The sequence below is a fragment of the Staphylococcus sp. GDY8P126P genome (assembly GCF_017891965.1).
GTDB classification, from domain to species: domain Bacteria; phylum Bacillota; class Bacilli; order Staphylococcales; family Staphylococcaceae; genus Staphylococcus; species Staphylococcus saprophyticus.
Genome location: NZ_JAESKG010000003.1, coordinates 173,014 through 288,356, shown reverse-complemented (window position 1 = coordinate 288,356; position 115,343 = coordinate 173,014). Strand labels below are relative to the sequence as shown.

Below are 115,343 nucleotides of genomic sequence, written 5' to 3'. Positions count from 1 at the left end.
TTTTATTTCTAGCTATTGGTGCCATGCTTGGATGGGGATGGGTAGTCTTGTCAGGAGAATGGGTATCAGCAGCTGGATTTATCGGAAGTATTGTCGCTTTTTTAATTGGTGGATTATTAGTTATTGTTATAGGCCTTACATACGCAGAGCTTGCATCAGCTATTCCGGAAACTGGCGGAGGATTTGTATTTGTTAAAAAGGCTTTTTCTCCTGGTATTGCATTCATTTCTGGTTGGTCCGTACTTTTTGGATATGTATCCGTAATTACATTTGAAGCGGTTGCTTTGCCCACAGTCATCGATTACGTCATTCCTTTTAAACATCATGGTTTTATGTGGAATATCGCTGGTTGGGATGTCTATTTAACATGGGTATTAATTGGTTCAATTGGTAGTATTGTATTAACATCACTGAATTATTTCGGCGTAAAACCAGCAGCCATCATGCAGACTGTGTTCACTATCTTTATTGTAGCAGTGGGCTTGTTGCTTGTATTTGGTGCTGGATTCAATGGCAACTTTAGTAATTTAAAACCTTTCGAGAATGGTGTTGGCGGAACCATGTCCGTATTGATGATGATTCCATTTTTATTTGTAGGATTTGATGTCATTCCACAAATTGCTGAAGAGGTGAAAGCACCTTCTAAAAAGATTGGTGGCATTTTAATATTATCAATCATTGCTTCTGTTATATTTTATTTATTGATTGTATTTGGGGTAGCCACAGGACTTTCACCTTCAGCACTGAACACGAGTAGTTTAGCAACGGCGGATGCAATGGTTAATCTGTTCGGTCATAGTGGATTTGGTGTGTTACTTGTACTCGGTGGTGTCGCCGGAATTATCACCAGTTGGAATGCATTTATTATTGGTGGAAGTAGAATATTGTATGCAATGGCTAAAAATAAAATGATTCCACAATGGTTTGCCTATATCCACCCGAAATTTAAAACGCCTACGCACGGTATTTTATTTCTAGGTGTACTCGCTTTTGTAGCACCGCTGTTAGGAAGACCAGCACTTTCGTGGATTGTTAATGCAGGCGGTATTGGTGTTGTTCTAGGTTATTTACTGGTTGCAATTTCATTTCTTAAGTTACGCAAAACGCATCCTAATTTAGAACGTCCTTACCGTATTAAAAACGGACAAATTGTTGGTATCATTGCGGTTATTTTGAGCATATTGTTTATCGTGATTTATTTACCGGGTATGCCGTCATCGTTAGCTTGGCCATCAGAGTGGTTAATTGTATTAGTTTGGTATTTGATTGCAGGTGTACTTTATTTAACTCAAAAAAGAAAGACAACAGAAGATGCCTATGTATCAATACAAGGAGACAAGCAATCAGATTATCAGTAACACTTTATATAAAACAGCCGTGTCAGTTTAATTTAACTGGCACGGCTGTTTTTAATGAAAATAGTTATGTTATTGAACTAGTTAGCGACATGGATAAGTTGATCGCCTGGCATAATCCACTGTTTTTTAAAGAAATACTTATATAAAGCAAAGCTAATGACTGCAGGCAATATAATATGGAAGATTATAATTAATAGCCAGGTTTGAAGTGAACCACCCATGGTATTAATCGTCATAATTTGGCCAATTAAACCACTTGTACCCATACCTGCACCAGCGGCATTATTTGTCATAGGAAATAGAGTTGTCATAACTGGAGCAACAACTGCACTTGCTATTGTTGGAGGTACTAAGATCATGGGATGTTTAATGATATTTGGGACTTGTAGCATACTTGTACCAATACCAATAGATAAAATACCACTCCAACCATTATCCTTATAGCCATTTACAGCAAAGCCTACCATTTGCGCCGCACAGCCTATCGTTGCTGCACCAGCAGCTAAACCACTTAAATCAAGCATGAGTGCAAGTGCTGCACTTGAAATTGGCGCAGTAAGTGCTAAACCACAGATGACAGATACTAAAATTCCCATTATCAACGGTTGTTGTTCAGTTGCGACAATGATAACTTTACCTAACCCAGTCATAAACTCATTTAACGCAGGTCCAAAAAGTTTTGCGATAGCGCCCCCGATAACAATCGTAAGTAAGGGCGTAACAATGATATCGATTTTAGTCTTGCTTGCATAAAATCTACTTAATTCTACGACGATGAGTGTAGCAATATAGGCACCAACTGCACCGCCTCCAAACGTCGTATAACCTAGTGTGCCAACGATAACACACGAAAAAATAACTAGAGGTTTAGCGCCTAATCCATAAGCAATTGCTACCCCAATAGCAGCACCGGTAACTGACATTGCGACCTTACCAATTTCTGATAAAAACGATAAATCTATTTGTGGAATGAGTGTTTGATTGCCAATAGTTTCTAAGATAAGTCCAATAATTAAAGAGCCAAACAAACCCAAAGCCATAAAACTTAATGCTTCAATAACCCACCTATGCAAATGATTTTTCATTAAGTAATCTCCTTATTTTTAATTAAATTATTTCATAAATTAATATTAGTATATAGATAGTTAGTGAAGTTGGCTAGACTATATTGGGATTTTTTTCACAATCATAAAATAAAAACTGTCAGTGCGTATCGAAACGCACTGACAGTGTTGTAATTGTATTTAAATGTATTAGGATAGATTAATTTTTGTTTACAGAAGCATCATAGATAGATTCAACTGTTTCGCCTAAAATTTTGTCGAATTCTTCATCAGATTGGTTCACATTTAAATCATTGATTAATGCACGAGAGAAGCTAGCGATTAAATCTTTATTTTGTTTAAGTACTTCATTTGCATGTTCTCTGCTATAGCCACCAGATAACGCAACGACACGTACAACGTTTGGATGGTTGATTAATGATTGATATTGATTTGCTTTTGTAGGGATAGTTACTTTAAGCATTACAAGTTGATCATCGTTGAGTTTGTTTAGTTCTTCTAAAATTGAATCAGTTAAGTATGCTTCAATCTCTTCTTTGTTTTCAGCATTAATATTAACTTCAGGTTCAATAATTGGAACTAAACCAGCTGCAATAATTTGTTTAGCTATATCAAACTGTTGTTTAACAACTAAATCAATACCGTCTTTATTTAGTTCTAAGATATTAGAACGCATTTTAGTACCGAAAATTTTATGTTTATTTGCACGATTTAGTAAGTCATCTAGCTCAGGCATAGGTTTCATTAATTGAACGCCATCTTTTTGTTCATCTAAACCTTTATCTATTTTTAAGAAAGGTACAACACCTTTATCAGCTAGATAGTCCGCTGTATGTTTGCCTTCTACTTCGCGGTCCATTGTTTGTTCGAACAGAATCGCACCTACAATTTTATCTGAACTAAATGATGGTGACGACACGATACGTGTACGCATGTCATGAACGAGTTTGAACATTTCGTCTTCACTGCCATATTGATCTTCTGTAACGCCGTAGTCACGTAACGCTTTAGGTGTACTACCACCACTTTGGTCTAATGCAGCAATGAAGCCTTTTCCATTTTTTACTTTGTCAAATTGTTCTTGATTCATTCTTACCACTCCTTTTACTATATTCTCTTATAGTATGATAAAAATTAAAAAATAACGCAAGCTGTAGGCTCTTTTTACGATAAAATATATTGGAAATTGTGTCTTTAATAAAAAATTTTTTCTGTAGCTAATATGATTTAGTAACTGAAATTAAAAATATGGGCGTTGGGTTATAAAATTCATCTTGTTCTGAGTACATACGTAAATAAATTTCAGTGTCTAAATGGATATGATCAAATCCTAATGATTTTAAGATATCCATATCTGTTTGAGGTCTGGGTTGGTGATTAATGGGTATATTTTGTTTGATTGCCTCACTTTCAGCCAGCATATCTTTGCCGAGTGTGTGGTGTGCATGTTCAGTATTCAGGGATTTATAGTCAGTGAATGAATCGTTACCATAATTGGCATCAATATTAATCAGTTTACCGTTAGGTTTTAATACACGTAACCATTCTTGATATGCTGCCTTTGTATTAGGAAGTAGCCACGTTACATTGCGAGAAATAACCATATCAAAAGTTTCATCATTGAATTGTAGTGATTCAGCATCCATTACTTGAAAGTGAATATCTTGATGATGACTTTCGGCATTCTGTTTTGCTGATTGGATCATTTCAGGAGAAAGATCTATCCCTGTGACATCGCTACCTAGTTTTCCACATAAAATAGCTAAAAAACCCGCGCCAGTACCAATATCTAAGATTTTCATACCAGGTTGTATCGGGTTTATGTTATTAATTTCTTCTATCCATTTTTGAGCATGCGTACTTTCTAATTCTGCTAGCTTATTTTTACTAAAGGATTCAGCACGTTTATCCCAATAATTAATGATCTTTGATTTTTCCATTTAAATTCACTCCGCTTATTACAATTATTTTGCTGTTTACACTATTATAGAATATTTAAGTATAAAAGTTTGTGATGACTATTTAAAAACACACAAAAAACGACATACATTTAATTATGTATCGAACAACCTTTATGCGATATTTTATAAAAAAACAGTCTTTTTCTCTGAAAATACAAAAAAATAAAAACAAATATTTATACGTAAATAATGAATAAAGATACATATTATAAAGTTTATAAGATTCATTAATTTCATTAAGTTTAAACTTAACACTGTGATTATAGCGATTTATAATCCGAAATTAATTCTCTGTTTTATATAAATATTCATATAATTAATTTCAGAATATTGAATGCAATTTGCATTATTATTTAAAGTTCGTTAGGCTCATGTTTGTGAATTAATATATATTTTTGCTAATGTTTATCTATTTTTAGCGACTTTTACATAGTTATAAAAATAAATACAGGGGTGTTCAATAATGAAGAAAAATAAAGTTATGGATTGGACGACCTTTATAGGATCATCGGTTATTTTACTGATTGCAGTAATTCCTATGATGGTCTTTCCTAAAGCAAGTCAAGATGTGATTACTAAAATGAACGATGCCGTTTCTAGTGCATTAGGTTCAGTTTATTTGCTTATCGGACTCGCTATTTTAATATTTGTTTTATACATAGCCTTTGGTAAGTACGGTAATGTAACTTTAGGTAAAGCGACAGATAAGCCCGAGTTTAATAATTTTAGTTGGGCTGCCATGCTGTTTTGTGCCGGTATTGCGTCTGATATTCTATATTGGGGTATTATCGAGTGGGCATTCTATTATCAAGATCCGCCACATGGTGGTAAAGGTATGACAGATAGTGCGCTTAATTATGCAACGATGTATGGTATGTTCCATTGGGGACCGATTGCATGGGCGACCTTTGTACTACCAGCGCTGTGTATTGGTTACTTATTATTCGTGAAGAAGAAACCTATTTATAAAGTAAGCCAAACGTTACGTCCAATATTAAAAGGGCAAACAGATGGTCTTGTAGGTAAGATTGTCGATATTATATTCATTTTTGGATTATTAGGTGGTGCAGCTACATCATTAGCACTTGGTGTACCAATGATTACAGCAGGGATAGAGCGCTTGACTGGTATCGATGGTGATAACATGTTAATGCGTGGTGCGATACTGTTTTTAGTAACTGCTATCTTTGCTTATAGTTCATATTCTGGATTGAAAAAAGGTATAAAAGTATTAAGTGATTGGAACGTTATTTTGTCATTTGTATTACTTGGATTTGTGTTAATTGTTGGACCAACGGTATTTATTATGGAAACGACAATTACAAGTATGGGTAATATGATTAAGAACTTTTTCGAAATGGCTACTTGGCTAGAACCATTTGGCGGTATTGGTGGCCGTAAAGAAACGAACTTCCCACAACAGTGGACAATATTCTATTGGTCATGGTGGATTGTTTATGCACCATTTATTGGATTGTTTATCGCACGTATTTCCAAAGGTCGTACGTTAAAAGAAGTAGTTTTAGGTACAATTATCTATGGTACATTAGGATGTATGTTGTTCTTCGGTATTTTTGGTAACTATGCTGTGTTTTTACAAATTAGTGGACAATTTGATGTGATCCAAAATCTGAATACACATGGTACGGAAGCTACAATCATAGAGGTATTGCATCAATTACCGTTCCATAATATTATCATTGTATTATTTATGCTTTCGGCATTGCTGTTCTTAGCGACAACATTTGATTCTGGATCATATATCTTAGCAGCAGCATCTCAGAAAAAAGTAATTGGTGAACCATTAAAAGTAAACCGTCTTTATTGGGCGTTTGCGTTATGTTTATTACCATTTGCGCTTATGTTAGTCGGTGGCGAGAGAGCGTTAGAAGTACTGAAAACAGCAGCCTTATTGGCGAGTGTGCCAGTACTTGTAGTCTTTGTTATGATGATGGTCGCATTTATGCGGACACTTAATGAGGACCGACTTAAACTAGAAAGTCGGGCAGACAAGTATAGAGAGGTCGAGCGACGTTCATTGCGTATCACACAAGTTAGAGAACAAAAAGAAGATGATAATTTGTAATTTTAAATAAAAGCTGAGACAAGTACGATGTCTCAGCTTTTTTATGCTTTAACTTAAGGTTGAATTGTCATGCTTATTTGTTAAATAAAAAAGCGACCGTTTGAAATTTAACTTCACACGGACGCTTTTTGAAATTCTGTTGATTTTGGGCTAACTATCTTACACATATTTAATCTTCTTTGTAATTATTTTCAGGTATTGGGAAGTATTTAAATATTTCTCCGCTTTCCAATGCATCACTTAAATGATCTAACCATTCGTAATAAGGTAACGTGTCGATGAGTTGCTGTTTCGTTTCGTTTGCCTCAGTTTTAATAGCGGCATCTGTACTTTCGTCATTAATAATTTTGTTTAGTATCGCAACGGCATCATGGACAGCTTCGGCATTAATTACGATTTCCCGACGCCATTTGCGTGTAAAGAAATTGCTAAAGAAGTTAAAGAAATCTTTTTCTGCAATAAAATGTTGTTTTCTACTACCGCGTGTAAATTGTTGCTTAACGATATCAAATTCTTGGAGTCTTTTGACCCCAGCACTCATGCTTGGTTTACTCATTTGTAATTGTTCACGCATCTCATCGAGTGTCATGCTATCTTCGAAGAGCATAGTACCAAATAAATTACCAACACTTCTGTTGATACCATATAAATCCATTGTTTCACCAATCGCATTGATAACAATATCTTTTGCTTCGTCTAATTGATGTTCAGGGTTGTTTGAATGTGCCATGTAGTACACCTCCGACCAAATATTTTATTGTGAATTCAAATTATAGCAGGTTAACGAACAGAATTTAAGTAGCGCTTTGTTTCTGAAGTTATGAGCCAATTGAAATTTGAACTGGTTTGACACGCTTTCGTTTACTATGCTAACATAAACTCTATAAAATTCGTTAAATAAAAATTTAACAAACTTAACGGAGGTAATTTTAATGGAACTTGTAAATCAATTGTCTCGTCGTCAATACATTGATGGTGAGTGGGTAGATAGCTCGAATCAAGCAACAAGAAAAATTATTAATCCATTTAACCAAGAAGTCATATTTGAAGTAGCAGAAGGTACTGATGAGGATAGTGAACGTGCGATATTAGCTGCACGTCGTGCTTTTGAAAAAGGTGAATGGTCATTAGAAACAAGTGAAAATAGAGGCAAAAAAGTACGTGCTATTGCCGATTTAATTGTGACACATCGTGAAGAATTAGCGAGACTTGAAACATTAGATACAGGTAAAACATTAGAAGAATCTTACGCAGATATGAATGATATTGCGAACGTATTTAACTATTTTGCAGGTTTGGCAGATAAAGATGGTGGAGAATTGATAGATTCTCCAATCCCAAATACAGAAAGCAAAGTAATAAAAGAACCGATTGGAGTTGTAACTCAAATTACGCCATGGAATTATCCTTTACTGCAAGCTTCATGGAAACTTGCACCTGCATTGGCAACAGGTTGTTCGCTTGTTATGAAACCAAGTGAAATCACGCCGTTAACAACAATTCGTGTATTTGAATTAATGGAAGAAGTTGGCTTCCCTAAAGGTGTGATTAATTTAGTATTAGGAAAAGGATCTGAAGTTGGTGAACCGTTATCTGCACATAAAGAAGTGGATTTAGTGTCATTTACTGGTGGCATAAAAACTGGTAAACACATTATGAAACAAGCAGCAGATCATGTTACAGATGTAGCGTTAGAACTTGGCGGTAAAAACCCAAATGTCATTTTTGACGATGCCGATTTTGACTTAGCAGTAGATCAAGCATTAAATGGCGGATTCTTCCATGCAGGTCAAGTATGCTCTGCTGGCGCAAGAATTATCGTGCATAACGATATTAAAGAAAAATTCGAAGCAGCCCTTATTGAAAGAGTTAAAAATATTAAATTAGGTAATGGTTTTGACTCAGAAACGGAAATGGGACCTGTGATTTCAGCTGAACATAGAGAAAAAATTGAAAATTATATGGAAATTGCAAAAGCTGAAAATGCAACGATTGCTATTGGTGGTAAACGTCCTGAACGTGAAGACCTACAAGATGGGTTCTTCTTTGAACCAACTGTAATTACAAACTGTGATACTTCTATGAGAATTGTTCAAGAGGAAGTATTTGGACCAGTTGTAACAATTGAAGGTTTTTCAACTGAAGCAGAAGCCATAGAACTTGCGAACGATTCCATTTACGGTCTGGCTGGCGGTGTCTTTACACAAGATATAGGCAAAGCTGAACGCGTCGTTAATAAATTGAAGATGGGAACAGTTTGGATTAATGATTTCCATCCATACTTTGCTCAAGCACCTTGGGGCGGCTATAAACAATCCGGTATTGGTAGAGAGCTTGGTAAAGAAGGTCTAGCTGAATATCAAGTAGAGAAACATATATTACGTAATACAAACCCAGAACCAGTTAATTGGTTTGGTAAAGCATAATATAGATTTTTAAATAAGAGAATGAACGTATATAAATTAGAGGAGGCAGTATCACAATGAAGCAATCATACGATTATATCATTATAGGTGGTGGAAGTGCTGGGTCAGTACTTGGTAGCCGTATAAGTGAAGATGTATCGAATAACGTACTTGTATTGGAAGCTGGACGTAGTGATTATCCATGGGACTTATTAATACAGATGCCTGCAGCATTAATGTATCCAGCTGGAAATAAATTATACGATTGGATTTATGAAACGACACCTGAGCCACATATGGATGGACGTAAAGTCGGTCATGCACGTGGTAAAGTTCTAGGTGGTTCAAGTTCGATTAACGGTATGATTTATCAAAGAGGTAACCCAATGGACTATGAAAAATGGGCGAAGCCTGAAGGCATGGATTCATGGGATTACGCACATTGTTTACCGTATTTTAAACGCTTAGAAAAAACATTCGGTGCAACAAAAGATGATCAATTCCGTGGACATCACGGACCAATTAAACTAAGAAGAGGTCCAGCTGATAATCCGTTATTCCAGGCTTTCTTCGATGCAGGTGTTGAAGCAGGTTATAATAAAACACCAGATGTAAATGGATTCCGTCAAGAAGGATTTGGACCATTTGATAGTCAAGTACATAATGGTCGTCGTGTTTCTGCATCTAGAGCATATTTACATCCAGCGATGAAACGTAAGAATTTAGAAGTGCAAACACGTGCATTTGTGACGAAATTAAATTTTGAAGGTAACAAAGTAACGGGTGTTACATTTAAGAAAAATGGTAGAGAACATACAGTAAATGCGAAAGAGGTTATCCTATCAGGTGGTGCAATTAACTCCCCGCAATTACTACAATTATCAGGTATCGGTGATTCAGAACATTTACGTTCATTAGGTATTGAACCACGTATTCACTTACCAGGTGTTGGTGAAAATTTTGAAGACCATTTAGAAGTTTATGTGCAACATGCATGTAAAGAACCTGTTTCAATGCAACCAAGTTTAAATAAATTAAAAATGCCATTCATAGGATTACAATGGATTTTCGGACGTAAAGGTGCTGCAGCATCAAACCATTTCGAAGGTGGTGGCTTTGTACGTTCAAATGAAGATGTAGATTATCCAAACTTAATGTTCCACTTCTTACCAATTGCGGTAAGATACGATGGTACGAAAGCGCCAGCTGCACATGGTTATCAAGTGCATGTAGGACCAATGTACTCAAATTCTCGTGGACATTTAAAAATCAAATCAAAAGATCCATTTGTTAAGCCAGATTTTGTGTTTAACTACTTATCTACAGAAGAAGATAAACGTGAATGGGTGGAAGCAATTAAAGTAGCTAGAAATATCTTAGGCCAAAAAGCATTAGACCCTTATAATGGAGGAGAAATCTCTCCTGGACCTGAAGTGCAAACAGATGAAGAAATTATTGAATGGGTAAAACGCGATGGTGAAACAGCATTGCATCCATCTTGTAGCTGTAGAATGGGACCAGCTTCAGATGAAATGTCAGTCGTAGATCCAGAAACGTTCAAAGTACATGGCATGGAAAATCTACGTGTTGTAGACGCATCTGTTATGCCACGTACAACAAATGGTAACATTCATTCACCTGTATTAATGATGGCTGAGAAAGCATCAGACATCATTCGTGGTAAAAAACCATTAGATCCAGAATATATTGATTTCTATCGTCATGGTGTACATGATAAAGATGCGGGTACTATAAAGTAATGTTTGATTATGATATTTTAAAATAAATGAAATAGATATAGAGGTAAGGCATGTATTTGTTATTATCTCTGACTGCCGACAAAGGCTTAGACTTTGTTGGCAGTTTTTTTGTGCACGTCCGACTAACATTGCCTTTTTTGATACTTAAAGCTTTTACGAGTTCATTTTCGACAGACGCACGCATAACGCGCTGTTACGTAATATGAGAGATATTATTTATCGGGGAGACTTGGTTAAATCTATGGTGGTTGAATGAATGACTTTTATACACCACAAATATTACAAGGAAGTATCATTTAATTTTGTTATAACGAGTAAAATAAACCATAAACAAAGTAGGGATACCCAATGGAATTGAGAACACTTAGATATTTTTGTACAGTTGCTGAAGAACATGCGATTTCAAAAGCGGCAACGGTACTAAACATTACGCAACCTACATTAAGTAGACAAATGCATGACTTAGAATTAGAACTAGGGGTAGAGCTCTTTTATCGAGAAAATAAAGGTATTATGCTTACAGAAGAAGGCATATTTTTAAAAAATAGAGCAGAAGAGATATTGTCATTAACGAATCAGACGCAACAAGAATTTGAAAATAAAAAACAACAAGCGTTGAGTGGACATATTACGATAGGATGTGTAGAAGCGGATAATTCTGACACGCTTGCCATGATATTAGAAGAGATGGTGAGAGAACATCCTTTAATCACTTTTCATATCGTAAGTGGTATAGGCAGTGAAATCAGTGAGCGTCTTGATAATGGATTATTGGATATTGCGATTTTAATAGAACCCATTGCAATGGAAAAATATGAGCAAGTACCTTTACCGAGACCAGAGCGTTGGGGTTTGCTTGTTTCTGAAGATTCTCCATTTAGAGGGCAATCCTCAATGCATCCTGGAGATTTGAAAAAACAAAATTATTAATGTCTAGAAGACCATAAAATCAAAAAATGATTTCAGAATGGCGTCAAATAGCAGTCAATGACTTGCAAGTGATTGGAACGTATAACTTAATATTTAATATTTTTTCATTGGTAAGAAATAATGTCGGTTCAGCTGTTGTGATTGAAGGTGTAACATCGAATAGAAATTTAGATAATTTAGCTTTTATTCCATTTAAACCAGAACTTTACACACATTGTGTTTTAGTATGGAAGAAAAGTAGAATACAAACACCCGAAAGTGTTAGAATTTAAATATAAAGAGGACCAATCCATACTAAGGATTAGTCCTCTTTTTTGAGATTGGGGATTTATGACCCAGACGCTTTATTTTCAGAATGAGTATTTTTGTTACTAATTATTTCTAATTTAATAGGCTAGTTGTTATTTTTAGTAATTAAATCGGAAATTGCTTTAGACGCTTGTCCATTTTCTAATGAACAAAAGTCATCATAAAACTGATTGATTTTGTCCTTGTAATCTATTGAAACTTGATCTAGATTTTTTAGATCTTCTGTTAATTGGTATGGATCTTGGTGAATAGGTCCAGGTAAATCATTGTGATAGTCTAAATAGAATCCGCGTAAATCTTGACCGTATTTATCTAAATCATAAGCAAAGAAGAATTGAGGACGTTTCAATACACCGTAATCAAACATGACGGATGAATAGTCTGTGATAAGGCAATCTGAAATTAAATATAATTCAGAGATATCACTGTAGTTTGAAACATCAATGGCAAAATCTTCATAACCACGTAAATCTAAGGCATTAGAAATGAGATAATGCATTCTCAATAGTACAACATAGTCATCGCCAAGTTGTGCTTGTAAATTATCTAAATCAATTTGTAGATTAAATAAATATTTACCTTTTTTCACAAATTCATCATCTCTCCAAGTTGGCGCATACATGATGACTTTTTTATCTGCAGGTAAGTTTAAATTTTCTTTAATTTCTTGGATATATGATTTGTCATTTGCATGGTTAACTAATACATCATTTCTAGGATAACCAATTTCAAGTAGTTGTTCAGGTTTCATCCAAAATGCAGTCTCGAAAATTTTAGAAGAATATCTATTTGGTGACACTAAATAATCCCAACGGCTTGTTTCTTCTCTGAAATTACGTTTATAGTTATCCGTTGTAGTTCCTGGCATACGAATGACTTTCATATCATTTGCTAATCGTTTTAATGGTGTGCCGTGCCAATTTTGTATATAAACTTGGTTTGGTTTTTTATTCAGATAAAGCGGTAATCTCGCGTTAGACACCCAGTATTTAGCTTTTGAATATGCTTCATAGTAAGCTTTAGAGCCTTTTTTAACTTTTTTAGCTGAGCCAGGAATTTGTACTTTAGAAGGGTTTTTAAAGACCCATATAAATTCATAATTCGGATGGCGTTTCATCATATATTCGTAAATATATTTCGGGCTATCACTGTAATTTTTACCAGCAAATGCTTCAAATACAATCGTATTTGGACTCACTTTATCTTCACTATCTGTTAATTGGTATAATGCACGATTTTTATTTTTTCTACGTAACAAGATACTTTTTACTAAACGTGCTTTTTTTCTAAGTTTATTTATTTTAAAAGCGGATTTACGTTTATTCACCATGAGCATCAATGACTCTAATATAAAGAGTGGTTTCTCATTTTTGAAAAGCGTCGGAATTAATTCTCTTGTCACTTTTGGAAGCAATTCACTGTTATGTTTATAACGCTCAGGGGTTTTTCTTGATGATGGTTCGAATGAATGTTTGTAAATATTTTTCATTTTATTTTTTATGAAAACTTTATTTTCTTTTAAAGGCGCACGTTGAACAGAATCAGAGAAACTATATACATAATCGTTGAACGTAATGCCAAAATCTTGTTTAGACAGTGCTGGTTTCACAAACGGGTCATAGATTTCCCCTTTAATATAGAAAGGAAAGCGACTGACACGCACGAATCCATTGGCATATTTAATAAATTCTAAAATAAAGGACCAATCTACAAAGACGTTCAAGTCTTCATTAAATTGTAAGTTATGGCCACGTGCAATTGCAGTTTTGAAAACAATATTACATGCAGTTTGCTTTCTTAAAAATTGATTAGAATGTGTTTTAGTATTTAAATATTGAGTACGCACTAAATTTTGGTCAACGTATTGAGGTATATCCAACGTGAACCCATGGATAGGCGCAATTAACGCATCGAATTGATTTAGTTTCTTCATATAAAATGATAATGTATAGGATGCCAAATAATCATCAGAATCAATAAAGATAAAGTAAGGAGATTCAACTTCTTTCAAGCCCATGTTTCTAGCATGCGCATGTCCTGTATTTTCTGGTAAATCAATTGCTTTAATTGGAATATCCCAATCTTTAAGTATTTGTGTTGCAAGTGGTTTCGATTGATCTGTTGAACCGTCATTTACTAAGATGAGTTCAAAATCTTGGAATCTTTGTTTTTTAAGGCTTATTAAACATCTTTCGATATAATCTTCTGAATTGTAATAAGTCACTATGACTGATATAGACTTCATTGTGTTCCCTCTTTTTACTTAAATTTTCTCACTATCTTCTATATAAGGTAAAATATTAACAAACTTTGTTTTATCTTTTCAACTTTGAAATCAAATTTTTTTGATTATTATGTGCATAAAACGTACGAATAATAATATATTATTATTTATAAGCATATATTATTTCTAAAGCATATATTGTAGCATGGTTATGTAGTATAAAGAAAAGCAAAAGACTTCAACTTATAGGTAAAATACATTATTTACTTTTATTATATTAAAGCATAGTTAGTAGTTTTGGAAATGTATATAAAAATATTAAAGACAGGGGATGATTATCATGACAATAAGATGTGCTAAAGATAATGAATTGAAACTCATTAACAAAGTTATACCAAAGTTATTCAAAGAAGCGATGATGGTGAATTTTGATTTATCAGATGCGTCATTGCTGGATATGTCAAATCAATTGCTATTGCAAGGTGCAAAATATTATGTGTTGATTGAAGAAAACATATGCAAAGGGTTTGTGCTTATTGATAAAAAAACAGATTACCTTGAACAACAAGATTATGGTTTTATCTATGAGTTATATGTCTTTGAAGGTTATAGAAGACAGGGTGTTGCTAAAAAGTTAATATATTTTGTTAATGACTTTTTTAAAAGCCAGCATATTGGTGAAGTTAGGTTAAATGTAAATGTACAGAATAAAGCTAGATTATTATATGAAAAAGTTGGTTTTCAAGAGAGAAATATTACAATGTCTATGAAAGTAGTAGAATAATTTTTTGAATATTTGCTATTTTTAAAAACTTTATTTTTCTTTTAATAGCAAGGGTTTTAGACATTATTAGTAATAAAGGTAAATTTAATAATCAAAAATATTTTTGACAGCGTTTTCATTTAGCGTTAAGTTTTTCTATATTTACCAATGTTGTAAACAAGTGGGGGAAATTAAAAAATGAAAAACTATCGTTATTTTATCATTACGATGATTATTATGACAATGATCAACTATGTCGATCGTGGCGCTATTTCCTATGCTCAAGAAGATATTATTAACGAATTTGGTTTCGATAATATCGCTTGGGGATTAATATTAGGTTATTTTGGATATGGTTATATGCTTGGTTCATTGTTTGGAGGGGTTACAGCAGATAAAAAGGGGCCAAAATTTGTTTGGTTAATTGCTGGTACACTTTGGTCATTATTTGAAATAGGTATGGCATTTGCTGGTGAGATAGGCATGGCTTTATTTGGCGGTTCTGCATTAGCTGGGTTTGGCTTATTAAGAGTACTATTTGGTGTATCTGAAGGTCCAATATTTTCGACAATCAGTAAGACCAATGCAAACTGGGCAGCACCGAGAGAACGCGGTTTATTATCAGCTTTAGGTTTAATTGGTGTACCACTGGGTGCGATAATCACAGCACCGATTGTTTCTGGTTTCTTAGTTATTTCAACTTGGCGCGTGCTTTTTGTAATTTTAGGTTTATTAGGTCTCGTATGGATTATTATTTGGTATAAAGTATTTACCGATTATCCTGAAGATAATAAACATGTTTCTCAGGAAGAAATTGAAAGTATTCGATCCACAGAAGAAACGGTTCATGGTGAAAAAACAGTTGAAACTGAGCACAATGCACATGAAAAATGGTATCACTTTTTCAAAAGTCCGACACTTATCTTTAATATGGTTGGTTATTTTGGTTTTCAATACATAAACTTTTTGATTTTAACTTGGACACCAAAGTATTTACAAGACGAGTATCATTTTGAGATTCACTCATTGTGGTATCTTGGTATGATTCCCTGGATAGGTGCTTGTTTTACAGCATATTTCGGTGGAAGATTATCAGATTGGTTACGTGTGAAAACAGGCAGTCTAAGAATTGCACGATCAGGTTTAGCGATATTTGGAATGACTTTGGCAGCGATTTGTTTTTTAATTATCCCAACAACCAATCAAATTGGCTGGATAATGTTCCTAATGATGCTAGGTAATGCCTGTATATTCTTGCCAAATGCTGTTTATTGGTCTGTCATTATTGATACAGCACCGAAGAAAACTGGGACGTATGGCGGTATTACACATTTCTTTGTTAACTCTGCAACGATTATAGCGCCAACGTTAACAGGTATACTTGTAACATCATATGGATATTCATCAATGTTTATATCTGCAGTAGTAGCGGCAGTCATCGGTATTATTGCGATGTGCTTTGTTAAACCAGGTATTAAAAAAATGAAACCAACTTCATAAATCAAATTTATGTAAGTTACATGGATATATTCCGAATGCTTTAAAGAAGTATTACTTATAAAATAAAGCTACGAGTATAAATGACCATCATTTTAATATGAGGTTCATTTATACTCGCTTTTTTTTGTTTTTACTCAAAGTAAATAGTGTGGGGCGTTTGAGGTAAAATATTTTTTGTTCCTAATTATAAACAAATGATTTGTAATTATAGTTAAATTGAGTATAATTTGATTTTGTAAAAAATGATTAAGGAGAAATAACAAATGATAAATAATAATTTTGAAGAAATTTTAATGAATAGAAAGTCTGTAAAAGTATTTGATGAACAAGTGAAAATACCGAAAGCAGAAATGGACGAAATGATTAAAAAAGCAACGACAGCACCATCATCAGTTAATATGCAACCGTGGAGATTCTTAGTAGTCGAAAGTGATGAAGGTAAAGACACATTACGTCCGCTCATTCGTTTTAACACACGTCAAAATGATTCATCAGCGGCTATGGTCGTTATTTTTGGTGATATGAAGAGTCAAACAAATGCCGAAGAAATTTATGGTAATGCAGTTAAACATGATTTAATGCCGGAAGAAGTAAAACAAGAAATGTTAGAAAAAGTCATACCATTATATGATAATGCAACAAAAGAACAAATGAATGACATTGTGAAGATTGATAGTAGTTTAGCCGCAATGCAATTTATGCTTGTTGCGAAAGCCCATGGATATGATACAAATCCAACTTGGCGGATTTGAAAGTGATCAAATCGCAGATGCATTTGGTATAGATTCAGAACGCTATGTACCCGTAGTAATTGTTGCGATTGGTAAAGCTAAAAATCCAGCCCATGGTTCTTATAGATTACCAACAGAAACAGTGACTAAATACGTTTAATATATAGTGAAAGACATTTTTTAATATTGAAAAATGTCTTTTTTATTTCTTTATAAAAAATAGTATTCGATTTTACAACTCTATTGATATATTGACTTATCAAATTTAAAATAAAATTTAATGAGTATTGATAGGGGTTATGAAATATGTGGAAATATGGGATTATTTTGTGTTTTTTTGTTTTCGTGTTTTTTAATTTTATGTGTAGGTTGTTTAAATGAAAAAGATAAATTAACGCAAACGTTATCTTTTTATGCAGTAGGCGATAATTTAATCCATCCAGTCGTTTATCAGGATGCTTTGCAAGATAATGGACAGTTCAATTTTGAGTCAATGTATGACAATTTAAAAGATGAAGTTCAATCAACAGATGTATCATACATCAATCAAGAGTCGCCACTTGGTGGTGATGAACGCGGTTTGTCAGTATTTAAACAATTTAATACGCCAGAGGCAATCGCACAAAACATAGTACATACTGGATTTAATGTGGTTAATGGAGCTAATAATCATGCTTTAGATCAAGGAACTGCTGGTTTAGAAAATGAAATCCGCGTTTGGAAGCAATTTAAGTCCGTGTTTTATTTCGGAACGTTTGATTCGCCAAAGCAACATGATACGATTCCTGTAATTGAGAAAAATGGAATTAAAATGGCAATGCTGAGTTATACATATGGAACAAATGATATTCCTAGAGAAAAACCATATCAAATCAATTATTTTGATAAGGCACAAATCAAAAAAGATATCGCAAGCGCAAAAGAAAAAAGTGATGCAGTTATCGTCTCCGCACATTGGGGTAATGAAGGTAAGACTAAACCCAATGAGACGCAACAACAGTATTCCAAAGTGTTTGCTGATGCGGGTGCAGATGTCGTATTAGGCACACATCCACATGTGATACAGCCAGTTAAATGGGTGAAAGGGAAAGATAATCATAAAACACTCGTTGCTTATTCCCTGGGAAATTTTCTAAATGGACAAGCTACAGGAACTGAAAAGAATATATTAGGTGGTAACATACGTTTTAATTTAGAAAAAAATCCTAAAGGCGTACAAATCAAAAATGTTAAATGGAAATCATTGGTGACACATTATGAAAATGGGGAACCTTATTTAAAGGCAACTCCTCAAAATTTTAAAATGTATAAATTAGATCATTATAAAGATGAGCAGGCACAATATCATGCTTTAAATGATAAAAAAGGCATGGAAGTATCACGTCAGAGACTTGTAGGTATTACGAAAGATGTGAATGATAAACAATATTTGGATGAAAAGAGTTACTAGTATGTTGCGTAAATAAATATATAAAAGTGCAAAAGCGCCCTCTCGTTACTACACAGTATTGAAGTGTAACAACGAAAGGGCGCTTTTTAACACGTTATTGTTCAACTTTTTTTGCTAAATCTGTAATGTATTTAAAGAAGGCATCGTGTTCGACATCATCGACGACTGAAATTGTTCTGCCACGTACATCATCTATATACGTTTGCCCCTGACTAGGCCCTTCTGTATAAACACTAGCATTGACCGAATGTTGCTGTACCAATTCAGGCTTACCTACATATGCAGTTGTTAGTACATCCCATAAGAAATAAGTAGAATTCGTTTGGAAATGTGTTAATGGAGGTACAGCAGCATAACTGACTCCTAAGAAATCAACACCTGGATAATGTCGTTCGTTTGCCCAAGTTTGTCTAATATCCCATGTCAGTGGTACACGATTTGTACTTTCTAATGCGACTATGTCTATTTTTATATTTGTATCAAAGACGGTTTTAACAGATTCTGGATCCCAAAAAGCATTCCATTCTGCAGTACCATCGTGTTCAGGTTCTTCGACATTTCCTTTTTCTAAAAATGTACCACCCATCCATACTAAACGTTCAATTTTATTAATAATTGTAGGCTCAACTGTTACGGCTTTAGCTAAATCCGTTAATGGGCCAGTAAATAATAAAGTCACTGGAGCATGACTCTTTTGTAATTTTTCAATAATATCTTCATAAGCATCGTGTTCAAGTAAATTTGAATGGCTTTGATTAGCTTCGTTTAAAATAGGTAAAGCGTCCATAAAAAATGCATGCATACGCCAATCTTTAGGGAATGGATTTTTTCCGCGTTGTTTCGAAGCGGCGACATGAATCGGTTGCTTGCTAAAGCGATTAATGATTTTTTGAGATGCACTTGCTGCAGGTTCAACATAGCTATCAGCACCAATTGCACTCACACCAATGAGTGATACATCCTCCATTTGTAGTAACAGAAATAGAGAAATTAAATCATCGACGCCACCGTCATGGTTAAAATATATTTGTTTCATAAAATATCCTCCGTTTCATTTTGTAAATCTATTATATCAAAAGTGAATCAGAGTCATATCGTGTTGAGAAAGAAGCGGCGTCTTTGAGATATCATGTTGGAACTTATTGCCTTAAATACTTATATAAATACTAAAAGATTGAAGTGTGTGTTTACGATACGGCATTAGATGAATGTCTATAATTAAAATGGCATTTAATAAATTCGCGAAATCATTTTAAAATTTATTGATTTTGAAAATTAAAAAATAATAAATTATAACTTATAAGTGTTTATAAGTTAATACATAGGTTATGTTATATAAATAGAAACAATTTAAGGGGTGTTTTTATTTGTGAAATTTAAAAAAGAGAAAGTTAACAGAGTAGATTCTGATCAAGCCAAAAAAGGTGTTGTAGCCACAGGGATTGGTAATGCAATAGAATGGTTTGATTTTGGTTTATATGCACAATTAGCTGTGATATTAAGTGCAAATTTCTTTGGGAATTTACCTCAAGAGATGCAAATTGTTTCAACATTTGCAGTATTTGCCTTTGCTTTTATAGTGAGACCAATCGGTGGTATATTTTTCAGTCACTTAGGGGACAAATATGGACGGAAAATTGTATTATCGACAACGATATTACTTATGGCAGCATCGACATTGATGCTCGGGCTGTTACCTACACAAGATCAAATTGGTATTTGGGCACCTATATTATTACTTGTTGTTCGTATGATTCAGTCATTTTCAACAGGTGGGGAATACGCAGGTGCAATGACTTATATTGCAGAAACAGCTCCTGATAAGACACGCGGTAAATTAGGTAGTGGATTAGAAATTGGTACACTTGCTGGAAATATTATGGCTGCTATTTTAGCGGGGCTGATGTATTCATTATTAAGTGATCAACAAATGGCTGATTGGGGCTGGAGAATTCCATTCATCCTTGCTGCACCATTAGGTATTATTGGTATTATCTTACGTTCAAGTTTAGATGAAAGCCCAGCTTATGAATCTACATTAGCAGAACAAGAAGAATTAGAATATTCATATTTAGATATTTTCAAATATTATTGGAAAGACGTCGTCGTTTGTTTTACAGGCGTAGCTTTCTTAAATGTTGCCAACTATATGGTACTTTCCTATATGCCATCATTCTTGAATTCAACAATCAACTTAGGTGGAACTATGGGATCCATATTGAGCACCATAACCATGTTAGTTATGATACCAGCAGTATTTTTCTTTGGTTGGTATAGTGATAAAGTTGGTAACAAACGTACCATTATATTTGGTTTAGCAGGATTTAGTTTATTCTCGGTGCTTGCATTTTGGTTAATGAGTATTCCAATGATTCCATTTGTAATACTTGGATTGTTTATCATTGCATTATTTATGTCAACATTTGAAGGTGTTATGCCATCCTTATTACCAAGTATGTTCCATACAAAGGTTAGGTTACGTACATTATCACTTGTTTATAATATTGGTGCTGCGGTATTTGGTGGTTTAACGCCATTTATACTTTCAACTTTAGTAGAAACGACAGGACAACAAATTGCACCATCTTATTACTTGATGTTTATTAATGTCGTTGGACTCATTATCTTCATAACAATGTTTAAATCTACCTCTAACAAATCACTCAGAGGTTCTTATCCAAATGTCGAAACGCAAGAGGATTATGATCATGTAGTGAAAAATCCTAAAGATGCTTTATGGTGGGAAGATGAAGTTAGAAAAGATTAAATATATTTAAGTAGTTGTCATTATCAAAAATGGCAACTACTTTTTATTTTTGAAAAATTTAAGCTCAACCTACTGTGAAGGACTACATTGAGTATAATTATATTTTTATACAATTAACAAATATAATATTTATTATTAAAAAAGATGTATAAATTGTTAGAATTTTAGAATTAGTTAATTAATTATATATATATTGTGCTATTATAAAAGAAATTAAAACTTAAGGGGAGGTAGAACGATATGTCTAAGACAGTGAAGATTGTTATAGCAGTCGTTATTGGGGTACTACTGATTTGTGGCATTGGGGGAGCAGCAGCGTATTATTTCACAAAGAACACACCTAAAAATACGTATTTACTAAGTGAACAGGAAACAGCAAAGCAAATGAAAGCGTATGGTGAAGACAGGTTTGAAAATGAATTTGAATTTCAAGATAAGATGAAAGATGAGTCGTATTTAATTAATTTAAATGCAAGTGCAGATGTACCAGAAGCACTACTCAAATCATCGGATATACCAAAATCTGTTGCAGATGCTTCGAAGTTAGGATTTAAATTGGGACATGATCCGGATAAAGAGCATTCAGTTATAGCTTTAACACCTACAGTTGCAGATAATGAAATTGGGGAATTTCAATGGGCTGCCGATAAGCAAAATCAATATTATGCAGCTCCAATTTTAGATGATGTTTACAAAGCGAAGAATAATGAACTTGTCGATGTGTATAAAAAAATCACTGGGGAAACATCGAGTGTTGAAGGGACAAATAATGGCATTACAAATGACTCATTAAATTTAAATTCGTTGTTATCTGGTACACAAATATCTCAAGATAATATTGATGAAATTAGCAAGAAATATAGTGAAGTGATTACAGATAAATTAGACGATGATAATTTTGAAAAAGACGATGTAACAATTAAGGTCAATGGTGAGGATAAAGATGTTAAAAAAGTAACAATGAATGTAAGTAAAGGTGAAACAAAAGCCATTTTAACAGACATTTTAGAAAAAGCTAAAAAAGACAAAGATATTAAAGCGATTGCAGAAGATCAATTTAATGCGAAAGACTATAAAAAACAATTAGATGATATATTAAAAGAAGTAAAAGATACAGATAAAGCAGAATTTCCAAGTGTGAAATCAGTTATATGGGAAGACGATAATCAGATTCTTAAACGTAATTTAACGATGAAAGATGAAGACGGTTCAACAGTGAAATTAAATGGGACAAGTCAAGTTGATGATGATAACTTAATGATTGATTATAAATTAACAACAGATGATGACCAAGAAGTAGCACTGAAAGGTAAGTCCACTAAAAAAGACGATCAGTATAAAGATAACTACAAAGTAACTTTTGATAATGGTTACCGTAAGTCTGATGCAACTTTAACAAATACAGAATCACAAGATGGGGATAAACGTAACGACAAAGGTCAGATTGAAATCAATGCTAACTACGATAAAACAACGATTGATTTCAATAATAAATTAGACACAGACACTAAAAATAATACACAAAAACAAGAACTTTCATTATCAACAGATATCGATAATGAGACGGTCGTGATTAATATTAAAGGTGACACAAAACTTAAAGAAGACATTAAATTTAAAAAAGCAAATGCACAAGATTTAAATACAATGTCTGATAGTGACTTTAGAAAACTAAAACGAGAAATATCTAACAACACTGAAGATATTGTAAAAGATATCGCAAAAGATATTAAAGATAAAAAATAAAGATAACTCATTTAAAAAGGTAATATATTAATGGAGAGAGGAGTGGTTAAATGAAAACAATTCAATTGTTTCGCATTTACCACTCTTTTCTATTAAAAAAATGGCATCTTTTTTTCTATTTGATTTTGATGATGTGTGCTTTTTTAACTGCCTTACTAGTCGTTCAGTACGTTAATCAAGATGATGCAAAGTTTAGAATAGGTATTGTTGATCACGATAATTCTGCGGAGACACAGCTCATACTCAATTCAATGGGAAATGGAACACATCTAGGTAAAGATATTCGTATTCAGCGTTACAATCAAAATCAAGCGCAAAAATTATTGAAAGCACAAAAATTAGAGGGATATTATGTTTTTGAAAAAGGTATGACAAAAACATTTTATAAACATGGTAATTTACCTATAGCTGTTTATACATATGATCAAACGTCAACTAAAAGTTTAGTTATTAATCAGTTGACTGATTCAGTTTATAGTCGCCTCATGTTATCGATGGGTGGAGGGTTAACCTACACGACATTATCACCAGAGGCCAATAAGGACGATAAGTTACAATTATTGACGGATTTATTATTTACCGGTTTAAATCGGACAGGCGGATTTGATTATCAATCGATACAAATATTTGATACATCGAGCTATTATGTAGTGACAGGTTATTTAGCCTCCATATTTATTTTTGCACTATCACTATTTTCAATTTTAAAAATGAACCAAGCTAAGGCATTAAAATCCAGATTACATATGTACCATTTTTCATTTGAAAAGCTAACATTAATTAGAAGTTTATTTACGCTATTTTATACTGGCGTGTGGACCTTGTTAGGATGCTTATGCATGATACAGATATTGCCCAATACTTTTGAGCCTTATAATTGGCCAACTGTAGTTATTCAATTAGTTTATTATATTCTAATGATTACAGGTTGGTTAACCATTATTGATTTGATCAGTTTCCGTTGGTTCAATATCGTACTGAAAATCATGCTTGCACTTATGGTTATTCTATTTTCTGGTCAAATTATACCAACGATATATTTCAAACATTTATTGAATGGCATGTTTAATGTGCAGCCATTTAGTTTTGTCACTAATCAAATGTTAGAGATTATATTAAATAATTATATCTTAGATACACCCATTACTTTCTATATGAGCTTTGTGATAACAGCTATTATATTATTGGTAATCATTGTTTGGAGGTATCGCCGATGATACAGTCCTTTATATTTATCATTATATTAAAACAGTGGAAGCAATTAGTGATTTTTTTTACTATTTTAACGTGTACGTTGTTATTGATATGGGCAGCTTATTCATCGCTGAATCAATCTTTTAAAATTCCAGTCACAGTTCAAGATCAGGATCAATCCCAAGCTTCACATACATTAATTCAAAGTATTGAGAAGAACGACTTTGTTAAAGTTGAAAAGTTGGACCAAGAAGCAATATATCTGGATGAAAGTGTTAGCAAGAAAGAAGCGGTTGCAGCGATGCATATCCCTAAAGATTACAGTGATAAATTGAAAAATAATCAATTAAAATTGGCACTTACACTTTATGCAAGAGATGATTTTATTGGTGATATTACATTTGAAATGATTAGTCGTTCATTATATGAACAACAAATTCCGTATATTGTAAAAAAACATTTAGATGATGACGGTCAAGAGACGTCCTTAGAAAAGGTGTCCGATACATTAAATCAACACACGCCCAAATCAGCCATTGTTCACCATGTCGTAAATACCAATTCTGAGACGTCTATATCAATCAGCCTAGTGTTTGGCATTATCTTATTCGTTAGTAGTGTTCAAATCGTGTTGCATCAAAGGCTGAAACAAAATGGTCCGTTAACAAGACTTTTTATATTTCAATACAGTAAGTTGATACTTTTCACAACTTATATTTTGATTCATACACTCATTTTAATGCTTGTACTTGGCATAACAACATTCATATTTCAACAACAACTTTCATTTACGTTCTTTGCGAAATCATTAGTGATTATTATTGTGTATGAACTAGGGGTTTCATGGTTACTTTTCAAAATAAATACACTCAGTCATAGGCTCTTTATGGCAGTCATATTTGCCTTATTGATGGCGGTGTTATATATCTTTATACAATTATAGGAGTGATAAGATGATAGAATTAAAAAATTTAAGCAAGCACTATCGTAAAAAATGCATCTTTGAGTCCCTAGATATGACATTTGAAAATTTGCAATTAACCGTTTTATTAGGTGAAAACGGCGCTGGTAAATCCACATTATTAAGAATGATTGCCGGTTTAGAACAATTGACTAAAGGTGAAATACGTTATTTTGGAGAACAACTGTCAAAAAAGCAAAGACAAGATAAAATCGGTTATGTACCACAGGATATTGCACTATTTGAACATATGACAGTTAATGAAAATATTCGATGTTTTAAGGCGCTATGCAAAGCACCGTTATCCAATGTATTGATAGACGAGTATGCACGTCAACTCAATTTAAATGAGAGAACCATGACAATTTCTAATTTGTCTGGTGGTACGAAACGAAAGGTAAATGTTCTAATCGGTTTATTAAGTAATCCGCAAATATTAATTTTAGATGAACCTACAGTAGGTATAGATTTAAAATCCAGATTTGATATTCATAACCTTTTGAATACAATGAAGAGGGAACGACTCATTATATTAACGACACACCACTTAGATGAAGTTGAAGCATTAGCGGATCAAATTAAAGTAATTGGTAATGATCCATTCTATAGGGAACTTCTTGAAGATAAGCATTGGCCATTCGAAGTATATAATAATAAATAGAGACGATGAACCACATCCATTCATGGAGAACTCCGTGATGATGGATGTGGTTTTAATTATTTTGTATATAATGAGTAATTGTGAATTCGCTTTCATTATTTTTAAGGGATTGGGGGAACACGAATTTGTCATTTTTAGGGGAACATTTGCCGCTCATATCGCTTGTTATTGGTGTAGGGGTATTACTATTTTTAAATATTAAATTGAAGATTAATAGTATCCTATCGCTCATATTCCCAGCGGTGCTTGTAGGATTTATGAATGGCATGAAGCCGTTAGCAATTTTAGAGACAATTAAGGAAGGATTAGGATCTACATTAGGGAGTCTCGCATTAATTATTGGGTTTGGTGCAGTGCTTGGTAAATTAATGGTAGATTCTGGCGCAGCACAACGTATCGCTTCAACACTTATAGAAAGATTTGGTGCTAAATATGTTCAATGGGCTTTAATCATCACCGGTGCTGTATTTGGTATTTCTGTATTTTATGAAGTAGCATTTATGATTTTAGCACCGTTAGTCATCAGTATTGCTGTTGAAGCTAAGACACCATTTATGAAATTGGCGATTACAATGGTTGCAGCGACAACTTTATCACACAATATTTTCCCGCCACAAGCAGGGCCCACAGCACTCGTAGATGCTTACAAAGCGGATATGAGAATGGTTTATATTTTGGGGATGATCGTCTTTATTCCTAGTGTGATTATTGCGGGTATTATATTGCCGAGATTCATGAAGCGCATAGATTATCCTATACCACCATTATTACAAAAAAGAAAAAATTTTACAGACAGTGAAATGCCTAGTTTTGGTTTGAGTTTATTTGTACCATTAATACCAGCTATTCTAATTTCAATATCAACCATACTCAGTTTATTTATTACCGAAGACACGATATTACATGAAATCGTATCATTTATTGGAAGTGTGGAAATCAGTCTTATCATTGCTATTATTACTGCGATTGTTATGTTTGGACTTAGAAAAGGTAAAGATATGGATACAATGATGAAATCATTTGAAACAGGTCTAAAAGGTGTTGCAACTATTATATTCATTGTCGGAGCGGGTGGCGCTTTTAAGGAAATCATTTTAGAAGCACATGTTGGAGATTATATTGCAGATATCATGAAAGGTAACAATATCTCTCCACTTATTATGGCTTGGTTAATTACAGCGCTGATCCGTATTGCGACGGGTCAAGGTGTTGTTTCAGCAATTACTGCTGCAGGTATCGTTGGTCCGTTGATACCCACTTTTGATGTCAGCCCTGTGCTTATGGTATTAGCTACAGCTGTAGGTAGTAATATCATTACTCATGTTAATGATGCATCATTTTGGTTATTCAAAGAATATTTTAATATTTCTATTAAGGATACATTTAAGACATGGGGTGCGTTGTTATTAACGACATCTGTAACAGGATTAATGGTTGTCTTAATTCTGGATCTATTTATTTAAAATAATAAAGTAAAATAACAATGATTCATATTTGTGTAACATCATAAAAAGCATTATTTGCAAAGTATTTAAAGATATTTTTGTGAATAATGCTTTATTTTAGTATAAATACACAAAACCGTTACAAAAGTTACAAATATTTTTAAATGCATCGATTCAAAGTCTTGTGATTACTGATGTAAAGGTATTTGTAGCATATGTATTATAAATTAGAAGGTTTTGGGTATTATACTTTATGTGAATAAATAAGTAACATGAATAAATCTACTTTCAGCGTATTAATGACACTATCTTGAGTGAGTTATGTTGTGCGATGTTTTTATACAGTAATATGCTAATATTATGAATAAAAACACAAAAATATACAATTATTGGTAGTGAAAAGTTGATTTGACTAGAATTGTTATACGAGTATAATAACACCATATACAAGAAGGTGTATAAAAGCCACTTATTCTTGATATGAATATAAAAGAGAAAATATTAGGAGTAATTATGGGACAAAAAGATGAAAGTAGTAAAATTAATTTACCACAGCTCGTATTGCTAGGATTAGGTTCATTAATTGGATCTGGTTGGTTATTTGGCGCATGGGAGGCATCTTCTATTGCAGGACCAGCCGCAATTATTTCTTGGATTATTGGTTTTGTAGTTATAGGTTCAATTGCTTATAACTATATTGAAATAGGAACGATGTTTCCACAATCAGGTGGTATGAGTAATTATGCGCAATATACACATGGTTCGTTACTTGGATTCATTGCTGCCTGGGCAAACTGGGTATCGCTGGTAACTATCATTCCTATTGAAGCAGTATCAGCTGTACAATATATGAGTTCATGGCCTTGGGAATGGGCGAAATTTACGTCTGGTTTAATGGATGGATCTACAATAAGTAACGCAGGTTTATTTGCAGTATTTGTGATTATTATTATCTTCTCATTATTAAACTATTGGTCAGTAAAATTATTGACGTCATTTACAAGTTTAATTTCAGTATTTAAATTAGGTGTGCCTTTATTAACGATTATCATGTTAATTATTTCTGGTTTTGACACTGGGAACTATGGTCATTCAGTTGGAACATTTATGCCTTACGGTTCAGCACCTATATTTGCTGCAACAACAGCATCAGGTATTATTTTTTCATTCAACGCATTCCAGACAATTATTAATATGGGATCTGAAATTCAAAAACCTGAAAAAAACATTGCACGTGGTATAGCTATTTCACTGACTTTAAGTGCAATCCTGTACATAGTACTACAAAGTACATTTATTACGTCAATGCCTACTGAAATGCTGCATGAAAATGGTTGGAGTGGTATTAACTTTAACTCACCATTTGCTGATATGGCTATTCTATTAGGATTAAATTGGTTAGCTATATTACTATATATGGAAGCAGTTGTTTCACCATTTGGTACAGGTGTATCATTTGTAGCTGTTACTGGACGTGTTTTACGCGCTATGGAACAAAATGGTCATATTCCTAAATTTTTAGGGAAAATGAATGAAAAATATATGATTCCTCGTGTAGCCATTATATTTAATGCAATTATAAGTATGGTCATGGTATCGCTATTCCGTGATTGGGGTACTTTAGCAAGTGTAATATCAACAGCTACGTTAGTGGCATATTTAACAGGACCAACGACAGTGATTTCACTACGTAAAATGGCACCTAAAATGCATAGACCGTTTAGAGCAAACTTATTAAAATTTATGGCACCATTTTCATTTGTGATGGCTTCATTAGCGATATATTGGGCGATGTGGCCAACAACAGCCGAAGTTATTTTAATTATTATTCTAGGATTACCAATTTACTTCTTCTATGAATATAAAATGAATTGGAAAAATACCAAAAAACAAATTGGCGGTAGCTTGTGGATTATCTTATATCTTATTGTACTTGCCTTCTTATCATTTATCGGTAGTAAAGAATTTAAAGGTATGAACTGGATTCATTACCCTTATGATTTTATTGTTATTATCATTATTGCATTAATCTTCTACAAAATAGGTACGTCTAGTTACTTTGAAAGTGTTTACTTTAAACGTGCTAAAAAGATTAATAAAGATATGCGTGCGGATTTACGTGAAAAACGTAAATCAGAACACATTAGTGAAGAATAATTTAATTCTGTGAGTAGAAATATATATAGCGTCTGGGACATTGTTAAATCTCCCAGACGCTTTTTTTATATAAATAGCGACATAGTTAATCATTTGAATGATCATGCTTAAATGGAGTGGGAGCCTGAAATCTTTTTGAGACAATTTGATTTCTGATCCATCTTTTTTATGTATAGAAAATGACTATAATAATGCGACTGTACTTAGACAATAAGCGTATGCAATATTGCAGTGGACAACATTTTATGCAAAATAAATGCATGGGATATTCTATGGAAAAGTAAATTTCATTAAAATAAATTATTTAACAATGTTTTTTATCCCCATTAAAACAACATTTTCAATTCGTTTAAAGTGTAAAAATTCAAAATAACCTTTGACTAATTAATCTGACAAGTGTATTATTTATGAATATTAATTCATTTTTGAGAATAAATATTATGAAATGAGGGTTTTGATGCTTGATTTATATGAACACACAGACAAATATAGTTCTAAAAATTATAGTCCATTAAAATTAGCTTTAGCTAAAGGACGTGGTGCAAAAGTCTGGGATATTGAAGACAATTGTTATATAGATTGTATTTCTGGATTTTCGGTAGTTAATCAAGGCCATTGTCATCCTAAAATCATAAAGGCATTTCAAGAGCAGAGCCAAAGAATAACAATGGTTTCTCGTGCTTTATATAGTGATAATTTAGGTAAATGGGAAGAAAAGATTTGTAAACTTGCAAATAAAGAAAATGTTTTACCAATGAATACTGGCACAGAGGCTGTGGAAACAGCCATAAAAATGGCTCGTAAATGGGGCGCTGATATTAAAAATATTGATGAATCATCATCAGAAATCATTGCTATGAATGGAAACTTTCATGGCCGTACGTTAGGTTCATTATCATTATCATCACAAGATAGTTATAAAAAAGGTTTTGGACCGTTATTAAACAATATACACTACGCAGATTTTGGAGATATAGAACAATTAAAAAAATTAATTAATAATCAAACAACTGCAATTATTCTGGAACCAATACAAGGTGAGGGAGGCGTAAATATTCCCCCAACACATTTTATACAAGAAGTACGTCAACTCTGTAACGAATATAATGTGTTATTAATTGCAGACGAGATACAAGTGGGGCTTGGAAGAACGGGTAAGATGTTCGCAATGGAATGGGAAAATACAGAGCCAGATATATATTTATTAGGTAAATCACTAGGTGGAGGGTTATATCCGATATCCGCAGTGTTAGCGAACCAAGATGTGATGAGTGTCCTCACCCCAGGCACGCATGGTTCCACATTTGGTGGTAATCCACTAGCTTGCGCTGTATCAATGGCAGCATTAGACGTGCTGAATGAAGAGCATTTAGTACAAAATGCATTAGACTTAGGCGATAGATTATTAAAGCACCTGCAACAAATTGAAAGTGAACTGATCGTGGAAGTGAGAGGTAGGGGATTGTTTATAGGTATAGAATTAAATGTAGCAGCACAGGACTATTGTGAACAAATGATAAATAAAGGTGTGCTTTGTAAAGAAACACAGGGCAATATTATAAGGATTGCACCACCACTTGTTATTGATAAAGATGAAATCGATGAAGTAATTCGTGTCATAACAGAAGTTTTGGAAAAGTAAAATTTAATATAAAATTTCCGAATATTCAGAAAGGAATGAAGTGAATGATTGAAGTTGGTATCGTTGGCGGTAGTGGATATGGAGCCATTGAATTAATTCGATTATTAATTCAGCATCCTAATGTAAATATAAAATATATCTTTTCGCATTCTAAACAGGATCAACCTATAAAGGAAACATTTCCACATTTGGAACAGCTCACATATCACTATGAAACGTTAAATAGTGAAGGAATTGAATGCGACGTGATATTTTTTGCGACACCTTCAAATGTGAGTAAACACATTGTTCCTCAGTTGCTTAGCAAGAGGATTAAAATCATTGATTTGTCGGGTGATTTTAGATTAACTAATCGAGCTACTTATGAAACGTATTATGGTGAAACGGCAGCTTCTCAAGAATATTTGAATGAAGCAAATTATAGCATTGCAGAATGGTCAAATGTAAATGCACAAACAACGCAATTAATTGCGAACCCTGGATGTTTTCCAACAGCTACATTGTTAGCACTACATCCGCTAATAGATAAAGATATTGTAAAGCAAGATAACATTATCATCGATGCGAAGACGGGTGTATCCGGTGCCGGTAGGTCTTTGGCACAACATGTTCATTTCGCGGAGATGAATGAAAATTTAAGCGCCTATGCGATAGGAAAGCATAAGCATAAACCTGAAATTGAACAATATTTATCATTATTAGCCCAACAAGAAGTAAAAGTAACATTTACACCGCATCTCGTACCTATGACTCGAGGTATTTTATCAACCATTTATATCAAACTAAACCATGCTTTTACTAATGAAGACTTACATAATCTGTTTAAAGATTATTATGAAGATAAACCATTTGTAAGAATTAGATCATTAGGCCAATTTCCAAAAACTAAGGAAGTTTACGGTAGCAATTATTGTGATATCGGTATTTATGTTGATGAAGAGAATCAAACAGCGATTCTCGTGTCTGTGATTGATAACTTAGTTAAAGGTGCAAGTGGTCAAGCGATTCAGAATTTGAACTTAATGTATGGATGGAAAGAAAACACTGGATTGCTACAATCACCAGTTTATCCATAAAGTAGGATGAAAGGAGAGAAGAAATGAGAGACATTGAAACAATTGATACGTTAAACCAATTAAATATAGATTTAGAAGGCGACGTGAGTTCACCATTAGGTTTTATTGCTGGTGGTTTACATTGCGGTTTGAGAAGAAAGAAAGTGGACTTTGGTTGGATTTATTCAACGACGCCAGCTACAGCAACAGGTGTTTATACATTGAATCAATTTAAAGCTGCGCCATTAAAACTAACTGAAGATAGTATTAATAAGGATAAAGCACTACAAGCCATTATTGTGAATTCGGCTATTGCGAATGCGTGTACAGGAGAAAAAGGTATGCAAGATGCGTTGGATACACAAGCTTGGATTGCTGAGCAATTAAATATCGAGCAACATCTTGTTGGTGTTGCCTCTACAGGTGTTATTGGATCGTTTTTGCCAATGGATAAAATACAATATGCAACGCAGCACGTTTTAAAAGAACAATATAATAAAAGTGAAGCATTCAATCAAGCTATTTTAACAACTGATACGATGACGAAACATCTGTCAGTAAAGGTTGAAATCGATGGTACCACAGTAACGATAGGTGGCACTGCAAAAGGATCAGGCATGATACATCCCAATATGGCAACAATGCTAGGATTTATAACTACTGATGCCAATATTGATGCGAATACGTTGGATTATTGCCTAAAACAATCAATCGATCAATCGTTTAATATGATTACGGTGGATGGTGATTCAAGTACAAATGATATGGTGCTATGCATGGCAAATGGTCAAGCGCAACATACACAAATTGATGCATTACATCCCGAATGGCATAAGTTTGTGTATGCATTGAATTTTGTATGCCACTATCTTGCCAAGAGCATCGCTAAAGATGGTGAAGGGGCAACTAAATTGGTTACTGTAAAGGTCAAGGGCGCTCACGATGTTGTTGAAGCAAGAAAAATTGCAAAGAGCATTGTCTCCTCGAATTTAGTGAAAACCGCTATCCATGGTGAAGATGCGAATTTCGGAAGAATTGTCACTGCTATAGGATACGCATCGCGATATATAGAACCTAGCGCAACCCATGTTTCGTTATGCCAAGTGAGTGTGTTGGAAAAAGGTATGGCTGTAGATTTTGATGAACAGCGTTTAAAAGAAGAATTAGCATCAGATAATATTTTAATTGAAGCGACTGTTGGAAACGGGGAAGGAGAAGCGGCAGCATATGGTTGTGATTTATCATATGAATATGTACGTATCAACGCGTCGTACAGAACTTAAGGAGTGACTGCAATGAATTATATAGTTATCAAAATTGGTGGTAGTACCTTGACCGAATTACATGAAACTACCATTGATGATATTGCACAGTTAAAGCAACAGGGTTTGCATCCGATTATTATTCATGGTGGAGGGCCTTTTATCAATCAAGCGTTAGAGCAGCAAGGCGTCGATTCATTATTTGAAGATGGATTGAGGGTTACTACAGATGAAGTAATGTCAATTACAAGTCAGATATTAATCGGAAAGGTGAATCCGCAGCTTGTAAGTAAAATGAATGATGAAAATATTCAAAGTATTGGGTTAAATGGAATAGATGCCAAGCTATTTGACGTTGAACCATTAAACGAAAAATATGGATATGTAGGCGAACCAATCAACATTAATACAGCAGTTATAGATCATCTTACAGAAGCATATATACCTGTTATTGCGTCTATCGGCAGACATAAAACCTCTAGACATTTATATAATATTAACGCAGATACGTTGGCGTACAAAATAGCGCAGACATTAAACGCACCTATCTATTTATTGAGTGATATACCAGGTGTCATGATAGATAATAAAGTAAAGGCCACATTGAATTCAGAGCATATTAAAAATTATATTGAACAAGAGCAAATATATGGGGGGATGATTCCTAAAGTACAAGATGCGATCAGTGCCATTGAATATGGCTGTCAAAAAGTAGTTATCGCAGCAGGTAACGAAGCGCATGTCGTGGAAAGGATAAGAACTGGGCAAGGTATTGGGACAACGATTGTGTTGTGAGCATAATATAATAGCAATTTCCTGGGAAATCGTTAAATCAAAGTATCACTATATTAAAAATTTAAAAAAGACTTTGTCATAGTATAAACAAAATTGGTAGATGCTTGAAATAGCGCTGTTTTTAGACGATGTGGTACATATTAAAGTAACGCAATTAGTTAGTGTTTTTCAGCTGCTATTTACATTGTAGGATTGAATTGGCGTGATAGTGTAATGGTTAATTTGAAAATAAAAAACAACGCATATGCTGGAATGACGCATATGCGTTGTTTTTTTATAAATGGCTTGGATATCGTGCTTAGTGCTAATCAGGCCATTAATAATTTTTTGAATAAGTGATTAATAGTTCTTTATAGAAATCAATGAATTTAAGGTACATTGCTTTTTCTACACGTTCATCTACTTGGTGTGGTTTTTCACCTGGACCAAATACTAAGAATGGGAAAGATTCATCTTTACCGCGTAGTAAATTAGAAGCATCCGTCACACCACCAATTGGGGCAGCGACAAAATCTTTATTAAATGCTGTTTTGCCAATCGTTTTAGCAGTGTCAATTAGGCTATTTTGACCAGTAGTAAGTACAGGATCTAAGTCAAGATATAATTCACTTTCTAAATTTGAGCCATTTGCATTATGTTTTTCAATTGTATTATTAAATAAATTTTTAACTTGGTCATTATTGTATTCTGGGATTGTACGAATATTGAAATCAGCATCAGCGTCTTCAGGGACAGAATTCACTTGAACGCCACCCTTGATTAATGTGTTAGTGATGACAAGCCCTTGTAATGCGGATTCAATTTCTTCAACAGCAAATGTAGCTGGTAGAGAAGGTTTCATTCGATCGATCAAATGAGTGAAGTCTAAAGATTCACCTTTAATTTCTTTAGATATTTTTTGATATGCGTTATCGATATCTTGAATAAATTCAATTAAAGGTTTAATTGCGTTCACACCGAGGATAGGCATAGAACTATGTGCAGAAGTACCTTGTGATTTAATACGATAGTCCATAGACCCTTTATGTGCGTAGACCATCATATCTTGACAAGGCTCGGCTATGATGAGTGCGTCAACATCATCCATGTAACCTTTTTCGTAGAGATTTTGTGAACCAAGTTGTTCCATCTCTTCACCTGAAGTAGCTAAGAATTTAATGCGTCCTTTTGTTAATAATTGTGCATCGTGCATTTCGATAAGAGCAATAGCGAGTGCAGCGAGTCCAGATTTCATATCAGCAGCACCACGACCATATAAATAACCATTGTCTTCGGTAAGTTTAAAAGGGTCATATGACCATTGTTCACGATTACCTTCTGATACGACATCCATATGTCCAGATACACCGATGACTGGACTGCCTTCACCAATGTCGGCAATTAAGTTAGCGCGTCGTTCATCAACTTTATCAATGGTTGATTTAATACCGTGTTGTTCAAATAAATTTTGGAAGTATTGACATACCTCGATTTCATTATCATTTACTGTATTCATTGCTACAATATCAGATAATATTTGTACTTTTTCTTCTACAGAAAATGTACTCATAACATACCACTCCTTTAGAAAGACTATAACAAGTATACATCTGGCAAATTATTTTGATAAGTGAAAAGACTTTTAATAAAAACTTTATAATTTTAAAATATATATTGTGTATAATTACAATAGTGCGATTAATTGATTAATAAACTTGTTGTATACAAGTTTTAAAGCTATGATATAGAGTAAGCAAATAAGCGTAAAAGAGGTACGATTATGACGTTATCATTAAATAAAATTCATCAAGCACACCAACAATATACAGGCGTAGATTTTCCGAAATTGTTTAAAGCTTTTAAAGATATGGGAATCATTGTTAATACAGTGAATATAGAACAAGGCGAAACATCTTATATTCATCAGGATGGAGCTGAAATTACTGATGAAAGTGTTAAAGTAGCTGTACCCATTGCACAACAGACACACCTTGCGTTGGTAAAAGATATATTGCAGCGTCATCAAGCAGGTGAAACGGATTTTTCAAAGTTTTGCGATGAAATGGCACGAGCGGGCATTTATAAGTGGCATATTGATATTATCGCTGGCACATGTGCCTATATAGACAAGGAAAATCAGGTTGTCATTACAGAAAATATACCTCAATCTTGATATGTGTTTATAAATACGAGTAAAAAGATAAGATATTTAAGACGTATACTATGACAGCATTTATAATTGATGATACGGTAGAGAGTGTAGAAAGATTATAAAGTAGCAAGATTAAAGCTTAATTATTAATTAAACGTGGGTTGTTTAGGGGAAAAGTTGCGAGTCGAACAATGACCCTAAAGTGCTTCATATAGATATATCGTGTTTAACAATGAAAGGGGACAATAAGTATGGCAAGTGTAGCAATTATCGCAGGTGGTAATAAGATTCAGTCTAGGTTAACAGGTGTAGTAAAATATGCTGAAAAATATTTAAATGATGAAGGCATTGAGACAGATGTCATACATGTACATCAATTAGACGCTGAAGCATTGATTACCGCTGACTTTTCAAATGAATCAATTAATAAAACACATAAAAAAATTGAAGAAGCTGATGGGATAATTATCGTTTCACCTGTATTTAAAGCAGCGTATTCAGGCATCGTGAAGACATATTTAGATTTAATGCCACGTGGCGCATTTACAGGTAAAACAGTCCTCCCGCTCGCATTAGGTGGTACATTTGCACATGTATTAGCGATTCAATATAGCTTAGATCCAGTTATAAAAGAATTGGGTGCAGATACAATTCATAAAGGTAGATTTATTTTAGACAAACATATTACATCTAATGAAGACGGTACTTATGGTTATGATCAAGAAGCGAAAGATGGCTTAAATAAAACTTTAAAAAAGTTTGTCAGTGATAAAGCGCAAGTAATAGAATAAAAGATATTGATTTAAAGGCGTATCTAAATAATTGCGATACGTCTTTAAAAATGCTTTGTTTTAACACAGGTGTATTAAAATATGTTAAAGTAAATAAAATAAGTTTTAAAGGCTATTTTTTTAGTTTTTAATTAATACAAGTATATTAAAAAGGGAGTTCTGATATATGCCCAAAGTAGTAGATCACGAGAAAAAGAAGCAGCAAATTATACAGTATGCATGGCAATCTATCGTAAGCAATGGCGCTAAGGGTGCTACAGTTAGAAATATTGCAAAGTTAGCACGAATGACACCAGGACAAATACGTTATTATTATCCAAACCATCATGATTTGTTAAAAGCAGTATCGGTCGAAGTAGATAGTAAAGTTAGAGGAAGATTTAAAGCGGTATATAACGACGGAGGTCTAAGCCCGCTTGATAAAGTCATACAGGCGATGTTGAAAGCTATGCCGTTTGATGAAGAACGTTATGCGGATATGGAGGTCTGGTTGGCCTTTCAATATGAGTTACATGAAGTAGGTAAAGATTCCATGGGGAATGAAATCTTTACTTTAGTAAAAGCATCTATGTCATTTTTAGAAGAACATGACTTACTCGACACATCGTTAAATCAATATGTAGCAATAATGAAAATGCATGCATTATTGGATGGATTAGCATTACATAAATTGTTAAATCCCGAGCAGATGATAAATGAAGATATTGAACATTTAATAGAGAGCGAAGTGAAATCCTGGTTAAGGAGGTAATATAATGAACGGGGTATTAATGATACTTATTGCAGCTGAATTATTATTTTGGATTGTCATTATTTTAGGTTTGATTTCAAGATATGTCTTACGCATGAAACAAGTTGGTTTGATTTTACTTGCAATGACGCCTGTAATTGATTTGATTTTAATTATTACGATGAGTGTAGATTTATTAAATGGTGCCAAAGCAACGGTTCCTCATGGCATAGCAGCAGTATATATTGGCGTTTCAATTGCATTTGGAAAACAAATGATTCAATGGGCAGACGAACGTTTTAAATACTATGTTTTAAAGGAAGGAAATTTACCTGAAAAGAAAACGGGTATTGCTTATGCAAAAGCTTATTTTGTAAGTTGGTTAAGACATGTTTTAGCCTATTTGATTGGAACAGGTCTATTGTGGTTAATTATAAATATTGTAGGACAAGGCGATAGTGTAGCAGCGCTTTATCATGTTATTAAAATTTGGACAGTTATATTAGGGATTGATTTATTAATCACACTGAGCTACTTTATTTGGCCGAAACCTAAAAAAGTATAAAGTATAACGGATGATATAAAAATAGTGGAACAGAAATTTAATTTTTAGAGAAAATTGGATTTCTGTTCCACGTTTATATTTACTATTTTTGAATAATTTAAGATGGCTTTAAGTGCCATTGATGACGCGTATCATACGATAAGTGGAATGTTTCCGTCTTAATATCAATTGGATACGCAATGGAATGTTTCTCAGAAAATGACCAGCGTCTATCTTCAGGTGTGAGTAGTATATAGCTTTCATCGGATGTATCGCCTAAAAAGTTTAACGCATAAGGTTCAAAATGAGCGTGTTCAAATGTTTCGATTTTATAATCCGATAAAGCTTGGTAAATAGCATTTGTCTCATTACATACAAAGCCGATTTCACTGATTCTAGAAAATTCAGGTTCATCTGTAATGTTGGATACTCTTGCAATCAATTCCACGATGTTTCCAGATGGATCATTAAAGTATACAGCGTGTGCGACAAATGATTCAAAATAAGTTGTATGGTGCCCGTCTTCCATTAATAAAAATAATATATTTTGATAATGCTCTTTCATGTCATAAAAATGATTGTATGGAATATCAATTGCAAAGTGATAATAAGGTTGAACAACTTCTTCAGACCTACAAAATTGCAATTGTGTTTCACCAATTTGAACAATGAAAGTATCTTGATTAATAACTTCTACAGGACATTCCAAAGTTTCCTCATAAAATTGTAGCGTTTCTTCTAATTCTGAAGTACATAACGTTATACTTTCAAATTTCATATGTATATCCCATCCCCACGTAGTAACCATATTTTAAAAAGTATTTTAATAGTACTTTATCAAAATAATAATAAAGATGATAATATTAAGAATTTATATAACCTAAATGTTTTGAAATTGCTGCAGATTCTAAATTATCATCAAAAGTAATTATTAAATTATAATAAAGTATTTATGAAGTTAAATAAAAGGACTAAGCCCAACAGTAAGGGTTTAGTCCTTTTAAAAATACATTTATAGATTAAAAGAATATTGAGGTAATGATATAAGCACTTAAACCAACTAAGAGACAGTATAGTAATGCTGGGCCGAGTGTTTTTCTAATTACACTGCCTTCTTTTCCTGGCATATTCACTACAGCACATACAGCTACGACATTGTGTACGCAAATCATGTTACCAGCTGCTGCACCAATAATTTGTGCAGCCAAGACGGTATAAGGTTCTGCGCCAATGGATTGAGCAATATTTAATTGAATAGGTGAAAATGTCAATGTAGAAACGGTTGCACTTCCTGTAATAAAGGAGCCTAATGCGCCTAAGAAAGGTGCTACGAATAGCCAAATAGGTCCTAAGTATTTAGACATATTCTCAGCAATATATTCTGGCATGCTGATTAAATCACTTGTATTGATTCCAGAATTGATAAACACATGCACCATCACAAGTGTAGCTACTAATGTTATTCCAGTGGTTTTAATCGTATTTAGCGATTCTACGCTTGCTTGCGATAGATCTTTGAACGATTTTCTCTGTATTAGGATGGCAAATAAAGCAGAAAGCAGTAAGATAGTGCCTGGTGAATAAAGAAATTCCCAATCAGATGAAATTGTTTCAAAGCCTAGAATTTGATTCCAAGATAAATCTAACACTTGTGTAGTGAAATCTTTAATCAGTGGTACAGTTCTTGTCAGTAATAATAATATAACGACCATTAAATAGGGTGCCCAAGCAGTTAATAATGGCATGTCATGTTCTGATTTTGTGGGTGCATAACTGTCATCAAAACCGTCTTTCCATTCATTTTTAGGGAGTAGCCAACCTTTACTTGCTGTGACTACGGCTACGATAAGTCCTGTGAGTGAACCGAGAATTGCAACGAATTCAGGACCGAATAGAAAGGCATAGGCAAATGAAGAAGCGACATAGATGAAACCAATACAGGCTAGCCATGGAATCATTTCAACAATAGATTTGAGTTTGTTTGTTTTGCCAAAGAAAATAATCAAAGTAGCAATTAATATAATAGGTATAAAAATACCACTTAGTAAATCTAATGTTGTAATACGTTCAGCTGTAGCTTGAAACAGTGAACTATCTGCGTCATTTAATGTACTTAAACCGACCAATACAGGTGTTCCCACGGCACCAAATGAAACAGCAACGCTATCAGCAATCAAAGCGGTAACAACAGCTATCATCGGTCTGATACCTAGTGCTACCATGAGCGGTGCTGTGACCATTGCAGGTGTGCCAAATCCAGATGCACCTTCAATCAATGAGCCAAATAAAAAAGCCACAATAATAACTTGAACACGCATATCTCCTGATATTTTTTTGAATCCTTCATTAATACGTGTGACTGCACCAGTTTGTCGCAAAGTATTAAGTAACACAAGCGCACCAAATAAAATATAGAGAATGGTAAGAGTTTTATGAGTACCTTGAAGCATTGAGGCCAATATGACATGCCCTTGCATTCCCCAAACAAAGATGCCCAAGAATGTGACAATGAACGCACTAATGATCATACCCTTTAGTGCAGACATACGTAGTAATACTAAAAAAATAAAAGGCACAATGACAGCACTAAAAGCAACAAATAACATCATTTAAAAAATCCCCCTAAGTAAAAATAACAATCATCTAGTCATATGATGATTAAATATTATTCATTGTAAACGCATTCATGTAAAAATTCAAATTCCAATAAATAAATTATTTCATTTAAAAATGACATTTATTTTTAAAAACATACTTTAAGAGTGAAAACGTTTGTAGGAAATTTAAAATTGTAAACACAGTTTTTAATAGTAATTAAAACAAAGAAACGAAAAGAAACGAAAATAAATTTGCGATAATAGAAAAAATGAAATAAGATAATAGAAATAAATGAAAGCGTTTTCTTTTGATTGGAATAAATGAATGCATAGGGTTTTAAAGAAAGCGCATATTATTTGAAATAACATAGGAATGAAAATTTATAGATATAGGGGTGTTATGAATGAATAAAAAGTTAGCTAAAATGGGCATGCCACCGACACTATTATGGGGATATATTGGTGTACTTATTTTTATGATGGGGGATGGCTTGGAGCTAGCCTGGATTAGTCCATACTTACATGATCATGGCCTATCTGTACATCAAACTGCTATATTAACTACTTGTTATGGTGTAACGATTGCTATTGGATCTTGGTTTTCAGGTGTATTAGTAGAGATTATTGGTCCACGAAAAGTAATGTTATTGGGAACGCTATTGTATATTATTGGTCACATGATATTTGTAGGCTTAGCACTTCCATCCATGAATTATGGACTAATGATACCATCGTATGCGATTAGAGGTTTTGGGTATCCATTATTTGCCTATTCATTTTTAGTTTGGGTAGCATATCGTTCTCCACAGAAACGTTTAGGTGCAGCAGTAGGATGGTTTTGGTTTGTATTTACAGGAGGTTTGAGTGTACTGGGTTCATTTTATTCTTCGATGGCGATTCAAATATTTGGTCATATATTCACCTTATGGACTGCGATTTTATGGGTGATTGTTGGAACATTTTTAGCAGTATTTGTAAATCGTGATAAATTTGAAATAGAGAATAAAGGGAATGGTTTTAAAACCCATTTGAAAGAGATGGGCGCTGGTATTACAATTTTAAAACGAGAACCTCGCGTAGCGGTTGCTTGTATTGTAAGAATTATTAATCAAGCTGCACAATATGCATTTCCGTTGTTCCTTCCAATATATTTATCTACGAAAGGTATCGCAACGACGACGTGGTTAAATATTTGGGGTACGATTTTTATTGCAAATATTATTTTCAATCTTATATTTGGCGCATTAAGCGACAAGATTGGTTGGAAAAATACAATATCTTATATCGGAGGCGTTGGTTGTGCTGTATTTACTTTAGGCTTGTATTTTATACCTGAAATATTTACAGGGAATGTGTTCATTATCGGAACAGTAGGATTTTTATGGGGAATGTGTTTAGCTGGATTCGTTCCTATATCAGCACTTGTGCCTTCACTAGTGCATGATGGTGATAAAGGTCCGGCAATGGCTATATTGAACTTAGGAGCAGGTTTGTGTGTATTTGCTGGACCTGGATTAGTCGCTTTATTCTACGATAGTATTGGCGTACAAGGTATGATGTATCTTATATTTGGACTTTATGTAGCAAGTGCGATTATGACTCGTTTTTTAAAAACACCAGAAGAGCGTGGTATTTTGAACGAAAAAGAAGCAACTTAAAATACGATGGATAACATATAATGAAGAAGGCCGTGATATCTATAGATGTCATGGTCTTTTTTCATAGGTAATAATTAAATAAATTGAATAGATATTGAAATATAACGAAATTTATAAAAAAGCCTATGAAATATAAGGGGGTATCTCATAGGCTTTGAATGAAATTGACGATCAACGACTGATTCGAAAATTCATTTCTGATTAAAAGGGTGATTATGGAATTTTTTGAAGTGGAGTGGAAATAAAGGCTTTATTTTTCTTGGAAACCGCCTGAAACAAATTGTGCTACGATTTGTTTAATTACAGCTACAATATCTTTAAACATAATAATTCACCTCCGTGAGATAAATGATTACATTCCCAATATACAACCATTTTGATAATAAAAGATATGTAACGCATAACTTGAAATTTAAAGTTCACAACTGTTTATTTTCAGATATTTTCAATGCTTAAATGACGAGATTTTCGACGTTATTGTTTAAGAGACTTTAACTTTTTTTAAAATTGGAAAAAGCTGTCAATGTACATAAAATTAAATAATATTCATTTTTTAGTATAAATATACTTGAAATATCATTTAAATACCTTTATTATGTATATAAATCTTATAAAACATTGGAGTGATGAAAATGGGGCGTACACAACAGCATTAAACAAGCTAGCATTATTCAAGGGTAAAGACTTTTTGAAGACATGTGATTTTTCAGCAGATGAGTTACATACTTTAATTGATTTTACTGGTGAATTAAAAGAAAAGAAAAAGCGTGGTATTCCACACCCGTATTTAAAAGGGAAAAATTTGGCATTCTTATTTGAAAAACCTTCTACTAGAACGCGTTCAGCATTTAGTGTAGCAGCATATGATTTAGGCGCTTATCCTGAATACTTTGGGCAAGGTGATATTCATTTAGGAGTTAAAGAATCCGCAGAAGATACTGCCAAAGTTCTAGGTAGAATGTATGATGGTATTGAATTTAGAGGTCATCATCAGAAAGATGTAGAAGCACTTGCTAAAAATGCAGGTGTACCAGTATGGAATGGGCTCACTAATGAATGGCACCCAACTCAAATGATTGCAGATTTTTTCACATTAAAAGAACACTGGGGAACATTACAAGGTAAAACATTGACTTATGTCGGTGATGCTAGAAATAACGTAGCTCATGATTTACTTATTACGGGTGCAATTTTAGGTGTGAACATACATGTAGCCGCACCAAAAGCGTTACAACCGGATGAAGATATTCAAGTTATGGCACAAAAATATGCTGCTGAATCATCGAGCGATATATTAATTACAGATGATATTCAACAAGCAATCTATCAAACAGATGCAATATACACAGATGTTTGGTTTTCAATGGGTGAAGATCAATCGGTATTAGAACCGCGTATCAATCAATTATTACCTTATCAAGTAAACAAAGAGATGCTGATCAACACAATGAATCCAGATGTTATCGTATTACATTGCTTACCTGCATTTCATGATGTAAATACACAAGTAGGACAACAAATTTACGAAACGTATGGCTTAACTGAAATGGAAATTTCAGATGACGTATTTAAAGGTGAACATGCTGTCATTTTTGACCAATCAGAAAATAGATTACACTCTATTAAAGCAATTATGGCTGTAACACTGGGTGATATTTTTTAAATTAGATGTTAAGTATTATGAAGAGATTTTGTAATGCTACTATAAAAAGGATGGAGCCTGGGACAAAAAGAAATGTCTTACACTCTTTTCCTACGATTAGTCAGTAGATGACTGAATTGAACATGTCAAGGCCAACTTAATTTAATGCATAGATAGTGTTAGCATTTTATTATGAAATAGATCGACGTTTCTACTTGTAAACAATCAACAAATTTAATTTGTTGGTTGTTTTTTTATCTTCAAATTTAAAAATGAAGTTAAGGTGTGACTTTCGTTGAAATGAAGGAAGTTGAAAGTATATATCTAAAATGAATTTGGACAACATCTGGATAACTTAATAGATGCATATAATAGATAATGATAACACTTTATGAAAATATTTTTCATATTGTTCTATTGTATTGATTAATATTTTCTTTGACTGTATATTGATGTTAATTAGGAGGTTATAGCATATGAGTAAGTTGTTTGAAAAAGCACAACAAATTGGGAAATCATTTATGTTACCGATAGCTATTTTACCAGCAGCTGGTTTATTGTTAGGTATTGGTGGTGCGTTGAGTAATCCGAATACAATCAAAGCCTATCCAGTATTGGATATTGCGCTCTTGCAAAATATATTTATTTTAATGTCAGCAGCAGGAAATATCGTTTTTCAAAATTTACCGGTTATTTTCGCGGTGGGTGTGGCATTAGGTTTAGCAAAAAGTGACAAAAGGCACGGCTGGTCTAGCAGCAATGCTTGGGTTTTTAATTATGAATGCATCAATGAATGGTTTGTTGACGATCACAGATACATTGGCGAAAGGCAACTTGGCAGAAGAAGGTCAAAGTATGGTATTGGGAATACAAACTGTAGAAACAGGTGTATTTGGAGGTATTATCACCGGTATTATGACAGCTTTGTTACATAATAAATTTCATAAAATATCACTGCCTGCGTATTTAGGTTTCTTCGGTGGGTCACGCTTTGTACCTATCATCACTGCAGTTTCTTCAATAGTGCTAGGTGTGGTTATGTTCTTTATTTGGCCAACGGTACAAGGATGGATATTTGGTGTCAGTGGTCTAGTAGATAAAACAGGGGTTATTGGTACGTTTTTCTTTGGTTTTTATTGAGGTTATTAGGACCATTTGGTTTGCATCATATTTTCTACTTACCGTTTTGGCAAACCGCACTGGGAGGTTCTTTAGAAGTTAAAGGGCACATGGTTCAAGGAACGCAAAATATATTTTTTGCACAGCTAGGTGATCCTGATGTAACTAAATATTTCTCAGGCGTTTCACGTTATATGTCTGGAAGATTTATCACAATGATGTTTGGACTTTGCGGTGCAGCATTAGCAATTTATCACACGGCGAAGCCTGAACGTAAAAAGTAGTCGGTGGTTTAATGTTATCTGCAGCATTAACATCGTTCTTAACAGGTATTACAGAGCCTTTAGAATTCAGTTTCTTATTTGTTGCACCAATGCTATACGTAATCCATGCCGTTTCAGATGGACTAGCATTTATGATGGCTGACATTTTCAATATCACTGTGGGACAAACATTTAGTGGCGGTTTCATTGATTATTTATTGTTTGGTGTACTACAAGGTAATGAAAAGACGAATTTCTTATGGGTCATTCCAATTGGCATCGTTTGGTTTGTGCTATATTACGTCATATTTAGATACCTCATTACGAAATTTAATTTTAAAACGCCTGGTCGTGAAGACGAAGGTGTAACAGAAACAGTTGAAGCAACTGATCGTGCTAAAATGATTATTCAAGCGCTGGGTGAAAAAGAAAATATCGATGTCGTTGATTGTTGTGCAACTAGATTGAGAGTAACGTTAAACAGTGATAAAGCTGTCGATAAAACAATGCTAACTTCTACAGAAGCACGTGGCGTGATTCAAAAAGGGAACGGTGTACAAGTTATCTATGGGCCACATGTTACTACCATTAAAAACGAAGTAGAAGAACTTTTAGAAAATGATAAGTAAGGTATTCAATTAGAGGATGATTAAAAGATTAAAGAAAGTTTTGGTGAGATGATGAATGTAATCAACTTAAAAAATCGTACGATTGGAAGCCAATACGTAGCAACAGAAATACTGAAACAGGTTATCTCCAAACCTAATGCTGTATTAGGTTTAGCCACTGGTAATACCATGATTGAAGTTTATAAAACGTTAGCAGCGTTATTAAATGTGAATCAAATAGATCTATCCAATGTCGTAACGTTTAATTTAGATGAATATGTAGGTTTATCTGCAGAACATAATCAAAGTTATCATGTTTATATGAATGCGCACTTATTTAATCATAATCAAACATGGAATAATAAAAATATTTATTTGCCTGTAGGTGATGCGCCTAATATTGAATTAGAAAGTGAACTTTATGAACAGCGTTTAGGTGAAATCGGTTCAGCTGATATCCAAATATTAGGCATTGGTGAAAATGGGCATATTGGCTTCAATGAGCCATATTCATCTTTTGAAAGTGTAACGAGAGTTGTTGATTTAACACCTTCAACCATTAATGCGAATAGTCAACATTTTGAAAATATAGAAGACGTACCTAAGCAAGCGATTTCTATGGGATTGTCGTCTATTATGAAAGCAAAACGGATCATATTGTTAGCATTTGGTAAAAATAAACAGCAAGCAATAAAAGCTTTGTTAGAAGGCGAAGTGTCAGAAGCATTGCCAGCTTCTATTTTGCACAAACATCCTAATGTAGAAGTTATTATTGATGATGAAATTTTTACTTCACTCATAGAAGATGGAACATTGTAAGTGAGATATAAATAATCATATGCGTCCTTCAAAGTAGACATTCTAAAAATGACAACTTTGGAGGGCGCATTTTTTATGTCTTGTAATAATTAAATACTATTTTTAATGAATCAAAAATGAGTCTGTATCGTTTTTAATGAAATACATAAAGTATAAATCTTAAATGAAATAATAATTTAAAAATTGATTTTTGTAAACGTTTGCAATTATAATGTAATTATACAATTTTAAAAGGGGTGTGTAGTTATGGTTAATGTGAAAAAAGAACGTATGAAAGTCTATGTTTTGGATAACGGACGCATGAAGATGGATAAGAATTTGATGATTGCTAATTCCAATCAAGCAACATTAGATGACCCTAACGCCAATAACGAGATGCATGAATTCCCTATATATACTGTGTTTATAGATCACCCAGATGCTAAAATCCTTTTTGATACAGCTTGTAATCCGAACGCTATGGGAGATAGTGGGAGATGGATAAGTGCAACACAAAAAGCTTTTCCGTACTTTGCTGATGAAGCTTGTCATTTACCTAATAGACTTGAGCAAATTAATGTAGATCCTAAAGAAGTCGATTTTGTTATTGCTTCACATTTACATTTGGATCATGCAGGGTGTTTAGAATATTTTACGAATGCAACTATAATTGTCCATGATGATGAATTAAGTGGTGCAATGAAAACATATGCACGAAACCAACAAGAAGGGGCTTATATTTGGGCAGATATAGATGCTTGGGTGAAAAATAATCTGAAATGGAGAACGATTAAAAAAGAAGAAGATAATTTGAAACTAGTAGATGGGGTTCGAATTTTAAATTATGGTAGTGGTCATGCATGGGGCATCATTGGTCTAGAGATTGAGAGTGCTGAATTAGGAACGATTATATTAGCATCGGACGCAATATACACCAAGGAAAGTATAGAAGATACATTGAAGCCACCAGGTATTTTATATGATTCTATTGGATGGACGAAATCTGTGGAGAAAATTCAAAGATTAGCAAAAGAAAAAAATGCTCAAATTTGGTTTGGACATGATGGCGAACAATTCGAAGGATTTAGAAAATCAACGGAAGGTTATTATGAATAATTGCTATTTTATCAAAGTATCTTTAAATCACTACAGTGAATGAGGAGTGTATGTTATGAAAACAAGAGCGGCAGTATTGCGTGAGATGGGTAAAGATGCACCATATACAGAAAGTCATCCTTTAACAATAGAAACTTTAGAACTTCAAGGGCCTCAATCAAATGAAGTACTTATAAAAATAGGCGCAGTGGGTTTGTGTCACTCTGATTTATCTGTAATTAATGGCAGTAGACCACGTCCAATGCCAATGGTGTTAGGGCATGAAGCAGCTGGAGAAATTATCGAAGTAGGTGAAAATGTTTCGGAATTTGAAGTGGGTGATCATATCGTATGTACATTTATACCAAGTTGTGGACATTGTATTCCGTGTCGTGAAGGCAGACCTGCCTTATGTGAAAATGGTGCAGCGGCAAATGAAAAAGGAGAAATGTTAGAAGGTGGCTTTCGTTATGAATCTGACCGTGATGAGGTAATGCATCATCATTTAGGTGTATCAGGTTTTGCAGATTATGCAGTGGTATCTACAAATTCAATTGTCAAAGTAGATAAAAAGATTCCATTTGAAAAGGTGGCGATTTTTGGTTGTGCAGTCATTACGGGCATAGGTGCAGTCATTAATACAGCTCGCATTAATGCAGGGAGTACTGTTGCGGTTGTTGGGCTTGGTGGCATTGGTCTTAACGCAATTCTTGGTGCACGCCTCGCAGGTGCAAGTGAAATTATTGCACTAGATATTAATGAAGAAAAATTTGCATTGGCTAAATCACTTGGAGCAACAGCAGTATTTAATTCAGGTGAAGCACATACAATAGAAGATATTAAACAATATACGCAAGGTGGTGTGGATTATGCTTTTGAAACGGCGGGCGTAGTACCTGCCATGGATGTCGCATATCAAATCACACGTCGAGGTGGAATGACAACGACAACAGGTTTACCGGATCCCAAACACCAATTTTCATTTCCACAAGTAACGCTCGCTGCTGAAGAGCGTACGATAAAAGGTTCATATGTGGGAAGTTGTGTTCCTGACCGTGATATACCACGTTTCATCAACTTATATCATCAAGGTCGTTTACCAGTAAATGAACTTTTAACAGATACATTACCTTTAGAACATATTAATGAAGGGTTTGACCGCTTGGCGCGAGGTGAAGCGGCACGTTTAGTAGTGAAAATGGATTAGGGGTGTTCATATGAGTCGTTTTAATGACACATTAGAAAAGTATTTGTTACCAGTCGCGTCTAAATTGGGATCGAATAAAATTTTAATTTCATTGAGAGATGGTATTATCGTTGCGATGCCATTGATTATCATTGGATCACTATTTCTTGTCATTAGTGGTATAGCCATACCGGGATGGATTGAATGGTTGGAAGCACAAGGCATACAACCCTATTTAATGAAAGCAGTAAATGGCACATTTGGATTGATGGGATTAGTTGCAAGTTTTGGTGTGGCACATAGTATTGCTCGACAGTATGATACGGATGGTGTTTCAGCAGGAATTATTTCCATGGCTGCATTTTTAGTTGTAACACCTAATGTTATGACTGGTGGCAAAACACCAGAAGAAGCTATACCTCAAATGTATATGGGAAGTCAGGGACTTTTTGTAGCATTAATTATAGGGATCTTTTCCGGATTGATATTTCAATGGTTTATTAATAGAAATATAAGGATTAAAATGCCCGATCAAGTTCCACCTGCAGTAGCGAAAAGCTTTAGCGCATTAATACCTGGAGCTGTCATTATTTTATTGTGGCTTATGATCTATATAGCATTAGATAACCTTCCTTTTGGAAACATACATGACCTTATTGTTAATACATTAGGTGTGCCATTAAGTTTAATGGGAGGTACTTTAATAGGTACGATTATATTAGTAGGACTAAATAGTGCCTTTTGGTTTGTAGGTATTCATGGTGCAAATGTAGTAAATGCGGTTATGCAGCCAATATGGCTTAAGAACATAGATGAAAACCGTATTGCATATCAAGCTAATCCTCATGGCGATTTGCCACATATCATCACGCAACCTTTTATAGATAATTTTGTATTTATGGGGGGCGGTGGGTCAACCATTGGCTTAGTGATTGTCATTGCCATTTTAGCCTTTAAAAAGCGTTCTAGTAAAATTACGAAAACAATGGCACCACTGACATTGATGCCTGGTATTTTTAATATTAATGAACCGACCTTGTTTGGTTTGCCAGTCGTTCTCAATGTTAGGCTGATTGTACCCTTTATATTGGCGCCGATGATCAATGCGACGATTACTTATTTTTCCATGGCAAGCGGGCTTGTTCATTTAACTAATGGTACTGCGATGCCTTGGACAATCCCACCTATTATTAGTGGGTTTTTAGCTACGGGTCATGTTAGTGGTTCATTGGTACAAATGGTTTGTATCATTGTTGATATCTTATTGTATTACCCATTTTACAGAACGATGGAAAAATATAATTTGCAACTAGAGCAAAAAGAAGCAGATGAAACAAAAGAAATCTAAACAAAGGGGATTTGTCTCATGGTAAAAAGATTATTAAGTGCGAATGCATCTGAAATCGTTGAAATGACAGCCACAGAATTAAAACAAAGTATTAAAGCAAGCGATGGTCGTGTTGTATTATCTGAAAATGTGGTCACACGTACTCCAGTCATTCCAGATATTACAAATGCTGAACTTGCTCGTGCATTTGGCGCAGATTTAATTTTATTAAATGGTTTAGATGCCTTTGATCCTAAAGTTGTTAATGTAGATGAAGATAAACAGGTTATCAATGAATTGAGACGTCTTGTTTGTAGACCGATTGGTGTCAATTTAGAACCAGTAGATGAAACCGCAACGATGTCAGAAGAAAAACTAAATATTGTAGAAGGTCGACAAGCAAGTTCGAAAACGGTAAAGGCATTAGAAAAATTAGGTATTAATTTTATATGTATGACAGGGAATCCTGGGACAGGTGTAACGAATGATAAAATTGTCAACGCTATTTCAGAGACACGAAAGCATTTTACAGGACTTATTATAGCGGGGAAAATGCATAGCGCTGGTGTAGATGAACCTGTAATAACGGAAACGTATGTAGATCAATTTATAGACGCTGGGGCAGATATTATTCTTGTACCATCAATTGGCACGGTACCAGGATTTGATGAGGAACAATTGAAAAATATTGTTAAAGCAGTACACCGTCGTGAAGGTTTAGTTATGTCTGCAATAGGAACAAGCCAAGAAAGTTCTGATCCAAGTACCATTAGGGATTTTGCGATACGTAATAAAATCTGTGGTGTTGATATTCAACACATTGGTGATGCTGGTTATTGCGGTCTTGCACCAGTCAATAATATTTTTGAATTAAGTAAGGCAATCAGAGGGGAAAGACATACAGTATCCATGATAGCTAGATCGATTCAACGTTAAATGATGAAACTACGCTTTTAATCAGGAGGAATTTTTTATGGCAGAAAAAACAATCATGTTGGTATGTGCAGCGGGAATGAGTACAAGTATGTTGGTACAAAAAATGCAAAAAGAAGCTGAAAAGAAAAAGCTTGATAGAGATATTTTTGCCGTTTCCACTTCAGAAGCAGATCAAAAAATTGAAAGTGACAATATAGATGTATTGCTACTAGGACCACAAGTTCGCTTTAAAAAAGATGAATATACTAAAAAATGCTCTGAGAAAGACATACCTGTAGCGGTCATTGAAATGAGAGATTATGGAACGATGAATGAAGAAAATGTATTAAATACAGCTGAACAATTGATGACAAAATAGAGGTGGTTCAATGTCAGAAGCGGAAAATAGTTTAGAGTTTGCCATGTCACTTATTGCATACAGTGGTGACGCCAAAAGTCATGCAATGGAAGCCATCTATGCGGCAAAGAAAAATGCTTTTGAAGAAGCTGAAAAGAAATTAAAACTTGCAGAAGTTTCATTATTAGAGGCACATCATATTCAAACAAATATGTTAACCAAAGAAGCGCAAGGTGATGAGATAAAAATGTCGCTGTTAACCATTCACAGTCAGGACCATTTAATGACAGCTATTACGTTCAAAGATATGGCAGCAGAAATGATCGATTTATATAAAAAGATGGATTCGAAAGCATAAATATATTAAGTATCATTGAAAAAGTACATTTTCAAAAGATTTGAAGATGTACTTTTTTGTTCATTATTGTAAAAAAAGGAGTAAACAAGGGAATCAACTTAATTGTGTTATATGTTAATTAATTGGAATTAAAAAATAAATGTATGTTTGGATAAAAAAGTTATTGACTTAATGAAGGGTTAGGCATAGAATATTTTTATTCCGATAAGAATAATAAGAATAGAGGGCGCGAAATGAAAAAAATATTATTAGGTATACTGACGTTACTTTTAGTTGTGGGACTCGCAGCTTGTGGTACTTCTGACAAAAAAGACAATGATAACAAAAATAAAACTGCAAGTGAAAATAAAACATTTGTTGTAGGTACGGAAGGGACCTATGCACCTTTCTCATATCATGATAAACAAGATAAACTAACAGGTTATGATATTGATGTAATGAAAGCAGTAGCTAAAGAAATGGGTTACAAAGTTAAATTTAAAGAAACACAATGGGATTCTATGTTTGCTGGATTAGACTCTGGTAGATTTAATGTGATAGCGAACCAAGTAGGTATTAATGATGAACGTAAAGAAAAATATAAATTCTCAGAACCATATACGTATTCAGAAGCAGTATTAGTCGTTAATAAAAACAACAAAGATATAAAATCATTTGACGATGTTAAAGGTAAGAAATTGGCTCAAACGTTTACTTCAAATTATGGTAAATTGGCTAAATCTAAAGGTGCAGAATTAACGAAAGTAGATGGCTTCAATCAGGCTATGGATTTATTACAATCTAATAGAGTTGAAGGTACATTTAATGACAATATTTCATACTTAGATTATAAAAAACAAAAACCTAATGCAGATGTGAAAATTATTGAAGGTAATGCTGAGAAGAGTCAATCTGCATTAACATTTAGTAAAAAAGAAGACGATGCAACAATTGAAAAAGTAAATAAAGCAATGAAAAAATTAAAAGATAATGGTGAATTAGCAAAAATAAGTAAAAAATGGTTCGGCGAAGATGTTTCTAAATCTTAATACTGAACAGCAACATGCATTAGACGCAGCTGGTCAAGCATTTGCACCGATGCTTGAAGGATTAGTGAAATTTTCTATACCTATTACATTAGTAACCTTTGTGTTAGGTTTAGTGATTGCGTTACTCACTGCGTTAATGCGCATTTCAACAAGCCGTATTTTAAGAGGGATTGCTCGTTTTTATATTTCAATCATCCGAGGCACACCGATGATTGTACAATTATTCATTATCTTTTACGGGATCCCTGAACTCGGCAGATTATTGACAAATAACTCTGAAAATCAATGGACGTTAGCACCAGTTATCGCAGCAATTATTGGTTTATCATTAAATGTAGGGGCATATGCTTCTGAAATTATTCGTGGAGGTATTATGTCTATACCTAAGGGTCAAACAGAAGCGGCCTATTCAATCGGTATGAATTATCGACAAACGATTCAACGTATTATCTTGCCACAAGCGATTAGAGTATCCGTACCAGCATTAGGTAATACATTTTTAAGTTTAATTAAAGATACATCACTTTTAGGATTTATATTAGTAGCTGAGATGTTTAGAAAAGCACAAGAAGTCGCTTCGACGACATATGAGTATTTAACTATTTATCTACTTGTAGCACTTATGTACTGGGTGGTTTGCTTTATCATTTCAATTGCACAAAACTTCTATGAATCTTATCTTGAAAGAGGGTATCGCTCATGATTGAATTAAAAAATATAAAAAAATCATTTGATGATAAAGAAGTTATCAAAGGGATTGATTTAAACGTTAATCAAGGAGAAGTTGTGACATTTATTGGACGATCAGGTTCAGGTAAGACGACTTTGTTGAGAATGATTAATGCTTTAGAGTTGCCTACAGAAGGTGCTGTGTATGTTAATGGAGAGACTTATAGCAATGCAGATAAGAAATCACAGATAAAAGTCCGTAAACAGTCGGGCATGGTATTTCAAAGTTATAACTTATTCCCACATAAAACGGCATTAGAAAATGTAATGGAAGGTCTCATTACTGTTAAAAAAACGAAAAAAGATGAAGCAAAGCAACAAGCATTAGCTTTATTGGAAAAAGTAGATTTAACTGCTGTAAAAGATCAAAGACCGAATGCTTTATCTGGAGGGCAACAGCAACGTGTAGCAATTGCTCGAGCTTTAGCCATGAATCCAAAAGTAATGCTGTTTGATGAACCTACGTCTGCGTTAGATCCAGAACTCGTTAATGATGTGCTTCGTGTCATCAAGGACCTAGCTAATGAAGGTATGACAATGATTATCGTGACGCATGAAATGCGATTTGCTAAAGAAGTATCTAACAAGATTGTATTTATACATGATGGTGTAATTGGAGAATCTGGGCCTCCAGAGCAAATCTTTAATCATCCACAAAGCGCTGAACTACAAAGATTTTTAAATATGATTCGTGAAGTTTAATGTTGAAAGAAAATTTAGCGAAAGTATTATGATAAAACGATTGCCTTGTTATATATACTGACAAGGATGATTAGGCAGTCTGAAGAATAGCATTTTAAAAAGTGATAGCGATGTATTTTCAATAGAATATATGATTGCCTAAATAAGGTGAGTCCGAGACATTTAGTTATGTCCGGGCTTTTTTTTATAAAACGATATCATATATGCACTTTGAACTTTATAATTTAAAAATATAATGATTTTTTATTTGATGTGCAACTTTTCGCATTTAAAGACGAAAGAGATTACACATCTATTATCTTTAGAAAGCGTTTACAATAAAGAGGCGAGGAGGTTGCTAATATGTTAAGTAAGCGACAGTATCATATTTTAACGTTCATACTTGAATGTGAAACTTTTGTGCAAATTCATCATTTAGCAACGCACTTTAATGTTACAGAAAGAACGATACAGTACGATCTTGAATACATTGAAGATATGGCAAGTAACCTAGGTTTAAATATTCAAAGGACTAAGCAAGAGGGGGTCAAAATAACCACAACACCAGAACAGTTAAAGCGCTTTGCACCTAAATCGACAACGTATACAATACATTATGCAAAAGAAGAGCGCTTGTTATATATAACGTTAAAATTACTTGAAGCCAATACGCCGACATCATCACAAGTGCTTGCGACCACCGTATCTGTTTCAAGACGAACGATTGTGGAAGATTTGAAAAGCGTTCAAAATTGGTTAGAGCAGCATGACTTAAGGCTTGAGTATAAGAAAAATAAAGGATTTGTCATTCAAGGCCCAGAAAATGCATATCGCAAAGCTTACGCAGAAATGGTGCGTGAATATTTTAAAATGTATACGCATGAGATGGGGCATGACTTATTTTCAAATCATGAATTAGAGCGCATTCGTTCAAGTGTTACAACTGTGCTGAGAAATACAAATTATCAATTAGTACAAAGTGCAATAGACGGTTTGATTTATCATATACTCATCGCGATGCATCGAATAAATGAAGATTTTATTTTTAAAATTCCAGATGATGCATATTTGAAATTGAAGGAAACAGAGCAGTTTCAAATTGCGCTACAAATTCAAGAAAGGCTTGAAGGCAATTTCCAGATTCATTTTCCAAAAAGTGAAGCGGCATTCATAACATTGCATTTACTCGGAGCTAAAACTTCAGAAAAGAATCAGTTAAATGAAGAAATTGATACGTTAGAACTTCTGACGGAGCAATTGATTGAACGTATGAGTGGCGCGCTAGGACTTGATTTGGTGACAGATATTAAATTACGCAATGGCTTAATTGTACATTTGAGACCAGCAATTCATAGATTGAAATTTGATATGACACACGAAAATCCATTGAAAGATGAAATTATAAGCCAATATCCTCAATTAATAGATGAAATTAAAAAGCATGTTTGGATCATTGAGGAAAATTATCAAATTGTATTTAACAATGACGAATTGACCTATATGATATTACATTTTGCATCTGCTATTGAAAGAATATCAACGATTAAGACAAATAAAATTAAAGTCGTATTACTATGTGGATCGGGTATTGGAACGTCACAATTATTAAAAAGTAAAATAAGGCACATTTACCCAGAGTTAGAAATTATGGATGCCTATTCAATATATGAAGTGGATGAAACGATATTGAAACATGAAGGGGTCGATTACATTATCTCTACGGTGCCTTTTAAGGAAACTGTCGTCCCAGTTATTCAGGTTTCTCCATTTTTAGATAAACATGATCGGGAGCAGTTAAATAGAATAATCAATCAATCTAGAGAAAAATATGTAATTCAGTTGCGTGGATTAGGTCCAACGTTAGAACAAGTCTTGCCACAATCCAGAGTTAAAACACAGCAAGCATCGCGAAATAGAGATGAAGCAATCAAGCAGAGTGTGGCACTACTTGTCGAGGATGGTGTAGTGGAACCAGCTTATGCTACAGATATTATCAAGCAGTTAGACACGTTTGGACCTTATATGGTGGTTAGTCCTCATATTGCACTCATTCACGCTCAACATGAACATGTTAAACAATCGGTAGGCTTTAGTCTTATACATTATAAAGAAGGTATTCATTTTTCGCACGATGGGTATGATCCTGTTTTTATAATAATTATATTAGCAACAGAACATCCTCAAATACATTTAAATGCGTTACGTCAGTTTAGCGAGTTAATCATGGATGAGACATATAGAGCAACCATGTTTTCTGGAGATTTACAAGCAATAATGCAAGCTATTAGTAAGGTAAGTCAGGAATAAGGAGGTGCTTTTAAATGAGTTTAGAAATTCTGTCAGCTGACAAAGTTCAAATAAAGGAACAGGTTGATAATTGGGAACAAGGCATTGCTTTAGCTGCGCAACCATTATTAAACCAAGATTACTTTGAACAAAGTTATATTACATCAATGATTGACAGTGTAAAGAAATTAGGACCGTACATTGTTATTGCGCCAGAAATCGCAATTGCACATGCGAGACCCAATGATGAAGTAAACAAGATAGGACTGAGTTTACTGAAATTAAATCAACACATTAATTTTTCAGAAGAAGGTCACTATGCGTCACTTATATTTGTACTTAGTGCAGTAGACAATGAAGGACATCTTGAGATCCTAAGGCATTTGGCAACAACGCTAGGGGATCAAGAAGTGGTCAATCAATTATTGAAAGCACAAGAAGTTAAGGACATATTAAATATATTTAAAGGAGAATGATGAAAATGAAAATCTTAGTTGTATGTGGTCACGGGTTAGGTAGTAGCTTTATGGTAGAAATGAATGCTCAGGAAGCTTTGAAAAATTTAAATGCACCATCTGATATAAAAGTAGAACACAGCGATGTAATGAGTGCAAGCCCTGATATGGCAGACTTATTCATTTGTGGGAGAGATTTAGAAGAAAATACTAAAAATTTAGGCGACGTCATTGTATTAGATAATATTTTAGATAAAGAAGAACTTCAAAATAAATTAAGTGAAAAATTAAGTGAGTTGAATCTTTTATAAATAACGCCTAAGGAGGTAATAAAATGAAACCGATTTTAGACTTTATCGTTGATATTTTAAGCCAACCTGCAATACTAGTTGCTTTAATCGCATTTATAGGATTGATTATGCAGAAAAAATCAGCAACAGATATCACTTCAGGTACGATCAAAACGATACTGGGATTTTTAGTATTAAGTGCTGGGGCGAATGTAGTAACGCAATCACTTGAACCATTTGGGAAAATATTTCAACACGCGTTTGGCGTGCAAGGTGTCGTGCCCAACAATGAAGCAATTATTTCAATAGCATTGGAACAGTATGGAACAACAGCTGCATTAATTATGGTGTTTGGCATGATAGTTAATATCATCATAGCGCGTATTACTAATTTGAAATATATATTTTTAACGGGTCATCATACATTTTATATGGCTGCTTTTTTAGCTATATTATTATCAGTCGGTCATATTACTGGAACGCTAACTGTTGTCATCGGTGCGATTATTTTGGGGCTGATTATGGCGATACTACCTGCATTAGCGCATCCAACAATGAAAAAAATAACGGGTAATAACCAAGTTGCTTTAGGACACTTTGGTACGATAAGTTATTGGGCAGCAGGTGAAGTAGGAAAGCTATTTAAAGGTAAATCAAAATCAACAGAAGAAATTAATTTCCCAAAAGGGTTAAGTTTTTTAAGAGAAAGTACGATTAGTATTTCGTTAACGATGACCTTATTATATTTTGTAGCTGCACTGTTTGCAGGGCCACACTATGTACATAGTGAAATTAGTAACGGTCAGAACTTTATTGTATTTTCTCTCATACAAGGTGTCACGTTCGCTGCGGGTGTGTTTATCATTTTGACAGGGGTACGTTTAATCTTAGCTGAAATTGTGCCAGCATTTAAAGGTATTTCAGAAAAACTCGTACCCAATACGAAACCTGCATTAGACTGTCCGATTGTCTTCCCATATGCACAAAATGCTGTACTCATTGGATTTTTTGTTAGCTTTATTGTAGGCGTCATTGGCATGTTTGTCTTATTCTTATTCGGAGGAGTGGTTATACTTCCTGGCGTTGTCGCTCACTTCTTCCTCGGTGCTACCGCAGGCGTCTTTGGTAATGCAAGAGGTGGTATTAAAGGTGCTGTAGCTGGATCCGCATTGAATGGTATCTTAATCACGTTCTTACCATTGTTATTCTTACCATTTTTAGGAGACTTAGGAGGCGCGGCAACAACATTCTCAGATACGGATTTCTTAGTCGTAGGTATTGTTTTTGGTAATGTTGCGAAGTTCCTTGGATTAATCGGTATCATTATTTTAGTGATCGTTGTAGCTGCATTCGCCATTATTTTACAAAAAAGAACAGATGCTAAAGAAGTAAAAGAGCAATAAATAACAACACAATCACTTCAAAATGAAATAGATTAAGCGCCCAATGCAGTAATAGTTGCTTTGGGCGCTTATTTTGTCATCATTTAATGCCAATGCAATAGTAATGGGCCTTGTTCACCCCATAGTGGGTCTGTTTCAGGTAATGGCACATTTTCAATATTCATGATATCTTGCGTTCTGTTATTTTTATCTCCAGTACAAATATCGAAAGACTGACCGTTAGGATATGCACCCATTACGGTAAAGTCATGACTGGCATTTAATAATTTGTGCCCAGTACCAGCCGGTAATATCAGCACATCGCCAGCTGTGACATTAATTGTTGAACCATTACGCCCACCTATAAGCAAATTGGCCTCTCCTCTGATCACTAAAAGTGTTTCATGCGCGTTACTGTGATAATGATGATACGAAAATACACCACCAGTCCAAGTATTGCCCCATTGATTAGAGGTAATGGTTTTTTCCAAATGTTCATGTGAACCCAATACATGGTGATAAGTCAAAACAGGTAAGGTGGGATTATTCGGTATTGTCCCATCATCTATGAAACATAAAGTGGATACAGTGATGTCTGACATAGGTTTCATCTATTCATTCACCCCTTAATTATTATGATTTATAATATACGATTTGACTTGTGGTTGCTAATAAATTATGGTCCTGACTCCATATTTCACCAGTTTGATCGAAATTGCCATTAAAGAATTTAAGTGCACGTGTATGTCCAAGTACTGAGCGGCTTCCGTTGGCTAAGAGTGTTTCTGCGTCGGCATGGAAATAAATTGTCAGTGAGATGGTGCCTAATGGGACGAGTTCTTTGCGACGTACATAAATTCTTGGGAAAAAAGCATCACAAATTGCAGCTAGAGATAAAAAATCTAAGTCTCTGTTAGGGTTATCTCGTATCCATTGTAAGGTAATTGAATCAGGATAATCCGTTGTCGCTATTGCAAGTGGTGCGCCTTTAATCATTCTAATTTCATAATTTTGTGCCCATGGCGGTGCACTATCTAAAGGTGTTGGTTCAATTTGATCTGGATTTGGAACGTCTGGAAAGGATAACTCTGTAGAAGACCATGTATCACGTCTGTTTGCTGTAACTGCAGTACCAGTAATTATGATTTGTTCATTTTGTGTAAGTTCAATATACCAATGTTGTGTTGAGCGATTGGTTCTGCTCGGTGTGGCAACGATTTTAAAGTCGCCATTCGCTACTGGGGCAGCATAGTTGATTGTTAATGAAATAGGAACTCCTAATCTTTCATCATGATCTAATACAGCACGTAATAATGTAGAAGCAATGACACCACCAAAAGGTCCAACCATATTGGCGTAAGACTCAGATGTTTGCCCACAATAAACACCTGAGGATTGTATTGTGAGTTCTGTCGCTTTATCAAAATTATGTTTAGATGACATTATCAATTCCTCCAATTATTTAAGCTCATGTAATGCTATACCCTATAATTAAAGCGTTTACAGCATATTTTATTTAGAAATTTGAAGGATATTAAAAAAATTATCAATATGATATTGCTTTTTGGCATAGATACCAATGGTGCGCGAGGCGTTAGGTAATTGAATGTGTGGATAAATATCACTGTTAACTTTTTTCATATAGGATTGTGGGCAAATGGCCACACTATCACTTGTTGCAATAAAGTTCATGATAGACTCTCTATCTTTAACATAGGACAAATCCATTTGTTTTGGGTCAATTTGGTTCTTTTTAAAATCAAATGTATCGCCTGGAGGTTCTAATAGATAAAAATGTTGTTGCTGCAAATCATTCAAATTGATTGTTTCTGATTGAGCTAGAGGGTGATTTTTTGAAAATACTAGTTCGAATGGTTCGTCAAACCAATATTCATAGCAGATGCCTTCTTGAAGTTCTGTTTATTCACCTATGACTGAATCAATGTCATCTTGCTGCAATTGAGCCAATAAGGCAGTAGCTGCATTAGAAAAAAATGGGTTTAGACATGCACTGATAGATGCAATCAATGCAGTTCAACGATAAGGCAAAGATAATTGGAATTTAAAGTGTAAGTAACCATAATGCATATGCTTATTGCAATAATGTACTATATCTGTAACCTGAAGCATCAATATAATGGTATGCATAATTAGTTTAGTGAGGTGCGTTTAGTAATGAATTTATTACCTTTCATTATGTATACTTTTTTGATAACAGTGACTCCAGGTCCAACTAATATAGATATTTTGAATACGATTAGAAATAAAGGGTTGAAAGGTGGCATTCAATATACCTATGGTGCTATTACGGCATTCGTCTTTTTACTCATCATATCTACTGTTGTGAACATTTTTTTATCAGAAAAGATGCCTAGCTTTTTATTATTTATGAAATTAATCGGTAGTATCTATATGTTATATTTGATTTATACGCTTTTCAGAAAGCATAGCGAAAATAAAGTGGAAAATGATATTGGAACATTTTATTCAGGCTTTGCTTTACAATTTTTAAATCCCAAAGTAGTGACATTTACAATGACTGTCATTCCCACCTTTGTATTAGTGAATCAGCCGTCCACGCTAATGATTTCAATTTATGTTATTATGACTTCAATCATTGCGCTAATTTCATTTAGTTTTTGGATATTTTTTGGAACTTTGCTTAAGACTTTTATACAGAAACATGAAATGATTGTTAATATAACCATGGCACTATTTTTATTATATGCAGCTATTATAGTGTGGGTATGATGCTTAGGAAGTGTTTAGATGAATGAATTTAATTTTAAAAATGCAATTGGCATAACGGCCTTAGAGGTCAAAATGGATGATTTCACCTATAAAAAGCATTCACATCAAGAATATAGCATAGGTGTGACCTTAAAAGGCATTCAAGGATATCATTTAAAAGGAGAACGAAAACAGTCTTATCAAAATGGGGTTATGTTTTTTAATCCAGAAGAAAACCACGATGGTATGTCTAATGGTGTACAAGGCTTGGAGTATATCATGCTCTATATCAAACCAGAACAATTATTAGAAGCTACAAATCAAAAACATATGGTTCAATTTAAAGAGCCGATTGTTTATAATAACAAAATAGCACAAAACATATTGCAATTAGCTAATTCTATTTTTAATGGATCAGATGATGTAATTTGTTATGAACATTTTCAAAACCTTGTGGATGGTTTGAAAATAGATACTTATTATGATGAATTTAATGTTGATAATGTTAAATTAAAATTAGCAAAAGACATTATTAAAAATAATGTTTCAACTTCGTTTAAATTAGATTTCATCTGTAGCGAATTAAATTTATCAAAGTATCAATTTATAAGATTTTTTAAGCAACAAACAGGGATAACACCGTATCAGTACTATATAAATTATAAAGCTGAAGTTGCTAAGCATATCATAGAAAAGAGTAAAGATGTATATCTTGCTATAGCAGAATGTGCTTTCGTAGATTTAGCGCATTTAAATAAGGTATTTAAATATCGATATGGCGTAACAGCTTATCAATATATGTCAAAACTAAAATAATATTGCATTTATCGACTTAACTTTAAACAGCGCATGTCATCTCATAATAAAGATGACATGCGCTGTTGTATTTCAGATGTGTGATCTGTTTATATTATTTAAGCATTTCTTTATAGACTTTATGGTTTTGGTAGACGCATTTAAGTAATGGGGCGTCAATTTGGTACGTATCGGCTAAGTTTAATAAATAACCTTGTAAGTGATCTGTTTCAATATTTAATCCTTTTTCCATGTCACGTTGCATAGAAGTCTTAAAATGGTATGATAACTGATCAAATGATGTCATATATTGTGATACAATATCGTCTGCGAGTGGCGCTCGATGTGCACGCATTATCGAAGTGACTTCATTGTATAAAGAGCGAACGAAGTTAATGCCACCATCACTGTCTCGAATAGGACCAATAGGCGCATGCATTAATGTTGTGATACTGGATAACACAGTAATCATTAAATATTTGTGCCACATGCCTTGCTCGATTGAAGTGCTTAATTTGAATTCTGCCTTTGTTTCAGAAAATGCTTGTGCAATTTTTTGTGCGCGTTCACTTTTACTTCCATCTAGTTCTCCAAAAAAGAGTTTATCAAAAGGGCTTGTTTGTATGATTTCTCCCATACTATCTAATGTTGTTTCTATCACACAATAGCCACCCATAACTTTGTCTCTACCAAAGATAGATTGTAATTGTGGAATATGTGCGACACCGTTTAATAATGGAATGATGGCAGTATGACCATCGACAAATGGCTTCAAATCTGTCATGGCTTGCTCTAAATGATAGGATTTAGAAGAAAGTAAAATAACATCGAAAGGCGCTACGCGATCGTCTTTTGTAATGAGTTGAGGATTGAAATGATAATCTCCCTGCTCACTGTGGATGGCTAATCCATTTCTTTCTAAAAATGACTTGCGTTTGGGTCTTACTAAGAATGTCACGTTCTGTCCGCTTTCGGCTAATCTGCCTCCAAAATAGCCTCCGATACCGCCAGCACCTAATACTAATATACGCATTGAATACAACTCCTTATACGCTATGTGTGTTGATTTGTTAATTGATGTATATATACCACATTTGTGGGGCATATACGCATATGAAAATAATTTTCAAATAATTCAATAGATGTAGTTGGGACAATATATTTTATTTTTAAATATATGTTTGAAATCAATAAAGGTTGTGCAATGTAATAAGTGTTCACTAATTACAAACATGGAGGGGTTCCAATGTCGTTTAAAAATGATCATAAGTATCAGTGGAAAGATATACAAGGGAGAGATTTTCTACTACCGTTTATTTATTTGATAGGTAATTTTTGTTTATCTATAGTCATCTTAACAATCATGATCGGAATCAATGAAACGCAAGGGAAAAATAACGCTAACTTTAATGCTAACTTTTCAGGTACGCCAGGCATATTAATGGAAATGATTGCCTTTATAATTATATTCGCGTTATGGATTTTATTCCATAGACATTCATTTAGACAATCGTGGAAACAGGGGCTACAAAATATTAAGCAACACTGGAAACTCATTGTCATTACATTTATCGTTATTATAGTGTTTAAAGAAATTTATCCATATTTAGTAAATGCATTCGCACCAGAACATTGGAAATTTGAAGAAACACAAAATGACAAAATGGTGGAGGAAATGTTTGCTACGCCTGTATCAACCATATTAGCTTTTTTCTCAATTGTAATTATTGCACCAATGACAGAAGAATTTTTATTTAGACATTTAATTATTGGCGAATTAGGAAAGAAATTAAATTTCTATGTTATGTCTGTTATTTCAATTATTGTGTTTGCATCTTTACATGTAACAGAAGCTAAATCTCCATTAGAAATTGTGATGTATCTTGCCATAGCAGTTGGTATTGTATATGTATATATGAAATCGCAGCGTAGTTTAGCTGTAGCCCTTGCGTTACATGCTTTGAATAATTTATTAGCGTATATTTTCATGATTATCATGTAATTTACATAATTCTTAGTGATATACCTGTCTTCTTTGTGAAGGACAGGTATATTTTATCGTGTTAGTGTTTAGAATTTTCTAAAAACTCATTGACTAATCTTGAGCATAATGCTAGGATTAAACCACTAAACATACATATGATTGACTCTTATCAAGAGTGGTGGAGGGATGTGCCCGATGAAACCCAGCAACCGTCGATTTTTCGAAATGGTGCTAAGTCACAAAAAGTTATTTAACTTTTGGAGATGAGAGAAAGTGCAAACTTTCTCTTGATTTATTAAGAGAAAGTTTTTTTATACATATAAGTACGTTGAAACAAATTTTTAAGGAGTGAAAGTATTATGAGAAAATGGTTTATTTTAGGTTCATTGTTTGTGTTAACGATTATACTAGCAGCATGTGGTAAATCGAATGGTGAAAAAGAGGATAAGGAAATTACGATTGCTGCTTCGCCAGCCCCCCATGGCGTCGTACTTGAACATGCAAAAGAAGAAATGAAAAAGAAAGGCTATGATTTAAAAATAAAAACAGTTAATGATTATAAGGTTCCTAATAAATTATTAGATAAAGGAGATGTTGATGCGAATGCATTTCAACATACACCGTATCTTAAAGCAGAAAAGAAAGACCATAATTATAAAATAGAAGAAGCCGGGAAAGTGTTCACGACACCGATGGGCGTTTATAGTAAAAAATATAAAGACATTAAAGATATCCCTAAAGGTTCTACCATTTATGTATCAAACAATCCTGCTGAAGAAGGTCGTTTCTTGTCATTCTTTGTTGATAAAGGCTTAATCAAAATTAAAAAAGGTGTCAGTATTGAAGATGCTAAGTTTGATGACATTGTAGAAAATAAAAAAGATTTGAAATTTAATAACAAGCAAGGTGCGGAATTCTTACCTAAAACTTATAATAGTAAAGAAGGCGCAGCAGTGATAATGAATTCTAATTATGCGATTGATAATGGTCTAACACCACATAAAGATGCAATTGCTATAGAAGGAAAATCATCACCATTTGCGAATATTGTTGCCGTACAAGAAGGACATAAAAACGATAAAAAATTCAAAGAACTTATGAAAGTTTTACAATCTAAAGAGATGAAGAAATTTATAACTGATAAATATGGACAAGATGTTATTCCGTATGAAAAATAAATAATCATGTAATATATAGATTGAAGAGGAAGGTGATTCGATTATGTCTAAGCTAGGTATTATTGGTTTAGGAAAAGTGGGTACGCAAGTACTTACAGATGTACAGCAACTGAATTTGTTTTCAGAGATTATTTTAATTGATGATAGAGCGGACGTGGCAAGTGGTGAAGCACTTGACCATATTCACTCGCAAGGACTGATAAATACTGCACATATCAAGATTCGTAGCGGTGTCTATCAAGACTTAACGGATGCAGACTTTATCGTCATAGCTGCGAGTGAAGCAACCGATAAAAATAATGGTGACCGTACATTATTAGCGCAAGGAAATCACGACATCATTAAGGGCATAATGTCCCAAATAGCTGAAGTGACGCAAGAGGCGGTTGTGATTCTGATATCTAATCCTGTAGATTCTATGGTTTACTTTGCAAATCAAATAGATTACCCAGCCCATAAAATTATTGGTACGGGTACGGCTCTAGAGACATCAAGATTTAAAACAATTATAGCCGATCATTATCAAATTGATCCAAATAATGTGGAAGCTTTTGTCATTGGGGAACATGGTCAACATGCAATCCCCGTATGGAGTAAAGTGCATATTCATGGTATGGAACTATCGGAATTTGAGGCATTAAGTGATCGTCCAGCAATTGATAAGTCACACATCTCGTCCATTATCAACGAAGTGTCGATGGATGTTTTTTATCAAAAAGGGTGGACCAACGCAGCGATATCAAAAGTGACATCATTTTTGATACAGTCCATTGCATTGGATCAGAGAACAATTACACCATTGACTTCCCTGAGTGCAGAATATGGCTTAGAAGATGGTGCATTTAGTTTACCAACATTAATAGATAAAAAGGGTATTGTTCAAAGATTTGCGATAACATTAGACAAAGAAGAAGAACGCCAACTTAAAGAAGCATATGAATATATTAGACAAACGATTCATACAGCACAACAATAGCGATTAAAACATTCAAACACGCATTCATTAGATATTTTCTTTTGAATGCGTGTTTTTTATATTTAAAATAAATGCTTATCTTGTTTATCAATCCGGTAATGGCTACAATATACTTAAATATAGCGATGAATAGAAGGTTGTAGGAAATTACACTGAGGTTAGGCTTCGGTTTGTGTGAGGTAAGTATTCTGAGACGTGTAAAAAAGGCAGGGCCATAGTGATATGGCCCTGCCTTTTTTATGAGTATGTGTGATGTCACACTTTAGCGTTACATCATAAACGTAGTAATATTGCATAAGAATCACTAAGGAAATTTCTAACATTAATTTCCAAGTGAAATTAAGGAATACAAAAGAAAATCTTTTGCATAAGAATCACTAAGGAAATTTTTAACATTAATTTCCAAGTGATTCTTTAAAACCGTTATCGAGATCAGCAATAATATCATTAATGTTTTCGGTACCTACAGACAATCTAACTAGTTCTGGTACTACGCCGGAAGCTTTTTGATCTTCTGGTGATAATTGTAAATGTGTAGTACTAGCTGGATGAATGATTAATGATTTTGAATCACCTACATTCGCTAAGTGGGAAAATAGATTTAAACCGTCAACAAATTTGGCGATATCGTCTACCGCACCATCTATGCCAAAGGTCAATATAGCACCTTGGCCATCAGGTAAATATTTTTGAGCGAGTTGATGATAAGCGTTATTTTCTAAACCTGGATAGTTGACCCAAGTTACTTTTGGATGTTGTTCTAAATATTGTGCGACACGTAAAGCATTTTCAGAGTGTCGTTCTAAGCGTAAGTGTAGTGTTTCTAAACCTATTAAGAATTCATGGACATTAAAGGGTGATACTGCAGAACCTAAATCACGTAACAACTGTACACGTGCTTTAGTAATATAGGCAGCTTCGCCAACATCTTTAGTATAAGAAATACCATGATAACTTTCATCGGGTTCTACTAAACCTGGGAATTTTCCATTATCCCAATTGAATTTTCCACTATCTACGATTACGCCACCAATGGAAGTACCATGGCCACCAATGAATTTAGTGGCTGAATGTACTATGATATCTGCTCCAAATTCAAAAGGACGCAATAAGTAAGGTGTTGGGAATGTGTTATCAACAATTAAAGGAATGTTATGATTGTGTGCGATATCGGCTACAGCTTCAATATCTAACACATCAATGCGTGGGTTCCCAATGGTTTCAGCATATACTGCTTTTGTTTTATCTGTTATTGCATTTTTGAAATTATCTGGATGACTAGGATCTACAAAATGGACTTTAATACCTAGTTTTTTAAAGGTGATATTTAAAAGGTTATAGGTACCTCCATATAAATTTGACGAAGCAACAATTTCATCGCCACTTTCTACAATATTTAAAAGTGCTAAATGTATGGCTGCTTGTCCAGAAGATGTAGCTAAAGCACCTACACCACCTTCTAATGCTGCAATCCGTTCTTCAAAAACATTTTGTGTAGGGTTCATAATTCTTGTATAAATATTGCCATCTTCCTCTAAAGCAAATAACTTTCTCGCATGTTCAGTATTATCAAAGACATAACTAGATGTCTGATAAATTGGTACAGCACGTGCTTTTGAAAAATCATCTACTACTTGCCCGCCATGAATAGCTAAAGTATCTAAATGCCAAGGGGTTTGAGTCATATGATAAAACCTCCATATAATTTCTAAATTTTCTGATAATTAAAACTATACAAGAGCTAATTGGCTATTTCAAGTATGCTTACTAAAAAAGTAGGAATTATATTATTATACTTTATTATCTTGAAAATGAAATGATTGCAAATAAGAACAAAAGGATTTATAATTCTTATCGGTATAGTAAGGTATTGTGGAGAGAAAGGCATTATGGAGGGAAATAATGATTGCTTTTGATTTAATTGGAAATACGCCATTAGTATTGTTGGAGTCATTTAGTAATAAAGATGTACAAATTTATGCCAAGTTAGAACAGTATAATCCTGGTGGTAGTGTGAAAGATCGATTGGGAAAACATTTAATCGAAACAGCAATAAGAGAGAATATAATCCAAAAAGGTGATGTCGTTGTAGAGGCGTCTGCAGGAAATACAGGGATTGGCGTTGCAATTGCTGCTAACCATTATGGCGTCAGTGCTGTGATTTTTGCACCTGAAGGTTTTTCTGAAGAAAAGATATCAATTATAAAAGCGTTAGGTGCTGAAGTCATCAGAACAGATCAAACTTTAGGCATGGCAGGTGCACAAAAGGCCGCACGTGATTATGAACTGCAAACTGGTGCGTATTATTTAAATCAATTCGAATCTTATCGCAATCCTGAGACCTATAAATCTACAATAGGAAAAGAAATAACAGATAAGCTTAAAGATATTGATTATTTTGTAGGTGGTGTTGGTTCAGGAGGGACTTTTGCTGGTGTTGCTGAACATTTAGCAGCATCATATCGTACCGAAAGTGTCATCGTAGAACCAGAAGGCTCTATTTTAAGTGGCGGTAATGCGCATAGTCATGATATTGAAGGAATCGGTTCAGAAAAATGGCCATCGTTTCTACCTAGAGCATTGGTGTCAGATATTATAAAAGTGAGTGATGACGCCGCTTTTCAAAATGTTAAATTATTAGCAAGACAAGAAGGTCTTTTAGTAGGTAGTTCTTCTGGAGCAGCATTGCAAGGCGCTCTAGAAATTAAAAAACATATTAATAAAGGTGTCATTGTAACCATTTTTCCAGATGGCAGTGATCGATATATGTCAAAACAAATTTTAAATTATAAGGAGACAATCAAATGAATAAAAAAACACAATTAATTCATGGTGGACAAACAACAGATCCGTATACAGGTGCAGTTACAACGCCAATCTATCAAACAAGTACGTATATGCAAGATGGTATTGGCGATATGAGACAGGGATATGAATATTCACGTTCGGCAAATCCAACACGTAGTGCTTTAGAGGGGTTGATTGCAGATTTAGAGCAAGGTGAAAGTGGTTTTGCATTTGGTTCAGGTATGGCAGCTATTTCAGCAGTTATTATGTTATTAGATAAAGGTGACCATTTACTCATCAATTCAGATGTGTATGGTGGTACTTATAGAGCTTTAACAAAAGTGTTTAATAGATTTGGTATTGATGCTGAGTTTATCGATACGACAAATATAGAAGTTGTTGAACAATATATTAAACCTGAAACGAAAATGTTATACATTGAAACGCCGTCTAATCCTTTATTACGTGTCACTGATATTAAAAAATCAGCAGAAATTGCTAAAAAGCATCATTTAATTTCGGTTGTCGATAATACATTTATGACACCATATTTCCAAAATCCATTAACATTGGGTATTGATATTGTCTTACATTCAGCAACAAAATATATTGGTGGTCATAGCGATGTTGTCGCTGGATTAGTAGCAACAAGTGACGCTGAATTAGCTGAACGTTTAGGATTTATTCAGAACTCAACTGGTGGCGTGCTTGGACCTCAAGATAGTTATTTATTGATTCGTGGCATAAAAACGCTTGGATTACGCATGGAACAGGTCCAACGTAATACGCTTGCTATCATTGATATGTTACAACAACATTCAGCAGTGAAACAGGTATTCCATCCAAGTATCTCAGATCATTTAAATCATGATATTCATGAAGCACAATCCGAGGGCCATACAGGTGTTGTCGCATTTGAAGTCGCTGACATAGAAAGTGCTAAAAAAGTAATCAGTGAATCACATTATTTCACTTTAGCTGAGAGTTTAGGTGCTGTTGAAAGTTTAATTTCAGTACCTGCATTAATGACACATGCTTCAATTCCTAAAGATATTCGTGAAAAAGAAGGCATCGCCGACGGATTAGTACGTTTATCAGTAGGTATTGAAGATACAAAAGATTTAGTCGAGGATCTAGAACAATCATTAAACGCATTAGATAAATAGTATAAATTTCAAAAAGAAATGATATGCATATAGGCATAAGTTGGGAATAAGCTGAAATCAATTTAGAATTATTGATTTCAGGCTTATTCCCTTTTTATATATGGTTATATTCATCATTATTTGAGTTTGAAGTTTGATGTTGTGCGTAAGTATCGTTAAGTATATCTGAGTTAGTTTTTTGTAATTTACTATAACGACCTTTCGGTATTTTGTTTTCTGTAACCTCTACTTTAGGATAAATGAGTAATGGAATCAGTCCGATAATGCCAAAAATGATAAAGCTATATTGATAATTAAGTATATCAATTACAATACCAGCGATAGATGAACCTATGACTTGTCCAACCGCTAGAAGTAAAAAAGGTATGCCTATGCCAAGAGAAGCATTTTTGACAAACAGTTTGATTCCCCAAACCAGTAAAACACCGGTTAAGAAAATATAACTCAGGCCGAATAGTGATGACGCAACAAATGGCAGTAACCAAATGCTTGGCGTGAATGCTAATAATACACTAGCGCATGCTAATGCAATAACGCCAAAATTAAACGCGAAATGAATCTCTTTTTTATCGATAATTGAACCAGAAATACCACCAACTACACCAAATATGCCAATTAAAATCCAAAAAATAGAGAGTGCTATATCTGAATAATTGCCTGTTAATTGGACAAAGGATTTTGAGAAAGTCCAAAATGGTGCTGTAGATATACCGAGCAGTGTAGAGGCAGTGACGATACGTGTGCTCGCAGAAATATCTCTAATATTAAGACTACCTGTATGAATTTTAATATCTTTTTGAAGCTTCGGTATGACGATATAGTTCCAAAATAAAACAACCAATGCAATTAAAGCATATATTAAATAAGTATGACGCCAATCTAAAAATACAAGCATTGCTGTTATACCAGTAAACATTAAACCCATACTCGTTCCTGAATTAATCCAAGTATTTGCTTTACCTTGATCTTGAAGATTAATCCACAACGAAATGGTATAGCCATACGGAGGAGAAACGAGACCGGTGCTTGCACCTGTAAAAATAACACCGATAGATAGAATGATTGCATTGCTTGATACGCCAATAGTAATCAAACCAATGACTACAGAGATGCCAGCAAGTATAATCATACGTTTTGGACCAATCGTATCTGTCTGTAAAGTTGAATAAACGATTGTAAAACAATACGCTAAATAAAATAAAGACGAAATTAGACCAGCTTGAGATGCAGATAAAGATAAATCATTAGTAATGTCTGGTAAAAAGAGACCAAAACTAAAACGGCCTAATCCATAGGTCGTTGCGATCATAGCAATACCAGGGAATACAAGTTTTGAAAATTTCATTAATAGGAACCTCCTTTTATAGATAGAATGTTCATTCTACTTAGAACCAAAAAATATATAGAATGTTCATTCTACTTTTGCGCTAAAGATAACGAGTAAGTGCATTTTGTATTAAAATACTTCAAACTCGTTTGGAATTATTGATTATGTGCTTCATTTAATAATAACTTGGCCATTGTGATAGCATGCGAAGTCGCATCTTTAGAACCTAATAAAGCAGTCATAGAAGTTGTACCTTCTAAAAGCAAAGTATATTGAACGGCTAAATCATAACCATTTTCAATACCAGCATCATCAGCAAGTTTTTCTAAATAATGTAACAGTCTTTCTTTGTGACCTCTTGCTGTACTTTCAATCTCATTATCCGTGTCTGCATAATCCTCAATAGCACGCATAAACATATCACCTTTATACGAATAATCATTTAACCACTGACAATGCGCCGTGACTGCTGATATAAAAGGTTTTTCAGGATGTTGTTCAACGTGACTGTCTAGATAGTGCCAATAACGTGTTTCACGCTGTTTCAGTACTTGAGCCACTAAGTTATCTTTAGATTCAAAATGATTATATAGCGTCATCGTTGCGACATTAGCTTCTTGTATAATTTGCTTCAAACCTACACCTTTAAAACCATATTCATAAAATAGGCGTTCTGCTACACTCAAGATATCTTGTTTCTTTTGTGACATATATCTCACACTTTCAAAGTAGAATGGTCATTCTATTTAATTCTAGCAACGCACAATGAGAATGTCAAAAAAAGCGTAAAGCTCAATACACTTATCTGATTATAAAGTGTATTGAGCTTTACTAATAGCGTCGAATGATATTTGCATGATTTAGTTGTCGTAACTAAGCGTAGCTATTTCTTTGGAATGCCGATGACATGTCCGAGTTGTTTAGGTACGTCGAAAGTGTTTTGTTGATCAAAATAGTGTTTGATTTTTTCTTGGATGGGTTTAGGAAAGTCCATGCTTCGTCTTGTTTCATTGCCAACACCCATCATAATGGCTTCATATGTTGCATTGCGTTCATCGTTGCTATTATACATTGTTAAGAATAAATGTACTCTTTTGGCATCGTAATCGTAAATATGTACTTTAATATAGAAGGATTCATCGAGTAAAAGTTCTTTTAAAAATGAAATATGCGCTTCTATGCTGAACATTGTCACATCTTGACTATGACGATAATCTGTAGAGAAATCGATAGATTCAAAAAAGCCTACAACAGCATCACTGAAAATGGAATAATATTGCGCATCATGCATATGATTATTATTGTCTATCCAAGATGGCTGTACCGTATTTTTATAGATATATTCATCTGTCACAAAAATCACTCCTTTATTTTTTATAAGCCTGTACTATTGTATCAATTATGTATGAACAGAGTTAACAATTTGTTTTACGAGGCTTAAAAATAGTTAATTCTTTATAAAATCCATAATGTAAGATAGTATGATATTTAGCTTACTAGAAAAATTTACAACTGGAAAAGGGGGACATATATGGTATTGGTTGCCTTAATATTATTCATTATTTCTATTGTCTTTCTTATTTATTCTATTACATTATTAATGGGCAAAGATGGTACCATGTTTAGTTTGTTTACAAAAGAAGAAAAAGCATTAACTAAAGGACAAAAGTTAACCATCTATCTCATTACCATTGTATTATTTGTAGCAAGCTTAGTTTGGCTACTTAACCTGATTTAAGAAATAGACTTTGAACGTTAATAATATAACTGAACGCATATTCATAATAAAAAGGACTGGAAATGATTCCAGCCCTTTTTTTTAAAACTAATACTTTCTTAAAAAATCTACATCACGGTCAAAGATTTGTTTGACGACATAACATTGAACTGCAGTTATGATACTTTCAATCACTTGTGTTTTATTAGATAAGATACGAAGGCTGAAACCGTGAGTTGGTAAATGTGTGATACCAAAACGACAGTCATATTTATGTTGGAAGTGTTTAATTTCCTCATAAACTTGTTCAATAAATTTTTGATTTACGCTAGGGTGGATGAAATAACAAGAACCAAGGTGCGTATAATCTTCCATATAACCTAGACCATCTACATTTTGTTTCTGTGGATCGAGTAACATATTATCAAACGTTACCAATGCATCATCTACATATATTTCGTTTAGTAAGTGCATATACGTATAACTAAAGCGTTTGTCTGATTTGGAATAGCCTGGCGTAAGAATATCTGTATAGAATAGGGAAGCAGTTGATTCCAAATTGAATACATTGTGTTGATAAAATTTAGCGTTTTCAAAGGCTATAATGGGATCACCAACATATTCAGCATAACCATTATTTTTTATATTAAAGGTTTGGTATTGCTCGACATGATCATTCAATGTTTTATAAATTTTTGTGGCACCTTGTGAAGTTAATATAACTTTAGCATCAGAATCAATATTAAAATTCATCGTATAGCGGTCACCATCTAAGTATCCGCCACCTACGTTGACGATATAGAAGGTGGGGATATCAGATTGATTTAGATAGACTGGACGCATGACTTTTAAGGCTTTTTCAAAAAAGACATCTCTAGCAACAGATTTTTTACCATTGTTAAAAACGGATAAATCTAATTGTCCTGTCCAAGCTTGTTTGTTGTTAGACATTTAGGCTAATCCTTTAAGAAATACATCTTGTTCAATCCATTGTATGACTTCATCCAAGCCTTCGTCTGTTTTAAGATTTGTAAAAGTAAATGGTCGTTTCCCACGGAAGACTTTCGTGTCTTCTGCCATACGATCTAATGATGCGCCAACGTAAGGTGCTAAATCTGTTTTGTTAATGACGAAAAAGTCGGACTTAATCATACCCTGGCCACCTTTACGTGGGATTTTTTCCCCTTGGGCAACATCGATAATATAGATTGAAAAGTCGACAAGTTCAGGACTGAATGTAGCAGCTAAGTTATCGCCACCTGATTCTATAAAGATAAGTTCAATATCATCATTGCGCTCTTTTAATTCATCAATCGCTGCAAAGTTCATTGACGCATCTTCACGAATTGCTGTATGAGGGCAACCACCTGTCTCTACACCGATGATTCTATCTTCGGGTAAGACACCTGAATTCACTAATATTTTCTCATCCTCTTTAGTATAGATATCATTTGTAATTACACCGATACTCATGTCTTTCGCTAAGCGTTTGACAATTTTTTCGATAAGTTGCGTTTTCCCTGCACCAACAGGGCCGCCGACACCTATTTTAATTGTATCTGTCATAAAGCTTGTCCTCCTAAGATATAAAAATTCTTACATTTACGTTTTCATGTTCCATTTGATTGATTTCCAAACCTGGTGCTGTAATACCGAGCTGTGACGCAGGAATTGTCATGATATGGTCTCTTGTTTCTTTCATGATTGGAATCATCTTATGAACAATACGCTGTCCGGCAGTTTGTCCTAATGGAATTGCACGAACGGCATTTTGAGTGAGACTGGACACATTTTGATATAGATAATAGTCAATGATGGTTTCGATATCGACACCGAGATGGTGACCAAGCATTGTAAAGCAAATTGCAGGATGCAAGGATGCTTTTTTATCTTTCATTTGGGCATGATACCAATTAATCCAATCGCTATCATATAATTCAGACGCAAGTTTAACCATGCGATTTCCCATTTGTTTTGAACCTTGTCTCGTTTCTTTTGGTAAGTTTTGAACAAAAAGAATACGATCTAATTTCAATATTGCTTTTGTATCATTTTCATTTAGGGCATCATACACTAAACGCATTGTTAAACCATCTGCATATGTTAATTGCTCATTTAAAAATAACACAAGCCATTGTTGGAAACTTTCTTCGTCATGGACAGTATCACGCTGGATATATGTCTCAAGTCCAAATGAATGACTGAATGCGCCTGTTGGGAATTGCGAATCGCAAAATTGAAACAGGCGTAGGTGTGCATGATCAATCATGTGAATGTCCTATGTGTCTGAATGCTTTGTTAACTTTGCGGTCTTCATGTTCATAAGGAATACCTAGGTCTTTTAATAAAGATTCCACTAAGTAGTCATATTGAACGAGCATTTCAGTTTCTGTGAATTGTGCTGGTAAATGTCTGTTACCAAGTTGATGAGCGATATCTCCCATTTCTTGTAATGTACGTGGTTTGATTACCAGTAAATCTTCAGAATTTACATCAACAACAATCATATTTTTATCATCTTTATATAATATATCGCCGTATTGTAAATCAATAGGCTGTTTTAAACGGATACCTATTTCATTACCATGATCTGTTGTAACGCGTTGAATTCTTTTTACTAAATCTGAATTTTCTAGGTATACCTTTTCCATATGTTTACCTTTTTCACTATCTGAAAGATTAGCGATATTACCTACAATTTCTTCGATAATCATGATTTACCTCCTAGAATAAGAAATAGCGTTGTGTTAATGGTAATTCTGTAGCAGGTTCGCTTGTAATTTTCTCTCCATCAACAAAAACTTCATATGTTTGTGGGTCAACGTCTAAATCTGGTGTTGCATTATTGTTTTTCATATCTTTTTTACTTAATTTACGGATATTGTGCACAGGTCTTAATTTGCGTTTTAAGCCTAAAAGTTTACCAATATCGTTTTCATAAGCAGTTGTAGAAACAAAAGTCATCGATGTACTTTGGAGATTTCCACCTAATTGACCATACATTTTACGATATTTTAAAGGTTCTGAAGTAGGGATAGAGCCATTCGCATCACCGTTGATTGCAGCATTGATTAAACCGCCTTTAACGATGACATCAGGTTTAACGCCAAAGAATGCTGGTTCCCAAAGAATGATGTCGGCTAATTTACCTTCATCAATTGAACCTACATAGTCAGAGATACCATGTGTAATGGCTGGGTTAATCGTATATTTAGCTATATAGCGTTTAATACGATTATTGTCATTGTATTCACTGTCGCCATCTAATAATCCACGTTGTTCTTTCATACGGTGAGCAACTTGCCAAGTACGGGTAATTACTTCTCCGACACGTCCCATTGCTTGTGAATCAGAACTTACCATACTAAATACGCCCATATCTTGAAGTACATCTTCAGCTGCAATGGTTTCTTTACGAATACGTGAATCCGCAAACGCAATATCTTCAGGGATAGATGCATTTAAATGGTGGGTAATCATAACCATATCTAAATGTTCATCGATTGTATTTACAGTATAAGGTAACGTCGGATTTGTTGAAGAAGGTAAAATGTTAGCATACGCAGCAGATTTAATTAAATCGGGCGCATGACCACCCCCAGCACCTTCTGTATGATACATATGCAATACGCGATCTTTTACTGCAGCCATTGTTTCTTCCATGAAACCAGCTTCATTTAACGTATCTGCGTGCAACGCGATTTGTACGTCATAGTCATCTGCGACTTGTAAAGCATGATCAAGTGCTGAAGGCGTTGCACCCCAGTCTTCATGTACTTTTAAGCCGATTGCACCAGCGTGAATTTGTTCGACTAAAGCTGTGTGGTTTACAGCTTGCCCTTTACCAGTAAAGCCAATATTCAACGGTAATGACTCTGCTGCGAGTAACATACGATGTAAGTGCCATGGTCCAGGTGTGACAGTTGTCGCCTTCGTACCCTCAGACGCGCCTGTACCGCCACCGATATGTGTTGTGATACCACTTTCTAATGCAACTTGCGATTGTTCAGGGTTAATGAAATGGACATGTGTATCTATGCCACCCGCAGTTACGATTTTACCTTCAGCAGAAATAATGTCTGTTGTAGCACCAATAATAATATCTACGTTATCCATAATATCTGGATTGCCAGCTTTACCAATTTTCATGATATAGCCATTTTTAACGCCGATGTCGGCTTTGACAATCTTATCGTAATCAATAATCATCGCATTTGTGATGACTAAATCAGCAACTTGCTTGTCATCACGTGTGACATTTGGATTTTGTGCCATACCATCACGGATAGACTTACCACCGCCGAATGCAGCTTCATCTCCATATGTAGCGTAATCACGTTCTACGCGAGCAAATAAGTTTGTATCGCCTAATCTTACAGAATCACCAACAGTGGGTCCATACAGACTTGTATATTGGGATTGCGTCATTTTAAAGCTCATACTTTTTACCCTCTTCCTTTGTTAGCATTTTTACTCGTTTTGTCTTGTTCTGCAATGACTTCTGTTGCAGTACCATCATCTTCCGGTTTATAAACACGTGACTCATCGATGGAACCATTTACGTCACCATGAAAACCGTAGATTTTACGTTTACCACTGTATTCTACGAGTTGTACTTCTTTTTCATCACCAGGTTCAAAACGAACAGCCGCGCCTGCTGGTATATCTAGACGTTTGCCATAGGCTTTTTCATGATCGAATTGTAACGCTGGGTTAGCTTCGAAAAAGTGATAGTGTGAACCAACTTGGATAGGGCGATCGCCTGTATTTTTAACATTAAGGATTGTTGCATTATGCCCTTGATTCACTTCGATTTCTGTACGTTTGACTATAATTTCACCAGGTTTCATAATTTTAATCCTCCTCTAAACGATTGGGTGATGGACAGTAATGAGTTTCGTACCATCTGGGAACGTTGCTTCGATTTCCATTTCAGTTAACATATCTGCAACGCCTTCCATCACGTCATCTTCATTTAATATTTGTTTACCATAGCTCATGAGTTCGGCAACTGTTTTTCCGTCTCTAGCGCCTTCGAGTAACTCGAAACTGATAATAGCTACAGCTTCCGGATAATTTAATTTCAAACCTCGTTGTTGACGTCTGCGAGCTAAATCTGCTGCGATGACCAACATCAGTTTATCTTGTTCACGTTGTGTAAAATGCACAATCTCACTACCTTTCGACAAATTGAATTGTGTACATAAAAAATTATATGTGCACCTTAATAATAAGACGATTAATTTAGAACTACAAGAATAACCCATTACATTTTACAAAATTCAAAAATATTTAAATAAAATCATGATATATATTGCTTTAATTTTTTGTATTTCTCATATATTATTGTTTAAGTCAGAATATATAGAAATCAGGTGACAATGTGGATGCGATTCGAATTGTATTGAAGAATATCTCACAAGTACTACTGCTAAATAATGCATGGACGGGATTGTTGATTTTGCTAGGGCTATTTATAGGTAGCTGGAAGGTGGGTGTGATGGCACTCATAGCGAGCGTCATTGCATTGTTACTAGCAAAAAGGACTAATTATTCAGAAGAAGAAATCAATACAGGATTATCAGGTTTTAATCCAGTATTAACAGCAATTGCATTGACATTATTTTTAGTGCCAAAATGGTACAGTTTAATTATTATTTTAGTTGCAATCATCATTACGATGCCAATCGGTTCTGCATTTAGAGAGTTCTTTAAACCTTTTGGTGTACCTATGTTAACGATGCCTTATGTGTTCGTAAGTTGGCTCATTTTACTTATGTCATTTCAATTTAAATTCGTAAATGCTGATGTAAATATTCTTCCCAATGCGATACAGGAAATTCAATTTTCGGGTCATCATATTCAATTTATCAATGCTTTTTTATCCGGATTTAGTGAAATATTTTTATTGAAAAGTGTGTTAGCGGGCACGTTAATATTAATCGGCATTTTTATAGCATCTAGAAAAGCGGGTGTTTATGCGATAGTAGCCAATTTAATAGGATTTTTAGCAGTGATTGTATTAGGTGCAAATCATGATCAAATTAATGAAGGTTTATTCGGCTATAATGTGATACTCACTGTGTTAGCGCTAGGCATAGCGTTTCGAACTAGAATACAACGACCAATTAGTATCGTTTTAGGTATATTGCTGACTGTGGTCATCCATGCAGGTATGACGACATTATTAACACCCTATGGACTCCCTGTCTTTACACTGCCGTTTATTATCGCAACGTGGATAATGCTATTTGCGGGTAATCAAATGAAAGCGCAAGAAATATAATCATAGGTTATTAATAATGAATGTTATGCAAGATAAAGTCATAAGTATATTTTCTAAGTGATTAATAATTTATTAGAAAGAAGGAATATGAATGAAAAAAATGGTCGCACTATTAGCAACAACAGCGATTGTGTTGGCAGGTTGCAGTGGATCAGGTAATGAATCAAAAGGTAAAACATTGAATGTCGAATTGCCACTAAAGACAACTTCTATAGCACCTTACGAAACAGATGTACCTGTTAAGATAGGCTCAGCAGAATCACTATTTAAAGCAGGTGCGAATGGTAAAGTACAAAAACTTTTAGTAGATACGTATAACCAGAAATCACCAACGCAATTAGATTTGAAATTAAAAGATGACATTAAATTTCAAAATGGTAAAAAAGTAACGGGCCAAGCTGTAAAGGCGAGTCTTGAGGAAAGTATAAAAAAAAGTGATCTCGTTAAAGGCTCATTACCAATTAAAGAAATTAAAGTAGATGGCCAAAATGTAAGTATCACTACCAAAGAGGCTTATCCTGAATTAGTATCTGAATTGGCTAGTCCATTTTCGGCTATTTACGATACAAAAGCGGATAGTGATGTAACGAAAGCGCCTGTTGGTACGGGACCATACCAAATTAAAGATTACAAACAATCTCAAAATATTAAACTAGATCAATTTAAGGATTATTGGCAAGGTAAACCAAAATTAGACCATGTAAATGTTACATATCAAGAAGATGGTAATGCGCGTTCAAGTGATCTAAGTTCAGGCAAAGCCGATGTCATCACAGATGTGCCAGTCGAAAAGGAAAAAACATTAAATCAAGGTGATAAAACGACAACATCTTCAGTTTCTGGATTTAGAACGTCCTTGATCATGTATAACCACACAAGTAAAAAAATGACGAAACCGGTGCGTGAAGCCCTTGACAAAGTTGTGGATAGAGAAAGCATTGCTAAAAATGTCTCCAAGAATCATGCGACACCTGCCACTGGGCCATTTAATACAAAATTAGAGTTTATTGATAAACAACAGGTACAAAAGCAAGATATTGATGAAGCTAAAAAGATAATGGCAGCACAAGGCTACACGAAAGCACATCCTTTAAAACTAACGGTATCAACATATAACGGACGTCCAGAGCTTCCAAAAATGGCTCAAGTACTTCAATCAGATGCTAAAAAAGCAAATATTGATATTACGATTCGTAACGTAGATGATATTGAGGGTTATCTTAAAGACAAGAGCCAATGGGATGCATCAATGTATAGCTTTGGAACGATTCCTAGAGGTGATACGGGTTATTTCTTTAATCAAGCGTATAAGCCTGAGGGTGCAATCAATGCAGGTGGATATGACAATGCGAAAGTAACCAAACTGATTGATCAATTCAATAAAACAGTTGATAAAACTGAACGTAATCGACTAACTAATGAAATTATCGATATTACAGATAAAGATAAAGCCAATAGTTATCTTACTTATATGGATAATATTGTCGGTATGAATAAAAAAGTTAAAAACTTAAAAGCAACGCCTGAAGGCATTTATCTCATTGATTATAAGGTTGATAAAGCGAAATGATATTAAAAAATATACTTTCTAGAATTGGACAAATGATCATTGTATTGTTTGTCCTTTCTACTATTACTTTTATTTTAATGAAACTTACGCCAGGAGATCCTATAGATAAAATATTACATTTGGATGTAGCAAATGTTTCTAGTGATCAAATAGAAGCGACTAAAGCAAAACTGGGGCTAGACCAACCCGTAATCATTCAGTATGTGCAATGGCTCGGGCAAATTATCCAATTAAATTTTGGGACCAGTTATCAAACAGGTGAACCCGTTATCAAAGAATTAATTTACTATACACCGCCAACATTATTTATCGCAGTGATGACAATAGTTGTCGTGTTTGTCGTAGCCATACCATTAGGCATGATTGCAGCAAAGTACTATCATACATGGTTAGACAGTTTAATAAGAAGTGTGACATCTTTTACAGTAAGTATACCGTCCTTCTTCTTGGGTACGATATTGATTTATGTGTTTGCGCAAAAGTGGAATCTACTCCCGTCCTCTGGTCTTGATACAATGGCAGGCTATATATTACCAGTCATTGCATTAAGCGTTGGTATGAGTGCATATTACGTAAGGTTAATGCGTTCAAATTTAGTCGAACTCTACCAATCAAAAGAAGTGGAAGCAGCAAGATTAAGAGGGATGTCTGAACGTTATATATTATGGCAAGATTTATTTAAACCAGCAATTATTCCAATCATTACGGTGTTAGGTATGTCTGTGGGCAGTCTAATCGGTGGTACTGTTGTGATAGAAAATTTATTTGGTATACCAGGGATTGGTCATTTTCTTGTAGATAGTATTCGAGCACGTGATTACCCTGTTGTTCAAGGTGCTGTTATCATGATTGGTTTCTTTGTTGTATTAGCAAATACAATGAGTGATTTACTGTTATTATGGATTGATCCCAAGCGACGATATAACAAGCCAACGGATATTGAACGCATGAAACGTCAGGATGGTGAGTCATTATGAAGCAGATTAACCGACGAAATATGATATTTTATGCATTTGCGGTTTATTTTGTTGTACTTATCATTGCACAGTTTTTTGTATCGTCTCATAGTGCATACGAAGTCAATTTAGGCAGTAGTTTGGAAACGCCAAATTTAACACATTGGTTAGGTACGGATGATTACGGACGTGATTTATTTTCAAGAGTGATTATCGGTGCTAGATATACATTAATCATAAGTTTAATTACGCTGTTTATTACAGTTATCATTGGTGTGCCATTAGGTCTGCTTGCTGGTTATAAGAAAGGTATCGTAGATACGTTCATTATGCGCTTGATTGATATTGGGTTAAGCATTCCTGAGTTTGTATTAATGATTGCATTAGCTAGTTTTTTCAAACCGAGTATTTGGAACCTTGTCATTGCGATTACAATTATCAAGTGGATGACCTATACAAGATTAACGCGGTCAGTAGTTAGTAGTGAAATCAATAAACCATATATACAGATGGCAAGATTATTTCATGTACCGACACATGTCATTATTTTTAAACATTTTATACCGCAAGTGATGCCATCTATTATTGTATTAATGACTGTAGATTTTGGGAAAATTATATTATATATTTCTTCACTTTCATTTTTAGGATTAGGTGCACAACCACCATCTCCTGAATGGGGCGCGATGCTTAATGCAGGCAGAGATTATATTAGTTCCTACCCGTTACTGATTATTGTGCCAGCCTGTTTAATTACTGTTACGATTTTATTATTTAACTTAGCAGGCGACGCGCTGAGAGACAGGTTCTTGAAAGGACAACGTGATGTGAATGACTAATATACTAGAAATAACAAATTTATCTATAGCAGATCGTTTTGGTAATAAGCTGATTCAACACGTGGATTTAGGTCTTAAAAAAAGTAAAGTGAATGTCTTAATTGGTGAGAGTGGTTCTGGCAAAAGTTTAACAGCTAGAGCAATGGTCCAACAGATACCGAACACACTAGATATGCAATACGATTGCATGACTTATGAACATAGTGAGATGTCTGATATGCACAATCTTTTAGGTAAAGAAATTGGTTTTATTTCTCAAAACTATACACACAGCTTTAACGATCATACGAAACTTGGGAAACAATTGATTTCTATATATAAACAACATTACAATACAGATAAAAAAGGTGCGCAAAAAATTGTGGAACAAGCACTATCATGGGTCGAATTAAATCCTTCTCAAATGATGTCAAAGTACCGTTTCAGTCTTTCTGGAGGGCAATTAGCTCGAGTTCAAATTGCTAGCGTATTAATGCTCAATCCTAAGGTCATTATTGCCGATGAACCAATAGCTTCATTAGATGCTGTTACAGGCGTGAGTATTATGAATTTGATTAAACATTTGGCTGAAGTACACAAAGTGACTTTGCTGTTAATAACACATAATCTATCGCATGTATTAGATTTTAGTGACTGGATTCATGTCATTAAAAATGGTGAAATGGTAGAGTCCAATCATATTGATGCTTTTAAAAATAATGATGTTAAACCGTATAGTTTAAAATTATTTAATTCCCGTAGTCGATTAAAGAAAGGGGATTACCATGCTTAATTTAACAGACGTTAGCTTTAGCTATAAACATGAAGCTATTTTAAAAAAGATTCAATTATCCATACAAGCCGACGAGATTGTCGGAATCGTTGGTGAAAGTGGTTCTGGTAAAACGACACTAGCAAAAATAATGCTCGGATTACTTCAACCAACACATGGTGAAGTTATCACGCATAAGGAACGCGTTTTACCAATATTTCAACATGCTGTAGATAGCTTTAATCCTAAATTTAAAATTAGAAAATCTATGGAAGAGCCAATAAAGTATCAACGTAGAGGGGAATCACAAAAGGCGGCGCAACGCTTGTCTGATTTAATGGTCTATATGCAATTAGATACAAAATTGATGGATCGATTGCCTGAAGAGTTAAGTGGTGGCCAATTGCAGCGTTTTAATACGATACGTACATTAATGTTAGAACCTGACATACTTATTTGTGACGAAATTACAGCAAGCTTAGATGTCATTGCAGAACAACGTATGATTGATATATTAAGGCATTATTATAAAACAACACATAAAAGCATGATATTAATATCACATGATCTTGCGTTTCTAAATCAAATTGTTAATCGATTCATTGTAATGAAAAATGGTGAAATTGTAGATGATTTTGAAACTAAAGATTTATTTAATGTTACGCGTCATGAATATACTAAAACACTACTTTCTATTTATTAGAAAGTAGTATTTTTTTAAATTTCGATAATAAAATATATTTAAATTTCGATAATAAAATATATTTAAATTTCGATAATAAAATATATTTAAATTTCAAAAATAATGCGTGATATATGATTGAGATTAATATATAATAATGTATAATTGAGAATAAGATGAGAAAAGGGGAAAGATAAATGAAAAAATTAATATTTCCGTTGCTAGCACTGATGTTAATACTAGCGGCGTGTGGCAATAATTCAAGTGATGACGCTTCGAAAAAGGATAAAGAAGAAAAGACGTATACACAAGATTCAGGTAAAAAAGTAAAGATACCTAAAGACCCTAAACGTATCGTAGTGTTAGGTGCAACATATGCAGGTGGATTGAAAGAACTTGATGCAAATATCGTGGGTGTCGCAAACATTGTAGATGATAGTAAAGTGTTAAAAGACAAATTTAAAGATGTTGATAAAGTAGATGCTGAAAATGTTGAAAGTGTAGCGAAACTTAAACCAGATTTGATTATTACATACAACACTGACAAGAATTTGAAAAAATTAAATAAAGTTGCACCAACTATTGCTTTTGATTATATGAAACATGATTATAAAGAACAGCATAAAGAGTTAGGTAAAATCGTAGGTAAAGAAGATAAAGCAGAAGATTGGATTAAAGACTGGGAAGAAAAAACAAAAGATGATGGTAATGAAATTAAAGATGCCATCGGTGAAGATACAACTGTATCTATCATTAAAGATTTCGACAAAAAAATCTATGCATTAGGTAAAACATATGGTCACGGTAGTGAAATTCTATATGATTCATTTGGTTTGAAAATGCCTGAAAAAGTAGAAAAAGCGACTAAGAAAAATGATTTAGCTGATATATCTGAAGAACAAATTCCTGAAATGTCAGGAGATTATGTTGTTACACCAGTTGCCAAAGGTGCAGATTTATCATTCGAAAATAAAGATATTTGGAAAAATACAGAAGCGGTTAAAAATGGTAAAACATTTAAAGTGGATGAAGGTATCTACTGGTTAAATGATCCATATTCATTAGACTATGAACGTAAAGACTTAAAAGAAAAATTATTAAATCATTAGTCATTTAAAACAAATTAGTTAGTGAAGTAAACTTAAAACTGTCGCCAAAGTTGTTAAACTTTGCGGCAGTTTTTCTATTTGATTGAGTATGTCAATGTGTATCAATGGTCATTATTTTGGTAACAGCGCTAAGATGATAAAGAAAGATGCATATGTCATAGTTTTTGAGCTAAACATTATAAGGTGACATCCTATATTAAGACAAAAAATGTATTTATAGAATTAATTAAATAAATGTTATCATTTACATAAATAAAATCACATTGTATTAAAACGATGCTTATATCTTTGGGAGGATACGATGAAAAAACAACAGAAAATTGATAATTGGGTACAGCTCACGAAATATGTAAACTATATCGATACGATGATTGAGAAAAAATTGAAGCAAGAATACAATTTGAGTTTAAAAGAGTTTTATGTGTTGTATGAGATTTACAAAGCTAAAGGGAAAAAATATAAAATTAATGATTTGATTAAAATTGTAGATTTAAGCCAAAGTGCAATGTCACGTTTAATTGTAAGAATAGAAAAGCCAACGAAAGCATTAGTAGTGAGACAAGAATGTCTTGAAGATCACCGGGCGATGTATATTTATTTAACTGAGGAAGGGCAGGACATTACTGAAAAAGCTTTGAACACGTATGAAAGTCTGATCTCAAAAGTGAGCTTTTCTAATATTCGTAAGCTTTCTCAAATAGATAGTATAGATTAATGGTGTATGTAAGCTATAACGATAGCTGTGTTGATAAATAAACAGCAGTATAAATATTTGGTTGAATGATAAAACGAGTGTTTTATAAATAAAAGGGCTAAAACACGTATGCATGTTTTAGCCCTTTTTATTCGTATTATTAAGATTGACGTTTTTTAGAATGCTTCACACCATATAGAAGGTAAATGAGCAACCCAATAATAAACCAGATGAGTGTGTATAATTTTGCTTCAGCACCTAAGCCCCAGAATACAACAACGACACTGACAAACGTGATGATTGGCATAACAGGGTAGAATGGCATTTTAAAAGCTGGCATCGGAATATCTTTTCCTTCTCTTGGGCGTAACCCAAAAATGCCAATGGAAACAAACATAAATGCGACCAAGGTTCCTGCAGAAATTAACTGCGCAAGGAAGGCGAATGGGAACATAGAGCCAATGATAACTGCAATCATGGTTAAAATAATTAATGAACGATTAGGTAAATTTTTCTTGTTTAGTTTACCTAACCAAGAAGGTAATAAACCATCACGACCAAAGGAATATAATAGACGTGAGCCAGCTAACATCATTCCAATAAGGGCTGTGAACATACCAATAACAGAAATTGCTTGCACAATAGCTGCCACAACACCAAAACCACTTTGTCTTAAGGCCCAACCAACAGGTTCAGCATTATCAGCATAAGCTGAATAAGTAAACATACCTACAAGGACAAGTGATACTGCGACAAATAGAATGACAGCTATTGCTAATGACCCTAAGATACCGCGAGGCATTGTTTTTTGTGGATTAATTGCTTCAGCCGAATTTGCTGCAATTGAATCAAAACCAATATATGCTAAGAATATCATTGATACACCTGCATAAATACCTTGCCAACCACCAAAGGAACCTGTTTCAGTTACTTTATGTTCAGGTATAAATGGTACATAATTGCTTAAATCAATAGCGGTTAAACCTACTACGATAAATAGTAAAACAGCTAAAACTTTAATTACAACGAGTATATTTTCAATACGTGCTGCTGCCGAAACACCATATGACAAGAGACAAGCAGTAAGTAAAATGACCACAGCGGCAACGATATCAATGATGCCTCCATCTGTCCCTAATGTATTGGATAATGATTTGGGTAATTCAATCCCTAATGGTGAGACGAGACCACGTAAATTTGCCGAAAAACCAGAGGCAACAAAGGCGACGGCTATAAAGTATTCAGCTAACAATGCCCAACCGGCAACCCAACCGAATACCTCCCCAAATACGACATTAATCCAAGAATATGCTGAACCAGCAAACGGCATTGCCGATGACATTTCAGCATAAGCAAAAGATACGAGACCCGCTACAACTGCAGCTAATAAGAACGAAAGTGCAACTGCTGGCCCAGTATGCTGTGCTGCGACTACACCTGGTAATGTAAAAATAGAAGTTGAAACAATGGTACCAACACCTAAAGCAAGGAAATCTTTTACACGTAATGTTCTATTTAAATGTGCATCCTTCACTTGATAGACGGAAGGATCTTCTCTTTTTAAAATCTTATTAAAAAAACCTTTCATAATGAACCTCTCCCAATGAATACTATATCGTAAAACTTAATAACTAATTTATGATAATGTATATCATAGCACATATATATCTAAATATTCAGAAAAATATTATAAAAATATGTGTAAATATACACAAAATACCACTTTTATGTGAACCTTTGTTAAGCAGTGTTTAATACCAGTAGATAATTACCTAGAAATTTTTAGAAAAGTGATAATAAAGCTAATTAACACATACTTTTAGCAGCGCATTAATATTTTCAAAAAGTATTTTTATTTAGCCTCATTATAATAGAATGCTCTGATGAAAAATAATTTATACATCCCGAAAGTTAGGCACATGGTCTTAACTTAAAGGATGTATTTTTATTTATATTAAAAACAGTGATTTATAGTTTTATTCAAGTGCAAATGGTAAGCTAATATTAAATTTGAGATTGAATGAAATAGGGGGGATTTATGATGAATATACAATCATCATGGCTTAATTTACCAGTAAAAGATTTAAAAGCGAGTGCGACTTTCTTTGAAAATATTGGGTTTACGATTAAAAAGAATGAAGCTGTTTTAGACAAAATGAGAGGTATTGAAACAGCAGATCATAAAATCATTATGTTAATTGAGCAAGGTCAATTTGAAAAAGTGGCGCAACAATCTGATATAGGTAGACATGAAGCATTGGTTTCAGTTTCTGTAAAAGAGGCAGCAGAGGTAGATGACTTATTAAATCTTGTTGAAACAGCAGGTGGAAAAGTACTTCAACGTGGTACAAAACATGAAGGCTTTTATGGTGGTCTATTTAGCGATATTGATGGACACTTATTTAATATTATCGCAATGTAATTTAAACTATAACGTAAACATTTATATACAGTATTGAAGGGAGTATCAGTATGATAAAAGCAATTGCGGTAGATAAAGATGGTACATTTCTTAAATCTGACCATACCTATGACAAAGCATATTTTGATCGTTTATATCAAAAAATTGTACAGCAAAATATAAAATTTATCGTAGCTAGTGGTAATCAATATGCACAGTTACGCTCATTTTTTCCTGACAAGGTAGATAATATCACTTTTGTAGCAGAAAATGGCGCGGTAACTTATCAAAATGATGCATTGTTGACAGCACATTATTTTGACCAACAACTCATATTTGAAGTTTTAGAAATGATTCATCAAACGTATCATATCAGTGATGTTGTTTTAAGTGGTATACATTCAGCATATGTAAGTGATGAGAGTAGCGACGAATTCCTAAATTTTATACGAAATTATTACTATGATATCAAAAAAGTAGCTTCATTTAATGAAATCACAGAGGATCACTTTGTAAAAATAGCTTTACGGATTAAAGATGAAGACTTGGTTAAGCAAGTGACTAACGAAATAGAACAACGTTATAAAGGGAAGATACGTGCAGTGACAAGTGGAAATGACAGTGTGGATTTAATCTTACCTAGTGTGAATAAAGGCGTTGCAATCAAAGAATTGTTAAAAGAATGGGACATACAGCAGGACGAATTACTCGCGTTTGGTGATGCCAATAATGATTTAGAAATGCTCGGTTTAACCATACATAGTTATGCTATGGCAAATTGCAGTGATGAATTAGCAGCGATTGCAAAACATCGGGCACCGTCTAACGATGAATCAGGTGTTTTACAAGTGATTGAACGATATCTTCAACAATAGGGCATTTAATAATAAAACTCAATTTCAGTTATACCTGCCAATGAATAGAGGCGAATTATAACTGAAATTGAGTTTTTATTTGCTAATTTACAATTAATACAGGTATGTCAACATTACTTGCAATTTTGTGTGTAACGTTACCAAGTATATTCTTGATATCAGATTTTTCACGCGTATTACTCATTACGATAATGTCATATGCATTTTCCTTCACTTCAGTCAAAATCGCTTGTTTAACATAACCTGCGCTAAATTTAACCGTGACAGTTAAATCGAGTGCTTCTAATTGTTGAATGAAAGGTGAGAGCACTTCGTTCTTCTCGTTTGCTAAATCTTCAAAATGCTTATTATCGTAACGTACCGACGTTTCAAGTTCACCTTCTGGAATAACATTAAATACTGTAACTTCAGCATTTTCAACGCCATTGGTTAAATTTTCCAATTCTTTAGGGACGTTATTGAACGAATTATCAAAGTCGTAAGCTAATAATATTTTCTTATACATGATAGCGCCTCCTTTTTATTCATATACCCTATTAAAAATAAAGTAATAATTTAATATTGATGATTAAGTGATTGCTTAAATAAATAGGATGACGCTTGTTAGCATAGCGTTATTTTACATCTAAACCGATAATTTCGTTAACATTGTTGTAGCCATTTGATTTAAGATAATGTGCTAATTGTTTATTCAATTTCTGAGTTAGTCCTGGACCTTCAAATACTAAAGCACTATAAATTTGAACTAGTGATGCACCTTGGCGCATCATTTTTATGACATCTTCTGCGTTGAAAATACCACCAGTTCCGATAATTAAAAATTGGCCATCTGTTTGTTTATAAGCATAAGAAATGAGTTTAAGATTACGCTCGAATAGTGGTTTGCCACTTAAACCGCCAGTTTCTTCACGATGATTTGAATGCAGTGCTTCACGTTGTTGTGTTGTGTTGGCTAGTATAATGCCATCAAAAGTTTGCGTAATTGGTGTTAACATTGCACCAAGACCATCTAAAGATAAATCAGAAGTTAATTTTATGAAAATAGGAACATTAAGGCTTTCTTTATGTTTATATGTCTGAATAGCTTCGCATAATTGCGAGAATTCATCTTTATCATGGAAGCTTTGTAAATTTTCTGTATTAGGTGAGCTGATGTTGACAGTAAAGAATGTGACGTCGTTTTTAAACGTATCAATCACTTTGATGTAGTCTTCATAACGCGCTTCATAAGGTGTGGATTTATTTACACCAACATTTAAACCGACTGGAATTTGATAACGATGCTTGCGTAAATAACTTAAAGCTTTATTCATACCTAAATTGTTAAATCCCATGCGGTTAATGAGTGCTTGATCTTCAACTAAACGATACATACGCGGTTTTGGATTACCTGGTTGTGGTTTAGGCGTTATACCACCAAGTTCAATTGATCCAAATCCTGCATTTTCTAAAGCTTTAGGAACTTCACAAGATTTGTCGAAGCCGGCTGCTAAACCAATAGGATTCGCAAAGTGAATGCCTTTGAGGTTTTGGTTTAATGAGTCGTTTTCGTAATGAAAGATTTTTTTAATTACAGGTAATAATTTTGGATGGTTTTGAACAAATTTAAGCGCGTCTATCGTCATTCCATGCGCTTTTTCAGGATCGAATTGAAATAACATTGGTTTGATGAGTTTATACATATAGTGATCGCTCCATTTATCAAATTTAATTAAAAATATTTATGTATCTTAAGTTCAATATGTAAAAAAGCTGAATTGAAAATGATGTCTTTAATAGACTAGCATTTTACGGAATATATGCCTAGACCAAATAAAAATAATTAATAGAAGTTTCACAGAAATCATTGGGTAGGTTTGTATGATTAAGTAGATGAGAAAAAGGAAATAATCATATATAACTTAATTTTAAGAGATTAGTGGAGGGATGATTCATGAATCAAGCGTGGCAATCACAATTGCCTTTAAGTCATATTAAAAATATCGTTCCTGTAAGTGGTGGAGATGTTAATGATGCATTTCGTATTGAAACGGATCAGGAAGATTATTTTCTACTAGTACAACGTAAGAGAAAGTCAACTTTTTTTGATGCCGAAATTGCAGGGCTCAATTTATTTGAAAAAGTCGGTATTACTGCACCGAGAGTCATTGATAGTGGAGAAATTGAAGATGACGCTTATTTACTATTAACTTATTTAGATGAAGGCGTGTCAGGTAGCCAAGAAGCATTAGGACAACTTGTGGCGCGTATGCATAGCGAGCAACAAGCAGATAATCAATTTGGTTTTGATTTACCTTATGAAGGTGGCGATATTTCATTTGATAATAGTTGGACGGATAGTTGGATTACCTTGTTTGTAGAAAAACGCTTAGATAAGCTCAAAGATAGATTGGTGCAACAAGGATTATGGGGAGACGCAGATGTCACTCAATATCAGGCAGTACGTCGTGTGATTGTAAATGAATTAGAAAGTCATAATAGCAAACCTTCATTATTACATGGCGACTTATGGGGCGGTAATTACATGTTTTTAACAGATGGTTCACCAGCGCTATTCGATCCTGCACCATTATATGGGGATAGAGAATTTGATATAGGCATTACTTCAGTGTTTGGAGGATTTACGCAAGCATTTTATGACGCTTATCATAAGCACTATCCACTGAGTGAGGGAGCAGATGTGCGCTTAGAATTTTATAGATTGTATCTTTTAATGGTACATCTAGTTAAATTTGGTGAAATGTATGCAGGTAGTGTTGATCGTTCAATGCAAAAAATATTAAATAAATAAATTAAGGAAGTGGGATAGAAATCAAATTTTCTAATAGAGATTTCGTATGCCTATCTATGCAATCAAGGCAAGGATGACTCGGATAAAGGTTTGCCTGAGCTAACGTTCATACATCAATCTCACTAGCATTTTTATGTGGCATAGCTAAGTTTCAGCTGATACATCAGAATGATTTGTGTCCGTAAAAATGAAAACATCGTTTCTTTAAACAAGTGAGACGTTACATTTTCAATTCAGTCATCTACTGCCTAAACGAAAAAGAGCCTGAGGCATCTAATTATGTCTCAGGCTCTTATTCATAACAATCAAGTATCTCTAGATGATTCATTTAAATTAATCTATATCAAGTGTACCCATTTCTTCTCTTAATTGGTAAACTTTGTCTGGTGTCACGTCTTCACCTAAAGGATCGACTACTTTTAACGTTGAAAATGTATGGATTACTTGTCCACGTATCATTTTCAAATATTCTTGTCTCAAAGTTTGTTGTTCTTCTTTTTCTTCAATGCTTAACGTTTCTATTTTTTCTTTATTTGCAAGTTCATTAATTCTGTCTAGTAATGTCATTGTTTTTTTCCTCCTGTGATAAATGAGGTGGGAAGTGTGGAATAATATAATCGCCGACCTCAGTTAATAGTGATTTATATGGTCTATCATTAGATGTTAAATGCAACATTATATGATTTGTACCGATTTTTTCATATGATTTTAAAATGTTTAATAAAGTATTTCTACCTAAACGGTAGCCACCTTTAATTGGTTTAACGAGTTCATTAGGATTTAAAGATAAGTCGATAACTAATGGATGCATAAATGGTTTGAATACATCATTGTTATGCCATTCTTTTAATAAAGCTTTTTGTTTTTGAAATGGTTGTGGATAAAACATAAGGCCATCCATATTTTTCTTAATCCAGGAGAGTTCCTGTCGCGAATATCCTGTAGCAAACATGGGTATATGATTGTGTTTTGGCAATATTTGAAGACCTGAATCTTCATATAATTCAAATATTGAATTTGATATTTTTGGCGAATGTGATTGCCACAAATCATTCATTGCATAGATCGCATCCTGGAATTGCTTTGATAATTGCGTTTCTTTTATCTTGAAAGCTGGAAACTCAAATGGACGATCTCCTGTTGCTAAACCTAATAAAAATCGCTCGTCTGATATCAAGTCAAGAGAAGTTGCAGCTTTAGCTGTATGAATTGGATGACGCAATGTAGCAACAATACTAGATGTTCCGAGAGCGATTTTCGATGTTTTAGCGCTTAAATAAGATAAAAATACAAACGGATCGTAGTTTGTCGTTACATTACCTAAATGTGGACTATAAAGTGGATTATCTCTCACAAAAAGGCTTGTAAATCCAAGATTTTCAGCATACTGTGCTAAATCAACTTGATTTTCAAACGACAATGCGATGTTTTCAGAATTATCAAAAGGCAGCATTAAACCCAAAGTTAAATGGCCTTGTTGAAAAGTCCGTTTGAAACCATTGTGTTTTTGAATTGTTGTCACGTCTATCCCTCCTTAACTTGTATTTACAACACTTGATAACTAACTAACACTTGTTGTATAAATGCATTGTATACTGATTTGTTAACTAATGCAAACAACATGTTTATGCATATATTGTCTAAACAACAAAAATGAAATTGTGTTGTTTATTCACTAAAAAAGTCAGTTGAATTTAAATGATATTTATTATTTTAAAAGCTAAATTTCTAAAACGATAATACAATTATTTGATTATTATCCGAAAATTCATTAAATTGAAATAGAAAAAATTTTGATGGAGGTTGTTTATGCTTAAAAGAAAACTACGAGGTGGTCTCATATTCATAATAGCTTTATTATGTACTGTGATCTCGATAAATGGAAATACATATGCTGCAACGCAAACACATCAATCGACTGATCAGTCAGCTCAGTCTGAAGACGCTAAAGTCGGTACCAATCAAATTAAGACAAGAGTCGTCTTACCTAATGACGATAGAACACAAATAGAAAATACAACAAATGGTCATTATCAATCTGTTGGCTATATTAGTATTGGAGATAATATTGCGACGGGTGTTGTGATTGATAAAAATACAGTGTTAACTAATAAACACGTTGCCAACCTTTCTGAAGGGAATATGACTTTTTCACCAGCTGCCCAAAATGAAAATACGATGTCTTATGGTACATTTTCTGAAAAAGAAATTGAAGTGTACCCAGGAAATGAAGATTTAGCGCTTATACATTTAAATAAAAATAAAGATGGCCAATCAGTTGGAGATGTAGTTCAACCGGCGACTTTAAAAGATGCCTCAGCGGTAACAAAAGATATGTCGATTACCGTAACGGGTTATCCAGGAGATAAGTCCTTGGCTACAATGTGGGAGAGTAAGGGCCAAATACTGAATACGAACACTACTGAATTTGAATATAATGCGAGTACATTCGGAGGTAATTCTGGCTCTCCTGTATTTAACGAAAATAATGAAGTGATTGGTATACACCAAGGTGGTATTGAAGGGGAAAGTAATAGTGCCGTAGCTATGACAGATGATGTATTGAGCTTTATTAATAAGAATAAAAGTTAATAAAAGGTACAAGCATAAAATCCACGACAGAGACCTAATAAGTCCTGACGTGGATTTTTATTTTAAAATCTGTTTCATTAGAAAGGGTAGTGCACCCTCAATGTAATCATTTGCTGATAATTGACTACTATGAAACCAATGCTTAGCTGTACCGTATAACCCCCATGAAAGAAATCTCGCACTTGCCGCAAGAGATTCTCTTGTTTCATTTGGATGTTGTTGGACAAGCAATGTTAAAAAGATATCCTCTAACTCTTCTTTGACTCTTTTTTCAACAACTTGTCCATAGGCTTCGCTATTTAATTTACATTCATTATGTGTTTCTTGAATATAACTCGTAATTGTAATGAAGCTGGAAGATAATGTCGTTTCGTTAAGTTCTGAAGAAACATCTAATGCATCATTTAAATTTTTTAATACAGTTTCTGAGAGCGTATAATCCATAATGTCATATTTATCATAAAAATGAGCATAAAACGTAGCGCGATTTACCGTTGCACGTTCCGTAATGTCTTTAATTGTTATAGTTTGTAATTTTTTTTCTTTAGCAATTTCACGAAAGGCGTCCATCAACAACTTTTTAGTTCTGGTTACTCTTGGGTCAACATGTGTTGTAGTCATTGACCTCATACCTCCTCTAATTTATAAAACGATTATGTATTCAAACAAATTATCTTGCTTTCATAACGAGATGTCAATGTGAATGATTTGAACTGCATATATTACAAATTAAGGAATACGTTTAAAAACCTTACTATAAAACTTTGTCCCAAAATATTTTGTGATTTGAATTACAGTGTCATGTTATTGTTTTCCTTAATTATGCTGTTCATGAAACTATAGATGAAAATACCTAATGTAATTATGATGATCCCTATCATACTAACTGTGCTTGGAAGCGGTAAGCCCAAAAGGAGCATTTCACCAATTAATGTAAAAATGATTTCAGTCGCTTGTGTCGATTCGACTGCTGCAAGTTTTGCTTGGTTATGTTTTACCATATTGGTTGCATAGAAAAAGAGTGTCGTAGCTATTATCCCAGAGAATACGGCTACGATAAATGTCTGTAAAAGTTGATTAGAAGAAGGCGGACCGGACCTCAATACACCACATATAAATATAACCACCCATATAGGTAGTGTGACGAGCGTCATACCATAAATACGTTCAAGTGTATTTAATTGATTATCCACAAGAATCATCATCTTACGATTACCTAAAGGATAGCAAAAGGCACCTATAATTAAAGGAAGTACCGACATGATAAAAACTTGTATTTCAATATGAGAAACTTGAGGTATTTGGACAAGTACCACACCCAAGACCATAATGCTAGAGGTACCTACAGAGCGCCAAGAAATACGCTCTCTTACTTTTATTTGTTGATGATTTATTTGCACATATTCATAAAAAAATGGCGCGAGGAGTAGACCACAAATGATTGTTAATTGCCATGTTGCAGAGATAAGCCATCCGGGACTGTAATTAGCGACAAATGTAATTGGCATATAAAAAAATACAAATCCTAGGGTACTCCAAATCATCCATGGAACAAAATGCGTTTTAATATGATGATGTACTTTAGTTAGGTTCTTTTTAATGTATATAATTATAAAAAGTATGGGGAACATAAATAAAAAGCGTAATGAAGCACTAAATAGCCAATTTCCTTCATCTTTAGCCATTGCATGATTCAAGATAAATGTTACAGAAAAAAATAATGCACCAAGAATACCAATTAATATTGCACGCATACGATTCACCCTTTAACACTGTAATTGAAAATAATTAATATTTTTAATTTAACATTTATTTAAAAATTAGCAAAGCTAGTATGTTTGTAAATATATTTATAGGCAATAATAAGCGTAAAGCAATATGATTTCATTTGTGTTAAAAGTATTTTGATACTTATCATGAAAAAGTAGTATGATAAAAATGTGCAAATATTTCGAATAAGGGGTAGAAATAATGGCAGATAAATTAAAGAGAGAACTCAGTAATCGGCATATACAGTTAATTGCGATTGGAGGAGCCATTGGAACCGGATTGTTTTTAGGTGCTGGACAATCTATTCACTTAGCTGGACCATCCATTTTACTCACCTATATTATTGTTGGATTTGTGTTGTTTATGTTCATGAGGGCAATGGGAGAAATGTTATTGTCAAACACTGAATTTAATTCTTTTGCGGATATCACGCATGAATATGTAGGGCCGTTAGCTGGATTTATAACGGGATGGACATATTGGTTAACATGGATTATTTCAGGGATGGCAGAAGTGACAGCAGTAGCTAAATATGTATCCTTTTGGTATCCAGATATTCCAAACTGGTTAACAGCACTGGCATGTGTATTGTTACTTATGTCGTTTAATTTATTAAGTACGAAATTATTTGGCGAATTAGAATTTTGGTTTGCAATAATCAAAGTAGTAACTATTGTGGCATTGATTATTGTCGGCATTGTAATGATTATCATGGCTTATAAAACGCCATTTGGTCATGCTAGCGTATCAAATATCTATCGTCATGGTGGGGTGTTCCCTAATGGTATGTCTGGTTTCTTAATGTCGTTTCAAATGGCAATCTTTTCATTTGTCGGCATTGAGATGATTGGTATCACAGCCGGAGAAACAAAAAATCCTCATAAGACAATTCCTCAGGCGATTAATAATGTGCCGCTTAGGATTTTATTGTTTTACATTGGTGCGTTAGCAGTCATCATTTCTATTATACCTTGGAATGAACTAGATCCAGAAGGCAGTCCTTTTGTGAAAGTATTTGCATTAGTGGGGATACCATTTGCTGCAGGCATGATTAATTTTGTTGTGTTAACAGCTGCAGCGTCAGCGTGTAACAGTGGGATATTTGCTAATAGTAGAACACTATTCGGATTATCAGATAGAAAACAAGCACCACCGAAGCTTCAAGCAACAAACCGTAAAGGCGTACCAGTTGTCGCAATTCTTGTAACGTGTGCATTATTGTTATTTGCAGTATTATTGAATTATTTTATTCCAAATGCGACGACTGTATTTGTGTATATCAGTACAGTTTCTACAGTATTAAATATCTTTATTTGGACAATTATTATGATTGCCTATGTAAGGTACACCAAAGCACGTCCGGACTTACATAAACAAAGTAGATATAAAATGCCAGGCGGAAAAATTATGTCGATTTGTATTATTGCATTTTTCGTATTTATTTTCGGGGTATTATTTGTTAACCCAGAAACACGTATTGGGGTTATTTTAGCACCTTTATGGTTGATTGTACTTGCTTTAATGTATAGACAATACAAAAAGCATACAGCTGAGTAATGCGTGCTTTTAACATGAATACGCATAGGTTGTGAATTTTTATATTGGAGTGATTAAAATGAGTAAAAAAATAATTATGGATTGTGACCCGGGTCATGATGATGCAATCGCATTAATTTTAGCAGGAGCACAAAACAGTCCATTAGATATATTAGCTGTGACAACGGTAGCAGGGAATCAATCGGTAGAAAAAAATACCAAAAACGCTTTAAATGTATTAGAAGTGATGGGAAGAGATGATATTAGTGTCTCTGTTGGTGCTACGCGTCCACTTATTAAGCCAGCATCCTTTGCTTCACAAATACACGGCGATAGTGGGTTAGATGGTCCGAAACTGCCTGAAGTCCCAGCACTAAAACCAACGCAAAAACAAGCAGTCGATGTTATTATCGAAACATTGAAGCAAAGCAAGGAACCAGTCACGCTTGTTGCAACGGGTCCATTAACCAACATTGCTACGGCGCTGATTAAGGAACCAAATATCACACAACATATTGAATCTATTACAATTATGGGCGGTGGCACCTTCGGGAACTGGACTCCTACTGCAGAATTTAATATTTGGGTTGATGCAGAAGCGGCTAAGCGCGTCTTTGAATGTGGTGTGTGTATCAATGTGTTTGGTTTAGATGTGACGCATCAAGTATTAGCCACAGATCATGTTATCGATAGATTTAAACAGATTAAGAATCCAATTGCAAACTTTGTTGTAGAACTTCTAGAATTTTTCAAATCTACGTATAAAACGCACTTTGACATGGATGGTGGTCCAATACATGATGCTTGTACGGTACTTTATTTGATGCAACCTGATTTATTTACAATGCAACATACACATATCGATATAGAGCACCAGAGTCCATTGACATATGGCACGATGTCAGTAGATTTAAATGATATTATGAATAAAGAGAAAAATGCCTATTTTGCTACAGCGGTCGATGTAGCGAGTGTATGGACATTAATGGAAAATATGTTAGCAAGTTATGAGAAGCATACACATTAACAAGCAGACATTTATAAGCGGGAGTGGTACAGAAATCTGATTTTACTATAAAGATTTCATAGTGCTGCTCCTTTTTTGCTACAACTAAAGTATGAGCGCTAATTCAAGCGAATTATTAGAGATTTATCACTATAAAAAGTATACTGAAAAGCCAATACTTAAAATGATTAAAAGGTGAATCAAATAGTGAAAAATATAATGAAGTGGATTGTCTTACTAATGCTTATTATTGTTCCACTAACGTGGTTAATACTGAATATAAATGATATAAAAGAAAATGTGAATGAAACATTTACTACACAAAATCAGGACGCAGACCAAGGTGAAAGTGAAGGTTCTTTTAGTAAGTTTTTCGATGGCAGTAGGGAAACAGAAAATTTTGGGGAATATAAATTTAGTGAATTTGATGGTAAACACTACGGCATCGATTATCATTTGCCTGAAGATACGCCAATCAAAGCGGCTGCTGATGGCAAAGTGACGCGAACATTCGATGATGATTTAGGTGGTAAAGTAATTCAGATAGCAGAGTCAAATGGTGAATATCATCAGTGGTATATGCATCTTAATGAATTTAAAGTGGAAGTAGGAGATGACGTTAAAGCAGGTGATACGATTGCACTGTCAGGTAATACCGGTGAACAAACGACTGGCGCACACTTGCATTTTCAACGTATGGAAGGTGGCGTTGGTAACGATTATGCGATAGACCCTAAAGATTATGTTGAAGATTTGCCAAATGGAGAAGAAAGTTTATTTGAAGTAGAGTAAATCGCTATATTAAATAAAAGAGATTCTAGAAGTTAGAGTTTTTCATACTATTAATACCAAATAACACAAGAAGTAATGAAAAATGGGGTTTATGAAAAAATAATAGCTTTTGAGATAACGTGAATAGGGCGAGACGATGAATTCAAATGATAATGTTTGATTTCATTGCCTCGCCCTAATTTTTATGGTCTTTTGGTATATCATAGATAGAATCGTATTGTAATAAATCTTGATGAATTGCTTCCCATAAATAGAATGCACCAATTGAAGCACAACCCTGCCATTGTTCCTTACAGATAGTGAGTTGTTTCTTTCTTTCGGCTTTGGTTGTTTGATATAACCATTGAGCAGCACGTTGCAATCCAACATCGTATATAGGTAATATATTTTTGCGCTGTAATGTAAATAGAAGAAAAACTTCGGCAGTCCATCTACCAATCCCTTTAATTTGAGTCAGTGCGTTAATAACACTATTGTCGTCCATTTTGTAGAGTTGTTCAAAATTCAATTGTCCATTGCGCACTGCAAATAGTACATTTTGGATATAATTTATTTTTGATTGAGATAAACCTAACGCTTTCATTTCGGATTCTCTTAGTTGTGATAATTGATTTACCGTCCAGTGATCGTCAATGGCGATGGATAATTTTTGGAAAATAGACTGCGCTACACCTACTGTAATTTGCTGTCCAATGATAGACCGGATAAGGGATTTTAACGGGTCTGGGCGCGTCTAGATCTGTAAATCTCCTATCTGGTTAATTAAATGCGCAAGTGTGGCATCTTGTTTAATTAGCGTTTGTACGCATGCATCTTGAACGGAAATTTGCCATGTATTCATAAATTACCTCTTAATTTAATAAGTCTTGAAGCACAACTGCTTGATTGTGCTGTTCATCTTTTGCTGCAAATAATAATATGACATCATGCTTAGTATTAGAAATGATAGATTTTAATTTTTCAAAGGCTTCTTTTTGTGATTCATTGTCACGTAATTCTTTGGCATATTTTTCTTTGAAAGCAGCATATAATTTGGGATCGTGATTGAACCATTTTCTTAATTCGGTAGTTGGCGCTAGCTCTTTTAACCAAAAATCTAAATTTGCGTCTTCTTTTGATATGCCTCTAGGCCAAACACGATCTACAAGTATACGCGTACCTTCGCTCTGATTATTTTCATAAATGCGTTGTATTTGAATTGTCATGCTACTGCCTCCCTGAAAATCATTTAGTATCAATCATATTATTACCGTTAAATGAAATTTGAAAACATAGTTATAATATAGAAGGAACAGGAATGGGTATATAAATAAAAAGGGAAATAGGAGTGATGATAATGTCTAAATTTGATCATATTCAACCACCTGACCATTTTCGATATAAAGAGGGTGAAGTGTTAATAAAAAATTATTATGAATTTACATGTGATAATAGAATTTATTTTACTCAAACTGTGCATAAAGATTTAGAAAACCAAACATATAAGTTCAACATAGAAATATTATCTAGCATTGATGCATATGGTCTAGCTATGGATTTTAATGAAGTAGATAAACTGTATGAAAGAGAAATAGCGCCTTATATTGATGGTCAACTTGTGAATGAAACATTGCCAGAGATGAATACAACAGCAGAAAATATTGCGATTTGGATTTGGCATCAATTTAATAAACACTTACCTGAAAATAATTCATTACAAAAGCTAGAATTTTTTGAAACGGATACACAGGGGTTAGTGTTAACAACAGAATTAATGGATAAATGAAAATGACGATATAAAAAGTGTGAGTAGAACAGAAATCAAAATTTCTAATAGAGATTTCTTAGTTCTACCGATGCAATTAAGGCAAGGATGATTAAGATAATGGTTTACCTGAGTTAAAGCTTATGCATCAGAACGACTCGTTTCCATAAATATGGAAAAAAATACTTTCTTTAAATAAGTGAGACTTCATATTTTCAATTCAACTATCTGCTAATGCCTAAATGTAAGCGAGTTTAGGACCACTATTATTGTCCTAGACTCGTTATTTTGATATATCTCATTTTAGAATATCGTTAAAATTGATTTGATATAAGATGCGATTTTTAGAAAGTCGAGTTCCTCCAATGTTTTGTGTTTGCTACTAAATGAAATCACCCCTGTGATGAATTTAGTAAAAGTGAAAAATAATATAAAATGAATATTCTGAAAATTAAGAAGATATGATATAGTAGTATTCTATTTCAGCTTAGGGGGAACTTCTATGATTAAAGTAAGTCCAAAACAATTTCTATATAATGTTCTGTCAGGTGTAGCAATTGCTATTGTTGCAGGTTTAATTCCTAATGCGATCTTGGGAGAATTATTTAAACTTTTTGCACCAAAATCTTCAGTATTTACAACTTTATTGCAAGTTGTGGAAAGTATTCAATTTACAGTTCCTTTATTAGTAGGTGCTTTAATTGCCATGCGTTTCAAACTAAGCCCATTAGCAACTGCAGTCGTAGCTAGCTCTGCATTTGTAGGAAGCGGCGCAGCACAATTCAAAGATGGCGTGTGGTTATTAGTTGGAGTTGGAGATTTAATTAATACAATGCTTACTGCAGCGATTGCAGTATTTTTAATATTATTAGTAGGAGAAAAATTTGGCAGTCTGACATTAATTATTTTACCTACCATTGTGGGGGTCATCGCAAGTGTAATTGGTGTATTTACCTTGCCATATATCCAAATGATTACAACAGGTATTGGGAACTTAGTAAATTCTTTTACTGAGTTGCAGCCAGTCCTTATGTCAATGCTCATTGCATTAGTGTTTAGCTTTATTATTATTTCACCAATTTCCACAGTTGCGACTGCTTTAGCTATTGGTATCAGTGGCTTAGCTGCAGGTTCAGCTTCACTAGGTATTGTTGCGTGTGAAGGTGCATTAGTAGCAGGCACACTTAAAATAAATAGAGCGGGTGTACCACTTACGATATTCTTAGGTGGCGTCAAAATGATGATTCCGAATATGGTCAGACATCCTATTATATTGTTACCTATTTTTACCAATGCGCTTATTACAGGTTTAGTTGGTGGGTTAATTGGTATTGGAGGTACAAAGGAATCAGCTGGTTTTGGTATTATTGGACTAGTTGGACCAATCAGTGCTTTTAGATTTATGGAACATTCAATTATATTGAATTTAGTTTTTGTGTTTATTGCATTTTTTTTCGTACCATTTGTTATAGGGTATTTAATTAATACATTATATATGAAGATATTGAAAATATATGATAGAGAAATCTTCAAGTTCTTAGCGTAAGGTTACACAATTTGCTTAAAATGTGTGTCATGTTTTGTAATAAAGCATAACGTTGTCGTTACATAAAAAAATATAAAATTATTAAAAAAGGCCACACATCAGTGGTCTTTTTTTAATTTAAACAAAAAAATTTGCAAGTTTTACTCCAAAATATAATTTTTTTGTCTTTTTGTTATTTTACAGTTATGTAACAAAAGTGTGATTTGTAATATTTCAGAATATATGATTTTCTTAAATGTAAATTTATTTAATTGCTTTATATCATATACTCATATAATATCCTTTTATCTATCAATAGTTATTTAGCATTACAAAATAAAACAAATATGTCGTAATGTTACAAAGTGGAATTTGATTTGTAACGTTTTGTTAAGGAAGTGTAATATAACTGAACGAAATTTATGGTATATTATTTGTGGCGAAACGATAAGACATTAAATTTAAAAGATTTCAGAACATACGATAAATAATTTAACGAAAATATAATTTAACTTAAAAAGAAATTAATTGGAGGATTTTTTTATTATGAAGAAAACAATTTTAGCATCATCATTAGCAGTAGCATTAGGTGTAACAGGATATGCAGCAACAGCTGATCACAATCAAGCGCATGCATCAGAAGAAAATATCGACCAAGCGCATTTAGCTGACTTAGCTCAAAACAACCCAGAGCAATTAAACGAAAAACCATTACACGCTGGTGCGTATAACTATGATTTCGTATTAGGTGGAAACGAATATACTTTCACTTCTGATGGCCAAACTTGGTCATGGAATTATACAACTGCAGGTGCTCAAAGTGCATCTTCTAACACTATCCAAGATGTAACTGCTCAAGCAACTACACACACTAACGAAACTTCAGCTAACGAAGTTCGTACACAACAACAATCAAGCAACACTGAAGTAGCAGCTGTTGAAGCGCCTAAAGCTTCATCTAACACAAACGTTCAAACTGCACAAACAAGTGCTGCAGTAAAAACTTATAAAGCTGCTCAAACTTCAGCTGCTTCAACTGGTGGATCAGTTAAAGCTCAATTCTTAGCTGCTGGTGGTTCAGAAGCTATGTGGAATTCAATCGTTTTACCTGAATCAAGTGGTAATCCAAACGCTGTTAACTCAGCTGGATACAGAGGTTTAGGTCAAACTAAAGAATCATGGGGTACTGGTTCAGTAGCTGATCAAACTAAAGGTATGTTAAACTACGCTAAACAACGTTATGGTTCAGTAGACGCAGCGTTATCTTTCCGTGCTTCACACGGTTGGTGGTAGGATTTATAGCACTGAACACGCGGTTTGGTGGTATAAATATAAGAGCCTGAGACATAAATTAATGTCTTAGGTTCTTTTTCAATTAGGCAGTAGATGACTGGATTGAAAATACACTTATATCAAGCTTTTTTCAATCCTAGTCATCCTTGCCGGGGTAGGACTACGAAATCTCTATTAGAAAATTTGATTTCTGTCCTACTCCCTTTTTTTGCATTGACATGTTTGAATATTCTGATAAAATTAATAGTAATTTAAAAGCAAAACTTATCCAGAGAAGTTGAGGGAATTGGCCCTGTGAAGCTTCAGCAACAGACTTTGTAAAGAAGTACTGTGCTTCGTCCAACAAGTAACACTACTTGAAAGATAGGTGACATGTAAACTATATGCCACTTTCGTAGGTGTATAGTTTTTTTTAGGAGGACTTTGATGGTGATTTCGGATAGATTAGCACAAGTACCAGATAGTTATTTTGCAAAAACGATGGGGCAGCCTGTTGAACATGGGCCGTTACCTTTAATTAATATGGCGGTAGGTATACCAGATGGAGAAACACCAACAGGGATTATTGATTGTTTTACAGATGCATTGCGAGAGCCAAATAATCAAAAGTATGTAGCATTTCATGGTAAAGAGACTTTTAAACAAGCGATTGTAGATTTTTATCAAAGGCAATATGATGTCGTGTTAGATAAAGACGATGAAGTCTGTATTTTGTACGGAACTAAAAATGGTTTGGTAGCTTTACCATCTTGTATTGTTAATCCTGGTGAAAATGTACTACTACCAGATCCAGGTTATACAGATTATAAGGCGGGTGTCTTATTAGCTGATGCACATCCACAACCGCTCGTATTAGAACCACCATATTACTTGCCTCAATGGGATAAAGTGGATAGGGATATATTGAAAAATACGCGATTAGTCTATTTAACGTATCCAAATAATCCTACTGGATCAGTAGCTACACAAGCTGTATTTGATGAGGCTGTAGCGCAATTTAAAGGTACAAAGACTAAAATAGTTCATGATTTTGCGTACAGTGCATTTGGGTTTGATCATAAAAATCCGAGTATTTTACAAACAGAAGGTGCAAAAGATTTAGCGATTGAAGTATTTTCATTATCTAAAGGATATAATATGTCCGGTTTTAGAGTTGGATTTGCAGTAGGCAATAAAGATATCATTCAAGCGTTGAAAAAATATCACACACACACGCATGCGGGTATGTTTGGTGCGTTACAAGATGCAGCGACCTATGCATTGAATCACTATGATGATTTCTTGGACGAACAAAGTAATATTTTCAAACAACGTAGGGATACTTTTGAAGCGAAGTTAAAGGAAGAAAATATTCCATTTGAACCGATGAAAGGTGGTATATTCTTGTGGCTAAAAACGCCGCCAAATTTTGACGGGGAATCATTTGTTGACTATTTATTACAAGAGCAATCCATACTTGTTGCACCGGGTATTCCGTTTGGTGAACATGGTAAAAACTATGTGCGTATATCATTAGCGCTTGATGATGAGCAATTGAAAGTAGCTGCCGAGAGAATCCAATCTCTGAGACATCTGTATGAATAACATTAATTTTAAAGGGGATGCTAACATGACGCGTATAAAACTTTTTGGCGTTAGAAATGAGGATAAAGCTTTCATTGAAGCTTGGTCTAATAAGCATAAAGTAGAAGTCGATTTAGATGAAGATTTATTAACATGTGAAACTGTCTCACGTGTAAAAGGATTTGATGGTGTGTCTATTTCGCAACAAATACCATTGGACGAAACCATTTATAAGCAATTACATGATTTTGGGATTAAACAAATTGCTCAACGTAGTGCTGGCTTTGATATTTATGATTTTGAATTGGCGGAAAAATATAATTTGATTATTAGTAATGTACCTTCTTATTCACCACATTCAATTGCGGAATATACTGTGTCACAAGCACTCAATCTAGTTCGTAATTATAATGACATTCAACAAAAAACTGCTGAATATGATTTTAGGTGGCAACCGGATATATTATCACGTTCTATTAGAGACTTGAAAGTTGCTGTCATTGGAACAGGTCGCATTGGTTCAATTGTTGCTAAGATATTTGCGCAAGGATTTGACGCTGAAGTAACGGCTTATGACATTGCACCTAATGATGATTATAGAAGCTTTTTAACTTATGCAAGTACCATCAATGAAGCAATCCAAAATGCAGATATCGTAACAGTACATATTCCAGCTAGTAAGGAAAATGATTATTTGTTTGATGAAACTTTATTCAATGAATTTAAACCAGGTTCTGTATTTATTAATTGTGCTCGAGGTACAATTGTGAAAACAAGCGCATTAATCGATGCTTTAGATCGAGGTTTGATAAAAGGTGCAGCATTAGATACGTATGAAGGTGAAAAAGGCTTGTTCCCTAGTGATCAACGTCATACAGCATTTAATGATGATATGTTAAAGCAATTGATTGAACGACCAGATGTCATTGTTTCACCACACATTGCATTTTATACAGATGCTGCTGTCGAAAATTTGATTGTTGATGCATTAGATGCAACGATGGAAGTCATAAAAACAGGTGACACACGTTTAAGAGTAAATTAAATACATAAAAGAAGGGGCGCTTAAATGACTAAGCGTCCCTTCTTTTATATTTATTTAACATCGTAACCTTGGTCTTCTATTGCGTCTTTCATTTGAGGCATTGTAACTTTGTCAACGTCAAAATCTACTTTAACATTACCGGCTTCTAGACTAACGTCAGCTGTTGATACACCATCAAGCTCAGTTAATGCAGTTTCTACAGCATGTTTGCAATGATCACAGCTCATGCCTTCTACTTGAATTGTTTCTGTAGCCATATAAATCACCTCCTCATAAAGTCGTATGATTGTACTATATATCATTTATAATTTCATACGTTTTAATCTTAACGCATTTGTTACTACACTAACAGAACTTAGAGCCATGGCTGCGCCAGCAATCCATGGTGCGAGCAAACCAAGTGCGGCGATAGGTATACCTGCAACATTATAACCAAATGCCCAGAATAAGTTTTGGCGAATATTGCGTATGGTTGCTTTACTTGCCTTAATGGCTTTAGGTATTAATAATAAGTCACCGCCTAGAATTGTAACATCTGCGGCTTCAATAGCGACTTCTGTGCCAGTACCAATAGCAATACCAATATCGGCTTGTACGAGTGCTGGTGCATCGTTAACGCCGTCACCCACCATCGCAATGGTTTTATCTTGGGTTTGGAGTGATTTGATTTTTGCTGCTTTTTCTTCTGGTAATACTTGGGCAATGATTGTATCGATACCAACTTCATTGGCAATAGCTTGTGCTGTACGTTCATTGTCACCGGTTAACATGACGACTTTAATATTGAGATCATGTAATTGTTTAATTGCAGCAGCAGTTGAGTCTTTGACTGTATCTGCAACGGCAACCATCCCTCTATATTCTTGATTGATTGCAATTAACATAGCTGTTTTACCAGATTTTTCAAATTGAGTCATAGTGTCTTCTGAATCTTTTATATCGACATTTTCGTCGTTCATAAATTGACGGTTACCAACAATTAAATTTTTGCCAGATATATTTGCTTTAATACCGCGCCCAGGTACCGCTTCGAAATCAGTTGTATCTAATAGTTTAATATTCATCGTTTGGGCATAATTAACAATGGCATCTGCTAAAGGATGCTCTGAACCTTTTTCTGCGCTAGCTAATAATTGCAAAGCTTCTTCATCGCCATCAAAGTCAGTGACTACTGGTTTCCCATTCGTTATCGTACCTGTTTTATCAAGTACGACGGTATCGATTTGATGGGTACGTTCAATGTGTTCGCCACCTTTAAATAAAATACCGTTTTCTGCAGCTTTTCCAGTTCCTACCATGATTGATGTAGGTGTTGCTAAGCCAAGTGCACAAGGACACGCAATGACGAGTACTGCAATTGCGGCAACTAATGCGGGTTCAAATTGACCTTGTTGAACGAATGCAATCCATATAATAAAAGTGAGTACTGCGATACCAACGACGATAGGTACAAAGTAACCTGAAATAACATCGGCTAGACGTTGTATCGGTGCTTTCGAACCTTGTGCTTCTTCAACAACTTTAATAATAGACGCGAGGGCAGTATCTTTTCCTACCTTCGTAGCTTTAACAGTGATAGAACCATTTTTATTCATAGTTGAACCGATAACGTTATCATCTTGCACTTTTTCAACTGGCATGGATTCACCAGTTAGCATCGATTCATCAATAGACGTTTTTCCTTTAATGATTTTACCATCTACAGGTATTTTTTCACCAGGTTTAACAATTAAATAATCGCCTTCAACCACATCGTTTAGCGGTATCATCTGTTCTTTATTGTCCCGCAAAACACGCGCTTCTTTGGCTTGAAGATTCAATAGTTCACTTAATGCATTTGTCGTTTGTGTTTTTGCACGAGTTTCTAAATATTTACCAAATAAAATAAGTGTAATTAATACGGCACTTGTTTCGAAATATAAATGAGGCATCACATTAGCATTGAATAGCCATTTGACAATTTCGTATAAACTGTAGAAATAGGCGGCACTTGTACCTAGTGCAACGAGTACGTCCATATTTGCTGAGCCATTTCTTAAGTTTTTGTAAGCTCCAACATAAAATTGCCATCCGATAATAAATTGAACCGGTGTTGCCAATATAAATTGGAACCAAGGATTCATAAAAATAGATGGAATTTGTATACTGAAAAGATGTACAAGCATTGTTAGCAAGAGTGGCGCGGCCAACACTGCAGAAATGATTAATTTAATTAATTTGCTTCTTAATTCTAATTCTTTTTGAGAACTTTTTTCGGCAACCTCTTTTTTGGGTTGTGCATCGTAACCTATTTTTTGTATTTTTTTAATTAATGCATCAACAGACGTTGTACTAGGATTATAGGAAATCGTAGCATTTTCAGTTGTTAAATTGACTGTTGCTTGATCTACACCATCTGTACGATTCAATACTTTTTCAATTCGGTTAGAACATGCTGCACACGTCATGCCAATAACATCTAACTCAGCTGTTTCATTTAACACACCATAACCTGTTTTTTCTATGGTTTTTGTTAAATCATCTGCGGATGTTGATTCTGGGTTGTAAGATATTGTAGCTTTTTCAGTTGTAACATTCACATTTGCTTCTACATCATCTAATTTATTTAAGTTTTTCTCAATGCGATTGGCACAGGCAGCACATGTCATTCCAGTAATGCCAATGGTCGTCTTTTTCTGTTCAGTCATATGCTGTGACCTCCTTATAGTTAAAATAAAATGTCTGGATACATACGATTAAGTCATTTGTTTTATATTTATAATATACCCCTAGTAGGTATACAAGTCAAACACAATGTTTAAAAAAAGACTGAAGCATCGTATGCCAATTAAGGTATATCATGCTTCAGTCTTGGAAAATATTTATAAAAGATGTTGTTGATTCACTTTACTTAATTCATTTACAATTTTACGGCTATCTTTATTTAGATACTGAACGTAAATTGTATTGTCTTTTTTATAATAATTATCTATTAAAGTATCTATGGCATTTACTGCAGAATCATCCCATAAATGTGCATCTTTAAAATTTAAGTAAATTGTTTTATGTCTTAATTCTAAATCAAGTTGGTTCATTAATGAATCAATAGATACGAAGAAAATTTGTCCAGTAATATAATAATGAATGGTGTCGTCCTCTTCTTCGTAGGTAACAACCACGTTTGAAATCTTTGTTGCAAAACAAAGTGCACTCACAACGACACCGACGATAACACCTAGAGCTAGGTTATTGGAGATTAGCACAATCGCAACTGTTAAAATCATGACAAATGCATCAGTGCGAGGTGCTTTTTTAATAAATTTAAAAGATCTCCAATCAAATGTACCAATTGAAACCATAACCATAATTGCAGCGAGAATAGGCATTGGAATTTGAACAACCCAGTCGCCAAAGATGATAATCAAAATGATTAAAAATATACCGGCAGTAAAAGTAGATAATCTTGTCGTTGCACCTGATCGAACATTAATGACAGATTGACCAATCATCGCGCAACCACCCATTGCGCCAAAGAAACCAGTTACTACATTAGCAATACCTTGACCACGTGATTCTTGATTTTTACTACTATATGTATCTGTTGCTTGATCCACAATTCTAGCAGTCAATAAACTTTCTACCAGACCGACAATCGCCATAGATAATGAGTACGGAAAAATGATTTGTAATGTCTGTAAGTTGAATGGTACATCCGGAATAAAGAATTGTGGCAATGAACGATTAATTGCACCTAAATCACCCACAGTCTCAACTTTTGCACCGGTAATTAAATACGTTATGGTTAGTAGTATAATTGCAACAAGTGGTGCGGGTACTTTATTAAATACGCGTGGTAGCAAGTAAATAATAAGTAGGGTAGAGATAACAAATAAATAAGTTGGGATAGAAATACCAAAGATATGTTTGATTTGGGTCATGAAAATCATAATAGCTAGTGCATTAACGAATCCAATCATGACAGAATTTGGAATGAATTTCATTAATCTTCCTATTTTTAAAATACCGAAAATGATTTGTATGATACCCATTAGTATTGTCGCAGCAAGCAAATATTGGACGCCATGATCTTTGACTAAAGGAACAATTACTAATGCGACGGAACCGGTAGCAGCAGATATCATAGCTGGTCTGCCCCCTACAAAGGAAATGACCACTGCTATAATAAATGAAGAATATAAACCGACCATGGGATCCACACCAGCAATAATTGAGAACGAAATGGCCTCCGGAATGAGCGCTAATGCAACAACAATACCAGCTAAAACATTGGTGCCTGGTGCAGTTAGCCATTCACTTTTTAATTTATTTAACATCTCTTGTACTCCTTATTTAAAATTGAACTTAGCTATTATATCATAAGATATAATTGAGCATTTTAAGATTTGAATAAAATACTTTTTACATATGTGACAGGTTTGTCATTTAAATGGAAATATTTGTTAGTTGAAACAAACGAAAAAAGAATTGAGATTCGTTAAGCTATGACTATACAGTAATTAAGGAGTGAGCGACTTGTCTATATTAAAAGTAGAAGGACTAACGAAAAGTTACGGAAACAGACATCGTCAACAAGAAGTATTAAAAGGGATTGAATTCTCAATAGAAAAAGGTGAATTTGTTTCTATTATGGGACCGTCTGGATCAGGAAAGACAACTTTGTTAAATGTATTGAGTTCTATTGATTATATTACCAGTGGAACAGTTGAAATCAATGGTCACAAATTGAATGAAATGAGTAATAAAGCATTGGCAGACTTTAGAAAAAAAGAAGTCGGTTTTATTTTCCAAAATTATAGTGTCTTAAATACACTGACAGTTAAAGAAAATATTATGTTGCCTCTATCAATTCAAAAAATGTCAAAAGAAGAAAAAGAAAAAAATTATAAAGAAGTGACAGAAGCATTAGGTATTCAAGAACTTGGAGATAAATATCCTAATGAGATTTCTGGTGGTCAACAACAACGTACTGCTGCAGCGCGTGCATCAGTCCATAAACCAGCAATTATCTTCGCGGATGAACCTACAGGGGCGTTAGACTCTAAAAATGCGCAAGACTTATTGCATAGACTTGAAGATCTTAATAAAAACATGAATGCGACAATCGTTATGGTGACACATGACCCTGTTGCAGCGAGTTACTCAAATAGAGTAATCATGCTGAAAGATGGCAATATTCATTCAGAAGTCTACCAAGGTGAAGATACGAATCAAGCATTTTATAAAAATATCATTCATATGCAAACAGCCTTAGGTGGTGTGGCACATGAGCTTTAATCAAATTGTTCTTAAAAATTTAAGACAAAATTTACGTCACTATGCGATGTATATATTTTCGCTCATTGTGAGTATTGTATTATATTTTAGCTTTGTTACATTAAAATATACAGATAGTATCAATAACGCGAATTCTATAGGCATCATTAAAAAGGGCTCTGTCGTTGGTTCATATTTTTTATTCGTTATTATTATCGTCTTTTTAATGTACGCAAATCAGTTATTTGTTAAAAGACGTACACGTGAATTTGCATTATACCAACTCATTGGGCTTACGAGATCTAATATTTTACGCATGATTTTGATTGAACAAATCGCTATGTTCTTAGTGACAAGTGTAATCGGTATTATCGTAGGTGTTTTTGGATCGAAAATTCTACTGATGATTGTACTTAAAATATTGGATATTAGTACAAGCGTATCATTAACATTCCAATTTCCAGCAGTTACACAAACTGTATTACTCGTTATTGTAGCAATGTGTTTAATTATGATACAAAGTTTTATCTTTTTACGAAAACGCAGTATTTTATCAATGATGAACGATAGTTCAAAATCAGAAGCAACTAAAAATAATATTTCAATTGCTGAACTCATATCTGGTATTTTGGGTATCGCTATGATTATCTTTGGTTACTATATGTCTACAGAAATGTTTGGTAAATTTGCAAGTGGTATGATGTTCACACCATTTATCATTCTGTTCTTAACAGTTGTAGGCGCATATCTATTCTTCAGAAGTTCAGTATCAGTTATTTTTAAAACAATCAAAAATGCTAAACATGGTAAAGTGTCCATTACAGATGTTGTATTTACTTCTTCAATTATGCATAGAATGAAAAAGAATGCGTTATCTTTAACAATTATTGCTACAATATCTGCAGTGACAGTGACAGTATTATGCTTTGGTGCAATTAGCAAAGCAACGATTGATGACAATGTGAAGTTGAGTTCTCCACAAGATTTTAATTTCACAGAACAAAAACAAGCAGAAGCGTTCGAAAATAAATTAGATAAGGCGCATATTGGTTACGATGAACAATATAAAGAATTAGAGAGAGTGAAAGTGACGAAGGATAGCTTTTTCAAGGAAAGTGGAGGCACTGGCAATATGATGCCAACTGAAATGTTTATTACGAGTAATCAATATTTTAAAGATAAAGACATTACTGGAAACAAAGCTAAGATAACTAATTTAGCAGCTGCAGGTGGATTTGCACAACATAATGATCAAGGTATTATTAAACTGAAAAGTAAACCGGATCAATCAATTAAGGTTATAGACAGTAATGAAAATGTCCATTTCAGTAGTGAAGTGAGCTATGCTGGACCGGTACTTATTGTTAGTGAAGATAAATATAATCAATTGAAACAAAGTGCTGTAGAAACCAAACATCAATATGGATATAATTTGGAAAAACAAAATGATTGGAAAGCGGCAAATAAAATCGCTAAATCCATTAATCCAGACATACAATCTCAAAAAACACAGCGACAAGATATGAATGATTCTGTAGGAATTCTACTATTTGTTACTGCATTTTTAGGATTAGCGTTTTTAGTGGCGGCAGGATGTATCATTTATATCAAACAAATGGATGAAACCGAAGATGAAATTCCTAACTTCCGTATTCTACGTAAGATTGGTTATACACATCAAGATATGCTGAAAGGGCTTGGACTTAAAGTGATATTCAACTTTGGTCTACCACTCATTGTTTCATTATTACATGCTTACTTTGCAGCAAAAGCCTTTATGTTTCTTATGGGTGGTTCAACGATGACTCCGATTTATATCGTCATGATTGCCTATTCAATTGTCTATGGTATTTTTGCAGTAATGGCTTTTGTGCATTCAAGCCGTATCGTCAGACATTCAATTTAAATATAATAACATTGGTTTTATTTAGAACACTGTAGCGTATATCGTTACAGTGTTTTTGGATAATGCACATAGTATGTCTAGAATTTATGTTGTGCCATTCATGTTTGTCATACGAATAAGGTGGTATCTATCAATGGATAGAGATTATAACAGAGAGGTGTATAGTTAATGAATTTATTAGAATTTCATAAGCAAATAAAAGGATACACACAAGATAGACAACCAGGTATACAAAAAGATATGAACCCACAACCAATCACGGAAATGGAAAGTTATCACAGTGGAGGCAAGTTAAAAGGTAAAGTTGCATTAATAACGGGTGGTGACTCTGGTATAGGACGTGCTATCGCAGTGCTTTATGCAAAAGAGGGTGCTAATGTAGCGATTGGTTACTATGATGAATATGAAGATGCTGAAGCGGTCGTTGAACAAATATCATCTTTAGGCGTTACTGCAAAAGCATACGCCCATGATTTAAAAAAAGTCGAAGATTCACAAAAATTAATT

The 115,343-nt window shown here is 34.0% G+C and carries 107 protein-coding genes, 2 pseudogenes and 2 riboswitches (2 of these 111 only partly in view); of the genes and pseudogenes, 73 read left to right on the top strand and 36 right to left on the bottom strand.

Annotated elements, in window-relative coordinates:
* Positions 1-1,358 carry the 3' portion of an APC family permease gene (locus tag KA893_RS06675; RefSeq protein WP_002482141.1) on the top strand. It extends 49 nt beyond the left edge of the window, so the window shows 1,358 of its 1,407 coding nt (coding positions 50-1,407); the start codon falls outside the window, past its left edge; its stop codon occupies positions 1,356-1,358.
* 77 nt (positions 1,359-1,435) lie between these two features.
* Here KA893_RS06675 and KA893_RS06670 read toward each other — a convergent pair whose 3' ends face one another.
* The 3 genes from KA893_RS06670 to KA893_RS06660 all read right to left on the bottom strand — a co-directional run bounded on the left by KA893_RS06670 (position 1,436) and on the right by KA893_RS06660 (position 4,362).
* Positions 1,436-2,443: a PTS sugar transporter subunit IIC gene (locus KA893_RS06670; RefSeq protein ID WP_194376009.1), complete on the bottom strand. Its 1,008-nt coding sequence runs from the start codon at positions 2,441-2,443 to the stop codon at positions 1,436-1,438.
* A gap of 178 nt (positions 2,444-2,621) precedes the next feature.
* Positions 2,622-3,512: a fructose bisphosphate aldolase gene (locus KA893_RS06665; protein ID WP_041079907.1), complete on the bottom strand. Its 891-nt coding sequence runs from the start codon at positions 3,510-3,512 to the stop codon at positions 2,622-2,624.
* 127 nt (positions 3,513-3,639) lie between these two features.
* A complete protein-coding gene (locus KA893_RS06660) occupies positions 3,640-4,362 on the bottom strand; it encodes a class I SAM-dependent methyltransferase (protein ID WP_041079908.1) in 723 nt (240 codons plus the stop codon).
* Between the two features lie 484 nt (positions 4,363-4,846).
* On the opposite strand from KA893_RS06660, the gene KA893_RS06655 reads away from it, so the two are divergent.
* A complete protein-coding gene (locus tag KA893_RS06655; protein ID WP_041079909.1) occupies positions 4,847-6,469 on the top strand; it encodes a BCCT family transporter in 1,623 nt (540 codons plus the stop codon).
* Positions 6,470-6,638: 169 nt separating this feature from the next.
* Here the strand turns inward: KA893_RS06655 and cudC are convergent, their stop codons facing one another.
* Positions 6,639-7,199, bottom strand: a complete 561-nt coding sequence (gene cudC, locus KA893_RS06650) for a choline uptake/conversion transcriptional regulator CudC (protein ID WP_002482146.1) — start codon at positions 7,197-7,199, stop codon at positions 6,639-6,641.
* 202 nt (positions 7,200-7,401) lie between these two features.
* Here cudC and betB point away from each other — a divergent pair, with 202 nt between their 5' ends.
* From betB to KA893_RS13955, 4 genes are all read left to right on the top strand, one after another.
* The gene (gene betB, locus KA893_RS06645) at positions 7,402-8,895 is read left to right on the top strand and encodes a betaine-aldehyde dehydrogenase (RefSeq protein WP_041079911.1); all 1,494 of its coding nucleotides are present in this window, start codon (positions 7,402-7,404) and stop codon (positions 8,893-8,895) included.
* Positions 8,896-8,951: 56 nt separating this feature from the next.
* A complete protein-coding gene (betA, locus tag KA893_RS06640; RefSeq protein WP_041079912.1) occupies positions 8,952-10,634 on the top strand; it encodes a choline dehydrogenase in 1,683 nt (560 codons plus the stop codon).
* Between the two features lie 348 nt (positions 10,635-10,982).
* Positions 10,983-11,564, top strand: a complete 582-nt coding sequence (locus tag KA893_RS06635; RefSeq protein WP_228161021.1) for a LysR family transcriptional regulator — start codon at positions 10,983-10,985, stop codon at positions 11,562-11,564.
* A gap of 26 nt (positions 11,565-11,590) precedes the next feature.
* Positions 11,591-11,836 (top strand): type 2 periplasmic-binding domain-containing protein, encoded by a 246-nt coding sequence (locus KA893_RS13955; protein WP_228481246.1) that lies wholly within the window; start codon positions 11,591-11,593, stop codon positions 11,834-11,836.
* Positions 11,837-11,958: 122 nt separating this feature from the next.
* On the opposite strand, the gene KA893_RS06630 is transcribed toward KA893_RS13955, so the two are convergent.
* The gene (locus KA893_RS06630) at positions 11,959-14,118 is read right to left on the bottom strand and encodes a bifunctional glycosyltransferase/CDP-glycerol:glycerophosphate glycerophosphotransferase (RefSeq protein ID WP_194376008.1); all 2,160 of its coding nucleotides are present in this window, start codon (positions 14,116-14,118) and stop codon (positions 11,959-11,961) included.
* Between the two features lie 319 nt (positions 14,119-14,437).
* Between KA893_RS06630 and KA893_RS06625 the strand changes: the two genes are divergently transcribed.
* The 4 genes and pseudogenes from KA893_RS06625 to KA893_RS06610 all read left to right on the top strand — a co-directional run bounded on the left by KA893_RS06625 (position 14,438) and on the right by KA893_RS06610 (position 18,541).
* Positions 14,438-14,881, top strand: coding sequence for a GNAT family N-acetyltransferase (locus KA893_RS06625; RefSeq protein ID WP_174543792.1), 444 nt, complete (start codon positions 14,438-14,440; stop codon positions 14,879-14,881).
* A gap of 177 nt (positions 14,882-15,058) precedes the next feature.
* Positions 15,059-16,360 carry an MFS transporter gene (locus KA893_RS06620; RefSeq protein ID WP_210125639.1) on the top strand — a complete coding sequence of 434 codons (1,302 nt, stop codon included), beginning with the start codon at positions 15,059-15,061 and terminating at the stop codon, positions 16,358-16,360.
* 263 nt (positions 16,361-16,623) lie between these two features.
* Positions 16,624-17,251 (top strand): annotated as a pseudogene (locus KA893_RS06615) (nitroreductase family protein).
* A gap of 156 nt (positions 17,252-17,407) precedes the next feature.
* Positions 17,408-18,541, top strand: a complete 1,134-nt coding sequence (locus KA893_RS06610) for a CapA family protein (RefSeq protein WP_410467897.1) — start codon at positions 17,408-17,410, stop codon at positions 18,539-18,541.
* Positions 18,542-18,635: 94 nt separating this feature from the next.
* Here KA893_RS06610 and KA893_RS06605 read toward each other — a convergent pair whose 3' ends face one another.
* Positions 18,636-19,577: a nucleoside hydrolase gene (locus KA893_RS06605; protein WP_069822094.1), complete on the bottom strand. Its 942-nt coding sequence runs from the start codon at positions 19,575-19,577 to the stop codon at positions 18,636-18,638.
* Between the two features lie 333 nt (positions 19,578-19,910).
* Between KA893_RS06605 and KA893_RS06600 the strand changes: the two genes are divergently transcribed.
* From KA893_RS06600 to argB, 11 genes are all read left to right on the top strand, one after another.
* Complete coding sequence (locus KA893_RS06600; protein ID WP_002482159.1) at positions 19,911-21,308, top strand: MFS transporter; 1,398 nt, start codon at positions 19,911-19,913, stop codon at positions 21,306-21,308.
* 240 nt (positions 21,309-21,548) lie between these two features.
* Positions 21,549-23,054 carry a DUF6583 family protein gene (locus KA893_RS06595; RefSeq protein WP_194375847.1) on the top strand — a complete coding sequence of 502 codons (1,506 nt, stop codon included), beginning with the start codon at positions 21,549-21,551 and terminating at the stop codon, positions 23,052-23,054.
* A 50-nt stretch (positions 23,055-23,104) separates the two neighbouring features.
* Positions 23,105-24,271, top strand: a complete 1,167-nt coding sequence (locus KA893_RS06590; RefSeq protein WP_194375846.1) for an ABC transporter permease — start codon at positions 23,105-23,107, stop codon at positions 24,269-24,271.
* Entirely contained in the window at positions 24,268-25,191 is a 924-nt protein-coding gene (locus KA893_RS06585; protein WP_210125636.1) for an ABC transporter permease, read from the top strand. The genes KA893_RS06590 and KA893_RS06585 overlap by 4 nt, the downstream gene beginning before the upstream one ends.
* Before the next feature lie 10 nt (positions 25,192-25,201).
* Positions 25,202-25,870: an ABC transporter ATP-binding protein gene (locus KA893_RS06580; protein ID WP_037537536.1), complete on the top strand. Its 669-nt coding sequence runs from the start codon at positions 25,202-25,204 to the stop codon at positions 25,868-25,870.
* Positions 25,871-25,995: 125 nt separating this feature from the next.
* Positions 25,996-27,333 carry a gluconate:H+ symporter gene (locus tag KA893_RS06575; RefSeq protein WP_194375845.1) on the top strand — a complete coding sequence of 446 codons (1,338 nt, stop codon included), beginning with the start codon at positions 25,996-25,998 and terminating at the stop codon, positions 27,331-27,333.
* A 495-nt stretch (positions 27,334-27,828) separates the two neighbouring features.
* Complete coding sequence (locus KA893_RS06570; RefSeq protein ID WP_048787089.1) at positions 27,829-29,472, top strand: APC family permease; 1,644 nt, start codon at positions 27,829-27,831, stop codon at positions 29,470-29,472.
* A gap of 457 nt (positions 29,473-29,929) precedes the next feature.
* Positions 29,930-31,114: an ornithine--oxo-acid transaminase gene (rocD, locus tag KA893_RS06565; RefSeq protein WP_069794865.1), complete on the top strand. Its 1,185-nt coding sequence runs from the start codon at positions 29,930-29,932 to the stop codon at positions 31,112-31,114.
* Between the two features lie 44 nt (positions 31,115-31,158).
* Positions 31,159-32,190 carry an N-acetyl-gamma-glutamyl-phosphate reductase gene (argC, locus tag KA893_RS06560; protein ID WP_002482167.1) on the top strand — a complete coding sequence of 344 codons (1,032 nt, stop codon included), beginning with the start codon at positions 31,159-31,161 and terminating at the stop codon, positions 32,188-32,190.
* A 23-nt stretch (positions 32,191-32,213) separates the two neighbouring features.
* Positions 32,214-33,452, top strand: a complete 1,239-nt coding sequence (gene argJ, locus KA893_RS06555) for a bifunctional glutamate N-acetyltransferase/amino-acid acetyltransferase ArgJ (RefSeq protein ID WP_002482168.1) — start codon at positions 32,214-32,216, stop codon at positions 33,450-33,452.
* Positions 33,453-33,464: 12 nt separating this feature from the next.
* Positions 33,465-34,226 carry an acetylglutamate kinase gene (gene argB, locus KA893_RS06550; RefSeq protein WP_041079480.1) on the top strand — a complete coding sequence of 254 codons (762 nt, stop codon included), beginning with the start codon at positions 33,465-33,467 and terminating at the stop codon, positions 34,224-34,226.
* A gap of 316 nt (positions 34,227-34,542) precedes the next feature.
* Here the strand turns inward: argB and KA893_RS06545 are convergent, their stop codons facing one another.
* Positions 34,543-35,775: an ArgE/DapE family deacylase gene (locus tag KA893_RS06545; protein ID WP_115338336.1), complete on the bottom strand. Its 1,233-nt coding sequence runs from the start codon at positions 35,773-35,775 to the stop codon at positions 34,543-34,545.
* Positions 35,776-35,985: 210 nt separating this feature from the next.
* Here KA893_RS06545 and KA893_RS06540 point away from each other — a divergent pair, with 210 nt between their 5' ends.
* The 4 genes from KA893_RS06540 (at position 35,986) to KA893_RS06525 (ending at position 38,443) form a co-directional block, all read left to right on the top strand.
* Complete coding sequence (locus tag KA893_RS06540; protein ID WP_002482171.1) at positions 35,986-36,378, top strand: DUF1398 family protein; 393 nt, start codon at positions 35,986-35,988, stop codon at positions 36,376-36,378.
* 230 nt (positions 36,379-36,608) lie between these two features.
* Positions 36,609-37,148, top strand: coding sequence for an NADPH-dependent FMN reductase (gene ssuE, locus KA893_RS06535; RefSeq protein WP_115352818.1), 540 nt, complete (start codon positions 36,609-36,611; stop codon positions 37,146-37,148).
* Positions 37,149-37,314: 166 nt separating this feature from the next.
* A complete protein-coding gene (locus KA893_RS06530) occupies positions 37,315-37,899 on the top strand; it encodes a TetR/AcrR family transcriptional regulator (RefSeq protein WP_002482173.1) in 585 nt (194 codons plus the stop codon).
* Positions 37,900-37,903: 4 nt separating this feature from the next.
* Positions 37,904-38,443 (top strand): hypothetical protein, encoded by a 540-nt coding sequence (locus KA893_RS06525; protein WP_069821641.1) that lies wholly within the window; start codon positions 37,904-37,906, stop codon positions 38,441-38,443.
* A 97-nt stretch (positions 38,444-38,540) separates the two neighbouring features.
* Here the strand turns inward: KA893_RS06525 and KA893_RS06520 are convergent, their stop codons facing one another.
* Together KA893_RS06520 and KA893_RS06515 are read right to left on the bottom strand one after the other, a co-directional pair.
* On the bottom strand, positions 38,541-39,200 hold the full coding sequence (locus KA893_RS06520; protein WP_037537545.1) for a glyoxalase/bleomycin resistance/dioxygenase family protein: 660 nt from the start codon (positions 39,198-39,200) through the stop codon (positions 38,541-38,543).
* 241 nt (positions 39,201-39,441) lie between these two features.
* Positions 39,442-41,031 carry an L-lactate permease gene (locus tag KA893_RS06515; RefSeq protein ID WP_069821640.1) on the bottom strand — a complete coding sequence of 530 codons (1,590 nt, stop codon included), beginning with the start codon at positions 41,029-41,031 and terminating at the stop codon, positions 39,442-39,444.
* Between the two features lie 392 nt (positions 41,032-41,423).
* Here KA893_RS06515 and KA893_RS06510 point away from each other — a divergent pair, with 392 nt between their 5' ends.
* From KA893_RS06510 to KA893_RS06430, 17 genes and pseudogenes are all read left to right on the top strand, one after another.
* Entirely contained in the window at positions 41,424-42,677 is a 1,254-nt protein-coding gene (locus tag KA893_RS06510; protein ID WP_041079468.1) for an MFS transporter, read from the top strand.
* Between the two features lie 595 nt (positions 42,678-43,272).
* Complete coding sequence (gene argF / locus KA893_RS06505) at positions 43,273-44,340, top strand: ornithine carbamoyltransferase (protein ID WP_175268005.1); 1,068 nt, start codon at positions 43,273-43,275, stop codon at positions 44,338-44,340.
* Positions 44,341-44,795: 455 nt separating this feature from the next.
* A pseudogene (gene ptsG, locus KA893_RS06500) lies at positions 44,796-46,330 on the top strand (glucose-specific PTS transporter subunit IIBC).
* Between the two features lie 51 nt (positions 46,331-46,381).
* The gene (gene nagB, locus KA893_RS06495; protein ID WP_037537547.1) at positions 46,382-47,128 is read left to right on the top strand and encodes a glucosamine-6-phosphate deaminase; all 747 of its coding nucleotides are present in this window, start codon (positions 46,382-46,384) and stop codon (positions 47,126-47,128) included.
* A 246-nt stretch (positions 47,129-47,374) separates the two neighbouring features.
* On the top strand, positions 47,375-48,223 hold the full coding sequence (gene ahlS, locus KA893_RS06490) for an AhlS family quorum-quenching N-acyl homoserine lactonase (protein ID WP_041079459.1): 849 nt from the start codon (positions 47,375-47,377) through the stop codon (positions 48,221-48,223).
* 55 nt (positions 48,224-48,278) lie between these two features.
* Positions 48,279-49,409 carry a zinc-dependent alcohol dehydrogenase family protein gene (locus KA893_RS06485; RefSeq protein WP_002482183.1) on the top strand — a complete coding sequence of 377 codons (1,131 nt, stop codon included), beginning with the start codon at positions 48,279-48,281 and terminating at the stop codon, positions 49,407-49,409.
* A 10-nt stretch (positions 49,410-49,419) separates the two neighbouring features.
* Positions 49,420-50,736: a PTS sugar transporter subunit IIC gene (locus tag KA893_RS06480; protein ID WP_129334979.1), complete on the top strand. Its 1,317-nt coding sequence runs from the start codon at positions 49,420-49,422 to the stop codon at positions 50,734-50,736.
* A gap of 18 nt (positions 50,737-50,754) precedes the next feature.
* A complete protein-coding gene (locus KA893_RS06475; RefSeq protein ID WP_041079457.1) occupies positions 50,755-51,651 on the top strand; it encodes a DUF7916 family protein in 897 nt (298 codons plus the stop codon).
* 37 nt (positions 51,652-51,688) lie between these two features.
* Positions 51,689-52,009 (top strand): PTS sugar transporter subunit IIB, encoded by a 321-nt coding sequence (locus tag KA893_RS06470; RefSeq protein WP_194375844.1) that lies wholly within the window; start codon positions 51,689-51,691, stop codon positions 52,007-52,009.
* Between the two features lie 10 nt (positions 52,010-52,019).
* A complete protein-coding gene (locus KA893_RS06465; protein ID WP_011302231.1) occupies positions 52,020-52,346 on the top strand; it encodes a PTS lactose/cellobiose transporter subunit IIA in 327 nt (108 codons plus the stop codon).
* A gap of 233 nt (positions 52,347-52,579) precedes the next feature.
* Positions 52,580-53,374 carry an amino acid ABC transporter substrate-binding protein gene (locus tag KA893_RS06460; protein ID WP_011302232.1) on the top strand — a complete coding sequence of 265 codons (795 nt, stop codon included), beginning with the start codon at positions 52,580-52,582 and terminating at the stop codon, positions 53,372-53,374.
* Positions 53,358-54,077, top strand: a complete 720-nt coding sequence (locus tag KA893_RS06455; protein WP_041079455.1) for an amino acid ABC transporter permease — start codon at positions 53,358-53,360, stop codon at positions 54,075-54,077. The genes KA893_RS06460 and KA893_RS06455 overlap by 17 nt, the downstream gene beginning before the upstream one ends.
* Positions 54,074-54,805 (top strand): amino acid ABC transporter ATP-binding protein, encoded by a 732-nt coding sequence (locus KA893_RS06450; protein ID WP_002482190.1) that lies wholly within the window; start codon positions 54,074-54,076, stop codon positions 54,803-54,805. Before KA893_RS06455 ends, KA893_RS06450 begins: the two co-directional genes overlap by 4 nt.
* A 342-nt stretch (positions 54,806-55,147) precedes the next feature.
* On the top strand, positions 55,148-57,091 hold the full coding sequence (locus tag KA893_RS06445; RefSeq protein ID WP_129334980.1) for a BglG family transcription antiterminator: 1,944 nt from the start codon (positions 55,148-55,150) through the stop codon (positions 57,089-57,091).
* Between the two features lie 14 nt (positions 57,092-57,105).
* Positions 57,106-57,546 carry a PTS sugar transporter subunit IIA gene (locus tag KA893_RS06440; RefSeq protein WP_002482192.1) on the top strand — a complete coding sequence of 147 codons (441 nt, stop codon included), beginning with the start codon at positions 57,106-57,108 and terminating at the stop codon, positions 57,544-57,546.
* 5 nt (positions 57,547-57,551) lie between these two features.
* Positions 57,552-57,836 (top strand): PTS sugar transporter subunit IIB, encoded by a 285-nt coding sequence (locus KA893_RS06435; RefSeq protein WP_037537550.1) that lies wholly within the window; start codon positions 57,552-57,554, stop codon positions 57,834-57,836.
* 23 nt (positions 57,837-57,859) lie between these two features.
* Complete coding sequence (locus tag KA893_RS06430) at positions 57,860-59,218, top strand: PTS ascorbate transporter subunit IIC (protein WP_002482194.1); 1,359 nt, start codon at positions 57,860-57,862, stop codon at positions 59,216-59,218.
* Positions 59,219-59,301: 83 nt separating this feature from the next.
* Here the strand turns inward: KA893_RS06430 and KA893_RS06425 are convergent, their stop codons facing one another.
* The 3 genes from KA893_RS06425 to KA893_RS06415 form a co-directional block, all read right to left on the bottom strand.
* A complete protein-coding gene (locus KA893_RS06425; RefSeq protein WP_069826123.1) occupies positions 59,302-59,808 on the bottom strand; it encodes a cupin domain-containing protein in 507 nt (168 codons plus the stop codon).
* Positions 59,809-59,830: 22 nt separating this feature from the next.
* A complete protein-coding gene (locus tag KA893_RS06420) occupies positions 59,831-60,640 on the bottom strand; it encodes an acyl-CoA thioesterase (RefSeq protein WP_081326481.1) in 810 nt (269 codons plus the stop codon).
* Between the two features lie 69 nt (positions 60,641-60,709).
* Entirely contained in the window at positions 60,710-61,099 is a 390-nt protein-coding gene (locus KA893_RS06415) for a LysR family transcriptional regulator substrate-binding protein (protein ID WP_081326480.1), read from the bottom strand.
* A 273-nt stretch (positions 61,100-61,372) separates the two neighbouring features.
* On the opposite strand from KA893_RS06415, the gene KA893_RS06410 reads away from it, so the two are divergent.
* Together KA893_RS06410 and KA893_RS06405 are read left to right on the top strand one after the other, a co-directional pair.
* Positions 61,373-61,948, top strand: a complete 576-nt coding sequence (locus KA893_RS06410) for a LysE family translocator (protein WP_041079447.1) — start codon at positions 61,373-61,375, stop codon at positions 61,946-61,948.
* Positions 61,949-61,966: 18 nt separating this feature from the next.
* Positions 61,967-62,743 carry an AraC family transcriptional regulator gene (locus KA893_RS06405; RefSeq protein ID WP_069826126.1) on the top strand — a complete coding sequence of 259 codons (777 nt, stop codon included), beginning with the start codon at positions 61,967-61,969 and terminating at the stop codon, positions 62,741-62,743.
* A 94-nt stretch (positions 62,744-62,837) separates the two neighbouring features.
* On the opposite strand, the gene panE is transcribed toward KA893_RS06405, so the two are convergent.
* Positions 62,838-63,755 (bottom strand): 2-dehydropantoate 2-reductase, encoded by a 918-nt coding sequence (gene panE, locus KA893_RS06400; protein WP_069826127.1) that lies wholly within the window; start codon positions 63,753-63,755, stop codon positions 62,838-62,840.
* A gap of 213 nt (positions 63,756-63,968) precedes the next feature.
* Between panE and KA893_RS06395 the strand changes: the two genes are divergently transcribed.
* The 3 genes from KA893_RS06395 to KA893_RS06385 all read left to right on the top strand — a co-directional run bounded on the left by KA893_RS06395 (position 63,969) and on the right by KA893_RS06385 (position 66,860).
* Positions 63,969-64,724, top strand: coding sequence for a CPBP family intramembrane glutamic endopeptidase (locus KA893_RS06395; protein ID WP_069826128.1), 756 nt, complete (start codon positions 63,969-63,971; stop codon positions 64,722-64,724).
* Between the two features lie 145 nt (positions 64,725-64,869).
* Positions 64,870-64,976: riboswitch (SAM riboswitch) on the top strand.
* A gap of 89 nt (positions 64,977-65,065) precedes the next feature.
* Positions 65,066-65,884, top strand: a complete 819-nt coding sequence (locus tag KA893_RS06390; protein WP_011302237.1) for a MetQ/NlpA family ABC transporter substrate-binding protein — start codon at positions 65,066-65,068, stop codon at positions 65,882-65,884.
* 43 nt (positions 65,885-65,927) lie between these two features.
* Complete coding sequence (locus KA893_RS06385) at positions 65,928-66,860, top strand: lactate/malate family dehydrogenase (RefSeq protein WP_069821633.1); 933 nt, start codon at positions 65,928-65,930, stop codon at positions 66,858-66,860.
* 395 nt (positions 66,861-67,255) lie between these two features.
* Here the strand turns inward: KA893_RS06385 and KA893_RS06380 are convergent, their stop codons facing one another.
* Entirely contained in the window at positions 67,256-68,545 is a 1,290-nt protein-coding gene (locus KA893_RS06380; RefSeq protein ID WP_069821632.1) for a homocysteine synthase, read from the bottom strand.
* 217 nt (positions 68,546-68,762) lie between these two features.
* On the opposite strand from KA893_RS06380, the gene KA893_RS06375 reads away from it, so the two are divergent.
* Both KA893_RS06375 and KA893_RS06370 read left to right on the top strand, forming a co-directional pair.
* Positions 68,763-69,668 (top strand): PLP-dependent cysteine synthase family protein, encoded by a 906-nt coding sequence (locus KA893_RS06375; protein WP_069821631.1) that lies wholly within the window; start codon positions 68,763-68,765, stop codon positions 69,666-69,668.
* Positions 69,665-70,813, top strand: a complete 1,149-nt coding sequence (locus tag KA893_RS06370) for a bifunctional cystathionine gamma-lyase/homocysteine desulfhydrase (protein WP_041079437.1) — start codon at positions 69,665-69,667, stop codon at positions 70,811-70,813. The genes KA893_RS06375 and KA893_RS06370 overlap by 4 nt, the downstream gene beginning before the upstream one ends.
* A gap of 94 nt (positions 70,814-70,907) precedes the next feature.
* On the opposite strand, the gene KA893_RS06365 is transcribed toward KA893_RS06370, so the two are convergent.
* The 3 genes from KA893_RS06365 to KA893_RS06355 all read right to left on the bottom strand — a co-directional run bounded on the left by KA893_RS06365 (position 70,908) and on the right by KA893_RS06355 (position 73,494).
* Positions 70,908-72,158: an MFS transporter gene (locus KA893_RS06365; RefSeq protein WP_069821629.1), complete on the bottom strand. Its 1,251-nt coding sequence runs from the start codon at positions 72,156-72,158 to the stop codon at positions 70,908-70,910.
* 137 nt (positions 72,159-72,295) lie between these two features.
* A complete protein-coding gene (locus tag KA893_RS06360; RefSeq protein ID WP_002482211.1) occupies positions 72,296-72,850 on the bottom strand; it encodes a TetR/AcrR family transcriptional regulator in 555 nt (184 codons plus the stop codon).
* Positions 72,851-73,023: 173 nt separating this feature from the next.
* Positions 73,024-73,494, bottom strand: a complete 471-nt coding sequence (locus tag KA893_RS06355) for a thioesterase family protein (protein ID WP_037537560.1) — start codon at positions 73,492-73,494, stop codon at positions 73,024-73,026.
* Between the two features lie 177 nt (positions 73,495-73,671).
* On the opposite strand from KA893_RS06355, the gene KA893_RS06350 reads away from it, so the two are divergent.
* Positions 73,672-73,878: a hypothetical protein gene (locus KA893_RS06350; protein WP_011302246.1), complete on the top strand. Its 207-nt coding sequence runs from the start codon at positions 73,672-73,674 to the stop codon at positions 73,876-73,878.
* Between the two features lie 87 nt (positions 73,879-73,965).
* Here the strand turns inward: KA893_RS06350 and KA893_RS06345 are convergent, their stop codons facing one another.
* From KA893_RS06345 to KA893_RS06315, 7 genes are read right to left on the bottom strand one after another with little or no spacing between them, the layout of a single operon-like run.
* Positions 73,966-74,808: an urease accessory protein UreD gene (locus tag KA893_RS06345; protein ID WP_002482214.1), complete on the bottom strand. Its 843-nt coding sequence runs from the start codon at positions 74,806-74,808 to the stop codon at positions 73,966-73,968.
* Entirely contained in the window at positions 74,809-75,423 is a 615-nt protein-coding gene (gene ureG, locus KA893_RS06340) for an urease accessory protein UreG (RefSeq protein WP_002482215.1), read from the bottom strand. It abuts the gene before it with no gap.
* A gap of 13 nt (positions 75,424-75,436) precedes the next feature.
* Positions 75,437-76,126, bottom strand: coding sequence for an urease accessory protein UreF (locus KA893_RS06335; protein ID WP_011302248.1), 690 nt, complete (start codon positions 76,124-76,126; stop codon positions 75,437-75,439).
* Positions 76,119-76,571, bottom strand: coding sequence for an urease accessory protein UreE (gene ureE, locus KA893_RS06330; protein ID WP_002482217.1), 453 nt, complete (start codon positions 76,569-76,571; stop codon positions 76,119-76,121). The genes KA893_RS06335 and ureE overlap by 8 nt, the downstream gene beginning before the upstream one ends.
* 10 nt (positions 76,572-76,581) lie before the next feature.
* Positions 76,582-78,297 (bottom strand): urease subunit alpha, encoded by a 1,716-nt coding sequence (gene ureC / locus KA893_RS06325; RefSeq protein ID WP_002482218.1) that lies wholly within the window; start codon positions 78,295-78,297, stop codon positions 76,582-76,584.
* A 5-nt stretch (positions 78,298-78,302) separates the two neighbouring features.
* Positions 78,303-78,707 (bottom strand): urease subunit beta, encoded by a 405-nt coding sequence (locus KA893_RS06320; protein WP_002482219.1) that lies wholly within the window; start codon positions 78,705-78,707, stop codon positions 78,303-78,305.
* Positions 78,708-78,722: 15 nt separating this feature from the next.
* Positions 78,723-79,025, bottom strand: a complete 303-nt coding sequence (locus KA893_RS06315) for an urease subunit gamma (RefSeq protein ID WP_011302251.1) — start codon at positions 79,023-79,025, stop codon at positions 78,723-78,725.
* A 215-nt stretch (positions 79,026-79,240) separates the two neighbouring features.
* On the opposite strand from KA893_RS06315, the gene yut reads away from it, so the two are divergent.
* The 8 genes from yut (at position 79,241) to KA893_RS06275 (ending at position 86,765) form a co-directional block, all read left to right on the top strand.
* Complete coding sequence (gene yut / locus KA893_RS06310) at positions 79,241-80,143, top strand: urea transporter (RefSeq protein ID WP_002482221.1); 903 nt, start codon at positions 79,241-79,243, stop codon at positions 80,141-80,143.
* A gap of 91 nt (positions 80,144-80,234) precedes the next feature.
* Positions 80,235-81,713, top strand: a complete 1,479-nt coding sequence (nikA, locus tag KA893_RS06305) for a nickel ABC transporter substrate-binding protein (RefSeq protein WP_002482222.1) — start codon at positions 80,235-80,237, stop codon at positions 81,711-81,713.
* Positions 81,713-82,690, top strand: a complete 978-nt coding sequence (nikB, locus tag KA893_RS06300) for a nickel ABC transporter permease (protein ID WP_370490318.1) — start codon at positions 81,713-81,715, stop codon at positions 82,688-82,690. Before nikA ends, nikB begins: the two co-directional genes overlap by 1 nt.
* Complete coding sequence (nikC, locus tag KA893_RS06295) at positions 82,687-83,508, top strand: nickel transporter permease (protein ID WP_069821628.1); 822 nt, start codon at positions 82,687-82,689, stop codon at positions 83,506-83,508. Before nikB ends, nikC begins: the two co-directional genes overlap by 4 nt.
* Positions 83,501-84,280, top strand: coding sequence for an ATP-binding cassette domain-containing protein (locus tag KA893_RS06290; RefSeq protein WP_194375839.1), 780 nt, complete (start codon positions 83,501-83,503; stop codon positions 84,278-84,280). The genes nikC and KA893_RS06290 overlap by 8 nt, the downstream gene beginning before the upstream one ends.
* Positions 84,273-84,962 carry an ABC transporter ATP-binding protein gene (locus KA893_RS06285; RefSeq protein WP_210125634.1) on the top strand — a complete coding sequence of 230 codons (690 nt, stop codon included), beginning with the start codon at positions 84,273-84,275 and terminating at the stop codon, positions 84,960-84,962. The genes KA893_RS06290 and KA893_RS06285 overlap by 8 nt, the downstream gene beginning before the upstream one ends.
* 176 nt (positions 84,963-85,138) lie before the next feature.
* Positions 85,139-86,050, top strand: coding sequence for an ABC transporter substrate-binding protein (locus tag KA893_RS06280; protein WP_037537566.1), 912 nt, complete (start codon positions 85,139-85,141; stop codon positions 86,048-86,050).
* 301 nt (positions 86,051-86,351) lie between these two features.
* The gene (locus KA893_RS06275) at positions 86,352-86,765 is read left to right on the top strand and encodes a MarR family winged helix-turn-helix transcriptional regulator (protein WP_002482229.1); all 414 of its coding nucleotides are present in this window, start codon (positions 86,352-86,354) and stop codon (positions 86,763-86,765) included.
* 139 nt (positions 86,766-86,904) lie between these two features.
* Here KA893_RS06275 and KA893_RS06270 read toward each other — a convergent pair whose 3' ends face one another.
* A complete protein-coding gene (locus KA893_RS06270) occupies positions 86,905-88,332 on the bottom strand; it encodes an APC family permease (RefSeq protein WP_069821627.1) in 1,428 nt (475 codons plus the stop codon).
* Between the two features lie 450 nt (positions 88,333-88,782).
* On the opposite strand from KA893_RS06270, the gene KA893_RS06265 reads away from it, so the two are divergent.
* Entirely contained in the window at positions 88,783-89,166 is a 384-nt protein-coding gene (locus KA893_RS06265; protein WP_002482231.1) for a VOC family protein, read from the top strand.
* A 50-nt stretch (positions 89,167-89,216) separates the two neighbouring features.
* A complete protein-coding gene (locus KA893_RS06260; RefSeq protein ID WP_002482232.1) occupies positions 89,217-90,020 on the top strand; it encodes a Cof-type HAD-IIB family hydrolase in 804 nt (267 codons plus the stop codon).
* An 82-nt stretch (positions 90,021-90,102) separates the two neighbouring features.
* Here the strand turns inward: KA893_RS06260 and KA893_RS06255 are convergent, their stop codons facing one another.
* The gene (locus KA893_RS06255; RefSeq protein ID WP_002482233.1) at positions 90,103-90,525 is read right to left on the bottom strand and encodes a universal stress protein; all 423 of its coding nucleotides are present in this window, start codon (positions 90,523-90,525) and stop codon (positions 90,103-90,105) included.
* A gap of 109 nt (positions 90,526-90,634) precedes the next feature.
* Positions 90,635-91,702, bottom strand: coding sequence for a quinone-dependent dihydroorotate dehydrogenase (locus KA893_RS06250; protein WP_041079408.1), 1,068 nt, complete (start codon positions 91,700-91,702; stop codon positions 90,635-90,637).
* Between the two features lie 251 nt (positions 91,703-91,953).
* On the opposite strand from KA893_RS06250, the gene KA893_RS06245 reads away from it, so the two are divergent.
* Positions 91,954-92,811 carry a fructosamine kinase family protein gene (locus KA893_RS06245; RefSeq protein WP_115338360.1) on the top strand — a complete coding sequence of 286 codons (858 nt, stop codon included), beginning with the start codon at positions 91,954-91,956 and terminating at the stop codon, positions 92,809-92,811.
* A gap of 333 nt (positions 92,812-93,144) precedes the next feature.
* Here KA893_RS06245 and KA893_RS06240 read toward each other — a convergent pair whose 3' ends face one another.
* The gene (locus KA893_RS06240; RefSeq protein ID WP_002482236.1) at positions 93,145-93,378 is read right to left on the bottom strand and encodes a DUF896 domain-containing protein; all 234 of its coding nucleotides are present in this window, start codon (positions 93,376-93,378) and stop codon (positions 93,145-93,147) included.
* Positions 93,356-94,333, bottom strand: a complete 978-nt coding sequence (locus KA893_RS06235; protein WP_002482237.1) for an LLM class oxidoreductase — start codon at positions 94,331-94,333, stop codon at positions 93,356-93,358. Before KA893_RS06235 ends, KA893_RS06240 begins: the two co-directional genes overlap by 23 nt.
* 287 nt (positions 94,334-94,620) lie before the next feature.
* On the opposite strand from KA893_RS06235, the gene KA893_RS06230 reads away from it, so the two are divergent.
* Positions 94,621-95,403: a trypsin-like serine peptidase gene (locus KA893_RS06230; protein WP_037537573.1), complete on the top strand. Its 783-nt coding sequence runs from the start codon at positions 94,621-94,623 to the stop codon at positions 95,401-95,403.
* Positions 95,404-95,460: 57 nt separating this feature from the next.
* Here the strand turns inward: KA893_RS06230 and KA893_RS06225 are convergent, their stop codons facing one another.
* Together KA893_RS06225 and KA893_RS06220 are read right to left on the bottom strand one after the other, a co-directional pair.
* On the bottom strand, positions 95,461-96,024 hold the full coding sequence (locus KA893_RS06225) for a TetR/AcrR family transcriptional regulator (protein WP_011302267.1): 564 nt from the start codon (positions 96,022-96,024) through the stop codon (positions 95,461-95,463).
* A gap of 170 nt (positions 96,025-96,194) precedes the next feature.
* Complete coding sequence (locus KA893_RS06220; protein ID WP_069821623.1) at positions 96,195-97,157, bottom strand: DMT family transporter; 963 nt, start codon at positions 97,155-97,157, stop codon at positions 96,195-96,197.
* A gap of 217 nt (positions 97,158-97,374) precedes the next feature.
* On the opposite strand from KA893_RS06220, the gene KA893_RS06215 reads away from it, so the two are divergent.
* The 3 genes from KA893_RS06215 to KA893_RS06205 all read left to right on the top strand — a co-directional run bounded on the left by KA893_RS06215 (position 97,375) and on the right by KA893_RS06205 (position 100,507).
* Positions 97,375-98,730: an amino acid permease gene (locus KA893_RS06215; protein ID WP_002482241.1), complete on the top strand. Its 1,356-nt coding sequence runs from the start codon at positions 97,375-97,377 to the stop codon at positions 98,728-98,730.
* A 58-nt stretch (positions 98,731-98,788) separates the two neighbouring features.
* Positions 98,789-99,736 carry a nucleoside hydrolase gene (locus tag KA893_RS06210; protein WP_041079403.1) on the top strand — a complete coding sequence of 316 codons (948 nt, stop codon included), beginning with the start codon at positions 98,789-98,791 and terminating at the stop codon, positions 99,734-99,736.
* Positions 99,737-99,934: 198 nt separating this feature from the next.
* Entirely contained in the window at positions 99,935-100,507 is a 573-nt protein-coding gene (locus tag KA893_RS06205; RefSeq protein WP_228481100.1) for a M23 family metallopeptidase, read from the top strand.
* Between the two features lie 175 nt (positions 100,508-100,682).
* On the opposite strand, the gene KA893_RS06200 is transcribed toward KA893_RS06205, so the two are convergent.
* Both KA893_RS06200 and KA893_RS06195 read right to left on the bottom strand, forming a co-directional pair.
* Entirely contained in the window at positions 100,683-101,201 is a 519-nt protein-coding gene (locus tag KA893_RS06200) for a DNA-3-methyladenine glycosylase family protein (protein ID WP_323741557.1), read from the bottom strand.
* 157 nt (positions 101,202-101,358) lie between these two features.
* A complete protein-coding gene (locus KA893_RS06195; protein WP_041079401.1) occupies positions 101,359-101,712 on the bottom strand; it encodes a DUF488 domain-containing protein in 354 nt (117 codons plus the stop codon).
* Between the two features lie 131 nt (positions 101,713-101,843).
* Here KA893_RS06195 and KA893_RS06190 point away from each other — a divergent pair, with 131 nt between their 5' ends.
* The 5 genes from KA893_RS06190 to KA893_RS06170 all read left to right on the top strand — a co-directional run bounded on the left by KA893_RS06190 (position 101,844) and on the right by KA893_RS06170 (position 107,677).
* Positions 101,844-102,272, top strand: a complete 429-nt coding sequence (locus tag KA893_RS06190; RefSeq protein ID WP_011302275.1) for a 6-pyruvoyl trahydropterin synthase family protein — start codon at positions 101,844-101,846, stop codon at positions 102,270-102,272.
* A gap of 481 nt (positions 102,273-102,753) precedes the next feature.
* A complete protein-coding gene (locus KA893_RS06185; protein ID WP_194375836.1) occupies positions 102,754-103,797 on the top strand; it encodes a PTS sugar transporter subunit IIC in 1,044 nt (347 codons plus the stop codon).
* A 525-nt stretch (positions 103,798-104,322) separates the two neighbouring features.
* Complete coding sequence (locus KA893_RS06180) at positions 104,323-105,069, top strand: aggregation-promoting factor C-terminal-like domain-containing protein (protein ID WP_041079396.1); 747 nt, start codon at positions 104,323-104,325, stop codon at positions 105,067-105,069.
* 261 nt (positions 105,070-105,330) lie between these two features.
* Positions 105,331-105,439: riboswitch (SAM riboswitch) on the top strand.
* A gap of 56 nt (positions 105,440-105,495) precedes the next feature.
* Positions 105,496-106,653, top strand: a complete 1,158-nt coding sequence (locus KA893_RS06175; protein ID WP_041079394.1) for an aminotransferase class I/II-fold pyridoxal phosphate-dependent enzyme — start codon at positions 105,496-105,498, stop codon at positions 106,651-106,653.
* Positions 106,654-106,678: 25 nt separating this feature from the next.
* On the top strand, positions 106,679-107,677 hold the full coding sequence (locus tag KA893_RS06170; protein WP_011302279.1) for a D-lactate dehydrogenase: 999 nt from the start codon (positions 106,679-106,681) through the stop codon (positions 107,675-107,677).
* Between the two features lie 50 nt (positions 107,678-107,727).
* On the opposite strand, the gene copZ is transcribed toward KA893_RS06170, so the two are convergent.
* From copZ to KA893_RS06155, 3 genes are all read right to left on the bottom strand, one after another.
* Positions 107,728-107,934, bottom strand: a complete 207-nt coding sequence (copZ, locus tag KA893_RS06165; RefSeq protein WP_002482251.1) for a copper chaperone CopZ — start codon at positions 107,932-107,934, stop codon at positions 107,728-107,730.
* A 45-nt stretch (positions 107,935-107,979) separates the two neighbouring features.
* On the bottom strand, positions 107,980-110,364 hold the full coding sequence (locus tag KA893_RS06160) for a heavy metal translocating P-type ATPase (RefSeq protein WP_075339898.1): 2,385 nt from the start codon (positions 110,362-110,364) through the stop codon (positions 107,980-107,982).
* A 174-nt stretch (positions 110,365-110,538) separates the two neighbouring features.
* Positions 110,539-111,990 (bottom strand): SulP family inorganic anion transporter, encoded by a 1,452-nt coding sequence (locus tag KA893_RS06155; RefSeq protein WP_041079391.1) that lies wholly within the window; start codon positions 111,988-111,990, stop codon positions 110,539-110,541.
* Between the two features lie 199 nt (positions 111,991-112,189).
* Between KA893_RS06155 and KA893_RS06150 the strand changes: the two genes are divergently transcribed.
* From KA893_RS06150 to KA893_RS06140, 3 genes are all read left to right on the top strand, one after another.
* Positions 112,190-112,951, top strand: coding sequence for an ABC transporter ATP-binding protein (locus KA893_RS06150; RefSeq protein WP_075339897.1), 762 nt, complete (start codon positions 112,190-112,192; stop codon positions 112,949-112,951).
* The gene (locus KA893_RS06145) at positions 112,941-114,836 is read left to right on the top strand and encodes an FtsX-like permease family protein (protein ID WP_194375835.1); all 1,896 of its coding nucleotides are present in this window, start codon (positions 112,941-112,943) and stop codon (positions 114,834-114,836) included. The genes KA893_RS06150 and KA893_RS06145 overlap by 11 nt, the downstream gene beginning before the upstream one ends.
* A gap of 168 nt (positions 114,837-115,004) precedes the next feature.
* Positions 115,005-115,343, top strand: partial view of an SDR family oxidoreductase gene (locus tag KA893_RS06140; RefSeq protein ID WP_041079385.1) — the 5' portion only. The gene runs 531 nt beyond the window's last position; only the first 339 of its 870 coding nucleotides appear in the window; its start codon is at positions 115,005-115,007; its stop codon lies beyond the right edge, outside the window.

Excerpts from the sequence above, each read along its gene's own strand:
- KA893_RS06670 (WP_194376009.1), bottom strand. The coding sequence starts at position 2,443 with ATGAAAAATCATTTGCATAGGTGGGTTATTGAAGCATTAAGTTTTATG.
- KA893_RS06665 (WP_041079907.1), bottom strand. The coding sequence starts at position 3,512 with ATGAATCAAGAACAATTTGACAAAGTAAAAAATGGAAAAGGCTTCATT.
- KA893_RS06660 (WP_041079908.1), bottom strand. The coding sequence starts at position 4,362 with ATGGAAAAATCAAAGATCATTAATTATTGGGATAAACGTGCTGAATCC.
- KA893_RS06655 (WP_041079909.1), top strand. The coding sequence starts at position 4,847 with ATGAAGAAAAATAAAGTTATGGATTGGACGACCTTTATAGGATCATCG.
- cudC (WP_002482146.1), bottom strand. The coding sequence starts at position 7,199 with ATGGCACATTCAAACAACCCTGAACATCAATTAGACGAAGCAAAAGAT.
- betB (WP_041079911.1), top strand. The coding sequence starts at position 7,402 with ATGGAACTTGTAAATCAATTGTCTCGTCGTCAATACATTGATGGTGAG.
- betA (WP_041079912.1), top strand. The coding sequence starts at position 8,952 with ATGAAGCAATCATACGATTATATCATTATAGGTGGTGGAAGTGCTGGG.
- KA893_RS06635 (WP_228161021.1), top strand. The coding sequence starts at position 10,983 with ATGGAATTGAGAACACTTAGATATTTTTGTACAGTTGCTGAAGAACAT.
- KA893_RS13955 (WP_228481246.1), top strand. The coding sequence starts at position 11,591 with ATGATTTCAGAATGGCGTCAAATAGCAGTCAATGACTTGCAAGTGATT.
- KA893_RS06630 (WP_194376008.1), bottom strand. The coding sequence starts at position 14,118 with ATGAAGTCTATATCAGTCATAGTGACTTATTACAATTCAGAAGATTAT.
- KA893_RS06625 (WP_174543792.1), top strand. The coding sequence starts at position 14,438 with ATGACAATAAGATGTGCTAAAGATAATGAATTGAAACTCATTAACAAA.
- KA893_RS06620 (WP_210125639.1), top strand. The coding sequence starts at position 15,059 with ATGAAAAACTATCGTTATTTTATCATTACGATGATTATTATGACAATG.
- KA893_RS06610 (WP_410467897.1), top strand. The coding sequence starts at position 17,408 with ATGGGATTATTTTGTGTTTTTTTGTTTTCGTGTTTTTTAATTTTATGT.
- KA893_RS06605 (WP_069822094.1), bottom strand. The coding sequence starts at position 19,577 with ATGAAACAAATATATTTTAACCATGACGGTGGCGTCGATGATTTAATT.
- KA893_RS06595 (WP_194375847.1), top strand. The coding sequence starts at position 21,549 with ATGTCTAAGACAGTGAAGATTGTTATAGCAGTCGTTATTGGGGTACTA.
- KA893_RS06590 (WP_194375846.1), top strand. The coding sequence starts at position 23,105 with ATGAAAACAATTCAATTGTTTCGCATTTACCACTCTTTTCTATTAAAA.
- KA893_RS06585 (WP_210125636.1), top strand. The coding sequence starts at position 24,268 with ATGATACAGTCCTTTATATTTATCATTATATTAAAACAGTGGAAGCAA.
- KA893_RS06580 (WP_037537536.1), top strand. The coding sequence starts at position 25,202 with ATGATAGAATTAAAAAATTTAAGCAAGCACTATCGTAAAAAATGCATC.
- KA893_RS06570 (WP_048787089.1), top strand. The coding sequence starts at position 27,829 with ATGGGACAAAAAGATGAAAGTAGTAAAATTAATTTACCACAGCTCGTA.
- rocD (WP_069794865.1), top strand. The coding sequence starts at position 29,930 with ATGCTTGATTTATATGAACACACAGACAAATATAGTTCTAAAAATTAT.
- argC (WP_002482167.1), top strand. The coding sequence starts at position 31,159 with ATGATTGAAGTTGGTATCGTTGGCGGTAGTGGATATGGAGCCATTGAA.
- argJ (WP_002482168.1), top strand. The coding sequence starts at position 32,214 with ATGAGAGACATTGAAACAATTGATACGTTAAACCAATTAAATATAGAT.
- argB (WP_041079480.1), top strand. The coding sequence starts at position 33,465 with ATGAATTATATAGTTATCAAAATTGGTGGTAGTACCTTGACCGAATTA.
- KA893_RS06545 (WP_115338336.1), bottom strand. The coding sequence starts at position 35,775 with ATGAGTACATTTTCTGTAGAAGAAAAAGTACAAATATTATCTGATATT.
- KA893_RS06540 (WP_002482171.1), top strand. The coding sequence starts at position 35,986 with ATGACGTTATCATTAAATAAAATTCATCAAGCACACCAACAATATACA.
- ssuE (WP_115352818.1), top strand. The coding sequence starts at position 36,609 with ATGGCAAGTGTAGCAATTATCGCAGGTGGTAATAAGATTCAGTCTAGG.
- KA893_RS06530 (WP_002482173.1), top strand. The coding sequence starts at position 37,315 with ATGCCCAAAGTAGTAGATCACGAGAAAAAGAAGCAGCAAATTATACAG.
- KA893_RS06525 (WP_069821641.1), top strand. The coding sequence starts at position 37,904 with ATGAACGGGGTATTAATGATACTTATTGCAGCTGAATTATTATTTTGG.
- KA893_RS06520 (WP_037537545.1), bottom strand. The coding sequence starts at position 39,200 with ATGAAATTTGAAAGTATAACGTTATGTACTTCAGAATTAGAAGAAACG.
- KA893_RS06515 (WP_069821640.1), bottom strand. The coding sequence starts at position 41,031 with ATGATGTTATTTGTTGCTTTTAGTGCTGTCATTGTGCCTTTTATTTTT.
- KA893_RS06510 (WP_041079468.1), top strand. The coding sequence starts at position 41,424 with ATGAATAAAAAGTTAGCTAAAATGGGCATGCCACCGACACTATTATGG.
- argF (WP_175268005.1), top strand. The coding sequence starts at position 43,273 with ATGTATATAAATCTTATAAAACATTGGAGTGATGAAAATGGGGCGTAC.
- nagB (WP_037537547.1), top strand. The coding sequence starts at position 46,382 with ATGAATGTAATCAACTTAAAAAATCGTACGATTGGAAGCCAATACGTA.
- ahlS (WP_041079459.1), top strand. The coding sequence starts at position 47,375 with ATGGTTAATGTGAAAAAAGAACGTATGAAAGTCTATGTTTTGGATAAC.
- KA893_RS06485 (WP_002482183.1), top strand. The coding sequence starts at position 48,279 with ATGAAAACAAGAGCGGCAGTATTGCGTGAGATGGGTAAAGATGCACCA.
- KA893_RS06480 (WP_129334979.1), top strand. The coding sequence starts at position 49,420 with ATGAGTCGTTTTAATGACACATTAGAAAAGTATTTGTTACCAGTCGCG.
- KA893_RS06475 (WP_041079457.1), top strand. The coding sequence starts at position 50,755 with ATGGTAAAAAGATTATTAAGTGCGAATGCATCTGAAATCGTTGAAATG.
- KA893_RS06470 (WP_194375844.1), top strand. The coding sequence starts at position 51,689 with ATGGCAGAAAAAACAATCATGTTGGTATGTGCAGCGGGAATGAGTACA.
- KA893_RS06465 (WP_011302231.1), top strand. The coding sequence starts at position 52,020 with ATGTCAGAAGCGGAAAATAGTTTAGAGTTTGCCATGTCACTTATTGCA.
- KA893_RS06460 (WP_011302232.1), top strand. The coding sequence starts at position 52,580 with ATGAAAAAAATATTATTAGGTATACTGACGTTACTTTTAGTTGTGGGA.
- KA893_RS06455 (WP_041079455.1), top strand. The coding sequence starts at position 53,358 with ATGTTTCTAAATCTTAATACTGAACAGCAACATGCATTAGACGCAGCT.
- KA893_RS06450 (WP_002482190.1), top strand. The coding sequence starts at position 54,074 with ATGATTGAATTAAAAAATATAAAAAAATCATTTGATGATAAAGAAGTT.
- KA893_RS06445 (WP_129334980.1), top strand. The coding sequence starts at position 55,148 with ATGTTAAGTAAGCGACAGTATCATATTTTAACGTTCATACTTGAATGT.
- KA893_RS06440 (WP_002482192.1), top strand. The coding sequence starts at position 57,106 with ATGAGTTTAGAAATTCTGTCAGCTGACAAAGTTCAAATAAAGGAACAG.
- KA893_RS06435 (WP_037537550.1), top strand. The coding sequence starts at position 57,552 with ATGAAAATCTTAGTTGTATGTGGTCACGGGTTAGGTAGTAGCTTTATG.
- KA893_RS06430 (WP_002482194.1), top strand. The coding sequence starts at position 57,860 with ATGAAACCGATTTTAGACTTTATCGTTGATATTTTAAGCCAACCTGCA.
- KA893_RS06425 (WP_069826123.1), bottom strand. The coding sequence starts at position 59,808 with ATGAAACCTATGTCAGACATCACTGTATCCACTTTATGTTTCATAGAT.
- KA893_RS06420 (WP_081326481.1), bottom strand. The coding sequence starts at position 60,640 with ATGTCATCTAAACATAATTTTGATAAAGCGACAGAACTCACAATACAA.
- KA893_RS06410 (WP_041079447.1), top strand. The coding sequence starts at position 61,373 with ATGAATTTATTACCTTTCATTATGTATACTTTTTTGATAACAGTGACT.
- KA893_RS06405 (WP_069826126.1), top strand. The coding sequence starts at position 61,967 with ATGAATGAATTTAATTTTAAAAATGCAATTGGCATAACGGCCTTAGAG.
- panE (WP_069826127.1), bottom strand. The coding sequence starts at position 63,755 with ATGCGTATATTAGTATTAGGTGCTGGCGGTATCGGAGGCTATTTTGGA.
- KA893_RS06395 (WP_069826128.1), top strand. The coding sequence starts at position 63,969 with ATGTCGTTTAAAAATGATCATAAGTATCAGTGGAAAGATATACAAGGG.
- KA893_RS06390 (WP_011302237.1), top strand. The coding sequence starts at position 65,066 with ATGAGAAAATGGTTTATTTTAGGTTCATTGTTTGTGTTAACGATTATA.
- KA893_RS06385 (WP_069821633.1), top strand. The coding sequence starts at position 65,928 with ATGTCTAAGCTAGGTATTATTGGTTTAGGAAAAGTGGGTACGCAAGTA.
- KA893_RS06380 (WP_069821632.1), bottom strand. The coding sequence starts at position 68,545 with ATGACTCAAACCCCTTGGCATTTAGATACTTTAGCTATTCATGGCGGG.
- KA893_RS06375 (WP_069821631.1), top strand. The coding sequence starts at position 68,763 with ATGATTGCTTTTGATTTAATTGGAAATACGCCATTAGTATTGTTGGAG.
- KA893_RS06370 (WP_041079437.1), top strand. The coding sequence starts at position 69,665 with ATGAATAAAAAAACACAATTAATTCATGGTGGACAAACAACAGATCCG.
- KA893_RS06365 (WP_069821629.1), bottom strand. The coding sequence starts at position 72,158 with ATGAAATTTTCAAAACTTGTATTCCCTGGTATTGCTATGATCGCAACG.
- KA893_RS06360 (WP_002482211.1), bottom strand. The coding sequence starts at position 72,850 with ATGTCACAAAAGAAACAAGATATCTTGAGTGTAGCAGAACGCCTATTT.
- KA893_RS06350 (WP_011302246.1), top strand. The coding sequence starts at position 73,672 with ATGGTATTGGTTGCCTTAATATTATTCATTATTTCTATTGTCTTTCTT.
- KA893_RS06345 (WP_002482214.1), bottom strand. The coding sequence starts at position 74,808 with ATGTCTAACAACAAACAAGCTTGGACAGGACAATTAGATTTATCCGTT.
- ureG (WP_002482215.1), bottom strand. The coding sequence starts at position 75,423 with ATGACAGATACAATTAAAATAGGTGTCGGCGGCCCTGTTGGTGCAGGG.
- KA893_RS06335 (WP_011302248.1), bottom strand. The coding sequence starts at position 76,126 with ATGATTGATCATGCACACCTACGCCTGTTTCAATTTTGCGATTCGCAA.
- ureE (WP_002482217.1), bottom strand. The coding sequence starts at position 76,571 with ATGATTATCGAAGAAATTGTAGGTAATATCGCTAATCTTTCAGATAGT.
- ureC (WP_002482218.1), bottom strand. The coding sequence starts at position 78,297 with ATGAGCTTTAAAATGACGCAATCCCAATATACAAGTCTGTATGGACCC.
- KA893_RS06320 (WP_002482219.1), bottom strand. The coding sequence starts at position 78,707 with ATGAAACCTGGTGAAATTATAGTCAAACGTACAGAAATCGAAGTGAAT.
- nikA (WP_002482222.1), top strand. The coding sequence starts at position 80,235 with ATGAAAAAAATGGTCGCACTATTAGCAACAACAGCGATTGTGTTGGCA.
- nikC (WP_069821628.1), top strand. The coding sequence starts at position 82,687 with ATGAAGCAGATTAACCGACGAAATATGATATTTTATGCATTTGCGGTT.
- KA893_RS06290 (WP_194375839.1), top strand. The coding sequence starts at position 83,501 with ATGACTAATATACTAGAAATAACAAATTTATCTATAGCAGATCGTTTT.
- KA893_RS06285 (WP_210125634.1), top strand. The coding sequence starts at position 84,273 with ATGCTTAATTTAACAGACGTTAGCTTTAGCTATAAACATGAAGCTATT.
- KA893_RS06280 (WP_037537566.1), top strand. The coding sequence starts at position 85,139 with ATGAAAAAATTAATATTTCCGTTGCTAGCACTGATGTTAATACTAGCG.
- KA893_RS06275 (WP_002482229.1), top strand. The coding sequence starts at position 86,352 with ATGAAAAAACAACAGAAAATTGATAATTGGGTACAGCTCACGAAATAT.
- KA893_RS06270 (WP_069821627.1), bottom strand. The coding sequence starts at position 88,332 with ATGAAAGGTTTTTTTAATAAGATTTTAAAAAGAGAAGATCCTTCCGTC.
- KA893_RS06265 (WP_002482231.1), top strand. The coding sequence starts at position 88,783 with ATGATGAATATACAATCATCATGGCTTAATTTACCAGTAAAAGATTTA.
- KA893_RS06260 (WP_002482232.1), top strand. The coding sequence starts at position 89,217 with ATGATAAAAGCAATTGCGGTAGATAAAGATGGTACATTTCTTAAATCT.
- KA893_RS06255 (WP_002482233.1), bottom strand. The coding sequence starts at position 90,525 with ATGTATAAGAAAATATTATTAGCTTACGACTTTGATAATTCGTTCAAT.
- KA893_RS06250 (WP_041079408.1), bottom strand. The coding sequence starts at position 91,702 with ATGTATAAACTCATCAAACCAATGTTATTTCAATTCGATCCTGAAAAA.
- KA893_RS06245 (WP_115338360.1), top strand. The coding sequence starts at position 91,954 with ATGAATCAAGCGTGGCAATCACAATTGCCTTTAAGTCATATTAAAAAT.
- KA893_RS06240 (WP_002482236.1), bottom strand. The coding sequence starts at position 93,378 with ATGACATTACTAGACAGAATTAATGAACTTGCAAATAAAGAAAAAATA.
- KA893_RS06230 (WP_037537573.1), top strand. The coding sequence starts at position 94,621 with ATGCTTAAAAGAAAACTACGAGGTGGTCTCATATTCATAATAGCTTTA.
- KA893_RS06225 (WP_011302267.1), bottom strand. The coding sequence starts at position 96,024 with ATGACTACAACACATGTTGACCCAAGAGTAACCAGAACTAAAAAGTTG.
- KA893_RS06220 (WP_069821623.1), bottom strand. The coding sequence starts at position 97,157 with ATGCGTGCAATATTAATTGGTATTCTTGGTGCATTATTTTTTTCTGTA.
- KA893_RS06215 (WP_002482241.1), top strand. The coding sequence starts at position 97,375 with ATGGCAGATAAATTAAAGAGAGAACTCAGTAATCGGCATATACAGTTA.
- KA893_RS06210 (WP_041079403.1), top strand. The coding sequence starts at position 98,789 with ATGAGTAAAAAAATAATTATGGATTGTGACCCGGGTCATGATGATGCA.
- KA893_RS06205 (WP_228481100.1), top strand. The coding sequence starts at position 99,935 with ATGAAGTGGATTGTCTTACTAATGCTTATTATTGTTCCACTAACGTGG.
- KA893_RS06195 (WP_041079401.1), bottom strand. The coding sequence starts at position 101,712 with ATGACAATTCAAATACAACGCATTTATGAAAATAATCAGAGCGAAGGT.
- KA893_RS06190 (WP_011302275.1), top strand. The coding sequence starts at position 101,844 with ATGTCTAAATTTGATCATATTCAACCACCTGACCATTTTCGATATAAA.
- KA893_RS06185 (WP_194375836.1), top strand. The coding sequence starts at position 102,754 with ATGATTAAAGTAAGTCCAAAACAATTTCTATATAATGTTCTGTCAGGT.
- KA893_RS06180 (WP_041079396.1), top strand. The coding sequence starts at position 104,323 with ATGAAGAAAACAATTTTAGCATCATCATTAGCAGTAGCATTAGGTGTA.
- KA893_RS06175 (WP_041079394.1), top strand. The coding sequence starts at position 105,496 with ATGGTGATTTCGGATAGATTAGCACAAGTACCAGATAGTTATTTTGCA.
- KA893_RS06170 (WP_011302279.1), top strand. The coding sequence starts at position 106,679 with ATGACGCGTATAAAACTTTTTGGCGTTAGAAATGAGGATAAAGCTTTC.
- copZ (WP_002482251.1), bottom strand. The coding sequence starts at position 107,934 with ATGGCTACAGAAACAATTCAAGTAGAAGGCATGAGCTGTGATCATTGC.
- KA893_RS06160 (WP_075339898.1), bottom strand. The coding sequence starts at position 110,364 with ATGACTGAACAGAAAAAGACGACCATTGGCATTACTGGAATGACATGT.
- KA893_RS06155 (WP_041079391.1), bottom strand. The coding sequence starts at position 111,990 with ATGTTAAATAAATTAAAAAGTGAATGGCTAACTGCACCAGGCACCAAT.
- KA893_RS06145 (WP_194375835.1), top strand. The coding sequence starts at position 112,941 with ATGAGCTTTAATCAAATTGTTCTTAAAAATTTAAGACAAAATTTACGT.